Here is an 87,574-nt window from a genome sequence, read left to right on the forward strand (position 1 = left end):
AGGGACACGCCGCGCGCCTGCATCCGCTCGAAATAGCCGTAGTTCTCACGCACCAGGTAGTTGCTGAGGAACGCGCTGTAGGGAATGCCCAGCTCAGTCATCATCCGCAGCAGCTTCGGATCCTTCTCCGCGCCGTCGTCCATCGTCAGGAAGACGACCCTCTCCTCGACCGGGACGGTGGTGAAGACGGGCGGCAGCCCGCGCCCCGCCCCGAAGCCCTTGCGCGTGGTGATCTTCGGCTTCACGGCGGGCGGTGGGGGTGCGGCCAGCGGCGGCTGCGCGAGTCCCCACTTCTTGGCGGCGGCGACGCGCACGGTCTGGGCGCGCCGCAGCCGTTCGGCGTACCCGGCCAGATCCCGGGCGGGCCCCTGCCGGTACGCCTGCTCCTGGCCGGCGGCGGGTGCGGCAGCCCGCGGCGTACCCGGCTCCGGCATGTCGGCGGGCTCGGTGGGGCACGCGGAGCCGATGGCGGCGACAAGGAGGGCCGCCAGGACCATACGGGCCCGCCTGCCCCCTTTCCAGATCATTTCTTCCTTTTGTCGTACTAGTTGCATGGCGATGGATCCTGTCAGCGCACGACACCGTCGTCGGGGCGACACCGCGACCGGGCGCGCACCGTCCCCCGGCTGGCCCACAATTGACCCCGTGAACGACACCCCTGACGCCGTGGAATCCTTCGCCGCCCTGCGCACCGAAGAGGGCCGCGCCCTCCTCGCCGCGCTCCGCGACCACAACCCCGCGGACGAGCTGGCGACCGCGACGCGGCTGCGCCGTGATCACCCCGCCGCGCTGGTCTCGGCGGCGCTCGGGCAGGCGCGGCTGCGGCAGCGGGCGGTGGCGAAGTTCGGCGCCGAGGACGCGTACCGGATGTTCTTCACCCCGAACGGTGTCGAGCAGGCCACCCGCACGGCCGTGGCGACGTACCGCGCCGGGCGCTTCGCCGCGCTCGGCGTACGGAGCGTGGCGGACCTGTGCTGCGGCATCGGCGGCGACGCGATCGCGCTGGCCCGCGCGGGGATCTCGGTCCTGGCGGTCGACCGCGACCAGCTGACGGTGGAGGTGGCGCGCGCGAACGCGGAGGAGCTGGGCCTGGCCTCCCTCATCGAGGTCCGCTGCGCCGACGTCACGACCATCGACACGTCTCCGTACGACGCGGTCTTCGTCGACCCGGCGCGACGGGGCGGCCGCGGCCGGATCTTCGACCCGGAGGCGTACTCCCCACCGCTCTCCTGGGCGATCGAGGCGGCCCGTACGTCCGCACACGCGGCACTCAAGATCGCACCCGGCGTTCCGCACGAGGCGGTCCCGGACGACGCCGAAGCGGAGTGGATCTCGGACGGCGGCGACGTGAAGGAGGCGGTGTTCTGGTTCGGCACGGCCCCGAAGGCGATCCGGGCCACCCTGCTCCCCGGCCCGCACAGCCTCCTCGGCACCGGCCTGCCGGACCCGGAGCCCGGCAAGGTCGGCCGTTACCTGTACGAGCCGGACGGCGCGGTGATCCGCTCGCATCTGGTGGCGGAGGTGGCGCGGGAGGTGGGCGGCCGCCTGATCGACGAGACGATCGCGTACGTGACGGCGGACGAACTCCACCCCACCCGGTACGCCACCGCCTACGAGATCACCGATCAGCTCCCGTTCAGCCTGAAGAAGCTGAAGGCGCTGCTGCGGGAGCGGGGGGTGGGCGTACTGACGGTGAAGAAGCGCGGCTCGGCGATCGAGCCGGAGGAGCTCCGCCGCAAGATGAAGCTGTCCGGCCCGCGTTCGGCGACGGTCTTCCTCACCCGAGTCGCGGGCGCCCCAACGGTCCTGATCGGCCACCCGGCCCCGTAACGAAATCCTGGCCACGCCCTGCGGGCAGCTTTCCCCGACCCGCCCCTTCCCGCAGTGACACTTTACGGCTCCGCCGCGTGAGGGGCTCCGCCCCAGACCCCGCTCCTCAAACGCCGGAGGGGCTGAATCTGCCGGGCGGGGGCGAGTTTTGCGGCCAGGGCCGCAAAACTCAGCCCGCCTCGCGGCAGCTCTCCAGCCCGTCCGGCGTTTGAGGACACGCCCGAAGGGCTTCCGGGGTCTGGGGCCTGCCCCAGTTCTGGAAGGGGCGGGGAGGGGAAAGCCCGCCGCAGGCGCCCCACCGCGCCGCAGCGCACCAGCCCCACCTCAGCCCCGCACCGCACCCCCCGCACGCACCTCCACCGCGACCGCCCCCCGCAGGGCCCGCACCGCCCACCGGTAGTGCCTCACCGCCTTCACCGCCCCGAACAGCCCGGCCACCCACAAAATGACCCCGAGCCCGATGAAGAACACCGCGTCCACGTAAGTCTCAGAACCCGGCCGCGCCCGCACCGCGAACCCCAGCGACGACCACAGCCCGAGCCCGCACACCACCACCGACGACAGCAGCCACGCCAGGCTGAGCCCGGGAACGCGCCATCGCGCGGCGGGAAAACCGTGGCCGCGCCCCACCTCCGCCCACGCCACCACCAGCTGACGGACCGTACGGTCGCGCCACACGCCCATCCCGATGAAAATCCAGCACACCACTGCGCCCGCCAGACCAACCGCCCCAAACCCCGCGCCCAAGATCGCGGTGAGCGGATCGCCCGGCCCCTCGAACGCCTGAAGCGCCGCCCCGACGATGCCCCACCCGAGCGCCGCACCCCCCACCAGCAGCCAGAACCGCACCAGCCGCCCCGGCCCGAGGTCGCGCGCGATCAGCTCGTCCATGGCCCGGGCCCGGTCGGCGAGCATCGCCTCCGGTCCGGGCCAGGCCCGTATGTGCTCGGGCGGCGGAGGCGGAGGCAGCGGCGTACGGCGAGACATGCGCACGACACTACCCAGGGCCTGATCGCCCCCGTCAGCCCCCGTCAGCCGCCGTCGACCGACTCGAAACGCCAGCGATGAACCGCCCGCGTAATCAACCCCGCCTCGGGCTCCGGTAGTTCCGGCAGGCCGGCGTCGTCGTACTCCGCGTCCCACCACGTCATCACGAGCACCCGGTCCTGCGGCGCCCGCAAGATCTCCCTGCGCACCGGCTCGACCGCCAGGACAGCCGCCTGCGCCCGCGCCCACTCCAGCAGCTCCGCGCCCCGCCCCTCGACGGCGCGGGCCTCCCACATCAGCACGACGCTCATGAGTAGAGGTTGTCCTTGCTGACCTCATGCACATGGTCATGCGCATGAGCCGAGGCACCCGGAACATGCGGCTCAGTAACCGGCAGCGAAGAATCCGCCGACAAATCCCAGTCCGAAGCCGCCCGCCCCCGCGCCACCATCTCCGCGCCGAGAGCCGCCACCATCGCCCCGTTGTCCGTACACAGCCCCGGCCGCGGCACCCGCAGCCGGATGCCGGCCCGCTCGCACCGCTCCGCCGCCAGCGCCCGCAGCCGCGAGTTGGCCGCCACGCCGCCGCCGATCATCAGGTGGTCGACGCCCTCGTCCTTGCAGGCCCGCACCGCCTTCCGCGTCAGTACGTCGACGACCGCCTCCTGGAAGGACGCCGCCACATCCCGCACCGGCACCTCCTCCCCCGCACTGCGCTTGGCCTCGATCCACCGCGCCACCGACGTCTTCAGCCCGGAGAAGGAGAAGTCGTACGCCGCGTCGCGCGGCCCGGTCAGACCGCGCGGGAACGCGATCGCCTTCGGATCGCCCTCCCTCGCCAAGCGGTCGATGACAGGACCGCCCGGGAAGCCCAGGTCCAGCACCCGCGCGATCTTGTCGAACGCCTCGCCCGCCGCGTCGTCGATGGTCGCGCCCATCGGCCGTACGTCGCTCGTGATGTCAGGGGCTAGCAGCAGCGACGAGTGCCCGCCGCTCACCAGCAGGGCCATCGTCGGCTCGGGCAGCGGACCGTGCTCAAGCTGGTCGACGCAGATGTGCGAGGCCAGGTGGTTCACGCCGTACAGCGGCTTCCCGAGCGCGTACGCGTAGGCCTTCGCCGCGGACACCCCCACCAGCAGCGCGCCCGCCAGTCCCGGACCCGCCGTAACCGCGATGCCGTCCAGGTCCGAAGCGGCGACCCCCGCCTCCTTCAGCGCGCGCTCGATCGTCGGAACCATCGCCTCCAAGTGCGCGCGAGAGGCGACCTCCGGCACCACGCCGCCGAAGCGGGCGTGTTCGTCGACGCTCGACGCGATCGCGTCGGCGAGGAGGGTCGTACCGCGGACGATGCCGACGCCGGTCTCGTCGCAGGAGGTTTCGATGCCGAGGACGAGCGGTTCGTCAGCCATGGTGAATCTCGGTTTCTTGTTCTTGTTCCGGTACGGATGTCGCGGGATCTGCCGGGTCGGTCGTCGTCGTCAGCCGCATCACGAGCGCGTCGATGTTGCCGGGCTGGTAGTAGCCGCGCCGGAAGCCGATCGGCTCGAAGCCGAACCTCTCGTACAGCTTCTGCGCCCGCGTGTTGTCGACACGCACTTCGAGGAGCACTTCGGAGCATTCGAAAGCGCTGGCGTGCCCCAGCAGATCGGTGAGCAGCCGGGACCCGAGCCCGGTCCCCCACTGATCACGGGCGGCAGCGATGGTCTGTACGTCGCCGAGACCCCCGGCGGCGGCAAGCCCGGCGTACCCGACGAGTCGGCCGTCCTCCTCGGCCACCACATACCGGCGGGTGGCCTGCGGCCCGCGCGCGTGGGCGAGTTCGGACCAGAACATCCCGGGCGACCAGGCGTCCTCGGGGAACAGCTCCCGCTCCAGTTCAAGCACCGGGGCGATGTCCCACCAGCGCATTTCTCTCAAGCTCGCGGTCACTTCGGGGTGACCACCTTGTAGTTCTTCGGAACCTGCGCGTCGGGCCGGCGCAGATACAGCGGCAGCGGCGGCAGAAACGCCCCGGCCTCCCCCGCCGCGAGCTTCTCCGCGGCCAGCGACGCCAGCGCGCCCGCTGACTGGTGCTCGGGTCCGCGCGCGTCGGGGAACTCCCCGGGGTAAAGGAGGGCCCCGGAGCCGACGACCGGCAGGTCCGCGAGCTGCTTGGCGATGTCGGCGGGGCGGTCGACGGCGGGCTCGGAGACCCGCGTACGGGCATCGGCGTACCGCGCCCAGTAGACCTCCTTGCGCCGCGCGTCGGTGGCCACGGCGAACGGCCCGGTGAGCCCGGCCAGCCCGGCGGCGTACGCCAGCCCGTCCAGGGTGCACAGCCCGTGGACCGGCACGCCGAGCACGAGGCCGAAGGTCTCGGCCGTCGCCAGCCCGACGCGCAGTCCGGTGTACGGACCGGGGCCGACGCCCACGACGACCCCCGTCACGGCGTCGAGTTTCAGACCGGCTTCGGCGAGGACCCGGTCGACGGTGGGCAGCAGCAGCTCCCCGTGGCGGCGTGCGTCGACCTGGCCGGCCTCGGCGACGACGGAATCACCGTCGTGGAGGGCGACGGTGACGGCTGGAGTGGCGGTATCAACAGCGAGCAGGAGCACACAAACAGCCTACGGCCCGCGCACGGGGCGCACGGCGTCCCCCGTCCCTCCCGGCCCCGGCTGCTACCGTCACCACAAATACGCGCGCAGCAGGAACATGAGGTGGAGCAAGGTGGCAAGGAGCAGCTCGGGAATCGTGGCCGGGCTCACCGCGGCAGCCGTGGCGGCGGTCGCTTTCCTCGCCTACCAGGCGTCGGCGAGCGCCCCCTCCCCCGCGCAGCTCGCCGAACCCGCCGTCGGCAAGACCCCCGCGGCGCACGCCTCGCAGCCGCCCAAGGGACCGGCCAAGGTGAAGGACGTACTCGCGGTGCCGGCCCAGTCGGGCACGGGCACGCGCGTCGTCTACTCGCTGGCCGAGCGGCGGGTGTGGCTGGTGAACGGCCAGGGCAAGGCCACCAGGACCTTCAAGGTGGCGCCGAGCACGGTCAGCCCGCCGCCCGGCACGTACGCGGTGGGCTCCCGCTCGGGACTCATCACCGGCTCCGACGGAGTGCAGGTCGAACACGTCGTACGGTTCGTGACCTTCGAAGGCGTCCCGATCGGTTTCAGCGCCGCGGTCGACGGCTCGATGCCGAGCCCGGACCCGAAGAGCAGGACGGGCGGCGTGCGCATGCTGCGCGCCGACGGCGACGCGATGTGGAGCTTCGCGACGGTCGGCGTGAAGGTCGTCGTCGTCCCGTAAATACGCTCGTAAGGACTACAGGCCTACGCGGCGTCGCGCTGTTCCCCGACAGGCTCAGCCACCTCATGCTCATGCTCCTGCGGCTGCTCCCGCGGCGGTGTGGAGACCGCCGTGGCCGCCGCGCACGAGGCCAGTAGGTCGCGCATGGAGACAGGCTCGGGCGCGTCGCGTTCTGAAGCCGGCATGGATGCCTCCTGGGCTCCGGTTGAGCAGGCGTGGTTAGGTAGACCTAACCAGGTCTCGGTATCCATGTGACCACGCCCGGCCGCACCGGCGCAACATCTTGCCGACGTCTTGTCGGAACGTACGGACGCCAGAGCCCGTCAGGCGCCCAGCGCGGCCAGGCCCTCGCCGGCCCAGCGCGCACCGATACCGCGCACCGTCACCTCACGCACGTCGTCGTCGGAGTCCCCCACAGCCCGGTGGATGACCACGTGCAGCCGGTCGTCGGACAGCTCCTCGACCTTCCCCTCGCCCCACTCCACCACCACGACAGACTCGGGCAGCGAGACGTCAAGATCGAGATCTTCCATCTCGTCGAGCCCGCCGCCCAGCCGGTACGCGTCGACATGCACCAGCGGCGGACCGCCGGTCAGCGAGGGGTGGACGCGCGCGATGACGAATGTCGGCGACGTCACGGCGCCACGCACCCCGAGCCCTTCGCCGAGCCCGCGCGTCAGGGTCGTCTTGCCCGCGCCGAGCTCGCCGGTGAGCATCACGAGATCGCCGGGCCGCAGTACTTTCGCGAGCCGGCGCCCGAACTCCTGCATCGATTCGGGCGAGTGAACGGTAAGAACGGCGGTGACATCAGCCGCCGGGCTGTGCGGTGCTTCCATACGTCCCAACGTTAGCGGCTGCCGGTACGGCGCCCACCCGCGCCAGCAGGTCCGCGAGCCGGTCGGTGACCACCTCTGGGTGCTCCAGCATGACCAGGTGCCCGGCGTCGGGGACTATCACCAGCTCGGCGTCCGGCAGCAGATCCGCGATGCCCTCGCTGTGCTCGCTGGGCGTCACCAGGTCCTTGTCGCCCGCGAGAACCAGCACCGGCACCTCGGCGAAGATCTCCAGCGCCTCGGCCTTGTCATGATTGGTGAACGCCGGATAGAACTCGGCAACGACATCGATCGGCGTCCCCTCGATCAGCCGCTCCGCGAACCGCGCCACGGCCGGATCGACCTCCTTCGAGCCGAACGAATAGCGCTTGATGAGCCCGGCGAACAGATCCGCCGTCGCCCGCCGCCCACGCTCGACGATCTCCGCCTGCGTGCCCAGCGCGCGCAGCACACGCGGCAGCACACGCCGCACAGCGTTCACACCGGCCACCGGCAGCCCGAAGTTGACCTCGCCGAGATTCCCCGACGACGTACCGACGAACACAGCGCCGACCACCCGCTCGCGGACGATCTCAGGAAACTGATCCGCCAGCGCCATCATCGTCATGCCGCCCATCGAGTGCCCCACCAGCACCAGCGGCCCCTCGGGCGCGGCAGCGTCGATGACGGCCTTCAGATCGCGCCCCAGCTGCTCGATATCAACCGCGACACCACGCCCCTGTGCCGCACCGCGCGCCGAACGCCCGTGACTGCGCTGGTCCCAGTGGACGGTCCGCACCACACCCCGCAGCGCGGCTCGCTGAAAATGCCAGGAGTCCTGACTCAGGCAGAAGCCATGACTGAACACAACCGTCACAGGAGCGGGAGTCTTACGCCCGAAGAGCCGGCGCCGTCGCGGTCCCGACGAGGCGCCGTCCGCCTCCACCTCGTCCACTTCGTAGTAGATCTCGGTCCCGTCGTCCGCCGGGGCCTGCCCCGGCATGCCGCGCAGCGCGCCGTACGGACCCGAGGCATCCAGCGCGAGCCGTGCCTTCTTCCGCATGCCGCGGCCGACCGTCAGCCGCTCGAGGGCAACACCGGCGGCGGCGCCCGCCGCGACCACACCTATCGCGGCGCCGGCCACACCCGCCCGCCGCCAGTTGCCGTTGGCGGCGGCGGTCGCGGCCTCCGCCGCCACCTCCACCACGCCGGGCGCGCTGCTCTCGCTCACGGTGCCGCTCTCCTAGCTTTCGGGGTCCTCATTCACATAGACGCGCGGTACCCGCGATCCGATGCGGGTGACAATTTCGTACGCGATGGTGCCGGCGGCCTGCGCCCAGTCCTCGGCGGTCGGTTCCCCCCGGTCGCCGGGCCCGAACAGCACAGCCTCGTCCCCGGGCTCCACCACATCAGCCCCCAGGTCGACCACGAACTGATCCATGGCGACCCGCCCGGCGACCCGGCGCCACTTGCCGCCCACCAGCACGGGCCCGCTGCCGGACGCGTGGCGCGGAATGCCGTCGGCGTACCCGACGGGAATCAGCGCAAGCCTGGTCTCCTCACCCGTCACATAGTGATGCCCGTAACTGACGCCGTGCCCCTGCGGAACCTGCTTGACCAGCGCGACCGAGGCGGCGAGCGTCATCACGGGCCGCAGCCCGAAGTCGGCGGGCGTACCGAGCTCAGGGCTCGGGGAGATGCCGTACATGGCGATGCCCGTCCGTACGAGATCGAAATGCGTCCCGGGCAGGGTCAGCGTGGCAGGCGAATTGGCGATGTGCCGCACCTCAGGCTCGACACCGGCCTTCTCCGCATACGCAACCAGGTCCCGGAAGACAGCCAGCTGAACATCGATCGACGGATGCCCCGGCTCGTCCGCACAAGCGAAATGCGACCAGAGCCCGGTCACCCTGACCGCGTCCCGGACCTCCAGGGCACGCCGCACCAACTCGGGCCAGTCGGCCGGCTGGCACCCATTACGCCCGAGCCCGGTGTCGGCCTTGAGCTGTACGCGCGCCACCTGCCCCGCCGCACGCGCCGCCGCAACCACTTCCTCCAGCGCCCACATCCCGCTCACGGAGACGTCGATGCCCGCCTCGATCGCCTCGCGCCAGGGTCCGCCGGGGGTCCACAGCCAGCACAGCAGCGGCCCGTCGAACCCGGCGGCGCGCAGCGCCAGCGCCTCTTCGGGGGTGGCGGTCCCCAGCCAGGTCGCCCCCGCGTCGAGGGCCGCGCGGGCACAGCGCACGGCGCCGTGGCCGTACGCGTCCGACTTCACCACGGCCATCAACTCGGCACCCGCCGCGCGAGCACGCAAAGCCCGCACGTTGGCCCGCAGGGCCGCCAGGTCGATCTCGGCGCGGGCTCGCATGGGGGTATGAGTCATCGCGGTCATCGCGCCAAGTGTCTCAGAGCCCTACGACACCCCCGGCCCAACCACACCTTCCCGACCGGCCGCCGGGGGGAGACGACACCAGCCCACCGGCCGACCACCAGCCACCCAGGAGGAGACGAGACCGGCCCGCCACGGGAGCCACGACGCGAGGGGGCGGGACGCGCAGGGGGTGTCGTTCGGAACGTGCCGCGCCCACCCGGGGGACAACCCGCCGACCCGCACCGCGCCACTCTGCCCTCCCACCCACCCGCCGCCCACCAGCCAGCGGCCACGGGAGCCACGACGCGAGGGGGCGGGACGCGCAGGGGGTGTCGTTCGGGACGTAGAGCGTGATTTGTGGGCAGGGCGCGGGCTTCGCGGAAGGCACCGCTTCGCGCCTAAATCATGCAGTCCCGAACGGCGCCCCCGGAGCGGCCCGCCCCCGCCCCACAACCCCCCGCCAAGCCCCCGGCACCGCATCCGCCACGTCCAGCGCCCCCACCGGCGCACCACCCGCCGCCAGCCGCCCCGCCAGCCCATGCACGTACGCCGCAACAGACCCCGCGTCCACCGCCCCCAGCCCCGCCGCCAGCAACGCCCCCGCAAGCCCCGACAGCACGTCGCCACTCCCCGCCGTGGCCAGCCAGGGCGTCCCCGTCGGATTCACCCGCACGGGCCGCGGCCCCACAAACCCCACACCCGAACCCGCACCCACACCCACACCCGCACCCGCACCCGCACCCGGAGCCGACGCCACCAGCGTCGTAGACCCCTTCAGCAGCACAGTCGCCCCGTACAGCGCGGCCAGCTCCCGCACCGCGACCAGCCGCCCCGCCTCCACTTCCTCCCGCGAAACCCCGAGCAGCGCCGCCGCCTCCCCCGCATGCGGCGTAAGCAGCGTCGGCGCGTCGCGCCCCCGCACCATCGCCGGCTCCAGCGGCCGCAACCCATCCGCATCGACCAGCACCGGCACATCGGACGCCAGCACATCCCCCAGCGCCCCGCCCGCGTCCTCCCCCAGCCCCGGCCCGACGACCCAGGCCTGAACCCGCCCCGCCCTCGACGGCGGCCCCGCGTGCACCAGCGCCTCCGGGAAGCGCGCGATGACCGCGTCCGCCCCGTGCCCCACGTACCGCACCGCCCCGGCCCCACCCCGCAGCGCCCCCGCCACCGCGAGCACCGCCGCCCCCGGATACCGCTCCGACCCGGCCACGACGCCCACCACCCCGCGCCGGTACTTGTCGCTCTCCGCCCCCGGAACCGGCAGCAGCGCGGCCACATCCGCGTGCTGCAGCGCCTCGACGTCCGCTTCCGCCGCTTCGAGATCGAGCCCCAGCTCAACGAGCCGCACGGCTCCGACGTACTCCCGCGCGGGGTCGATCAGCAGCCCGGGCTTGTACGTACCGAAGGTGACCGTCACATCGGCGCGCACGCACTCCCCCCGCACCTCCCCACTGTCCGCCTCGACCCCGCTGGGCAGATCCACGGCGACGACAACCGCCCCCGAGTCCCGCGCGGCCCGCACCAACGGCACAGCGGCCTCCCGCAACCCACCCCGCCCGCCGATCCCGGTGATCCCGTCAACAACAAGATCCGCACGCGCAAGAGCCCCAAATACGTCACCGGCCGCCACCCCGGCCACGGTCCCCCCAGCCCGCCGCAACGCCGCCAGCCCACCCCCATGCGCCCGCTCCGCATCGAGCAACACCGCAGTGACCCCCGCACCCCGCCGGGCCAGCCGCGCCCCCGCGTACAGCGCATCGCCCCCGTTGTCCCCACTCCCGACGAGCAGGACGACCCGCGACCCGTAAACCCGCCCCAGCAGCCCCGCGCACACCGCCCCGAGCCCGGCCGCGGCCCGCTGCATGAGCGCGCCCTCGGGGAGCCGGGCCATCAGCTCCCGCTCAGCGGTCCGCACGGTCTCCACGCCATAAGCAGCACGCATCTGCACAACACCTCACCCTTCGGCAATGACAACCGCGGAAGCGATTCCCGCATCGTGACTGAGCGAGACATGCCAGGACCGCACCCCGAGCGCCTCCGCCCGCGCCAGCACCGTCCCGCTCACTCTCAGCCTCGGCTGCCCGCTGTCCTCGACGTACACCTCCGCGTCCGTCCAGTGCAGCCCGGCCGGCGCGCCCAGCGCCTTCGCGAGGGCCTCCTTCGCCGCGAACCGGGCGGCGAGCGAGGCGATGCCGCGCCGTTCACCGCTCGGCAGGTTCAACTCGCTCTCCAGGAACAGCCGGTCGGCCAGATGCGGCGTACGCTCCATCGACACCCGGAAGCGCTCGATCTCGGCGACGTCAATCCCCACCCCAATGATCACGTGCTCACTCCACCGTCACGGACTTGGCCAGGTTCCGAGGCTGATCGACCTCATTACCCCGAGCCGTAGCGAGCTCACACGCGAATACCTGCAACGGCACGGTGGAAACCAACGGCTGCAAAAGGACCGGCGTAGCCGGAATCCAGATCAAATGATCGGCGTACGGAACAACCGCCTCGTCCCCCTCCTCCGCGATCACAATCGTCCGCGCCCCGCGAGCCCTGATCTCCTGGATATTCGACACGATCTTGTCGTGCAGAACAGACCGCCCCCGAGGCGAAGGAACAACAACGACAACCGGCAGATCATCCTCGATAAGAGCAATCGGCCCGTGCTTCAGCTCACCCGCGGCAAACCCCTCGGCATGCATATAGGCAAGCTCCTTCAGTTTGAGCGCCCCCTCCAGGGCCACCGGATACCCCACATGCCGCCCCAGGAACAGCACCGTGTCCTTCCCCGCCAGCGACCGGGCCAGCTCCCGCACCGGCTCCATCGTCTCCAGGACCCGCTCCACCTCCCCCGAGATCGCGGACAGCTCGCGCACCACGCCCCGGACCTCGTCCCCCCACTTCGCCCCGCGTACCTGCGCCAGATAAAGCGCGACCAGATAGCAGGCGACCAACTGCGTCAAGAACGCCTTGGTGGAAGCAACGGCGACCTCAGGCCCGGCATGCGTATAAAGCGCCGCATCCGACTCCCGCGGAATGGTCGACCCGTTCGTATTGCACACGGCCAGCACCTTCGCGCCCTGTTCCCGCGCATGCCGCAGCGCCATCAGCGTGTCCATGGTCTCGCCGGACTGCGAGATCGCGATCACCAGCGTCCTCGAGTCGAGAATGGGATCGCGATACCGGAATTCACTCGCCAGCTCCGTCTCGCAGGGAATCCGCGTCCAGTGCTCAATGGCCAGCTTCGCGATCATCCCCGCATGAAAGGCGGTCCCACAAGCAATCACCACCACCTTGTCGACTTCCCGCAGCACGGCGTCAGGGATCCGCACCTCATCGAGCCGCAGCGAACCGGAACCGTCGATCCGCCCGAGCAACGTGTCGGCGACAGCCTTCGGCTGCTCGGCGATCTCCTTGAGCATGAAGTAGTCGTAGCCGCCCTTCTCGGCGGCGGAGGCGTCCCAGTCGATGTGGTACGACCGCACCTCCGCCGGCGCGCCGTGGAAATCGGTCACCGCGACCGACACCCCGGCAGCGCCGCCCCCGCCCTCGTCCCGCCGCAGCTCGACGACCTGGTCCTGCCCCAGCTCGATCGCCGACCGCGTATGCGCGATGAAAGCGGCGACATCGGAAGCAAGAAAAGCCTCCCCCTCCCCCACACCCACCACCAGCGGCGAGTTCCGCCGCGCCCCCACCACCACATCAGGCTCATCCGCGTGTACGGCGACCAGCGTGAACGCCCCGTCGAGCCGCCGGCACACCAGCCGCATCGACTCCGCCAGGTCCCCGCACGAGGAGAAGGACTCGGCCAGCAGATGCGCCACGACCTCGGTATCGGTCTCCGACACCAGCTCGTGCCCGCGCTCGGCGAGCTCGGCCCGCAGCGACGCGAAATTCTCGATGATCCCGTTGTGTACGACGGCGACGCGCCCCGCGTTGTCCAGATGCGGATGCGCGTTGGCATCCGTCGGCCCGCCGTGCGTGGCCCACCGGGTGTGCCCGATGCCCGTGGCCCCAGCCGGCAACGGCCGCCCCACCAGCTCCTTCTCCAGGTTGACGAGCTTGCCCGCCTTCTTCCCCGCGGCCAGGCCCCCGTCGGCGAGGACGGCCACACCCGCCGAGTCGTAACCCCGGTATTCGAGCCGCTTCAGTCCCGCGACGACAACATCAAGCGCCGACTGCCCGCCGACGTACCCCACGATTCCGCACATGTCCGCACCCTACGGCCGACGGCCCCACGTGACCGAGCACACCACCCACGACAGCCCCGCACACCCGACAATGACCCTGTGATCACTTCGCCGTCACGAAGCACCCAACCAGGCATCCCGCAGGTCACCCCGCGAGGCGCCCAGCGCCGGGCAGACGCCTCGCCGTACCTGGACCTCACCCGGGCGGAGTGGAGCGCGCTGCGCGAGAAGACCCCCCTCCCCCTCACCGCGGAGGAGCTCGAAAAACTCCGCGGCCTGGGCGACGTCATCGACCTCGACGAGGTACGGGACGTCTACCTCCCCCTCTCCCGCCTGCTCAATCTCTACGTACAGGCGACCTCGGGCCTGCGCGGCGCCCTGAACACCTTCCTCGGCGACGCGGCCAACGGCCACGGCTCCCAGCGCGGCACGCCCTTCGTCATAGGTGTGGCGGGCAGCGTAGCCGTGGGCAAATCGACCGTCGCCCGTCTCCTCCAGGCACTGCTGGCCCGCTGGCCCGAGCACCCCCACGTCGAGCTGCTCACCACCGACGGCTTCCTCTACCCCATGGAGGAGCTCAAGAGCCGCGGCCTCCTGTCACGCAAGGGCTTCCCGGAGTCGTACGACCGACGAGCCCTCACCCGCTTCGTCGCCGACATCAAGGCGGGCAAGGACGAGGTCACCGCCCCCGTCTACTCCCACCTCATCTACGACATCGTGCCCGGCGAACGCCTCACGATCCGCCGCCCCGACATCCTCATCGTCGAGGGCCTGAACGTCCTGCAGCCCGCGCTCCCCGGCAAGGACGGCCGCACCCGGGTCGCTCTCGCCGACTACTTCGACTTCAGCGTGTACGTCGACGCGCGCGCCGAGGACATCGAGACCTGGTACCTCAACCGCTTCCGCAAACTGCGCGAGACGGCGTTCCAGGACCCCTCCTCCTACTTCAGGAAGTACACCCAGGTCTCCGAGGAAGAGGCCCTGGACTACGCCCGTACGATGTGGCGGACCATCAACAAGCCCAACCTGCTGGAGAACGTGGCGCCAACACGCGGCCGTGCCACGCTGGTTGTGCGCAAGGGCCCCGACCACAAGGTCAAACGCCTCTCACTCCGCAAACTCTGAGGAACAGACACCGTGCTTCACCTCCGCCTGATCGTCCCTGCCGACCGCACCGACGAGGTCGTGAGCACGGTGGAGAAGACGGTAGGCACCACACACATCGCAGTCATCCCCGGGGCGGCCCGCGACCCTGCAGGCGACCTGATCATGTGCGATGTGGCGCGCGAGGCGGGCGACGACCTCATCAACACGCTCCGCGCGATAGGCATCGACGAATGCGGCTCGATCGCCGTGGAGAACATCGACCTCTCCCTCTCCACCCGCGCCGCGAAGGCGGAGAAGGACGCACCCGGCGAAGGCGCGGACGCGGTGCTGTGGGAGCAGCTGTCGGAGGCGACCCACGAGGAGTCGACGCTCTCCGTCACCTACATCGCGTTCCTGTCGCTGGCGACGATGATCGCGGCCTGCGGTGTGGTGCTCGACAACGCGATCCTGATCGTGGGCGCGATGGCGGTGGGCCCGGAGTTCGGCCCGCTGGCCGGCTTCTGCACGGCGCTGGTGCAGCGCGCCCCGAAGCTGGCCTGGCGCTCGTTCGCCGCGCTGATCGTGGGCTTCGCGGCGGCGATGGCGGTGACGGTCCTGTTCAGCCTCTTCATGGACGCGACGAACCTGTTCACCGAGGAAAAACTGAACGCCGACCGACCCAACACGGGCTTCATCTACGCCCCGGACTGGTTCTCGTTCGTAGTGGCGGTACTGGCGGGCTCGGCAGGCATGCTGTCCCTCACCTCGGCCAAGTCCGGCGCCATGGTCGGCGTAGCCATCTCGGTGACGACAGTCCCGGCGGCGGCCAACGCGGCCGTGGCTCTCGCTTACGGCGACGTGGGCCAGACCAAAGGCTCATCCGAGCAGCTTCTGCTGAACCTGCTCGGCATCGTCGTCGCCGGTACGCTCACGCTGCTGGCCCAGAAGTACTTCTGGGCGAAGCAGCGCGAGCGTACAGCCGGCAAGACCGCCTAACCGAGCGCGGACTTCACCACATCGGCGAGCCGCCCCGCGACCGCCTTCGCCTGCTCGATGTCGGCCGCCTCGACCATGACCCGCACGAGCGGCTCGGTGCCCGAGGACCGCAGCAGTACCCGTCCGGTGGCGCCCAGCTCACGCTCGGCGTCGGCGACGGCGGCCGCCAGCTCGGCGGACGTGGTGACGCGCGACTTGTCGACGTCGGGCACGTTGATGAGGATCTGCGGCAGCCGGCTCATGACCCCGGCGAGGTCCGCGAGCGTACGCCCGGTCGCGGCCACCCGCGCGGCCAGCATCAGGCCGGTGAGGGTGCCGTCGCCCGTGGTCGCGTGGTCGAGCACGATCACATGCCCGGACTGCTCGCCACCCAGGGCGTACCCCTCGGCCTTCATCGACTCCAGCACATACCGGTCGCCGACGCCGGTCTGTACGAGCTGGATGCCCTCGCGCTCCATGGCCAGCTTGAAGCCGAGGTTCGACATGACGGTGCCGACCACGGTGTTCTTACGGAGCTGACCGGCTTCCCGCATGGCAAGGGCCAGCACAGCGAGAATCTGATCCCCATCAACTTCACGCCCTCCGGCGTCCACGGCCAGACACCGGTCGGCATCCCCGTCGTGAGCGATCCCAAGATCGGCACCATGCTCAACCACAGCGGCCTGGAGCATCTCCAGGTGCGTGGACCCGCACCCATCGTTGATGTTCAGCCCATCAGGGTCGGCACCAATGGTGATGATCTCGGCGCCGGCCCGGGCGAAGGCCTCGGGCGAAACGCGCGAGGCGGCCCCGTGAGCCTCGTCCAGTACGACCTTCACGCCGTCGAGCCGATTGGGCAGCACACCGATGAGATGGGCGATGTACTGATCCGCGCCCTCGTCGTAGTCGGAAACGCGGCCGACGCCCGCCCCGGTCGGCCGGGCCCACGGCTCGCCGGCCTTGTGCTGCTCGTACACGGCCTCGATGCGGTGCTCCAGCTCGTCGGCGAGCTTGTGCCCACCGCGCGCGAAGAACTTGACACCGTTGTCCGGCATCGCGTTGTGGCTCGCGGAGAGCATGACGCCGAGATCGGCACCGAGCGCCCCGGTGAGGTACGCCACCGCGGGGGTCGGCAGCACCCCGACCCGCAGCACGTCCACGCCCGCGCTCGCGAGACCCGCCACGACGGCGGCCTCCAGAAACTCCCCAGACGCACGCGGATCACGTCCGACCACGGCGGTCGGCCGATGCCCCTCAAAGGTGCCCGCCTCGGCGAGCACATGCGCCGCCGCGACCGACAGACCGAGCGCGAGCTCAGCCGTCAGGTCCGCGTTGGCGACACCGCGCACACCGTCAGTGCCGAAGAGTCGTCCCACTGGTGTCCTCCGAAATGCTGAAAGCGATAAACGAACGCCCCGGCAGCACACGAGGTGCCGCCGGGGCGAACGTCTGATACAGGCGAGCAGGCGGATTAGCGCTTGCTGTACTGCGGCGCCTTACGGGCCTTCTTGAGACCGGCCTTCTTGCGCTCGACCGCACGGTCGTCGCGGGAGAGGAAGCCGGCCTTCTTCAGCGTGGCGCGGTTGTTGTCCACGTCCGCCTCGTTCAGCGCACGGGCGACACCGAGACGGAGCGCACCGGCCTGACCGGAGACGCCGCCACCCGCGATGCGGGCGATGACGTCGTAGCGGCCGTCGAGCTCGAGCACCTTGAAGGGCTCGTTGACTTCCTGCTGGTGAACCTTGTTCGGGAAGTAGTCCTCGAGCGTACGCCCGTTGATCTTCCACTTGCCGGTGCCCGGAACGATCCGGACGCGGGCGATGGCGTTCTTGCGACGGCCCAGGCCGGCCGCCGGCTGCGGGTCACCAAAACGGCCAGCCATCGACTCGGAGGTGTACTCGCCCTCGACGGGCACCTCGGACTCGAAGGTGGTCACCGCGTCGAAGGTCTCTTCAACCTCGGTGTCCTCGACGGGGGTCTCTGCAGTGGTCTCGGCCACGATTCTCCTCAGATTTCTTTCGTTCTTAGGGGTGGTGTGGCCGGAACTACTGCGCGACCTGGGTGATCTCGAACGGCACCGGCTGCTGGGCAGCGTGCGGGTGCTCGGGACCTGCGTAGATCTTCAGCTTCGAGAGCATCTGACGACCCAGGGTGTTCTTGGGGATCATGCCCTTGATGGCCTTCTCTACGGCCTTCTCGGGGCTCTTCGCCAGCAGCTCGTCGTAGCGCACCGAACGGAGACCGCCCGGGAAACCGGAGTGGCGGTACGCCATCTTCTGGGTCTTCTTGTTGCCGGAGAGGTGAACCTTCTCGGCGTTGACAATGATGACGAAGTCGCCCATGTCCATGTGCGGGGCGTAAATCGCCTTGTGCTTGCCCCGCAGGAGGTTGGCGGCAGTCGTCGCCAGACGGCCCAGGACGATGTCCTGCGCGTCGATGATGTGCCACTGGCGCGTGACATCGCCGGGCTTGGGGCTGTACGTACGCACGGTCGTAGCCTTCGCTTCTTCAGTGAGTGGGTCCTGACAAGGCCACCCGGACGATCACGACAGCCATGGCCGCATTCGGGGACGCAACCCGTCTGCCTGCCGCTGGTCATCGGCCCGGTGGACCGGCGTAAGGGCCCCTCGCGTGAGAACGACCAAGCCAATACGCATAACGAACTGGAAGCTTACCCGTCTGGCCCGTACGGGTCAAAACGACCCCGCCCGCGCCACATGGCACGGTGCCAGGAGGGGACGTGTCGGGGCGCTCCCCGCAGGGCGTCGAACGCAACACGCCCGAACAAACCCAGTGCCCGAACGTTCGGCGCCCGAGGAGACGCCCCGACGCGGCACCGACCCCAGAGCCTCCGGCAAGTACCCCCGCCGCAGGCCACGCCAGCCCCCACCGCCCCGCACCCGCACCCGCAGCACCAGCCCCCACCGACCCGCACCCGCACCCGCCCCCGCACGCACCGAACCCCGCGGCGCAAGCCCCTACCGCGCCCGTTCCACCCGCCGCTCGTCCCAGACCGGCTCCGCCGTCTCCCGCACCACACCGTCCGACCCGAACACGAGATACCGGTCGAAGGACTTCGCGAACCACCGGTCGTGCGTAACGGCCAGCACCGTCCCGTCGTACACCTCCAGCCCCTCCTGCAGCGCCTCCGCCGACTCCAGGTCAAGGTTGTCGGTCGGCTCGTCGAGCAGCAGCGCGGTCGTTCCCTCCAGCTCCATCAGCAGGATCTGGAACCGCGCCTGCTGCCCACCCGACAGCCGGTCGAACGCCTGATCCCCCTGCCGCTCGAGCTCGTACCGCCGCAGCGCGCCCATCGCCCCGCCCCGGTCCTTGGAGTGCTCGGACCACAAAATATCGACGAGCGTCCGCCCGACCAGTTCCGGATGCGCGTGCGTCTGCGCGAAGTGCCCGGCCACCACCCGCGCCCCCAGCTTCCACTCCCCCGTGTGCTTGACGTCCTCCCCGGCGAGCAGCCGCAGGAAGTGCGACTTGCCGGACCCGTTCGACCCGAGCACGGCGACCCGCTCCCCGTAATAGACCTCCAGGTCGAACGGCTTCATCAACCCAACAAGCTCCAGCCCCTCACACACGACCGCCCGCACCCCCGTCCGCCCGCCCCTCAGCCGCATCCGGATGTCCTGCTTCCGCGGCGGCTCCGGCGGCGGGCCCGCCTCCTCGAACTTCTCGAACCGCGTCCGCATGGCCCGGTACCGCGAGGCCATGTCGGGGCTGCTCGCCGCCTGCCCCCGCAGCCTCAGCACCAGCGCCTTGAGCCGCGCACGCTCTTCCTCCCACCGCCGCAGGAGCTCCTCGAACCGCGCGAACCGCTCGGCCCGCGCCTCGTGGAAGGTGTCGAACCCGGCACCGTGCACCCACGCGTCGGCCCCCGTCGCGCCCGGCTCCAGGCTCACGATCTTGTCGGCGGCCCGCGAAAGGAGCTCGCGATCATGTGAAACGAAGAAGACCGTCTTGCGGGTCTCCTTCAGCCGCTCCTCCAGCCACCGCTTGCCGGGCACGTCCAGATAGTTGTCCGGCTCGTCCAGCAGCAGCACTTCGTCAGGCCCCCGCAGCAGCGCCTCCAGCACAAGCCGCTTCTGCTCACCCCCACTGAGCGTCCGCACCTCGCGGAACTGCGCCTTGTCGTACTCAATCCCCAGCGCCGCCATGGAGCACATGTCCCAGACGGTCTCGGCGTCGTACCCGCCGACCTCCGCCCAGTCGGACAACGCCTGCGCGTAAGCCATCTGCGCCTTCTCGTCGTCCACGGTCAGGATCTCGTGCTCGGCCCGGTCGACGGCCGCGGCAGCCTCCCGGATGCGCTGCTGAGACACCGAGACCAGCAGGTCCCGCACCGTCCGCTCGTCCTGTACGGACCCCACGAACTGCCCCATCACCCCCAGCCCGCCGCTCACCGTCACCGAGCCGCCATGCGGCTGCAGTTCCCGGGAGATCAGCTTGAGCAGGGTCGTCTTGCCCGCTCCGTTGGGCCCGACCAGGGCCACGACAGCGCCCTCCCCGACCCGGAAGGAAACGTCGCCGAGCAACGGCCGCCCGTCCGGCAGGTAGTACTCGACGTGTGCGGCCTCAAGATGTCCCATGCTCCGCATTGTCGCCGTCGTCCGCCGCATCACCCAACCGGATTAGGATGCGCGGCATGAGCTTTGGGCAAGGGGGGCCCTCCTGGGGTGGCCCCGAGGGACAGCAGAGCCCTCAGGATCCGTACGGAACACAGACCGCACCCGACACGCCGGACTGGGCGGCACTCGCCGACGCCTCCGCCGCACGCGCCCGCAAAAAACGGTGGACGTACATCGGCGGCGGCGTCCTGGCGACCGCGATAGTCGGCGCGATCGTAGCCACAGCGGTAGTCACGACAAACAACAACACAGACCCGAACAACACCACGGCGACCGAGCTGCCGACCCCCGAAACGCTCCCCAACGAGTCCGTCCAGCCGGGCCCCTCCTTCTCCTCCCAGGCGCCGCCGCCCCCGCCGAACCCCCGGGACTTCATCTCCAGCGCGCAGAAGGACAAGCTGCCGCTGAGCGCCGACACCCTCTTCCCCGGCAAGAAGCTGAAGATGGGCGACCGCGCGTACACCAAGGGCGCGACGAACCGCACCACCAGCTGCTCCGCCGCGACCCAGGGAGCGCTGGGCTCCGTACTCGCCGGCAACGGCTGCGACCAGGTCATCCGCGCGACGTACTCGAAGGGCGGCGTGGCCGTGACCGTCGGTGTCGCGGTCTTCGACACCGCCGCCCAGGCCGAGCGGGCCAAAGAGCAGGCGAGCGGCGGCCTGGCCTCCCTCCCCGGCGCCGGCGTCCCCACCTTCTGCCGGGCCGGCGCGATCTGCCGCAAGACGACCAATGCCTACGGCCGCTACGCGTACTTCACCGTCGCCGGCTTCACCACGGGCAAGAACGTCACGGTGTCCGACAAGGACGTCTACACCACCGGCGACGACCTCGCGGAGTTCACCTTCCGCCAGATCCACCAGCGCGGAAAGACCCAGGCGTCAGCAGCAACCACCGCCGGGTGACCCGGGCAGCGTCCGCATGTTGCGGGCCTGCCGGGCACGCGCCGCCAGCAATTCGTCAGCCGGATAGCCCACTTCTTCCAGCGTGAGGCCGTGCGGGCGTACGACATGGACAGCCGAGTCCCGTACGCCCGCCGCCAGCACCTTGCCCGGCCAGTCCGCGTCCCGGTGCCCGTCGCCCACGAACAGCATGGCGCCCACCAGCGACCGCACCATGTTGTGGCAGAAGGCATCGGCGCGCACGGTCGCGGTAATGACCCCGTCCGCCCCGCGCTCCCAGCTGAGCTCCTGCAAGGTGCGAATGGTCGTCGCGCCCTCACGCCTCTTGCAGTACGCCGCGAAATCGTGCTCCCCGACCAGCTTCTCGGCCGCCCGGTTCATGGCGTCGACGTCCAGCGGCCAGTCGTGCCAGAGCACATGTCCGCGCAGCAGCGGGTCGACGCCCCCGGGATTGTCGGTCACGCGGTACGCGTAGCGCCGCCAGACGGCCGCGAACCGGGCGTTGAACCCCGGGGGTGCCTCCGCGACCTTCCAGACCCGTACATCGTGCGGCAGCCGCCCCGCGAGCCGCCGCAGCAGCTTGTCGTGGTGCTCGGCCCACACCTCCTCCGGCAGGTCGACGTGCGCGACCTGGCCGCGCGCGTGCACGCCCGAGTCCGTACGCCCGGCGACCGTCAGCTCGTACGTCACCGAGGACCGCGTCACGGTCCGCAGCGCGTCCTCGATCTCACCGCAGACCGTGCGCCGCTCGGTCTGCTTCGCCCACCCGGAAAAGTCCTTCCCGTCGTACGAAAGATCCAGCCGCACCCGCACGAACCCGGGAGCCGCACCCTCAATGCCCTCGCTCACCCGCAAATCCTCTCCAAGCAACAAAAACCAGAACGGGCCCGCACCGCCCCGAAGGGTGATGCGGGCCCGCCCGGTGGTGTCAGAACGCTCAGGCGTCCTTGGACTCACCCTCGGCAGCCTCGGCGGCCGGAGCGGCGTCCTCGACAGCCTCGTCCTTCTTGAGGGCGTCTTCCTTCACCGCACGCTTCGTCGCGGCCTCGGCCTCACCGGTGGCGGCCTGCGCCACGGTCAGGGCCTCGACGAGCTCGATGACCGCCATCGGGGCGTTGTCGCCACGACGGTTGCCGATCTTCGTGATGCGGGTGTAACCACCGGGGCGGTTCTCGTACCGCGGAGCGATCTCGGTGAACAGCGTGTGCACGATGCTCTTGTCCGTGATCGTCTGCAGCACCAGGCGACGGTTGTGGATGTCGCCCTTCTTCGCCTTGGTGACCAGACGCTCGGCGACGGGGCGCAGGCGGCGGGCCTTGGCCTCGGTCGTCGTGATGCGGCCGTGCTCGAACAGCGACTTCGCCAGGTTGGCGAGAAGCAGACGCTCGTGCGCGGCGCTGCCGCCCAGACGGGCACCCTTTGCGGGACGCGGCATGGTGATTCTCCTAGTGTCTGCACCGGCCGTATCAGGTACCGGTGTCAGTTCCCGCGAGGCGGCCGCCGCGCGGAAGTCTTCAAATCAAGCCCGTCCGGCGATTGAGGACAAAGCCTCAGTCGCCGGCGCGGGGCACGATCAGTACTGCTCGGTCTCGACGAAACCCGCGTCCGCGTCGTCGTCGGCGCCAAAGGCGTCGGCGGCAGCAGTCGGGTCGAAGCCGGGAGGCGAGTCCTTCAGCGCGAGGCCCATACCGGCCAGCTTCGCCTTGACCTCGTCGATCGACTTCGCACCGAAGTTGCGGATGTCGAGCAGGTCGGCCTCGGAGCGCGCCACGAGCTCACCCACGGAGTGGATGCCCTCACGCTTGAGGCAGTTGTACGAACGAACGGTGAGCTCGAGCTCCTCGATCGGCAGCGCGAGATCAGCAGCGAGCGCGGCGTCCGTCGGCGACGGGCCCATGTCGATGCCCTCGGCGTCGATGTTGAGCTCGCGCGCCAGACCGAACAGCTCGACCAGGGTCTTACCGGCGGACGCCATGGCGTCACGCGGGCGCATGGCCTGCTTGGTCTCGACGTCGACGATCAGCTTGTCGAAGTCGGTGCGCTGCTCGACACGGGTCGCCTCGACCTTGTACGTGACCTTGAGCACCGGCGAGTAGATGGAGTCGACCGGAATACGGCCGATCTCCTGGCCCACCTGCTTGTTCTGGACGGCGGAGACGTAGCCGCGACCGCGCTCGACGGTCAGCTCCATCTCCAGCTTGCCCTTGCCGTTCAGCGTCGCGAGAACGAGGTCCGGGTTGTGGACCTCGACACCGGCCGGCGGGGCGATGTCAGCAGCGGTGACCAGACCGGGACCCTGCTTGCGCAGGTACATAACAACCGGCTCGTCGTGCTCGCTGGAAACCACCAGCTGCTTGATGTTGAGGATGAGGTCGGTCACGTCCTCCTTGACACCCGGCACGGTGGTGAACTCGTGCAGGACGCCGTCGATCCGGATGCTGGTGACAGCGGCACCGGGGATCGAGGAGAGGAGCGTACGACGCAGGGAGTTGCCGAGGGTGTAACCGAAGCCCGGCTCGAGGGGCTCGATCACGAACCGCGAGCGGTACTCGTCGACGACCTCTTCGGTCAGCGACGGACGCTGAGCGATAAGCATGAGAAATGCCTCCAGTCTTGGCACCCACTATTTGATGCCAACTGTTACAAGGGTACGGGCGGCACGGCCCGAAGGACCGTACCGCCCGAGTACAACGCGTTCGAAGGTGAAGGTCGGTCTTCACCCCTCACGCACTGCAACAACCAGAGTCGGACGCGAAAGCGTCAGACGCGGCGGCGCTTGGGAGGGCGGCAGCCGTACTGCGACATGTGGGGAGTAACCCCCACACCCCCAGCCGGACACCCGCGCCCCCAGCCAACCGGCGTCAGACGCCGACCCGCGTCAGACGCGGCGGCGCTTGGGAGGGCGGCAGCCGTTGTGCGGGGTGGGGGTGACGTCCTGGATCGAGCCGACCTCGAGGCCAGTGGCCTGGAGGGAGCGGATCGCGGTCTCACGGCCGGAGCCGGGACCCTTGACGAAGACGTCAACCTTGCGCATGCCGTGCTCCTGCGCGCGACGGGCAGCCGACTCGGCGGCCATCTGCGCGGCGAACGGAGTGGACTTGCGCGAGCCCTTGAAGCCGACGTGGCCGGCGGAGGCCCAGGAGATCACGTTGCCCGAGGGGTCGGTGATCGAAACGATCGTGTTGTTGAACGTGCTCTTGATGTGGGCGTGCCCATGAGCGACGTTCTTCTTTTCCTTGCGGCGCACCTTCTTGGCGGCGCCCTGACGACCCTTGGGGGGCATCTATATCTCCTACGGGAGGTGGTCGGTCCTACAGCGAAGACCGCTGATGAGCGTCCGGCTGAGGACTACTTCTTGCCCGGCTTCTTCTTACCGGCGATCGCGCGACGCGGGCCCTTGCGGGTACGAGCGTTCGTGCTGGTGCGCTGGCCGTGAACCGGCAGGCCGCGGCGGTGACGCAGACCCTGGTAGCAGCCGATCTCGACCTTGCGGCGGATGTCGGCCTGCACCTCGCGACGGAGGTCACCCTCGGTCTTGAAGTTGACGTCGACGTACTCGCGGATCTTGACCAGGTCCTCTTCGGCCAGGTCACGAACGCGCGTGTCCGGGTTCACGCCGGTAGCGGCGAGAGTCTCCTGGGCACGGGTACGACCGATGCCGAAGACGTAGGTAAGGGCGACCTCGATACGCTTTTCGCGCGGGAGGTCAACGCCTTCAAGGCGTGCCATTCATGGCTCCTGTTTGCTCGGAGGTCTTCCGCAGAACCGCTCCGTGGCCACCGACCACTCCCCTCAGGGAGCGTTACGGACCAGGTCCCCGGCCTCCGCCGGAGGTGTCAGCACCCGTGGGCACTGGGTTCTGCGTAATTACGTTTTTGCTTGCGTCGCGCGAAGTTCTGCGAGATGCAGGGGGTCGTACGTCAGCCCTGGCGCTGCTTGTGGCGCAGGTTTTCGCAGATGACCATGACCCGGCCGTGACGGCGGATCACCTTGCACTTGTCGCAGATCTTCTTGACGCTCGGCTTGACCTTCATGGGATGTGAGGTTCTCCGGGTCAGTGCCATCGCTCCGCGTAACCACGGAGCGCGGGCAAGATCTACTTGTACCGGTAGACGATCCGGCCACGCGTCAGGTCGTACGGAGACAGCTCCACAACGACCCGGTCATCCGGGAGGATGCGGATGTAGTGCATACGCATCTTGCCGCTGATGTGCGCTAGGACTTTGTGACCGTTCTGAAGTTCCACCTTGAACATTGCGTTCGGGAGGGACTCGATCACGGTGCCCTCGATTTCGATGGCACCTTGCTTCTTGGCCACGCTTCGCCCTTCGAATCGGCTACCTTGATCGACTCACGCATCCGTATGCAGGCATACGGGTACACGCGAGCCGACGAGTCAGTCTACGTCAGGCACCCGGAAAAGACGAATCCGGCAAGTGTGCCCAACAGTCAAGATCGTTACTCCGTACGGCCGAGCCGAGCTGGCCCAGCCGAGCCGCTTCCCAACGCCGCCCTCGCGGGCTCGGCGCCCGGGGGCGCCTCACAAGCTTCGAGCGACTGCGCCGGACTCCGTCCGCCGGGACCGGCGCTCAGCCCAGCGGATCCGGCGCGGCCGTAACCCCATACTCAGCCAGCTTCGCCTTGCCACCGACCTATCCCCGACGTCCCCCTCGCGGGCTCGGCGCCGGGGCGCCTCACAAGCTTCGAGCGACTGCGCCGGACTCCGTCCGCCGGGACCGGGGCTCAGCCCAGCGGATCCGGCGCGGCCGTAACCCCATACTCAGCCAGCTTGGCCTTTCCGCCGTCCACCGCGGTCAGGACCAACGGTCCCTCCTCGGTCAGCGCTACCGAGTGCTCCCAGTGCGAGGACCAGGTCCCGTCGGTCGTCACGACGGTCCAGTTGTCCTCCAGGACATCCGTCTGCGCCGTACCGAGGCTCACCATCGGCTCGATCGCCAGGCAGAAGCCGGGGACCAGCTTCGGGCCCTTGCCGCGCTTGCGCGTGACGTAGTTCAGCAGGTGCGGGTCCATGTGCATCTCGGAGCCGATGCCGTGCCCGCCGTAGTCCTCGATGATCCCGTACTTACCGGTCGCCGGACGCGGCTGGCGGCGGATGTACGACTCGATCGCCTTGGAGATGTCGACCAGCCGGTTGCCCAGCTTCATCGCGGCGAGACCCGCCCACATCGACTCCTCGGTCACCCGCGACAGCTCGATCAGCTCGGGCGCGTGCCCCGTACCCACGAAGGCGGTGTACGCCGCGTCGCCGTGCCAGCCGTCGACGATCGCGCCGGCGTCGATCGAGATGATGTCGCCGTCCTTCAGGACCGTCTTCTCGTCGGGGATGCCGTGGACGACGACCTCGTTGACCGACGTGCAGATGGTGGCGGGGAAACCGCCGTACCCGAGGAAGTTCGACTTCGCACCGTGCTCGGCGAGCACCTTGCGGGACACCTCGTCCAGGTCCCGCGTGGTGGCGCCCGGCACGGCCGCCTCACGCGTGGCCGCGTGGACGGCGGCGACGACCAGCCCCGCCTCGCGCATCTTCGCGATCTGCTCTGGGGTCTTGATCTCCACCATGATGGGTTGCGCCTCCTGGCACTGGTATTGCGGCGCTCCAGGATACGCGTACAGACAGATGTGCTCTGAAGCGGGCGGAGGCGTCACGTCCAACGCAGCAAAGCTCCGGTCGATGCAGGCATATCGGTTGATCGCCTGCACTGACCGGAGCTTGGATGCTTCGAGCGGCTTACTCGTTACTCGTCGAACACCGCAGACACGACGCAGCCACCGCCGCCGTTCCAGCACAGCAGCATGTCGTAGGGCTGGTTGAACATGATGTCGTAGCCCTTCGAGTCGCAACCAGCGTCACCGCCATCGTCGACGGTGAGGACAGTCCTTATCTCATTCGATGTGTTGATGGTCCTCAGATATCCGGTAACGCCGTGGCCGTCAGCGTTGGTGTCGCAGACCCGGAAGACGTCCCCGTCGTCGATGTGCGTCATCTGGCCACGGCCACTCAGGGTGAGGTACTGGTTTGCGGCAAAAGCCGGCGCCGCCGTGAAACCGATCGACATGGCAGCGGCCGCAACGACCACGGCTCCACGCTTGAACATAGTTTTAGCCATTTGATAGCCCCCCTTGCTGTATGGGTCGCGTAACGACCCAAAACGCCTTGCGAGTAACGCTGTTTGGGCGTTACCACAATGATCGATACGACCGTACCAATCAGACTCTTGTATGTCCACGGTCATCCAGTAGCCCGTGAAGAAGCCCCCGTCGTCCCGATCGGACGGCGGGGGCTTCGTTACTGGCTCAGTGAGAGCATGCGACGTGGCCCTGCGATCTAGGCAGGGGGCTCTGCAGGACCCTGCTCAATGCCTCAGCTGGGGCAGAGCCGCCATGGCCCGCCGCGTGACCTCTTCGACCTTACCGAGCGCGGAGATCGTCACCACGAGGCCCTGGGCCTTGTAGTGGTCGATGATCGGCTCGGTCTCGCGGTGGTACACGTCGAGCCGGTTCCGGACCGTCGCCTCGGTGTCGTCCCCGCGCTGGTACAACTCACCACCGCAGACGTCGCACACACCCTCCGTCTTCGGGGACGCGTAGAACACGTGGAAGACGTGCGCGGAGTCGTTCCGGCAGATCCGCCGTCCCGCGATCCGCTTGACGATCTCGTCCTCAGGCACCTCGAGATCGAGCACGGCGTCCAACTTCGTGCCCGTGCCGTCGAGGAACGCGTCGAGCGCGACCGCCTGGGAGACGTTCCGCGGGAACCCATCGAGCAGGAACCCGTTCTCCGCGTCAGACTGCCGCATACGGTCCTCGGCCATCCCGATGGTGACCTCGTCCGGCACCAGGTTTCCCGCGTTCATGTAGGACTTGGCCTGACGACCCAGCTCAGTCTCCTGGCTGATGTTGGCGCGGAAGAGATCACCCGTGGAGATGTGCGGGATACCCAGGTTCTTGGCAAGGAACGCGGCCTGCGTTCCCTTGCCCGCACCGGGCGGCCCGACGAGGACGATTCGCATCAGCGGAGGAACCCTTCGTAATTGCGCTGCTGGAGCTGACTCTCGATCTGCTTCACGGTCTCGAGACCCACACCCACGATGATGAGGATGCTTGTTCCACCAAAGGGGAAGTCCGCGTTCGCGTCGAAGCCGGCCAACGCCGTCGTCGGCACAAGAGCAATCAGGCCCAGGTACAGCGAGCCCGGCCACGTGATCCGGTTGAGCACGTAGCTCAGGTACTCGGCGGTAGGCCGACCTGCCCGGATACCCGGGATGAAGCCACCATACTTCTTCATGTTGTCGGCGACTTCCTCGGGGTTGAACGAAATCGCCACATAGAAGAAGGCGAAGAACACGATCAACAGGAAGTAGGTGGCGATGTAGATGGGCTTGCCATCGATGAAGTTGAGCTGAATCCACCTACCCCAGCCGGAGTTTGCCCCCCCACCGCTGAACTGAACGATGAGCATCGGGATGTAGAGCAGCGACGAAGCGAAGATGACCGGGATCACACCGGCCTGGTTGACCTTCAGCGGGATGTAAGTGGACGTACCGCCGTAGGACTTCCGCCCGATCATGCGCTTCGCATATTGCACGGGGATCCTGCGCTGCGCCTGTTCAACGAAGACCACGAGGCCAACCATGGCGAAGCCGACGAGCATCACGATGCCGAACTCGATCCAGCCGTTCGCGAGTTCGCCCTTCTCCTTGATAGCCCACAGCGCGCCCGGGAAGCCAGCGGCGATCGAGATGAACATCAGGATCGACATGCCGTTGCCGATGCCGCGGTCGGTCACGAGCTCACCGAGCCACATGACGGCCGCAGTGCCCGCGGTCATCGTGACGACCATCACGATGGTGATGAAGATGGACTTGTCCGGGACGATCTGCCCAGCGACCGGGCAGCCCTGGAAGATCGCACCGTTGCGGGCGGTGGCCACCAGACCGGTGCCCTGCAGCACGGCCAGGGCGACCGTCAGATAACGCGTGTACTGCGTGATCTTGGCCGTACCGGACTGTCCCTCCTTCTTGAGGGCCTCCAGCCGCGGGATCACCACGGTCAGCAGCTGCAGGATGATGCTCGCCGTGATGTACGGCATGATGCCGAGCGCGAAGATCGTGATCTGCAGCAGGGCTCCACCGCTGAACAGGTTGACGAGCCCGAAGAGCCCGCCGGTCTGCGCCTGGTCGACACAGATCTGCACGTTCTTGTAGTTGACGCCGGGAACCGGAACGTGGGCCCCGAGCCGGTACAGCACGATGATGCCCAGTGTGAAGAGCAGCTTCTTGCGCAGGTCGGGCGTCTTGAACGCCCGGGCGAACGCGGTGAGCACGGTGCCTCCTGCGACCCCCGCGCTACTGCGTCAGAGGTGACGGTATTGAGGATCGACGAATCCGACGGAACAACGAATGCAACTAGTACACGAATACAAAGCAGTCAAAAGCCGTGCGGACACACCGCACGGAAGTTAACGGTGCACGCCACCATACCGGCGACGATGCCCCCCTTGGAACGACCAACCGGGGATGCCCCATATGTGAGGCATCCCCGGTCGATGTTCAAGCCATCGGGCTCGTCTCTCAGACGAGCTCGGTGACGGTGCCGCCAGCGGCAGCGATCTTCTCCTTGGCGGAGGCGGAAACGGCGTCAACCGTCACCGTCAGCGCCACGGAGATCTCGCCGGCGCCGAGCACCTTGACGAGTTCGTTCTTACGAACCGCACCCTTGGCGACCAGGTCGGCCACCGTGACCTCTCCACCCTGCGGGTAGAGGTCGGCGAGCTTGTCCAGGTTCACGACCTGGTACTCGGTGCGGAACGGGTTCCGGAAGCCCTTGAGCTTCGGCAGACGCATGTGGAGGGGCATCTGCCCGCCCTCGAAGCGCTGCGGAACCTGGTAACGGGCCTTGGTGCCCTTGGTACCACGACCTGCGGTCTTACCCTTGGACGCCTCGCCACGACCCACACGGGTCTTGGCGGTCTTGGCGCCCGGGGCGGGCCGGAGGTTGTGGACCTTCAGCGGGTTATTCGCCGAGGACTCAGCCATGTCAGTCGACCTCCTCAACCGTCACGAGGTGGCGGACGGTGTGAACCATTCCGCGGAACTCGGGGCGGTCCTCCTTGACAACCACGTCGTTCAGGCGCTTGAGCCCGAGCGAACGCAGGGTGTCGCGGTGGTTCTGCTTGCTGCCGATGTACGACTTCGTCTGCGTGATCTGGAGACGGGCCATTACGCACCCGCTCCCGCACGCGCACGGAGCAGGGCCGCGGGGGCCACGTCCTCGAGGGGCAGACCACGGCGAGCCGCGATCTCCTCGGGACGCTGCAGACCCTTGAGGGCCGTCACAGTCGCGTGGACGATGTTGATCGGGTTCGACGAGCCGAGCGACTTCGACAGGATGTCGTGAACGCCGGCGCACTCGAGCACGGCTCGCACCGGGCCACCGGCGATAACGCCGGTACCGGGGGAAGCCGGCTTGAGCAGGACGACGCCCGCAGCCTTCTCGCCCTGAATCGGGTGAGGGATGGTGCCCTGGATGCGCGGAACCTTGAAGAAGGACTTCTTGGCCTCTTCAACGCCCTTGGCAATGGCCGCGGGAACTTCCTTGGCCTTGCCGTATCCGACGCCTACAGTGCCGTCACCGTCGCCCACCACGACCAGCGCGGTGAAGCTGAAGCGGCGACCACCCTTGACAACCTTGGCAACGCGGTTGATCGCGACAACGCGCTCAACGTAAGCGGTCTTCTCGGCGGCAGGGCCACCGTCGCGACCCTTCCGGTCCCGCCGCTCGCCGCCACCGGCACCGCTTCCGCGGCGCTGGGGTCCAGCCATTGGATTTACCTCTCTCTGTTACGTCCGTTAGTCCCGGAACCGGGGCTTAGAACTTCAGCCCGGCTTCGCGGGCGGCGTCAGCCAGAGCGGCAATGCGCCCGGCGTACCTGTTGCCACCACGGTCGAACACGACGGCCTCGACGCCGGCAGCCTTGGCACGCTCGGCGACAAGTGCGCCGACCTGCTGGGCCTGGGCGCTCTTGTCGGCCTCGCCACCGCGGATCGAAGCGTCCAGGGTCGACGCCGACGCGAGCGTGTGGCCCGCGATGTCGTCGATGACCTGAGCAACGATGTTGCGGTTGGAGCGCGTCACGACCAGGCGAGGACGCTCCGGCGTACCGGAGACGTGCTTGCGGACGCGGATGTGGCGGCGCTTGATGGCAGCGCGCTTGTACGCGTCACCCTTGGCGATCTTTACACCGTATGCCATGGCTTACTTACCCGCCTTTCCAACCTTGCGGCGGATAACCTCGCCGGCGTACTTGACGCCCTTGGCCTTGTACGGGTCGGGCTTCCGCAGCTTGCGGATGTTAGCGGCGACCTCGCCGACCTTCTGCTTGTCGATGCCCTCGACGCTGAGCTTCGTGGGCGACTCGACCTTGAAGGTGATGCCCTCGGGGGCCTCAACGACGATCGGGTGGCTGTAGCCCAGGGCGAACTCCAGGTTGGAGCCCTTCGCCTGGACGCGGTAACCGACACCGCTGATCTCGAGCGCCTTCGTGTAACCCGCGGTCACGCCGGTGATCATGTTCGCCACCAGCGTGCGGGACAGGCCGTGGAGGGCCTTGTTCTGACGCTCGTCGTTGGGGCGCAGCACCGAGAGGGTGCCGTCCTCGCCCTTGGTGACCTCGATGGGCGCTGCGACGGTGTGCGAGAGGGAACCCTTGGGGCCCTTCACCGCGACCGTGCGGCCATCGATGGTGACGTCCACACCGGCGGGAACCTGGATGGGGAGCTTGCCGATTCGCGACATTAGCTTTCCTTCCTTTCCCGACTACCAGACGTAGGCGAGGACTTCCCCACCTACGCCCTTCTTGCCTGCCTGCTGGCCGGTCAGGAGACCGTGGGACGTGGAGATGATCGCCACGCCCAGGCCGCCGAGGACCTTCGGCAGGTTGGTGGACTTCGCGTAAACGCGCAGACCCGGCTTCGAGATCCGCTTGATGCCCGCAATGGAGCGCTCACGGTTCGGGCCGAACTTCAGCTCGAGGACGAGGGACTTGCCAACTTCGGCGTCCTCGACCTTCCAGCCAGTGATGAAGCCCTCCTGCTGGAGGATCTCCGCGATGTGCGACTTGATCTTGCTGTGCGGCATAGCCACGGTGTCGTGGTACGCCGAGTTCGCGTTACGCAGACGAGTCAGCATGTCCGCGATCGGATCAGTCATGGTCATGAATTGGCCTTCGGCCTCTCTCGCCGGGGTTTCCTGTATGCGCCATCCCTCTCCCCACTCAGTGGCGGGACGGGTGCGGTGCGGGGACCTACGGCGTAGTAAGTCGGTCAGGGCGGCAGGCGCCCAACCCCGCAAGCCTACGGCATGCGGTGTCGGGCTCCTGCCGACCAGATACTTACCGAGAGCATCCGGAGTACGGGAAGTCCCGTACTACCAGGAGCTCTTGGTTACGCCCGGCAGCTCGCCACGGTGAGCCATCTCACGAAGGCACACGCGGCACAGGCCGAACTTGCGGTAGACGGAGTGCGGCCGGCCGCAGCGCTGGCAACGCGTGTACGCGCGCACAGCGAACTTCGGCTTGCGGGCCGCCTTAGCGATCAGGGCCTTCTTCGCCACGGTCAGTTCTCCTTGAACGGGAAGCCGAGGTGACGAAGGAGGGCACGACCCTCGTCGTCGTTGGTCGCCGTGGTGACCACGGTGATGTCCATGCCCCGGACCCGGTCGATCTTGTCCTGGTCGATCTCGTGGAACATGACCTGCTCCGTGAGACCGAAGGTGTAGTTGCCACGGCCGTCGAACTGCTTCGGCGACAGACCACGGAAGTCACGGATACGCGGCAGCGCGAGCGACAGCGTACGGTCCAGGAACTCCCACATGCGGTCACCGCGGAGGGTGACGTGGCAGCCGATCGGCTGACCCTCGCGCAGCTTGAACTGCGCGATGGACTTCCGGGCCTTGGTGACGGCCGGCTTCTGGCCCGTGATCGTGGTGAGGTCGCGAATGGCGCCATCGATCAGCTTGGAGTCGCGGGCGGCGTCGCCCACACCCATGTTGACCACGATCTTGACGAGACCGGGGATCTGCATGACGTTCTCGTACGAGAACTCTTCACGCAGCTTGCCCGCGATCTCCTCGCGGTAGCGCAGCTTGAGGCGCGGTGCGGTGGTGGTAGTCATCAGATGTCCTCACCGGTCCGCTTGGCAACGCGGATCTTGTTGCCCTCGTCGTCAAAGCGGTAGCCGACGCGGGTAACGACCTTCTTGCCGTCCTTCTCCACAACCAGCTGAACGTTGCTGACGTGGATCAGGGCCTCGGTCGTCACAATGCCACCGGTCTGCGAACCGCGAGCGGTCTGGCCGGCCTTGGTGTGCTTCTTGACCCGGTTGACACCCTCGACCAGGACACGGTTCTCGCGGGGCACGGCCAGAATGACCTTGCCCTGCTTGCCCTTGTCCTTACCGGTGATGACCTGAACCAGGTCGCCCTTCTTGATCTTCATGCTTACAGCACCTCCGGCGCGAGCGAGATGATCTTCATGAACTTCTTCTCGCGCAGCTCACGGCCCACCGGGCCGAAGATACGGGTGCCACGAGGGTCGCCGTCGTTCTTGAGAATGACAGCGGCGTTCTCGTCGAAGCGGATGTACGAGCCGTCCGGACGGCGGCGCTCCTTGACGGTGCGAACGATGACAGCCTTGACGACGTCACCCTTCTTCACGTTGCCGCCGGGGATCGCGTCCTTGACGGTGGCGACGATGACGTCGCCGATGCCCGCGTAGCGGCGACCCGAGCCACCGAGAACACGGATGGTGAGAATTTCCTTCGCACCCGTGTTGTCGGCGACACGCAGTCGCGACTCCTGCTGGATCACGTCTATCTCCTGATCGTCTGCCGGTTCCCGGCGAGGGGCTCGCTGCTTCTGGATGTCACAGCGGAGACCCCTCACCGAGCCTGGCGGAACTGCCCTGAGGGATACCCCTCAGGGGTTATTACTTGGCCTTCTCGAGGATCTCGACGATGCGCCAGCGCTTGCTCGCCGACAGCGGACGCGTCTCCATGATGAGGACGCGGTCGCCGACGCCTGCGGCGTTGGACTCGTCGTGAGCCTTGAGCTTGTTCGTACGGCGGATGACCTTGCCGTACAGGGCGTGCTTGACGCGATCCTCGACAGCGACGACGACGGTCTTGTCCATCTTGTCGCTGACGACGAGACCCTCACGGGTCTTGCGGAATCCGCGCTGCTCAGTCGTCTCAGTCACATTCTTCTCGCTCATCAGGCGCTCTCCACCGTCTCGATGCCCAGCTCGCGCTCGCGCATCAGGGTGTAGATCCGGGCGATGTCCTTACGGACGGACTTGAGCCGGCCGTGATTCTCGAGCTGCCCGGTCGCCGCCTGGAAGCGGAGGTTGAACAGTTCTTCCTTGGCCTCACGCAGCTTCGCGACGAGGTCCTCGTCGTTCAGCTCGCGCAGCTCAGTCGCCTTCGTACCGGCCACCATTACGACTCACCTGCCTCGCGCCGAACAATCCGGCACTTCATCGGAAGCTTGTGAGCAGCGCGGGTGAGCGCCTCACGAGCAATCTTCTCGTTCGGGTAGGACAGCTCGAACATGACCCGACCCGGGTGCACGTTCGCGATCCACCACTCCGGAGAACCCTTACCGGAACCCATGCGGGTCTCGGCAGGCTTCTTCGTCAGCGGACGGTCCGGGTAGATGTTGATCCAGACCTTGCCGCCACGCTTGATGTGGCGGGTCATCGCGATACGAGCAGCCTCGATCTGGCGGTTCGTCACGTAGGCCGGGGTCAGCGCCTGGATGCCGTACTCGCCGAATGCGACCTCAGTGCCACCCTTCGCCATACCGCGGCGCTTGGGGTGGTGCTGCTTGCGGTGCTTGACCCTACGAGGGATCAGCATTTCGGTCAGGCCTCCGTTCCGGTGCTCTCAGCCGGAGCAGAGGTGGCGGGAGCGTCGGCCTTGGGGGCCTCTGCTGCCGGTGCACCCTGCTGCGGCTTGCGGCCGCGGCCGCCACGCTCGCCACCACGACCACCACGGCCACCGGCCGGACGGTCGGCCGGGCCGCCACCACGGGCCGGGCGGTTACCCGCACGGGCCGCAGCGTTCTCGGCACGGACCTCGGCGATGTTCTTGACGTCGCCCTTGTAGATCCAGACCTTCACGCCGATACGGCCGAAGGTGGTCTTGGCCTCGAAGAAGCCGTAGTCCACGTTCGCGCGCAGCGTGTGCAGCGGCACACGACCCTCGCGGTAGAACTCGGACCGGGACATCTCGGCGCCGCCGAGACGGCCACCACACTGGATCTTGATGCCCTTGGCGCCGGCCTTCATCGTGCCCTGCATGCTCTTACGCATGGCGCGACGGAAGGAGACGCGGGACGAGAGCTGCTCGGCAACGGCCTGAGCAACCAGCTGAGCGTCCATCTCGGGGTTCTTGACCTCGAGGATGTTCAGCTGGACCTGCTTGCCCGTGAGCTTCTCGAGGTCGCCGCGGATGCGGTCGGCCTCGGCGCCACGGCGGCCGATGACGATGCCCGGACGTGCGGTGTGGATGTCCACACGCACGCGGTCACGGGTGCGCTCGATCTCAACCTTCGAGATGCCGGCGCGCTCCATGCCGGACGTCATCATCCTGCGGATGGCGACGTCTTCCTTGACGTAGTCCTTGTACAGCTTGTCGGCGTACCAACGGGACTTGAAGTCCGTGGTGATGCCGAGCCGGAACCCGTGCGGGTTTACCTTCTGGCCCATTACCGGGAACCTTCCTTGCTGCTGACGACCACGGTGATGTGGCTGGTCCGCTTGCGGATCCGGTAGGCACGGCCCTGAGCACGCGGACGGAACCGCTTCAGGGTCGGGCCCTCGTCGACGTACGCCTCGCTGATGACCAGCGAGGAGGCGTCCGTGTGGTCGTAGTTGTGCGCAGCGTTGGCAATGGCGCTGTCAAGCACCTTGCCTACCGGCACGCTCGCGGCCTGCGCGGCGAAACGCAGGACCGCCTGAGCCTCCGTGGCATCCATGCCACGGATAAGGTCCACCACGCGGCGGGCCTTCATGGGCGTGACGCGGATGTACCGCGCCTGGGCCCTGGCTTCCATGGTTGTCCCTTCGGTGTCGTTCATAGTCATCGCACCCCGCCTTAGCGGCGCTTCGACTTGCGGTCGTCCTTGACGTGGCCGCGGAAGGTGCGGGTCGGCGCAAACTCGCCGAGCTTGTGGCCGACCATCGACTCGGTGACGAACACCGGGACGTGAATCTTGCCGTTGTGCACCGCGATGGTGTGACCCAGCATGCTGGGAATGATCATCGAGCGCCGGGACCAGGTCTTGATGACGTTCTTGGTGCCAGCTTCGTTCTGGACGTCCACCTTCTTTACGAGGTGTCCGTCGACGAAGGGCCCCTTCTTGAGACTACGCGGCATCTAAACCCGCTCCTAGCGCTTCTTGTTCGACTTGCGGCGGCGGACGATGTACTTGCTCGATGCCTTCTTCGGCGAGCGAGTACGACCCTCCTTCTGACCCCACGGGCTGACCGGGTGGCGACCACCGGAGGTCTTGCCCTCACCACCACCGTGCGGGTGGTCAACGGGGTTCATCGCGACACCGCGGACGGTCGGGCGTACGCCCTTCCAGCGCATACGGCCGGCCTTGCCCCAGTTGATGTTCGACTGCTCGGCGTTGCCGACCTCGCCAATCGTGGCGCGGCAGCGGGCGTCGACCAGGCGGATCTCGCCGGAAGGCATACGAAGGTGGGCCATCGTGCCCTCCTTCGCCAGCAGCTGCACGGAGGCACCCGCGGAACGGGCGAACTTCGCGCCGCCGCCGGGCCGAAGCTCGATGGCGTGGATGGTCGTACCGACCGGGATGTTGCGCAGCGCCAGGTTGTTGCCGGGCTTGATGTCGGCCGCGGGGCCGTTCTCAATCCGGTCACCCTGCGTGAGGCCACGCGGTGCGATGATGTAGCGCTTCTCGCCGTCTGCGTAGTGCAGGAGCGCGATGCGCGCGGTGCGGTTCGGGTCGTACTCGATGTGCGCGACCTTCGCCGGCACGCCGTCCTTGTCGTGACGACGGAAGTCGATCACTCGGTAGGCGCGCTTGTGTCCGCCACCCTGGTGGCGAACGGTGATCCGACCGGCGTTGTTACGGCCGCCCTTGCTGTGCAGGGGGCGGACCAGCGACTTCTCCGGCGTGGACCGCGTGATCTCGACAAAGTCGGCTACGGAGGAGCCACGGCGGCCCGGCGTAGTCGGCTTGTACTTGCGGATTCCCATTTCTCAGTCCTCGTCCGATTCCGGACGATCCAGACCGCCGTTAGGCGGTCGGACCGCCGAAGATGTCGATACGGTCGCCCTCGGCGAGGGTCACGATGGCGCGCTTCGTGTCGGAGCGCTTGCCGAAGCCGGTCTTGGTGCGCTTGCGCTTACCCTGCCGGTTGATCGTGTTGACCCCGGTGACCTTGACCCCGAAGACCGCCTGGACGGCCTGCTTGATCTGGGTCTTGTTGGAGCCGGGCGCCACGATGAACGTGTACTTGTTCTCGTCGAGCAGCGCGTAGCTCTTCTCGGATACAACCGGCTTGACGAGTACGTCGCGCGGGTCCGTGAAGGTCTTGCTGGTTACGGTCGCCTCAGCCATCAGACGTCGCTCCCTTCGGTCTCATCGGCCGTGGTGGGGCCAGACACGAAAGACTCGAAAGCGGCCTTGGTGAAGACCACGTCGTCGGAGACGAGCACGTCGTACGTGTTGAGCTGGCCCGGCTCCAGGAGGTGCACCTGGGGCAGGTTGCGGGCGGAGAGCCACGCGGCCTCGTCCGAACGCTCGGCGACCAGGAGCACGTGCTTGCGCTCGCTGACCTTGCCCAGCAGGGACTTCGCGGCCTTCGTGGACACAACCGCACCCTCGACCACGTCGGAGACGACGTGGATGCGAGCGTTGCGGGCCCGGTCGGTGAGGGCGCCACGCAGAGCGGCGGCCTTCATCTTCTTGGGCGTGCGCTGCGAGTAGTCACGCGGCTGCGGGCCGTGTACGACGCCACCGCCTGCGAACTGCGGGGCGCGGGTCGAACCCTGACGGGCGCGGCCGGTGCCCTTCTGGCGGTAGGGCTTCCTGCCGCCACCACGGACTTCGCCGCGACGCTTGGTCTTGTGCGTGCCCTGACGGGCAGCGGCCAGCTGTGCGACAACGACCTGGTGGATCAGCGGAATGCTGACCTTGGCGTCGAAGATCTCCGCGGGGAGTTCGACGGTACCGGCCTTGTCGCCTGCCGGCGTAAGGATGTCAATGGTGCTCATCGGTTCCTCAAACCCCCTTCGCCGCGGTGCGGACCAGGACGAGGCCACCGTTGGGGCCGGGGACGGCGCCCTTGATGAGCAGCAGACCCTTCTCGGCGTCAACGGCGTGGACGGTCAGGTTCTGGGTGGTGACCCGCTCGTTGCCCATACGACCCGCCATGCGCATGCCCTTGAAGACACGGCCGGGGGTGGCACAGCCACCGATGGAACCAGGCTTACGGTGCACGCGGTGGGCACCGTGGGAAGCCTTGCCACCGGCGAAGTTGTGACGCTTCATGACACCGGCGAAGCCCTTGCCCTTGCTCTTGCCCGTGACGTCAACCTTGACGCCGGACTCGAACACCTCGGCAGTGATCTCCTGGCCGAGCGTGTACTCGCTGGCGTCGGAGGTACGGAGCTCCACCAGGTGGCGGCGCGGGGTCACGTCGGCCTTGGCGAAGTGGCCCTTGAGGGGCTTGTTCACCTTGCGAGGGTCGATCTCGCCGAAGGCGATCTGGACCGACTCGTAGCCGTCAGTGTCGTTCGTGCGGACCTGGGTCACGACATTCGGCCCGGCCTTGACGACGGTCACCGGGACAACCCGGTTGTTCTCGTCCCAGACCTGGGTCATGCCGAGCTTCTCGCCCAGGATTCCCTTAATCTGCTTAGCCATCTCCGCGCCCCTCAGAGCTTGATCTCGATGTCAACGCCGGCCGGAAGGTCCAGGCGCATCAGCGAGTCAACGGTCTTGGGGGTGGGGTCGAGGATGTCGATGAGGCGCTTGTGCGTGCGCATCTCGAAGTGCTCGCGAGAATCCTTGTACTTGTGCGGCGACTTGATGACGCAGTACACGTTCTTCTCTGTGGGCAGCGGCACCGGGCCTGCGACCGACGCACCAGTGCGAGTCACCGTCTCGACGATCTTCTTCGCCGAAGAGTCGATGACCTCGTGGTCGTAGGCCTTGAGCCGGATGCGGATCTTCTGTCCCGCCATGGCTACCTAGTAGTCCTGTTCTCTCGTAACGCTCTGGGACCCGTGGATTGTCTGGATAAGCACCGCTCTGCTCCGACCCACGCGGTCGGGCGTGTCGCATCCTCGCCACATAGAAATCCCGAAGGTTTTCCCTGCTAGGGGATGCGGTCCGCGACCGCATATCGGGGGCAGAACACCCACCGGGCGCCTGGTCTCAGCCCCGCTGACGCTTCCCGAAAGATTCCCGTACGTCCGCCCCAGCGCTGCCCTGAGGGGCAGTTAAGGCGACGAGTACTGTGGGACTCGCTTCCGGTCCTCCCGACGGGAGGCGCGCAGCATCGGCACTCAACCGAGCAACCCCGACAGTCTGCCATACGGGGCACAGCCCGCGCCAATCGGGCGCAGAAGATTACCCCGTGCGTGACGCACGTCAAACCCAGGGCTACACCCGGGCGCGCCGGAGCCTTGTCCACCCGTGCGGGTGAAGACCCCCCATACGGCGGCACGAGCGGCAATCGCCTCCCTAGCGTCATATGCCATGGTCACTTCTTCGCATGACGCTATGCACCGCGTCCTCCAGGAGGCACCGGGCGCCTTCACCCGAACCTTCCGGGCACTCGACCTCCCCTTCGACGACCCCGTCGCCGTCACCCTGCTCCCGACCGACCGCGTGGACGCACTGCTGCGCATTGACACCGCCGACCCGGCCGGCAGCTTTCTGCTGGCGGTCCAGGCCCAGGAGAAGGAGGACCCGACAAGGCGTGCGAGCTGGGTCTACTCCCTGACGCGCTTCAATCTCGAGTACGGCGTTCCGTCGGTACTTCTCGTCGTGTGCCAGGACAGGAGCACCGCGGCCTGGGCCGCCGACCCGGTCGACATCGGCCACCCGCAATGGCCGACCCTGACGATGCGCCCCTTGGTCCTGGGCCCGCACAACGTCCCGGCCATCACCGACCCCGCAGCAGCCGCCGACAACATCCTCCTGGCCACGCTCTCCGCAATCACCCACGGCAAGGCCCCGGACGCCAATGCAGTACTGAAAGCGCTGGCCGCCGGGTTGAGAGCCGTGGGCAAGGACACCGCGAGCATCGTCCTCGAACTCGCCGAACTGGGCCTGGGCACCGCCGCGGTAGCTCAGATCTGGAGGCATCTGATGTTCATCGAGGGCCGACTGGAGGCGCGGATGGAGGACATCCTGCTGCTGCTCACGCAGCGCGGTATCGACGTCCCCGACGACACCTGCGAACGCATCACCGCCTGCATCGACCTAGATACCCTCGGCGTCTGGCTCACCCGTGCCATCACCGTCAGCTCCGCCGAGGACCTCTTCGCAGAGTGGTGACAGCCCGCAAAGCGGTCTGAGCCCCTGCCCGGATCGAACGGGCAGGGGCTCAGCTGTGACAGTCAGCTCGTGGAGGCGTACACGACGAAGTCGGCCCAGGCGTCGGACGCGAACCCGAGCTGCGGGCCGCGCACGTTCTTGGAGTCCCGGACGTGGACGGTGCCGCAGCCGGTGGCGATCTCGACGCAGTCGTTACTGTCACTGGCGCTGTAGCTGCTCTTGGTCCACGCAACCTCGACACAGTCGTTGTTGTTGCTACCGCTGTAGCTGCTCTTGAACCACTCCAACTCGGCAGCGTTCATGTCTCCCCCAGCACTTTTTCGATGAAGGCCATCGACTCCCGTGGGCTGAGAGCCTGGGCCCGGATAATTCCATACCGCAGCTCCAAGACCTGCACCTCTTTCGGATTCGAGACGAGGCGACTGGTGAGCTGCGCCTCGGAGTGCCCCACCGCCGAACCGTCCCTAAGCTTCAGGAGCTGGAGCTCGCCACCCATCCCGGCGTGATCCTCTCGGTCCGTCGGCATCACCTGAATCTCGACGTGCCTCAACTGGCCGACTCGCAACAGATTTTCGAGCTGTCGGCGCAGCACCATTCTGCCCCCGATCGGACGTCGCAGTGTGACCTCCTCCTGAACGAAGGTGAGCGTGGTCAGCGGCGTTCGGTCGAAGATCTCCTGACGCGCCATGCGGGCTGACACGTACCGGTCGAGGTTGTCCGAGGAAAGGGCTGGCCGTCGTACGTCGAACAGCCCCCGCGCGTACTCCTCTGTCTGCAACAGGCCGTGCATGTTGTGGTTGCCGTACGCACCCAGCTCGACCGCTTCCGCCTCCAGCTTCGCCAGATCCCGCACCTTCTTGGGATACCTGGCCTCCTCCACGTCCTTCTTCATCGCGGAGATCTTGCCGTCCGCGCCCAGGACCTCGTCCGCACGGTCCAGATACTCCGGCTTCGGGATGCGCCGGCCGCGTTCCACCGCCGAGACCATCTCCTCGCCGTAACCGATCGCCGCGCCGAACTCGACCTGCTTCAGGCACGCCGCCTCGCGCCACAGCTTGAGCTGGCGGCTCACCGCCTTGAGTACCGCGCCCGAGTCGTCCTCCAGGCTGAGGTCCCAGCCGGGGCCGTCCGCCTCGTCCGTCGTGTAGTCCGTGCCACCGCTGCCGCTCATACGACACCCACCTCCGCCGTACCACCCGTACCGGACGCCGTACCGGCCGGACAGTCACTGTCCGTGCAGGCACCATCACTGTTCAGCGTAGTTGGATCCGGCCACGCTGAGTGATGTGAATCCTGAAATCACCCAGCCCCGCACCAGCGCCCGCCAGTTCGCCGTTCAGCTCTCCGCCACCCGCCGTGGCGCCCGGCTGGCCCGCCTGCTCGCGACAGAACAACTGCGGTCCTGGGGACTCCCCTTGGAGGACGCAGCCCACGTCGTCGCCGAACTGGCCTCGAACGCCACGACGCACGGCCGCGTACCGGGTCGGGACTTCCGGCTCACGCTCACCGTCACGGCCACGGACACGCTCCGTATTGAGGTGACCGACGCACGCGGTGACCGGTTGCCGACGGCACAGGCAGCGCCCGGCGACGGAGAGTCGGGACGCGGACTGCTGCTCGTCGACGCGCTCGCGGACCGCTGGGGCGTTACGCCGGGGCCGGTGCCGTGCAAGACGGTGTGGGCCGAGATGGGGCTCTGAACCGGGTCGCGGTGTGCCGCGACCCGGTGGGCCGCGTCGTGGTGTTGCGCGACACCTAGAACTTTCAATTCCTGGGAGAGAAATACCCCTCCCAACCCCTCCAGCCTCCCCGTCACCCACACGGGTGGCATTCGCCAACTGGAGTGGATTCGCGGGCGGTTGCCGGGCATATGCTCGGCCCGACAACCACAGACATGCGACGGCCCCCGGCCGGGACTGGCATCCCGAACGAGGGCCTGACCAACGAGGAAGTTAGGGCTTCCCGATGGATGTTCAGCACCTTAGCGCGCGCTCGCGCGCCTCGTCCGGCGATCGTCGGGCTCCCGCCCGTTCCGGCGTTGTTCACGCCAACTCCCGGCACACCAGCCGCTACACCGTCGTCGGCAACCACCTCAGCCAGCACCGTGAACTGACCCTGGTCGCGATCGGGCTCGCCGTACACATCCAGTCGCTGCCCGCCGGGGCCCGTATCGGCATCAAGTTCCTCGCGGCCCGGTTCCCGGAGAGCGAAGCCCGTATCGCATCCGCCCTGCGGGAGCTGGAGGCCTGCGGCTACCTGAAGCGCTCGCGGGAGCGGTTGGCCAATGGCCGCATCGTCACCCGTACGGTGTCCTGCAACCAGCCGGGGGCGCGGCCTCCCGCCGCTGCTCCGCCCCGGCCTCGGCGCCCGAAGGCGCCCCGGCCCGCCCCCGTCGGCGTACCGGCGGCGCTGGAGGCCACGGCGTACCACTGGCCGGAGCTCGCCGACGTACCACCACCGGAGCAGGAACCGGCTCCGGAACCCGACGCGGCCCCGGCCCCCGCGCCCGCGCCGCAACGCGTACCGCCGCCGCCCCTTCCCCAGCCGCTTGTCCATGACCCCGTACGCGACCAGGCCGCCCGTGACCTCCTCGCCGGGCTGCGCCGGGACGACCCGCGCCTCACGCTCGCCGAGCGGGACGTGCACCGGCTGGCTCCCGGCGTCGCCGCCTGGCTGGAGCGCAACACGGCGCCGGAGGCGGTGCGGCAGGCGCTGAGCGCCAACCTTCCGGAGCAGCCGATCAGCCCGGCCGGCCTGGTCGCGCACCGGCTGGCCGCGCTGATGCCGGGGCCGCTCCCGGCCGAGCCCGTCGTCGTACGACCGGATCCGTTCCAGGACTGCGAGGGCTGCGACCGTCCCTTCCGCTCCCCGGAACCGGGCCGCTGCCGCGACTGCCGGGGTGCGGGCGTGGTTCACGTGGTGGCCACCGCAGGAAGCACTGCATGACCGGACCTTGGTGGCCCTACAGCCCGGTGCAGTTCTCCGTAGGACGCTCCTCTGGAGGAGGGCCATGAAGACGATGTCGTACACCGAGTCCCGCGCGAGGTACGCCGAGACTCTGGACGCGGTCGTCAACGACCGCGAGGAAGTCGTGATCACACGGGCAGGGCATGAGGCGGTCGTGGTGACGGGCATCTGGGACGGCGTCGAGTGGTGGCGGTACCAGGGTCGCGAGGTCCTGAAGTGCGGTGAGCCAGTGAGGGAGCTCCCGGAACCGGGCCGCTGCCGCCTATGCCGTCCAGGCATGACGGGCGCTGCCTAGCATGAAGGTGATGGCTCCGGCCCCAGGCCACAGACGACGAGGAGCGAACGCCATGACCATCGCCCCGGACGACGCGCGGCGGGACGCCTCCCACTACGGGGCGATGCGGGAGTTCCTTCAGTCCATGGACGACACCCTTCCCGGCAAATTCGAGATCACGAAGGAAGGGATCGTCCACGACATGATCGTGCCCGTCGGCCCCCATGAGCTGACGACGCTGCGCGTCCGGAAGCGCCTTGAGAAGGTGATGCCGGAAGTGCTGGTGGCCCACACGGGGACTCCCGACGTGGAGGGCCAGGCTGAAGGCATCATGCGTCACCCCGACGTGATGGTGATCGCCGAAGCGGACATGGAGGTCGACGGGCCCTTCGATCCGCGCACCCTGATCGCCGCTGTAGAGGTCGTGTCCCGGTCCAACCCGGACAACGACTGGGTGGGCAAGATGCGCGACTATCCGCTGCTCGGAATCCCGGCGTACGCGATCTTCGATCCTCGTACGGGTGCCGGAGCTGTGCTGTCCGACATCCACCCGACACCGGACGGTCCCCGGTACGCGACCCGGAAGGACTTCGTCTACGGCGAGGACGTCACGATCGGCGAGTGGACGATCTCGACGGAGCAGCTGCCGCGCTACCCGTAGCCGCACCGCTCACAGCCGCCTGGCGCGGCGACGTCGCTTGGCGATCACGAAGCCAACGGTCAGAGCTGCGGCGCCGGCCGCCAGCCCGAGGCCGTACAAGGTCTCGGCGGTACTGCTGCCGTCTGCGGCCGTACTGCCCGTGCCGCCCCTCACCCCGAGAGTGGGGGACACGGTGGGCTGAACGGGTGCGGGAGTGGGAGTGGGCGTGGCGGTAGCCGTCGCTGTGGCTGTGGCGGTCGCGGTGGTCGGCACGGGGGCCGGGACCGTGGCTGTGACGGTGGCTGTGGCCGGCGCTGAGGTGGTGGCTGTGGCTGTGCCGATGTCGCCCCTGCGGGGCAGCACCTCGCACGCGATGCCGTCGTCCTCCCCCTGGTCCTCGTCCAGCCCGTGCGGGTCACTTGGATCCCGGTTGAACTCCGCCTGCGCCTCCTCCTGGAAGGCGAAGTCGCTGCAGTCGAGGTCGGGCTGAGCGTGCGCGAGACCGGACAACGGGACGGAGGCGGCGGCAGTCAGCACCAGGGCCGCTGCGGCAGTACGAAGGTTCATTTCTCGAACGTAAGCAGGGTGATCTTTGCCTGCCACTCGACCACGGACGCAACCGGGTCGCCCGGCCGAGGCAACCCCGACGCCCGAACATCCGTCTAGTCCAGCGCGGCCGGTCCCCCGGGGGGTGGGATCGGCGCCTTAAGCGATCGACGGATGTACGCGCGGAGCGAGCAACGCCCGCTGCGGGGGAAGCGGACGGAGCGCGGCGCGTGACCAGCACGACCGAACGGGGGCTTGCTGCCGCGTGCCCGCAGGACGCCACCACACCCGGCCCCAGCAGGCGCGCCGTGGTCGCGTCCGCCGCCGCCGCCGCTCTCACCGCCGGCCTGGCCCTCACCTCGTGCTCCGTCCCCGCCCCGCGCCGCGAGGGCCCCGCCGCCGACCCGGTCCCCGGCAAGCCGATATCCAGCCCCCGGCACGCGCTGCTGATGCAGATACTCGCCCACCCGGACGACGACCTGTACTTCATGAACCCGGACACCCAGCAGACGCTGGACTCCGGCGTCCCGCTGGTCTGCGTGTACGTCACCGCCGGTGAGGCCAATGGTGTGAACCGGATACCCGGCGCGGGCCCGCAGCCCGCCGACCGTACGGCGTACTCCTCCGCCCGCCATCAGGGACTGCGTCAGGCGTACGCCGTTCTGCTCGGCCTCCCCCGGTTCACCAAGTGGCAGAGGTCCGTGACCACCCTGCGCGGGGATCACGAAGCCGAGCTGAACATCCTCGTCAACGGCGACCGCCGCGTCGAGCTGGTCTTCCTCAACCTGGCCATGCACACCTCATGGGGCCGGATGGGCCTGCCCAGTCTCTGGGAGGCGCGCCGGCTTTCCCTCCGTACCGTGGTGGCGGACGGCTCACCCCTGGAGAAGGCAGGCTCGTACAACTACGACGGGCTCATCGACGTACTCGCGGGGCTGATGGAGCGGTACCGGCCCACGGTGGTGCACACCCTCGACCCGGACCCCGACATCCAGCACAGCGACGAGGCCACGCGGCGCCGCGACAGTGAGCAGCCCGGGTACTCCGACCACGCCGACCACACCGCCGTCGCCTCCTTCGCGTGGGCCGCGATGATCCGGCGGGTCGCCGAGGCGACGGAGGGCGGGGGTGATGTGCCCGGCTTCGTCGCCACGTCCTTCCGCGGCTACTACAACCGCCACTGGCCGAAGAACCTCCCCGAGCAGGTGGTCGCGGAGAAGGCCTCGCACCTGGTGCCGTACGGCGGCGCTCCCGACTGGGAGTGCGGGAACGCGGCGGGCTGCGGCGACTACAACGTCGGCGGCGACCGCCCGCTCACCAACCGCAAGGGCTGGGTCCGCTCCACCCACTACCGCTACCCCGGCGCCCGCCCGGTCGTCGCGACCGGCCCCGACGGTCGGCTCACGGCGTACAGCGTGCTGGGTCTGCGGGTCGCACGCCGGCGCGAGACAGCGCCCGGCAGCGGAGTGTGGGGCCCCGCGGACGATCTCGGCGGCGGGCCACTGGCGCCGGCGCTCGGCGCGGCGGCACTCAGCGACGGCCGGCAGCTGCTCTTCGGGCTGCGCTTCTCCGCGCTCGCGGGCCACGGCGCGGCCAATACGCGTGAGATCGTACTGCTCGAACAGCGCACGCCCGGCGGCGAGTTCGGCGCCTGGACCGGCCTGGGCAATCCGGAGAAGCGCCACGACCGGGGCCGCCGCATCGGCTCGCCCGTCGCGGTCACGGCGCCCGACGGCCGGGTCCATCTCTTCGTACGGAACGCGGACAAGGGCATCAGTACGCGCGTCCGGAGCGCGGCCGGCCGCTGGGACGCCTGGCGCGACCTCGGCGGGGGCGAGATCCAGGACGGGCTGGCCACGGCGGTGGACGGCGCCGGCCGCGTCCACGTCTTCGCGGCGGGGCACGACACCGTGCACCACTGGACGCAGGACGCACCCGGCAGGCCCGTCGGCCCGCGCCCCGCCACCGGCCTGCCCACGCCGGGCGGCCCGCCCACGGCCCTCGCCGCACCCGACGGCGGCATAGACCTGGTCTACCGCGGCCCCGCCACGTCGCGCCTCACGACGGCCCGAGTCAGCGGCAGCAGGCCGGTACGGCTGCGCTTCAACGGTTACGGCGCGGTGGGCGCGGCGTCCGCCCCCACGGGTCCGGTCCTCCTGGGCCGCGACCGCAGGGGCCAGGTGCAGTTGCTGACGGAGGGCCGCCTGATACGCCGCAAGGGCACCCCGCCCTCCCTGGAGGGCCCCACGCTCCACGTCGGCCCGAAGGGCCCGGTAGTGGTCGGCCTGGGCCCGGACGCGACCCCGTGGCTCTGGCGCCCGTAGACGGGCTGGATTTGCCGCTTGCGGCAATCTCAGCCCCTCCCGCGTTTGAGGAGCGGGGTCTGGGGCGGAGCCCCAGTTCGGGAAGGGGCGGGTAGGGGAAATGCCACCGCACAACAGAAGGGCCCCCACTCCGCCGTGAACGACGGAGCAGGGGCCCTTCTTGGTGCTCATGCAGGAGCAACCAGGTCAAACCAACAAATTACTTGTTGATCTTGGTGACCTGGCCGGCGCCGACGGTCCGGCCACCCTCACGGATGGCGAACTTGAGGCCCTCTTCCATGGCAACCGGCTGAATCAGGTTGACCGTCATGATGGTGTTGTCACCAGGCATGACCATCTCGGTGCCCTCGGGAAGGGTCACGACGCCCGTTACGTCCGTCGTACGGAAGTAGAACTGCGGGCGGTAGTTGTTGAAGAAGGGGGTGTGACGGCCACCCTCGTCCTTCGACAGGATGTAGGCCTGGGCCTCAAACTCGGTGTGCGGCGTAACCGAACCGGGCTTGATGATGACCTGGCCGCGCTCGACGTCCTCGCGCTTGATGCCACGGAGGAGGAGGCCGACGTTCTCGCCCGCCTGACCCTCATCCAGCAGCTTGCGGAACATCTCGATGCCCGTGACCGTGGTGGTGGTCTTCTCTTCCTTGATGCCCACAATGTCAACAGTCTCGTTGACCTTGAGCACGCCGCGCTCGATACGACCGGTGACGACCGTGCCACGACCGGTGATCGTGAAGACGTCCTCGATCGGCATCAGGAACGGCTTGTCGACGTCGCGCTCGGGCTGCGGGATCGACTCGTCGACGGCCTTCATCAGGTCGAGGACAGTCTTGCCCCACTCGGGGTCGCCCTCGAGCGCCTTGAGCGCCGAGACCTTGACGACCGGGAGGTCGTCGCCCGGGAACTCGTACTCGGAGAGGAGCTCACGAACCTCGAGCTCGACGAGCTCCAGGATCTCCTCGTCGTCCACCATGTCGGCCTTGTTCAGGGCGACAACGATGTACGGCACGCCTACCTGGCGGGCCAGGAGCACGTGCTCCTTGGTCTGCGGCATCGGGCCGTCGGTGGCCGCGACCACGAGGATGGCGCCGTCCATCTGCGCCGCACCCGTGATCATGTTCTTGATGTAGTCCGCGTGACCGGGGCAGTCGACGTGCGCGTAGTGACGCGACTCCGTCTGGTACTCGACGTGCGCGATCGAGATCGTGATACCGCGCTGGCGCTCCTCAGGAGCCTTGTCGATCTGGTCGAAGGCCGAGGCCTCGTTCAGGGTCGGGTACGCGTCATGCAGCACCTTGGTAATCGCCGCGGTCAGCGTCGTCTTACCGTGGTCAATGTGACCGATGGTGCCGATGTTGACGTGCGGCTTAGTCCGCTCGAACTTCGCCTTCGCCACTGGGTCCTCCTGGAGTGGTTCTGTACGCCTTGCTTCATCGGCGCCAGGTGATCTTTGCTGGGGTGCCAACCGCCGGGATTCTCACACACGGGTCGCGGGGAGAGCCCCGGCGGTTGGGTCAAGCCTAAAGCGTCAACTCGGGGGAGCTACTCGCCCTTGGCCTTCGCGATGATCTCCTCGGCGACGTTCCGCGGAACCTCGGCGTAGGAGTCGAACTGCATCGAGTAGCTTGCGCGACCCGAGGTCTTGCTGCGGAGGTCTCCGACGTAGCCGAACATCTCCGAGAGGGGCACGAGGCCCTTCACGACGCGAGCGCCGCTGCGCTCCTCCATGGCCTGAATCTGGCCACGGCGGGAGTTGAGGTCGCCGATCACATCGCCCATGTAGTCCTCGGGCGTGGTGACCTCGACGGCCATCATCGGCTCGAGGAGCACGGGAGAGGCCTTGCGGGCACCCTCCTTGAACGCCTGCGAACCGGCGATCTTGAAGGCGAGCTCCGAGGAGTCGACCTCGTGGTAACCACCGTCGAGAAGGGTGACGCGAACGCCGACCATCTCGTAGCCGGCCAGGATGCCGAACTGCATGGCTTCCTGCGCGCCCGCGTCCACCGAGGGGATGTACTCCCTGGGGATGCGGCCACCGGTGACCTTGTTGACGAACTCGTACGAGGCGTCGCCACCCTCGATGGGCTCAAGGGCGATCTGCACCTTCGCGAACTGGCCGGTACCACCAGTCTGCTTCTTGTGCGTGTAGTCGATACGCTCGACGGTCTTGCGAATCGTCTCGCGGTAAGCGACCTGGGGCTTGCCGACATTCGCCTCGACGCGGAACTCGCGCTTCATGCGGTCGACGAGCACCTCGAGGTGAAGCTCGCCCATACCACCGATGATGGTCTGGCCGGTCTCCTCGTCCGAGTGCACCTGGAAGGAGGGGTCCTCCTCCGCGAGCCGTTGGATGGCAACACCCAGCCGCTCCTGGTCACCCTTGGACTTGGGCTCGATCGCGACCTGAATGACCGGCGCCGGGAAGTCCATGGACTCCAGGATCACCGGGTTCTTCTCGTCGCACAGCGTCTCACCGGTGGTGGTCTGCTTCAGACCCATGACGGCGACGATGTCACCGGCACCCACCGAGGGGATCTCCTCACGCTTGTTCGCGTGCATGCGGTAGATCTTGCCGATGCGCTCCTTCTTGCCCTTGACCGAGTTCAGCACCGCGGTGCCGGCCTCGAGGCGACCGGAGTAGATCCGGACGAAGGTGAGCTTGCCCAGGTGCGGGTCGCTCGCGATCTTGAAGGCAAGGCCGGAGAACGGCTCCTCGTCCGACGGCTGACGCTTGACGACCTTCTCCGGGTCCTTGACGTCGTGGCCCTCAATGGCCTCGACGTCCAGGGGAGACGGCAGGTAGCGAACAACGGCGTCGAGCAGGGGCTGGACGCCCTTGTTCTTGAACGCGGTACCGCAGAACACCGGGGAGACGGTGACGGAGTCGGCACTGCCCTTGGAGGCCAGAGTGATACGACGGATGGCGGCGTACAGCTGCTCCTCGGTCGGCTCCTGGCCGTCGAGGTACATCTCCATCATCTCGTCGTCGTGCTCGGACACAGACTCAAGGAGCTTGCCGCGCCACTCGTCTGCAGCCTCGACGTGCGTCGCCGGGATGTCGACGATGTCGTACGCCTCGCCCTTGGCCGCCTCGGCGGACCAGACGAAGGCCTTCATCGTCACGAGGTCGACAACACCCTGGAAGTCGGCCTCGGCGCCGATCGGGAGCTGCATGACCAGCGGAACCGCACCGAGGCGGTCGACGATCATGTCGACGCAACGGTGGAACTCGGCGCCGGTGCGGTCGAGCTTGTTGACGAAGCAGATACGCGGCACGCCGTAGCGGTCCGCCTGACGCCAGACAGTCTCGGACTGCGGCTCGACGCCCGCTACACCGTCGAACACGGTGACGGCGCCGTCGAGGACGCGGAGCGAACGCTCCACCTCGACGGTGAAGTCCACGTGACCGGGGGTGTCAATGATGTTGATCGTGTGATCAACCTCATTGAGCGGCCAGTGGCAGGTCGTCGCGGCAGACGTGATCGTGATGCCGCGCTCCTGCTCCTGCTCCATCCAGTCCATGGTGGCTGCGCCATCGTGGACTTCACCGATCTTGTAAGACACGCCGGTGTAGAAGAGGATCCGCTCGGTGGTGGTCGTCTTGCCCGCGTCGATGTGGGCCATGATCCCAATGTTGCGGACCTTGGCCAGGTCAAGCGAAGTGGTGGCCATAAGGCTCAATCTTCTCTCGGTCTCGATGTGGGTAGCGACTACCAGCGGTAGTGCGCGAAGGCCTTGTTCGACTCGGCCATCTTGTGGGTGTCCTCGCGCTTCTTGACGGCAGCGCCAAGACCGTTGGAGGCGTCGAGCAGCTCGTTCATGAGGCGCTCGGTCATGGTCTTCTCGCGGCGGGCGCGGGAGTAACCCACGACCCAGCGCAGCGCGAGGGTGGCCGCACGACCGGGCTTGACCTCGATCGGCACCTGGTACGTCGCGCCACCGACGCGGCGGGACTTGACCTCGAGCGAGGGCTTGACGTTCTCAAGCGCGCGCTTCAGCGTGATGACCGGGTCGTTGCCGGTCTTCTCGCGGAGGCCTTCCATGGCGCCGTAAACAATGCGCTCGGCGGTGGAACGCTTGCCGTCAAGCAGAATCTTGTTGATCAGCGACGTGACAAGAGGAGAGCTGTAGACCGGGTCAATGATGACCGGGCGCTTCGGGGCGGGGCCCTTACGAGGCATTCTTACTTCTCCTTCTTGGCGCCGTAGCGGCTGCGGGCCTGCTTGCGGTTCTTGACACCCTGGGTGTCGAGCGAACCGCGGATGATCTTGTAGCGAACACCCGGCAGGTCCTTCACACGGCCACCACGCACGAGCACAATGGAGTGCTCCTGCAGGTTGTGTCCCTCACCCGGGATGTAAGCAGTAACTTCGATCCCGCTGGTCAGACGCACACGCGCGACCTTACGCAGGGCCGAGTTCGGCTTCTTCGGGGTGGTCGTGAACACTCGCGTGCAGACGCCGCGACGCTGAGGGGAACCCTCAAGTGCGGGCGTCTTGTTCTTCTCGACCTTGTCCTGTCGGCCCTTGCGGACCAGCTGCTGGATCGTAGGCACTACTTCTCCGGTTTCTGTGTGCCGATCACTGTGAAACTAACCTGGAACACCTCCGACCCACGCGGTCGGGTGTGTCGAACACTGAGGCCTCCACCGAAGTGGAGAATTCACAGGTTGCGGCGTGTTTTTCTCCCCCGGCTCCCTTAGCGGACATAAGCACGCGGTGGAGCCAGGACACACCCCAGGCACAAGGTCTGACTGTACCTACCTCATTGACTCCGGTCAAAACAAATGCCGTCCACCCCAACACACCGGACTTCCCGGAGCCGCCGGCAACGCCGAAGGGCGGTCACCCCTTCCGGGGTGACCGCCCTTCTCAAGCGTCTCGCTTACTGGTTGTACGGACCGTAGTCGTAGTCCTCCAGCGGAACGGCCTGGCCGGAGCCGGTGCCGAACGGCGAGTAATCGATGTCGTCGTAGCCGACGGCCGAGTACATCGCGGCCTTGGCCTCCTCGGTGGGCTCCACCCGGATGTTGCGGTAGCGGGACAGGCCCGTACCGGCCGGGATGAGCTTACCGATGATGACGTTCTCCTTGAGGCCGATCAGGGAGTCGGACTTGGCGTTGATCGCCGCGTCCGTCAGAACCCTGGTCGTCTCCTGGAAGGACGCCGCCGACAGCCACGACTCGGTCGCCAGCGAGGCCTTGGTGATACCCATCAGCTGCGGACGGCCGGAGGCCGGGTGGCCGCCTTCCGTGACCACACGACGGTTCTCGCCCTCGAAGCGGCCGCGCTCGACGAGCTCGCCCGGAAGCAGCTCGGCGTCGCCCGACTCGATGATCGTCACGCGGCGGAGCATCTGCCGGATGATGATCTCGATGTGCTTGTCGTGGATCGACACACCCTGGCTGTTGTAGACCTTCTGGACTTCGCCGACCAGGTGGACCTGGACCGCGCGCTGGCCGAGGATCCGCAGCACGTCGTGCGGGTTGGTGGCACCCACGGTGAGCTTCTGGCCCACCTCGACGTGGTCGCCCTCGCCCACGAGCAGACGGGCACGCTTCGAGATCGGGAACGCCGTCTCGTCGCTGCCGTCGTCCGGGGTGACGACGATCTTCTTGGTCTTCTCGGTCTCCTCGATACGGATGCGGCCGGCCGCCTCCGAGATCGGGGCGACACCCTTGGGCGTACGAGCCTCGAAGAGCTCGACGACACGGGGCAGACCCTGGGTGATGTCGTCACCGGCCACACCACCGGTGTGGAAGGTACGCATCGTCAGCTGGGTACCGGGCTCACCGATGGACTGGGCGGCGATGATGCCGACCGCCTCACCGATGTCGACCAGCTTGCCGGTGGCGAGCGAGCGTCCGTAGCAGAAGGCACAGGTGCCGACCGCGGACTCACAGGTCAGGACCGAGCGGGTCTTGACCTCCTCGACGCCGTGCATGACCAGCTGGTCGATGAGCACGTCACCGAGGTCGACATTGGCAGGCGCGATGACCTTGCCGTCGATGACGACGTCCTCGGCGAGCATGCGTGCGTACACGCTGGTCTCGACATCGTCCGTCTTGCGCAGGATGCCGTCGGCACCCTTCGACGCGATCTTCAGCTTGAGGCCGCGGTCGGTGCCACAGTCCTCCTCGCGGATGATCACGTCCTGCGAGACGTCCACCAGACGACGGGTCAGGTAACCCGAGTCGGCGGTACGCAGGGCGGTGTCGGCCAGACCCTTACGGGCACCGTGGGTGGAGATGAAGTACTCCAGCACGGACAGACCCTCACGGAACGACGCCTTAATGGGGCGAGGAATCGTCTCGTTCTTGGCGTTCGACACCAGACCACGCATACCGGCGATCTGACGCATCTGCATCATGTTTCCTCGGGCACCCGAGTCAACCATCATGAAGATGGGGTTCGTCTTGGGGAAGTTCGCGTTCATCGCCTCGGCAACCTCATTGGTCGCCTTGGTCCAGATCGCGATGAGCTCCTGAGTGCGCTCTTCCTTGGTGATGAGACCGCGCTCGTACTGCTTCTGGACCTTCTCGTCCAGCGCCTCGTAACCCTTGACGATGGCCTTCTTGGCCTCGGGCACGACGACGTCGGAGATGGCCACGGTGACGCCCGAACGGGTCGCCCAGTGGAAGCCGGCCGCCTTCAGGTTGTCGAGCGTCGCCGCCACGATGACCTTGGGGTAGCGCTCCGCCAGGTCGTTGACGATCTCGGAGAGCTGCTTCTTGCCCACCGAGTAGTCGACGAACGGGTAGTCCTCGGGCAGCAGCTCGTTGAAGAGCGCGCGGCCCAGCGTCGTACGAAGCCGGAAGCTGTCGCCCTGCTGGAACTCCTGCTCACCCTCCTCAGCGACCGGCGGCACCCAGCCACGCGGCGGGATGGTGCCCACCGGGAAGCGGATGTCGACCTTCGCCTGGAGCGAGAGCTCGCGGTTGTCGAACGCCATGGTCGCCTCGGCGGTCGAGCCGAAGCTACGGCCCTCACCGATGACCTTGCGCTCTTCCTCATCAGTGGTGAGGAAGAAGAGACCGAGAACCATGTCCTGGGTCGGCATGGTGACGGGACGACCGTCGGCCGGCTTCAGGATGTTGTTCGAGGACAGCATCAGGATGCGGGCCTCGGCCTGCGCCTCTGCCGAAAGCGGCAGGTGCACGGCCATCTGGTCACCGTCGAAGTCCGCGTTGAACGCGGTGCAGACGAGCGGGTGGATCTGGATGGCCTTGCCCTCGACCAGCTGCGGCTCGAAGGCCTGGATGCCGAGGCGGTGCAGCGTCGGCGCACGGTTCAGCAGAACCGGGTGCTCGGCGATGACCTCTTCCAGCACGTCGTACACGACGGTCCGGCCGCGCTCGACCATGCGCTTCGCCGACTTGATGTTCTGCGCGTGGTTGAGGTCAACCAGGCGCTTCATCACGAACGGCTTGAAGAGCTCCAGCGCCATGGCCTTGGGCAGACCACACTGGTGCAGCTTCAGCTGCGGGCCGACGACGATCACGGAACGCGCGGAGTAGTCCACACGCTTACCGAGAAGGTTCTGACGGAATCGACCCTGCTTGCCCTTGAGCATGTCGCTCAGGGACTTCAGCGGGCGGTTACCGGGACCGGTGACCGGACGGCCACGACGACCGTTGTCGAACAGCGCGTCAACGGCCTCCTGAAGCATGCGCTTCTCGTTGTTGACGATGATCTCGGGAGCACCGAGGTCGAGAAGCCGCTTCAGACGGTTGTTGCGGTTGATCACACGGCGGTACAGGTCGTTCAGGTCGGAGGTCGCGAAGCGGCCACCGTCCAGCTGCACCATCGGGCGAAGGTCCGGCGGAATGACCGGGACGCAGTCGAGCACCATGCCCTTGGGGCTGTTGGAGGTCTGCAGGAAGGCAGACACGACCTTCAGCCGCTTCAGCGCACGGGTCTTCTTCTGGCCCTTGCCAGTACGGATGATCTCGCGAAGCCGCTCGGCCTCTTCGTTCAGATCGAAGGACTCCAGGCGCTTCTGCAGAGCAGCGGCACCCATCGAGCCGTCGAAGTACGTACCGAAGCGGTCGCGCAGCTCGCGGTAGAGCAGCTCGTCGCCCTCGAGGTCCTGGACCTTGAGGTTCTTGAAGCGGCTCCACACCTCGTCGAGACGGTCGATCTCGCGCTGCGCACGGTCACGCAGCTGCTTCATCTCACGCTCGGCACCTTCGCGCACCTTGCGGCGTACGTCGGCCTTGGCGCCCTCGGCCTCGAGCTCGGCCAGGTCGGTCTCGAGCTTCTTGGCGCGGGCTTCGAGGTCGGAGTCGCGACGGTTCTCGACCTGCTGACGCTCTACGGAGACGTGCGCCTCCAGCGACGGCAGGTCACGCGTGCGGCGCTCCTCGTCCACGAACGTGATCATGTACGCGGCGAAGTAGATGACCTTTTCGAGGTCCTTCGGCGCGAGGTCGAGCAGGTAGCCGAGGCGCGAAGGCACGCCCTTGAAGTACCAGATGTGCGTGACAGGGGCGGCCAGCTCAATGTGGCCCATCCGCTCACGACGCACCTTGGCGCGAGTGACCTCGACGCCGCAGCGCTCGCAGATGATGCCCTTGAAGCGGACACGCTTGTACTTACCGCAGTAGCACTCCCAGTCCCGGGTCGGGCCGAAGATCTTCTCGCAGAAGAGTCCGTCCTTCTCGGGCTTGAGCGTGCGGTAGTTGATGGTCTCCGGCTTCTTCACTTCGCCGTGCGACCAGGTCCGGATGTCGTCCGCGGTGGCGAGGCCGATCCGCAGCTCGTCGAAGAAGTTGACGTCGAGCACTTGTCGTCAATCCCTCTTTCGGGGTCGAGAGTCAATCATGGTCTGAACGGGTCCGGGGAGAGCCGGCCGCTGCGGTGAAGCAGCGGCCGGACAACCCGTCAGACCTCTTCGACGCTGCTCGGCTCGCGCCGGGACAGGTCGATACCGAGCTCTTCCGCAGCGCGGAAGACGTCCTCGTCGGTGTCGCGCATCTCGATGGACATGCCGTCCGAGGACAGCACCTCCACGTTGAGGCACAGGGACTGCATCTCCTTGATGAGCACCTTGAAGGACTCGGGGATGCCGGGCTCAGGAATGTTCTCGCCCTTGACGATGGCCTCGTAGACCTTCACGCGGCCGGTGACGTCGTCGGACTTGATGGTCAGCAGTTCCTGGAGGGCGTAAGCGGCGCCATAAGCCTCAAGCGCCCACACCTCCATCTCACCGAAGCGCTGGCCACCGAACTGGGCCTTACCACCCAGCGGCTGCTGGGTGATCATCGAGTACGGACCGGTCGAACGAGCGTGCAGCTTGTCGTCGACCAGGTGGTGGAGCTTGAGGATGTACATGTAGCCGACCGAGACCGGCTCCGGGAAAGGCTCACCCGAGCGGCCGTCGAACAGGTTGGCCTTGCCCGAGGGCTGCACCATCCTGTTGCCGTCGCGGTTCGGGATCGTGGACTCGAAGAGACCCGAGATCTCGTCCTCGCGCGCACCGTCGAAGACCGGGGTGGCGACGTTGGTACCGGGAGCGACCTCGTCGGCCCCGATCACCTTCAGACGCTCCATCCAGTCCTCGCCGCCCTCGACCTTCCAGCCCTGACTGGCGAGCCAGCCCAGGTGGATTTCGAGGACCTGTCCCGGGTTCATTCGGGACGGGACACCCAGCGGGTTGAGGATGATGTCGACCGGGGTGCCGTCCTCCATGAACGGCATGTCCTCGATCGGCAGGATCTTCGAGATGACGCCCTTGTTGCCGTGACGGCCGGCGAGCTTGTCACCATCGGTGATCTTGCGCTTCTGCGCGACGTAGACACGAACCAGCTGGTTCACGCCCGGCGGCAGCTCGTCGCCCTCTTCGCGGTCGAAGACACGGACACCGATGATCTTGCCGACCTCGCCGTGCGGCACCTTCAGTGAGGTGTCGCGCACTTCGCGCGCCTTCTCACCGAAGATCGCGCGCAGCAGTCGCTCTTCCGGCGTCAGCTCGGTCTCACCCTTGGGCGTGACCTTGCCGACGAGGATGTCACCGGCGACGACCTCGGCACCGATACGGATGATGCCGCGCTCGTCGAGGTCCGCGAGGACCTCTTCGGAGACGTTCGGGATGTCCCGGGTGATCTCCTCCGGGCCGAGCTTGGTGTCACGGGCGTCGACCTCGTGCTCCTCGATGTGAATCGAGGAGAGGACGTCGTCCTGCACCAGACGCTGGCTGAGGATGATCGCGTCTTCGTAGTTGTGACCCTCCCACGGCATGAACGCCACGAGCAGGTTCTTGCCGAGCGCCATCTCACCCTGCTGGGTGGCGGGCCCGTCGGCGAGGACCTGGCCCTCGACGACCCGGGCGCCCTCGTCCACGACAACCTTCTGGTTGACCGAGGTGCCCTGGTTGGAGCGGGAGAACTTCGCGATCCGGTACGTGGTGTACGTACCGTCGTCGTTGGCGACGGTGACGTAGTCCGCGGAAACCTCCTGGACCACACCGTCCTTCTCCGCCTTGATGACGTCACCGGCGTCGACCGCACAGCGGTATTCCATGCCGGTGCCGACGAGCGGCGCCTCGGACGTGATCAGCGGCACGGCCTGACGCATCATGTTCGCGCCCATGAGCGCGCGGTTCGCGTCGTCGTGCTCGAGGAACGGGATCATCGCGGTGGCGACCGACACCATCTGGCGCGGCGAGACGTCCATGTAGTCGACGTCGTCGCCCGGGATGTAGTCGATCTCGCCGCCACGACGGCGGACGAGCACGCGCGACTCGGTGAAGCGCATGTCCTCACCCAGCGTCGCGTTGGCCTGCGCGATGACGAAACGGTCTTCCTCATCGGCGGTCAGGTAGTCGACGTCGTCGGTGACGACACCCTCGACCACCTTGCGGTACGGCGTCTCGACGAAGCCGAACGCGTTGACGCGGCCGTACGAGGCGAGCGAACCGATCAGACCGATGTTCGGGCCTTCGGGAGTCTCAATCGGGCACATACGGCCGTAGTGAGACGGGTGCACGTCACGGACCTCGAAGCCGGCCCGCTCACGGGAGAGACCACCCGGGCCAAGCGCCGACAGACGGCGCTTGTGGGTGAGACCCGACAGCGGGTTGTTCTGGTCCATGAACTGCGACAGCTGGCTGGTGCCGAAGAACTCCTTGATGGAGGCGACGACCGGCCGGATGTTGATCAGGGTCTGCGGCGTGATCGCCTCGACGTCCTGAGTCGTCATCCGCTCACGTACGACGCGCTCCATACGAGCCAGACCCGTGCGGACCTGGTTCTGGATGAGCTCGCCGACGTTACGCAGACGACGGTTGCCGAAGTGGTCGATGTCGTCGGTCTCGACGACGATGCTCCGGCCCGACTCGCCGACCGTCTCGACCTCGCCGGCGTGCAGCCGGACCAGGTACTTGATGGTGGCGATGATGTCCTTGCTGGTGAGGACACCGGCGTTCAGCGGCTCATCGGCGCCGAGCTTCTTGTTCACCTTGTAGCGGCCGACCTTCGCGAGGTCGTAGCGCTTCGGGTTGAAGTAGAGGTTCTCGAGCAGCGTCTGAGCAGCCTCACGCGTGGGCGGCTCGCCCGGGCGGAGCTTGCGGTAGATGTCGAGCAGCGCGTCGTCCTGGCCCTGGGTGTGGTCCTTCTCCAGGGTGGCGCGCATGGACTCGTACTCGCCGAACTCTTCGAGGATCTGCTCGGTGGTCCAACCGAGAGCCTTGAGGAGGACGGTCACGGACTGCTTGCGCTTGCGGTCGATGCGGACACCGACCATGTCGCGCTTGTCGATCTCCATCTCCAGCCAGGCACCCCGGGAAGGGATGATCTTGGAGGAGAAGATGTCCTTGTCGGACGTCTTGTCGATGGAGGAGTCGAAGTAGACACCCGGCGAGCGGACCAGCTGCGACACCACGACACGCTCGGTGCCGTTGATGACGAAGGTGCCCTTGTTGGTCATGAGCGGGAAATCGCCCATGAAGACCGTCTGGGACTTGATCTCGCCGGTCTCGTTGTTGGTGAACTCTGCGGTGACGAAAAGGGGAGCCGCGAACGTGAAGTCGCGCTCCTTGCACTCGTCGATCGAGTTCTTCGGGGGCTCGAACCGGTGGTCGCGGAACGTCAGCGACATCGACCCGGAGAAGTCCTCGATCGGCGAGATCTCCTCGAAGATCTCTTCCAGACCAGACTTGGTGGGGACGTCCTGTCCGCTCTCGAGAGCGGCCTCGACGCGACCCTTCCAAGCGGCATTACCGAGCAGCCAGTCAAAGCTCTCGGTCTGCAGCGCGAGGAGGTTAGGAACCTCGAGGGGCTCCTTGATCTTTGCAAAGGAGATGCGCAGCGGGGCGGTGCTGGCGCCGTTGTTCGTATTAGAGGTCGAGGCGTTGCGCGAGGCGGCCAAGAGGGGGTCCTTCCGAGGGCTCGGACTCACTACGCGCGTACCGGTCCCAAGCTGGCACAGCGGCAGAAGTCCCTGGTCGGGGATGTCGGCCGTCGATGCTCGAGCGAGGGTATGCCCCTGGTGACGGGCAGGAGGCAGCTAACAGGCAGCGCAAAGGGTCAGTGTAGCCACTTGGCCCACTGATGTCCAGTGCGGGTTGTTTGACACCCTCGCTGTACTCAACTCCTGCGGAAAGCCACGCGCTGTATGCGCATATCAGTACTGCCCTCTACGTCGCCGATCCATGCCTCGGATCCGGATCGGTATGACGACGCGTCCTGAGAATTGCGCGCCTCGTGCGGTTCGTCAAGGGCCCCCCGCTCTCCACAGAGATCGTCACTGGCCAGAGCGCCGTACGGCGCACGGCCACCCGCGGGGCGTACGGCGAAGATCACGATACTCGCCGCAGCGCCAAGAGCAAGGAAGGCGTCCCGGGAACGCCTGAGGGCGACCACCCGAATGGGTGATCGCCCTCAGAACGTGAGCAGCTGAGTCAGAGACTCAACAAGGTCACTTGACCTCGACAGCCGCGCCGGCGGCCTTGAGGGACTCGGCGGCCTTCTCAGCGGCCTCCTTGGCGACCTTCTCGAGGACCGGCTTCGGAGCGCCGTCGACGAGGTCCTTGGCCTCCTTCAGACCCAGCGAGGTCAGCTCACGCACGACCTTGATGACCTGGATCTTCTTGTCGCCGGCACCGGTGAGGATGACGTCGAACTCGTCCTGCTCCTCAGCGGCCTCGGCGGGGGCGCCGGGGGCACCCGGGGCGACGGCGGCAACCGCGGCAGCGGCGGTGACGTCGAACTTCTCCTCGAAGGCCTTCACGAACTCAGAGAGCTCAATGAGGGTCATCTCTTCGAACTGCGCGAGCAGGTCGGCCTGGGCGAGCTTCGCCATGATGGCGTCCTTCCACTAATTCGGCTGGTGCCGATGTACATGTGAGGCGGGCGTACTTCCGGCCCGCTGCGACCTGCGCCTGTCGGCGTCGGTCAAAAAGCGAGCCGAATTACTCGGCACCGCCCTGCTCGGCCTGCTTGGCACGAAGCGCCTCCGCGGTGCGGACGAACTTCGACGGAAGCGCCTTGAACAGCGAAGCGGTCTGCGACTGCTTGCCCTTCATCGCGCCCGCCAGCTTGGCGAGCAGAACCTCGCGGGACTCGAGGTCCGCGAGCTTCTTGATCTCATCGGCGGACAGCGCCTTACCGTCAAGGACACCGCCCTTGATGATCAGGTTCGGGTTCTCCTTGGCGAAGTCACGAAGACCCTTCGCCGACTCCACCGGGTCACCGGTGATGAAGGCAACCGCCGTCGGACCTGCGAACAGGTCGTCCAGCGTGTTGATCCCGGCCTCGTTGGCCGCGATCTTGGTCAGCGTGTTCTTCACCACGGCGTACTGGGCGTTCTCACCGAGCGAACGACGCAGCGTCTTGAGCTGCGCCACAGTGAGACCCCGGTACTCGGTCAGCACGGCGGCGTTCGAGCTACGGAACTGGTCCGCGAGCTCGGCTACCGCGGCAGCCTTGTCGGGCCTTGCCATAGAGCGTCGGCCTCCTTCCGGGTGATGAGGACCGCTCAGAAGGGGCTGGGCAAACAAAACGCCCCGGCGCAGGCGCACGGGGCTTGGCTCGACCGGCTGTGCTCTTTGAAGAGCATGTCCGGGAGCTTTCCACGACACCTACGCGGGTCGTCCGCACCTAGCGGATCCTTCGGCCACCGCACCTTCTTGCGAAGGCGCAGCAACGACCAGCGGTCTTTGGCTTCTGGAGGAGACTACGCGAACAGGTCACCCACAAGCAAATCGGGCCCCGCGCCTCCCCGAGGGGAGGTACGGGGCCCGATCAGAGCCACTCAGTGACCCGAGCCGTCAGGCTCGGCCCGGCTGTCAGACAGCGGCCGGGTCTTCCTCGACGAGGAGGTTACGGGTGCGGTTCTGGTCCAGCGGGATGCTGGGGCCCATCGTCGTGGCCAGGGCGGCCTTCCTGATGTAGCGGCCCTTGGCGGCGGACGGCTTGAGACGGAGGATCTCCTCCAGCGCCGCGGCATAGTTCTCGACCAGCTTCGTCTCGTCGAAGGAGACCTTGCCGATGATGAAGTGCAGGTTCGAGTGCTTGTCGACGCGGAACTCGATCTTGCCGCCCTTGATGTCCGTGACAGCCTTCGCCACGTCCGGGGTGACCGTTCCGGTCTTCGGGTTGGGCATCAGACCACGCGGACCGAGCACGCGGCCGAGGCGGCCGACCTTGCCCATGAGGTCCGGGGTGGCGACGACGGCGTCGAAGTCCAGACGGCCCTTCGCAACCTCGTCGATGAGCTCGTCGGAGCCGACGATGTCGGCGCCGGCGGCCTCCGCGGCCGCAGCACGGTCACCGGTCGCGAAGACCAGGACCCGGGCGGTCTTGCCGGTGCCGTGCGGCAGGTTCACGGTGCCGCGGACCATCTGGTCGGCCTTGCGCGGGTCGACACCCAGACGCATGGCGACCTCGACGGTGCCGTCGAACTTCGTGGTGGAGGTGTCCTTGGCGATACGGACGGCCTCGAGCGGGGCGTACAGACGCTCCCGGTCGATCTTCGCGTCCGCGCTGCGGAAGTTCTTGCTGCGCTTCACTTCTGCTCCTGTTGGCAGTTACACCATGCGGCTTCCGCCGCGTGGGAGATGGAGTCGTGGTGCGGACCAGCGCTTGGCCCTACCACTGAGGTGCTACGGGGACTTTCAGCCCTCGACGGTGATGCCCATGGAACGGGCGGTACCGGCGATGATCTTGTCCGCGGCCTCGAGGTCGTTGGCGTTCAGGTCGGGGAGCTTGACCGTCGAGATCTCACGCACCTGAGCGGCGGTGAGCTTCGCGACCTTGGTCTTGTGGGGCTCGCCCGATCCCTTGTCCACACCTGCGGCCTTGAGGATCAGCTTCGCGGCCGGCGGGGTCTTCGTCACGAAGGTGAAGGAGCGGTCTTCGTAGACCGTGATCTCCACCGGCACGACCATGCCACGCTGCGACTCGGTCGCGGCGTTGTAGGCCTTGCAGAACTCCATGATGTTGACGCCGTGCTGGCCCAGCGCGGGGCCGACCGGCGGAGCCGGGTTGGCCGCGCCGGCGTTGATCTGGAGCTTGATGAGCCCCGTGACCTTCTTCTTCTTGGGAGGCATTGCTCTCTCCGGGTCCTAGTGAGAGTTTCCTGCCATCCGATCACCGGACGGAGGCATACCGCACCACGATAACGGGTATCGTGCTGCGGCTAAAAACCGAGCAGGTCAGACCGGCTGCGAGAGCCGGTCTGACCTGGTCGGAAGCGTGGGTCCAGAGAAGATCAGTTCTTCTGGATCTGGTCGAAGCTGAGCTCGACCGGGGTCTCGCGACCGAAGATCTCGACGAGGCCCTTGACCTTCTTCGAGTCGGCGTTGATCTCGTTGATCGTCGCCTGGAGGGTCGCGAAGGGGCCGTCGGTGACAGTGACCGAGTCGCCCACCTCGAAGTCCAGAACCTGGACCTCCATCTTGCGGCTGGGCGCCGGCTTGCCCTCGGCCTCGGCGGCCTCGCGGGCGGCCTTCTCCTCGGCCTCCGGGGCGAGCATCTTGACGATCTCGTCCAGGGTCAGCGGGTACGGGTCGTAGGCGTTGCCGACGAAGCCGGTGACGCCGGGGGTGTTGCGGACAACGCCCCAGGACTCGTTGGTGAGGTCCATGCGGACCAGGACGTAACCGGGAAGCTTGTTCTGGCGGACGTTCTTGCGCTCGCCGTTCTTGATCTGAACGATCTCTTCTTCGGGGACTTCAGCCTGGTAGATGAATTCCTCGACGTTCAGCGAAACGGCGCGCTGCTCCAGGTTCGCCTTCACACGCTTCTCGTACCCGGCGTACGTGTGGATGACGTACCACTCGCCCGGCAGGGTGCGGAGCTCCTCGCGGAGCGCGGCGACCGGGTCGGCCGGAGCCTCGGCCTCGACGGCCTCTTCCTCGGTGTCCTCGGTGGACTCGACGTCCCCACCGGACTCGACGTCTCCACCGGACTCGGCGTCGGCGTCGGCGTCGACGACATCCTCGTCGGACACGTCGGACTCATCGGACTCGACGTGCACAGCGGACTCTTCCGCCGGCTCGCTCGCAGCGACGTCAGCAGCTTCCGCCTGGTCCGGGTCCTCGGCGTCCGCCGCCTCGACGATGTCGAGCTGGTCCTCGGCGGACTCCTGCGACTCGATGGCGTCGTTCAGGTTCGGGTCAGACACGGTGGCTGCTTCTTCCTGGATACATATGGGTGGAACGGCGAAAGGGGCGCCGGGTGAGGCGCCCTACGCGGGATCAGCCGAAAACGTACTTGACGGCTCGGGCGAAGCCCATGTCGATCACGGTCACAATGCCGATCATGATGACGACGAAGACAATCACCACGGTGGTGTACGTCGTCAGCTGGCTGCGCGTCGGCCAAACGACCTTGCGCAGCTCTGCGACGATCTGGCGGTAGAAGAGCGCGAGACGGCCCAGAGGGCCCTTCTTGCCGCGCTTGCCGCCTTTGCGAGACTTCTTGGTGGAGTCCGGCGTCTCGTCCTGGGCATCAGGCATGTCGATGGAGCCCACGGCGTCCGTCACGCTACTCACCTGATTCCGGGTCGTGGCCGTGCCGCGCCCGGTGGAGCCGCACGGCAGTGCATAGAAGTACGTACATGCGCACACATCCTGGCGAAGATGTGTGTAGCAGGGCCGGAGGGACTTGAACCCCCAACCGCTGGTTTTGGAGACCAGTGCTCTACCAATTGAGCTACGACCCTTTGTGGTTCCCCCAACCTACCGCATCCGACCGGGTGCACGGAGTGCGCACGGAGGAGCTGCCGCTGAGGGGCCAACGACGAGTGAGTGTACGTGCTCACAAGCCCGGCGTCGAACAGATACGGCCTGACCACTTCCGGTCCGCACGGTGTCCGCCCTGCGGGATCCGTGTGCTGAGCGGGTTTGCGGTCTGGGACGATGGCCCGCATGAGCGCTGCAACTCCTCCCACCGAGCGCCGGGTCTCAGCCCGAATCGGCGCGATTTCCGAGTCCGCGACCCTTGCCGTGGACGCCAAGGCCAAGGCCCTGAAGGCGGCCGGTCGTCCGGTCATCGGCTTCGGCGCGGGCGAGCCCGACTTCCCTACGCCCGGCTACATCGTCGAGGCCGCGATCGAGGCCTGCCGCAACCCGAAGTACCACCGCTACACGCCGGCCGGCGGGCTCCCCGAGCTCCGGGCCGCGATCGCCACGAAGACGCTGCGTGACTCCGGTTACGAGGTGGACGCCTCGCAGGTCCTGGTCACCAACGGCGGCAAGCAGGCCATCTACGAGGCGTTCGCCGCGATCCTGGACCCGGGCGACGAGGTCATCGTCCCGGCGCCCTACTGGACGACGTACCCCGAGTCGATCCGTCTCGCCGGCGGTGTCCCGGTCGACGTCGTGGCCGACGAGTCCACCGGCTACCGGGTCTCCGTCGAGCAGCTGGAAGCGGCCCGCACGGAGAAGACCAAGGTCGTCCTCTTCGTCTCCCCGTCCAACCCGACCGGCGCGGTCTACACCGAGGCCGAGACCGAGGCCATCGGCCGCTGGGCCGTCGAGCACGGGCTGTGGGTGCTGACGGACGAGATCTACGAGCACCTGGTCTACGGCGACGCGTCCGCCGTCTCCCTCCCGGCCGTGCTGCCGGAGCTGCGGGACAAGTGCATCGTGGTCAACGGTGTCGCCAAGACGTACGCGATGACCGGCTGGCGGGTCGGGTGGATGATCGGCCCGAAGGACGTCATCAAGGCCGCGGCCAACCTGCAGTCGCACGCCACCTCGAACGTCTCCAACGTGGCGCAGGTCGCGGCGCTGGCCGCCGTCTCCGGGAACCTGGACGCGGTCGCCGAGATGCGTTCCGCGTTCGACCGCCGCCGCAAGACGATCGTGCGGATGCTCAACGAGATCGACGGCGTCGTCTGCCCGGAGCCGGAGGGCGCGTTCTACGCGTACCCCTCGGTCAAGGGGCTGCTGGGCAAGGAGATCCGCGGCAAGCGCCCGCAGACCTCGGTCGAGCTGGCCGCGCTGATCCTGGACGAGGTCGAGGTGGCGGTCGTACCGGGCGAGGCGTTCGGTACGCCGGGCTACCTGCGGCTGTCGTACGCGCTGGGTGACGAGGACCTGGCCGAGGGTGTGTCGCGGATGCAGAAGCTGCTGGCCGAGGCCCGCGACTGAGCACCTGCTACTTGAGTAGGCGGGCTCCCGGCTTCGGCCGGGAGCCCGTTTCTGCGTTCGGGGAAGTACTCGTTCGGGCAAAGACGCTTCCGGGCGGCAGTCGGGTGCGGCAGGATCTTGGGATGTTGAGTGCGCGCGATGTCCGACTGCTGCCGAAGGCCCATCTGCATCTGCATTTCACCGGGTCGATGCGGCCAGGCACGCTTCTCGATCTGGCCGACAAGTACGGCGTACACCTGCCGGAAGCCCTGACGAGCGGGGAGCCGCCGAAGCTGCGGGCGACCGACGAGCGCGGCTGGTTCCGTTTTCAGCGGCTGTACGACGCCGCCCGGGCGTGTCTGCGCGAGCCCGAGGACATCCAGCGGCTGGTGCGCGAGGCGGCCGAGGAGGATGTGCGGGACGGCTCGGGCTGGCTGGAGATCCAGGTCGATCCGACGTCGTACGCGCCGATGCTGGGTGGCCTGATTCCGGCCCTGGAGATCATCCTCGACGCGGTGGACAGCGCCTCGCGGGAGACCGGGCTCGGGATGCGGGTGCTGGTCGCGGCGAACCGGATGAAGCACCCGCTGGACGCGCGGACGCTGGCGCGGCTCGCGGTGCGGTACGCGGACCGCGGGGTCGTCGGCTTCGGGCTGTCCAACGACGAACGCAGGGGCATGGCAAGGGATTTCGACCGTGCCTTCGCGATCGCGCGGGAGGGCGGGCTGCTCGCGGCGCCGCACGGCGGGGAGCTGACCGGGCCCGCGTCCGTACGGGACTGCCTGGACGATCTGCGCGCGACGCGGATCGGGCACGGCGTACGGGCTGCGGAGGACCCGCGGCTGCTCCGGAAGCTGGCCGAAAAGGGCGTGACCTGCGAGGTGTGTCCGGCCTCGAATGTGGCGCTGGGTGTGTACGAGAAGCCCGAGGACGTGCCGCTGCGGACGCTGTACGACGCCGGGGTTCCGATGGCGCTGGGCGCGGACGACCCGCTGCTGTTCGGGTCGCGGCTGGCGGCGCAGTACGAGCTGGTGCGGCGCCACCACGGCTTCACGGATGCCGAGCTGGCGGAGCTGGCCCGGCAGTCGGTGCGCGGGTCGGCCGCGCCCGACGACGTACAGGCGAAGCTGCTCGCCGGGATCGACCATTGGCTGGCCGGCTAGCCGATGCCCTTCAGCAGGGTGCGGGCGAGGGCGGCGGCGAAGTCGTCGACGGACTGCGGGGGCGTCTTGCCGATGGTCGCGTCATAGGCGAAGGCGCGTTGCGCGCAGGCGCCGAGGAGTAGTGAGGCGGCCGCGAAGGTGTCGGCGTCGGGGCTGATGCGGCCGGCTTCGCGTTCGGCGCGCAGGTAGGTGTCGAGGCCCTCGATGGGCGTGTGGGGGCCCGTGCCCATCTCCTGCAATACGTCGTCGTGGCGGCGCTTGAGCTTGGTCTCGGCGTAGAGCGAGGCGGCGATCGGGAAGCTCTCCGCGTAGAAGTGGGTGGCCTGGCGGGCGATCTCGGTGAGGTTCTCCTCGACGGACCGCTCCCCCGGGTCGACGAGGAGGCGGTGGAGGAGCGGGCCGATCTCGGGCAGGCGTTCCTTCAGCACGCCCACAAAGAGTTCCTCCTTGCTGGCGAAGTGCTTGTAGAGCGCGGCCTCCGAGCAGTCGGCGGCCCGGGCGATCTCCTTGGTGGTGGTACGGGCCAGGCCGATGGTGCGCATGAGCTCGTGGGAGGCGTCGAGGATCCGCTCCCGGGCCGGCTTCTGCATGTGCGCTCCAAGAAGGCTTGACGGGTGAGTGAACACTCACCCACTCTGGTGGTGATGTGCAGTGAGTGAATACTTACCCACCCGAGGAGTTGCACGCAATGAAGATCACTGTTTTCGGCGCGACCGGCGGCATCGGACAGGAGATCGTCAAGCAGGCGCTGGCCGCGAGACACGAGGTCACGGCAGTGGTGCGTGATCCGGCGCGGTTCAAGGTGACGGGGCGGGGCCTGGAGGTCTTCACGGCGCAGCTGGGCGACGGGGACGCGGGGGCCTTGCGGCCGGCGGTCGCGGGGCGGGACGCGGTGTTTTCCGGTCTCGGTGCGCGCGCCCGTAAAGACGCGGGCATAGCGGCGACCCTCACGCGCCCGGTGCTACGGGCGATGGAGGCGGAGGGCACGCGACGGCTGCTGGCGGTCAGCGCGGCTCCGCTCGGGCCGGCGCCGGAGGGGCAGCCGGTCGTGGACCGGATCTCGCTGGCCGTGATCAGCGCGGTCCTCAAGGACATCTACGCGGATCTTCGGGTCATGGAGGAGGAGCTGGCGCGGTCGGCGACGGACTGGACGTCGGTGCGGCCGCCGCGGCTGCTCGACCGGCCGTTGACGGGTACGTACCGGATGGTCGTGGGCGGGAGTCCGCGCAGCGGCAGGACCATCGGGCGAGCGGATGTCGCGCACGCGATGCTGGCGATGCTGGACGACCCGGCAACGGTGAAGCGGGGGGTGGGCGTCGCGTACTAGGCGGCGTGGCGCGCATGCCGTGCCCTGCGGGGGCCTTTCCCCTACCCGCCCCTTCCCGCTGTGACACTTCGCGGCTCCGCCGCGTGGGGGCAAGCCCTAGCCCCCAGACCACACAGACGCCCTCCGGGCGTGTCCTCAAACGCCGGACGGGCTGGAATTTGCTGGCGCCAGCCCCCGTCCGGCAACATCCAGCCCCTCCGGCGTTTGAGGAGCGGGTCTGGGGCCAGCGCCCCACGCGGCGGAGCCGCGAAGTGTCACAGCCGGGAAGGGGCGGGTAGGGGACAGCGCCGCAGGCACCCGCACCCGCACCCGCACCCGCGCCCCCGCGGCTACAGGCTGACGCCCACGGTCACCGGCTCGTTCACCAGCGTTACTCCGAACGCCTCGCGGACCCCGGCGACCACCTCGCGCGCGAGCGCCAGCAAGTCCTCCGTGGTCGCTTCGCCGCGATTGGTGAGGGCCAAGGTGTGCTTCGTGGAGATCCGGGCAGGACCCGCCCCGTACCCCTTCGTGAAGCCCGCCTTGTCGATCAGCCACGCCGCGGACGTCTTGGTCCTGCCGTCACCCACCGGGAACGCCGGCGGCGACACATCCGCGCCGAGCCTCTCCCCCACGCGGGCGACAAACGCGGCGTACTCCTCACCGGTCAGGATCGGGTTGGTGAAGAAGGACCCCGCCGACCACGTGTCGTGGTCCTCCGGGTCCAGGACCATGCCCTTGCCCGCGCGCAGCTTCAGCACGGTCTCGCGGGCGACAGCGGCGGGCACCCGGTCGCCGGCCTCGACACCCAGCGTGCGCGCGGTCTCGGGGTACTTGATCGGCGCCGACATACCCCCCGCGTCCTCCAGCGCGAAGCGGACGCGCAGGACCACGAAACGCTCCGGGTCCTGCTTGAAACGGCTGTGGCGGTACGAGAAGTCGCACTCGTCGGCGGGGATGGTGACCGTCTCTCCCGAGCGGCGGTCGTAGGCGACCACCTCGGTGATGACGCCGGCCACCTCCTGGCCGTACGCCCCGACGTTCTGGATCGGGGTCGCGCCGGCCGAGCCGGGGATGCCCGCGAGGCACTCGACGCCCGCGAGGCCCGCTTCGACGGTGCGGGCGACGGCGTCCGTCCAGACCTCGCCGGCAGCCAGTTCCAGCGACGTACCGTCCAGGTGGAAGCCGGTGGTCGCGATGCGCAGGGCGGTGCCGTCGAAGCCCTTGTCGCCGATGACGAGGTTGCTTCCGCCGCCGATGACGAGCAGCGGGGTGCCGGCCGCGTCGGCCTCGCGGACGGTGGCGATCACCTCGTCGTCGGTGGTGGCCGTGACGAGACGGGTCGCTGGGCCGCCGAGCCGGAAGGTGGTCAGGGGGGCGAGGGGGGCGTCGTGGAGTTCCTGCACGGGGACAAGCGTACGGGGCCCCTCTGACAGCCATCTGCCAGCCAGAGGCGCCCCGTATCCCGCCACATCAGTGCACGAGTTCCTTCTCACGCTCCGCCGGCGCGGGAACGGCCGCCTCCCGCCGCGACGGGATCAGCAGCGCCACCGAGTGCGTCAGGCCAGCTGGACCACGGCGCGGGACATGCCCAGCACCTTCTGGCCGGCGCTCATCGCCGTCAGGTCCACCCGGACCCGGTTGTCCTCGAGCAGGGCGGCGACCTTGGCGCTGACCTCGATCAGCGCACCCTTGTCGTCGTTCGGGACTATGACCGGCTTCGTGAAGCGCACGCCGTACTCGACCACGGCGGCCGGGTCGCCCACCCAGTCGGTGACCACGCGGATCGCCTCGGCCATGGTGAACATGCCGTGCGCGATCACGTCCGGCAGCCCGACCTCGGTGGCGAACTTCTCGTTCCAGTGGATCGGGTTGAAGTCGCCGGAGGCGCCCGCGTACCGCACCAGCGAGGCGCGCGTCACGGGGAAGGACTGCGCCGGCAGCTCGGTGCCGACCTCGACGTCCGTGTAAGAGATCTTCGCCGCCATCACGCCTCCTGGACCGCGCGTGCGACGAGCTTCGTCCACGCCGTCACCACATGCTCGCCGGACTCGTCGTGGACGTCCCCGCGGATGTCCAGGATGTCGTTGCCGGCCATCGACTTGACCGCCTCTATGGTCGAGGTGACCGACAGCCGGTCCCCCGCACGCACCGGGCGCTTGTACGCGAACTTCTGGTCGCCGTGCACCACACGGCTGTAGTCCAGGCCGAGCTGCGGGTCCTGGACGACCTGCCCCGCCGCCTTGAACGTGATGGAGAAGACAAAGGTCGGCGGTGCGATCACATCGGAGTGACCGAGTGCCTTGGCGGCTTCCGGATCGGTGTACGCGGGATTGGCGTCGCCCACTGCCTCGGCGAACTCGCGGATCTTCTCCCGGCCGACCTCGTACGGTGCGGTGGGCGGATAGGCCCGCCCCACGAAGGACTGGTCGAGCGCCATGGACTCGTACCTCCTGATGCGTGATGCGTGATGAATTGACTGGATCAAACGACGCGAGGCCGCCCCCGAAATGGGGACGGCCTCGCATACGAGCCTGTGTTTAGCGGGTTTCGCGGTGCGCGGTGTGCGAGTTGCAGCGCGGGCAGTGCTTCTTCATCTCAAGACGGTCCGGGTTGTTACGCCGGTTCTTCTTGGTGATGTAGTTCCGCTCCTTGCACTCCACGCAGGCCAGCGTGATCTTCGGGCGGACGTCGGTGGCAGCCACGTGAGTGCTCCTTGGACGGACGGTTGACGGATGAACGCATAAAAGAGTAGCCGATCGAAGGACCGACCCCACAATCGGCTACCGTGTGTAGCGGTGACCGGACTTGAACCGGTGACACAGCGATTATGAGCCGCTTGCTCTACCGACTGAGCTACACCGCTTTGATGCCGGATCCCCCCGCCCGAAGGCGGGGATCACCGATCACCAGAGCCCCAATACGGAATCGAACCGTAGACCTTCTCCTTACCATGGAGACGCTCTACCGACTGAGCTATTGGGGCGAGCGATGAAGACATTACACGCTCGCCCGCCGATCGCCCAAATCCGTTTCTCCCACTCCTCCGCCTGCCCACCACACCGGTCTCGTACGCCACTCGTGCCCACACCGGTACGACTATTTCGCTCCTCCTCGAAGGCTGGTTTGCGGCCCCCTAGGCTCGACTCACGCTGCGTGATCTTGATCTTGCACGCCCGAGCCCCACCAGGAGCCCGATGTCCGACAGCCAGCCGCAGCCGCCCCGTTCGTCCGGCGGCAACCCTGGGAACAGCGACGGCTTGCCCAGCACCGACAGCAGCACGCTCCTGCTCTGCGCGGCCCGTCTGACCGACGGCCGCACGGTGGACGTACGGCTCAGCGGCGGCCGTATCGAGGCCGTCGGAACCGTCGGCAGCCTGCCCGCGGTGGGCGCGCGCGTGGACCTCGGCGGCCATCTCCTGCTCCCCGCCGCCGCCGAGCCGCACGCCCACAGTGACACTGCTCTCACCGCCGACGCCGGCGGCCCCGTCTCGTACAGCACCGAGGACGTCCAGCGCCGCACCACCGAGGCGGTGCTGCTGCAACTGGGGCACGGTGCGACCGCGGTGCGCTCGCACGTACGGATCGGGGACGTGCAGGGGCTCAGGTCCATGGAGGCGGTGCTGCAGGCGCGGCGCTCGCTGCGCGGGCTGGCCGATCTGACCGCCGTGGCCGTGCCGCGGCTGCTCACCGGGCTGGCGGGCGCCGACGGCCTGTCCATGCTGCGGGACGCCGTGAAGATGGGCGCCGGTGTGGTGGGTGGCTGCCCGGACCTCGATCCCGACCCGGCCGGGTTCACGGAAGCGGTCCTGGAGATCGCCGCCGAGCACGGCTGCCCCGTGGACCTCCATACGGAGGGTGACGATCCGGCCCGGCTGGCGCGGCTCGCGGCGATGGCGGGCGGACTGCGGCCCGGGGTCACCATCGGTCCGTGCGCCGGGCTCTCGCGGCTGCCCCTGGACGCCGCGACGCGCGCCGCCGGGCAGTTGGCAGCCGCCGGCATCACCGTGGTCTGTCTGCCGCAGGGCGACTGCTCGGGGGTGGAGCGGCGGGGCGCCGGGCCGGCTCCCGTACGGCTGCTGCGGGCGGCCGGGGTACGGGTAGCCGCGGGCAGTGGGGCGCTGCGGGACGTGGCCAATCCGGTGGGGCGGGGGGATCCGCTGGAGGCTGCCTATCTGCTGGCCTCGCAGGGCGGGATGCGGGCCGCTGACGCGTACGGCGCTGTGAGTTCGGCGGCGCGGGAGGCGATGGGGCTGCCCGAAGTGCGGGTGGAGGCGGGCTTCCCGGCCGAGCTGGTCGCCGTACGGGGGGACCGGATCGCGGGCGTGCTGTCCCTCGCGTACAGCCGCGTCGTCATCCACCGCGGGCGTGTCGTGGCACGTACCAGCGCGGTCCGCGAGTACTGCGACTCGGCGGCCGCCGTCGCGCTCGACCTGCCGCGGCAGGGGCGGGGTTGAGCTGGTTCGAGCCGTTTTCCGGCGCGATGCGATCCGATGGCGCCCGGCCCTGAGCACGCGCGCGCCGGGGCGCGTACGGTCGGAAACATGCGCATTGTCATCGCAGGTGGACATGGTCAGATCGCGCTGCGGCTGGAGCGGTTGCTCGCCGCGCGCGGGTACGAAGCCGCGGGCATCATCCGTGATGCCCGGCAGAGCGAGGATCTGCGGGCGGTGGGCGCCGAACCGGTCGTACTGGACCTGGAGTCGGCCTCCGTCGAGCAGGTCGCCGAGGTACTGGACGGCGCCGACGCCGCCGTCTTCGCGGCGGGCGCGGGGCCCGGCAGCGGTACGGAGCGCAAGGACACGGTGGACCGGGGCGCGGCCGTGCTGTTCGCGGACGCGGCGGAGCGGGCGGGCGTACGCCGCTATCTCATCGTGTCCTCGATGGGCGCCGACGCGGATCGGGCGGGTGACGAAGTGTTCGACGCGTACCTGCGCGCCAAGGGTGCGGCGGACGCGGACGTACGCTCGCGAACCGGGCTTGACTGGACGATCCTGCGGCCGGGCAGCCTGACGAACGACGCGGGGACCGGGCTTGTGCACCTCGGGGTCTCGACGGGGCGTGGTCCCGTGCCGCGTGACGACGTGGCGGCTGTGCTGGCCGAGCTGCTGGACACGCCGTCGACGGCGGGGCTGACGCTTGAGCTCATCAGCGGGTCGGTGCCGGTCTCGGTCGCGGTGAAGGACGTCGCCGGTAATTGACCGACCGTACGAACGAAAAACCCCCTCCGGTCTGCGTTTCTGCAGTCCGGAGGGGGTTTCCCTACCTGTGGCGGCGCCAGGATTCGAACCTGGGAAGGCTAAGCCGGCGGATTTACAGTCCGCTCCCATTGGCCACTCGGGCACACCGCCATGGGATGTCGCTTTGGTAGACCGCTTGCGCGGTGTTCCGTGGCAACGACGTAAACGATACCTGATACCCAGGGGTGCTTCGCCACTGGATTGATCAGCACCCGGGGCAGGTGCGGGTGGCTAGGCTTTACGGGAGCGGCCCGGGACGCCCGGCCGCGCACCCTGCCCGGTGAGGCACCCGATACCGGTATCCCCGCCCCCGATCAAAGGAGCCACAGGACATGGCCGACTCCAGTTTCGACATCGTCTCGAAGGTCGAGCGGCAGGAGGTCGACAACGCCCTCAACCAGGCCGCGAAGGAGATCTCGCAGCGCTACGACTTCAAGAACGTCGGCGCCTCGATCGATTGGTCGGGCGAGAAGATCCTGATGCAGGCCAACTCCGAGGAGCGGGTCAAGGCGATCCTCGACGTCTTCGAGACCAAGCTGATCAAGCGCGGGATTTCACTCAAGGTGCTGGACGCCGGCGAGCCGCAGCTGTCCGGCAAGGAGTACAAGATCTTCGCGTCCATCGAGGAGGGCATCTCCCAGGACAACGCCAAGAAGGTGGCGAAGATCATCCGCGACGAGGGCCCCAAGGGCGTCAAGGCTCAGGTCCAGGGCGACGAGCTGCGGGTCAGCTCGAAGAGCCGTGACGACCTCCAGGCCGTGCAGGCGCTGCTGAAGGGCAAGGACTTCGACTTCGCGCTGCAGTTCGTGAACTACCGGTGACCGGCTGCTGATCCGGCGGTTCGCATCGGGACGGGGGTGGAGGCGGCGCGGTCGGCTCCCTCCCCGTCGCGATGTCCGAATACCGCCAGCCGCGGCGGGCCCCGCGTCGCAGACTCGTCGTAACGGGCGACGTAATGCGAGGGAAGGGAATCAGCCATGACGCTCTACGCGACCATGGACAGCCCACTGGGCGAACTGCTGCTGGTCGGCGAAGAGTCCGCGACGGCCACCGGCGGCACGGCGCTGGCCTCGCTGTCCGTGCCGGGGCAGAAGGGCGGGGTCGCTGTCGAGGACGTGCCCGACGCGTGGCGGCGTGATCCCGGGGCCTTCGAGGAGATCGCGCGGCAGGTACGGGCGTACTTCGGCGGGGAGTTGACGCGCTTCGACGTGGAGTACGCCGTGGGTGTGGGCACGGGCTTTCAGCTGCGGGTCTGGGAAGCGCTGGAGAGCATTCCGTACGGGACTACGACTTCGTACGGGAAGCTCGCCGAGCGGATCGGGGTCTCGCGGGCCGCTGTGCGGGCGCTGGGGGCGGCGATCGGGCGTAATCCGCTGCTCGTCGTGCGGCCGTGCCACCGGGTGATCGGGGCGGACGGCTCGCTGACCGGATACGCGGGTGGGCTCGAACGCAAGCGGCAGCTGCTGGAGCTGGAGCTTGAGGGAGTCGGGGCGCGGCCGTGACCGGGCTGTTCCCCCGTGAGCGGGCGCAGATCGCGCCGGGGGCCGTGCACGTGCCCGGCTGGCTGTCGGCGGCCGAGCAGCGGGAGCTGGTCGCGGCGTGCCGGGAGTGGGCGCGGGGGCCGGTGCCGATCCGGCATACGCGGCTGCCGAATGGAGGCGTCATGTCGGTGCGGACGGTGTGCGTGGGGTGGCACTGGCAGCCGTACCGGTACACGCGCACGGCTGATGACGTGAATGGCGCGCGGGTCGCGGAGTTTCCTGAGTGGCTGGTCGAGCTGGGGCGGCGGGCTCTGGTCGATGCGTACGGGGACGAGGCGGCGGCGCGGGCGTACGCGCCGGACACCGCGCTCGTCAATTTCTATGACGGTGACGCGAAAATGGGGATGCACCAGGACAAGGACGAACGGTCCGGGGCTCCTGTGGTGTCGCTGAGCATCGGGGATTCGTGCGTCTTCCGGTTCGGCAACACGGAGGGGCGGGGGCGGCCGTACACGGATGTTGAACTGATGTCGGGTGATTTGTTTGTGTTCGGGGGGCCGTCGCGCTTCGCGTACCACGGTGTGCCGAAGGTGCTGGCGGGGACGGGCGATCCGGCGAACGGGATGACGGGCGGGCGGCTCAACCTCACGTTGCGGGAGACGGGGCTGCGCTAGCTGCGTGGGGACGGTGGCCGCAGTGGCTGTCGTGGCTGCCCTATCGCGAGCGCGAGTGGCCGAAAAGGATCCGGTAGACGACCAGGAGAGCCAGCGCGCCGCCGATGGCCGCGGCCCAGGTGGCGCCGTCGTAGAACTCGTTGGCGATCGGGCGGTCCAGGTACCGGGCCGAGGCCCAGCCGCCGATGAACGCGCCCGCGATGCCGATCAGGGTTGTGCCGATCAGGCCGCCCGGGTCGCGCCCGGGGAGCAGGATTTTGGCTGCGGCTCCGGCGAGCAGCCCGAGAACGATCCAGCTGATGATGCTCATGTGCCTTGAAGACGTACCGGGACGTCGAGTGGTTGCGCACGTCAGTAGGGTGCGGCCCATGACACAGGAACTGCGGCGGACGCTCGGGGTCTTCGACGCCGTTGTGATCGGGCTCGGGGCGATGGTCGGCGCGGGGATCTTCGTGGCGCTCGCACCGGCGGCCGGCGCGGCCGGCTCCGGGACGCTGCTGATGGCGGGGCTGGCGCTGGCCGCTGTGGTGGCGTACTGCAACGCGATGGCGTCCGCGCGGCTCGCGGCCCTCTATCCGGCCTCGGGCGGGACGTATGTGTACGGGCGGGAGCGGCTGGGGCCCTTCTGGGGGTATCTGGCCGGCTGGGGTTTCGTGGTGGGGAAGACCGCCTCGTGCGCCGCCATGGCGCTGACCGTCGGGGCGTATGTGTGGCCGGAACAGGCGCACGGGGTGGCGGTCGGGGCGGTGGTCGTGCTGACCGCGGTCAATTACGGGGGCGTACAGAAGTCGGCCTGGCTCACGCGCGCGATCGTGGTGGTGGTGCTGGCGGTCCTGGTGGCGGTCGTGGCTGTTTGTGTGGGGGTGGACGGGCCTTCGCTCGGCTCGGGGCCTGGTGGGTCTGGGGCGGGTGGGTCTGGGGTTGGTGGAGTGCTTCAGGCCGGTGGGCTGTTGTTCTTCGCATTCGCCGGGTATGCGCGGATCGCGACGCTCGGGGAAGAGGTGCGCGATCCGGGCCGTACGATTCCGCGCGCGATTCCCGTGGCGCTGGGGATCGCGCTGGTGGTGTACGCGTGCGTGGCGGTCGCGGTGCTGTCAGTGCTGGGGGCCGGGGAACTGGCCTCTTCCGCTGCGCCGTTGGCGGATGCGGTGCGGGCGGCCGGCGCCCCGGAGCTGGCGCCCGTGGTGCGGGTCGGGGCGGCTGTGGCGGCGCTCGGGGCGCTGCTGGCGCTGATCCTCGGGGTGTCGCGTACGACGCTGGCGATGGCCCGGGACGGGCATCTGCCGGGCGTGCTGGCCGCCGTACACCCACGGTTTCAGGTGCCGCACCGGGCTGAGTTGGCGGTGGGGATGGTTGTTGCGGTGGTTGCCGCTGTGGGGGATCTGCGGGGCGCTATCGGGTTCTCGTCGTTCGGGGTGCTGGCGTACTACGCGATCGCCAACGCTTCGGCGTGGACGCTCGGGCCGGGGCGCGGGCGGGTCCTGGCGGCGGGCGGGCTTGTGGGGTGCGGGGCGCTGGCGTTCGCGCTGCCGGTGTCGTCGGTGGTGGCGGGGGCAGCGGTGCTGGCGGTGGGGGCGGCGGCGTACGGGGTGCGGCGGCGGGCGGGGCGTTGGGGTCGGTGACGCCGGGGCGTTGGGGTCGGCGACGTCGGGGCGTTGGGGTCGGAGACCCCCGGGGCGTTGGGGTCGGCGACGTCAGGGCGTTGGGTCGGAGACCCCCGGGGCGTTGAGGTCGGCGACGTCGGGGCGTTGGGTCGGAGACGCCGGGGCGTTGGGGTCGGTGACGCCCCGGGGCGTCTCCTCGGGTGCCGAACAATTCGGGTACTCGCGGTCGTTCGGGCTGGTTGCGTTCGACACCCTGCGGGGAGCGCCCCGGTGCGTCCCCTCCTGGCAGCGTGGACAGCGACACCCGGGTGGGGGCGTACCTGCGGGGGCTGGTGGTCAGCGGGTTGCGAACAGTTGGTCTGTTGGGACGATTTCTCGGCCCAGGGGGAGCAGCGAGAGCGGGACCATCTTGAAGTTGGCGATGCCGAACGGGATGCCGATGATCGTGATGCACAGCGCGACGCCCGTGACGATGTGGCCCAGCGCCAGCCACCAGCCCGCGAGGATCAGCCACAGGACGTTGCCCACGAGGGAGGGTGCTCCCGCGTCGTGGCGCTCTGTCGTGGTGTAGCCGAAGGGCCAGAGGGCGTACACGCCGATCCGGAAGGCCGCCAGGCCGAAGGGGATGCCGATGATGGTGATGCAGAGGAGTACGCCTGCGAGCAGGTAGCCGAGGAAGAGCCAGAAGCCGCTCAGGACCAGCCATATGACGTTCAGGATTGTCTTCATGGGCGGTGACCTGCCATCTGTTCGAGTCGGGCGATGCGTTCCGCCATGGGTGGGTGGGTCGAGAAGAGCCTCGCGGCTCCCTGTCCCGGGCGGAACGGGTTCGCAATCATCATGTGGCTCGCGGTCTCGATGCGCGGCTCGGCAGGTAGGGGCAGTTGTTTGGTGCCGGCGTCGAGTTTGCGCAGGGCGCTCGCCAGGGCGAGGGGGTCACCGGTGAGCTGGGCGCCGGAGGCGTCCGCCTGGTACTCGCGGGAACGGCTTACCGCCAATTGGATGACGGAGGCGGCGAGGGGGCCGAGGATCATGATCAGCAGCATGCCGAAGAGGCCCGGGCCCTCGTCGTCGTCGGAGCGGCCGATGGGGATCAGCCAGGCGAAGTTGACCAGGAACATGATCACGGAGGCCAGGGCGCCGGCGACCGATGAGATCAGGATGTCGCGGTTGTAGACGTGGCTCAGTTCGTGGCCGATGACGCCGCGGAGTTCCCGCTCGTCGAGGAGGCGGAGGATGCCTTCCGTGCAGCAGACGGCCGCGTTGCGGGGGTTGCGGCCGGTCGCGAAGGCGTTGGGTGCCTGGGTGGGCGAGATGTACAGGCGGGGCATCGGCTGGCGGGCCTGAGTGGAGAGCTCGCGGACCATGCGGTACAGCTGTGGCGCCTGGAACTCGCTGACGGGGCGGGCGCGCATGGCTCGCAGGGCGAGCTTGTCGCTGTTCCAGTACGCGTAGGCGTTGGTGCCGAGTGCGACGAGAACCGCGACAATCAGGCCCGTACGGCCGAAAAAGCTGCCGATGACGATGATGAGGGCTGACAGTCCCCCGAGGAGTACGGCGGTCCTCAGCCCGTTGTGCCGGCGGTGCACGGTGCGCCCTCCAAATGGTGCGGCAGGGGAACCCCTTGCTCGGAAGGGCCTTCCACATCCAGTGGACCCTCCCTCACTGGTCAACGCCAAGCGAGGGGGGCTAGTTCCCTTGTGCACCGGGCCGCCCGTTGGGCCATACGGGCAGCCCTGCTTACTGGAAGAGGTTCCCGGTGGCGAAGCGCAGTACCACCTGCGGTACGCCGGACAGGGCGATGCCGATGACGGCGGTGAGGACGATGGCGACCGTGACGGGCATGGGGACCGCGTGCTGGGACGGCTCGCCCTCGGGGGCGCGGAAGAGGACCGCCGTCCACTGGAGGTAGTAGTAGAGCGCGATCACTACGTTCGCCGCCATGACGACCGCGAGCCAGCCGAGTCCCGCGTCGACCGCTGCGGAGAAGACCGTGACCTTGGCGAAGAGGCCGATGATGCCGGGCGGCAGGCCTGCCAGGCAGAGGAGGAAGAAGCCGAGCGCGAGGGCTGCCAGGGGGCGGGTCGCGTAGAGGCCGCGGTAGTCGGAGATCCGGTTGAGCGGGTGCGTACGGGCTACCAGGGCGGCGACGGCGAAGGCGCCGAGGTTCACCACGGCGTACATCAGCGCGTACGCGACCGTGGAGCCGATCTGGTCGTCGCTGGAGTACGCCGCTGCCGCGATCGGGACCAGGATGTAGCCGGCCTGGCCGACGGAGGACCAGGCGAGCAGGCGGATCGCGCTGTACGCGCGCGTGGTCGACTGGCGCAGGGCGGCCACATTGCCCACGGTCATGGTGAGCGCTGCCAGCACGGCCATGGCGGGGCCCCATACGTCGGCGTACGACGGGAAGGCGACGACGGTGACCAGGATGAGGCCCGTGAAGCCGACCGCCTTTCCGATGACGGAGAGGTACGCGGCGACGGGGAGGGGCGCTCCTACGTACGTGTCGGGGACCCAGAAGTGGAAGGGGACCGCCGCTGTTTTGAAGGCGAAGCCGACGAGGGTCAGGGCGACGCCGGCCTTGGCGAGCGTGTCGAGCTGCGCAGGTACGTCGTCGAGGCGTACGGCGATCTCGGTGAGGTGCAGGGTGCCGGTCGTCGCGTAGATGAAGCTGACGCCCAGCAGCATGACGGCGGTTGCTGTCACGGAGGAGAGGAAGAACTTCAGGGCCGCCTCGGAGGAGAGGCGGTTGCCGCGCTTCATGCCTACCAGGGCGAAGGCGGGCAGTGAGGCGACTTCCAGGGCTACGACGAGGGTGGCGAGGTCCCGGGAGGCGGGCAGCAGGGCTGCTCCGGCCGCGGAGGACATCAGGAGGAACCAGAACTCACCCGCCGGCAGCTTGTTCTTCTCCGTCTCCGTGATCGAGAGCAGCGCGGTGAGCAGCGCGCCGCCGAGCACCAGGAGCTGGATGACCAGGGTGAAGTGGTCGGCCGTGTAGCTGCAGACGTCGGCGTCGGAGGTCAGGCAGAAAGTGGAGCGGTCGCCCTCGCGGAGCGGGAGGAGGGCGAGGAGCGCCGCTGCCAGACCGGCGATCGAGAGCCGGCCGAGGAGCTGCTTCTTGCTCTCGGGTACGAAGAGGTCGGCGACCAGGACGATCAGGCCCATGACCGCGGTGATCGTGGGCGGGGCGATCGCCCACCAGTCGACGGTCTGGACGAGGCTGGCGGTTTCGGCGGCCACGGTCACGACTTGCCTCCTGCGAGGAGCTTCTGCACGGCCGGGTCGGTGAGGCCGAGGAGGACCGCGGGCCAGAGTCCGGCAAGGACGGTGAGGGCGACGAGTGGGGTCCAGGCGGCGAACTCGTAGCCCTGGACGTCGGCGATCGTTGCCGGCTCGGCTGCTTGCCGCTGGGGTACGCCCATGCAGACGCGGCGTACGACGACCAGGAGGTACGCGGCGGTGAGGAGCGTGCCGACGCCGGCGATCGCCATGAAGGTGAGGAAGGCGGGGCGGTTGAGGCCCTCGGCGGGGTCGAAGGCGCCGAACATCGTCAGCATCTCGCCCCAGAATCCGGCGAGGCCGGGGAGGCCGAGGGAGGCGATCGCGGCGAAGGCGAGGAGGCCGCCGAGGCGGGGGGCGCGGCCGTAGAGGGCCGCGCCGGTGGCGCCGGCGAGGGTGTCGAGGTCGGCGGTGCCGTAGCGGTCCTTGAGGGCGCCGACCAGGAAGAAGAGCAGGCCGGTGATCAGGCCGTGGCCGATGTTGGCGAAGAGGGCGCCGTTGACGCCGGTGGGGGTCATCGAGGCGATGCCGAGGAGTACGAAGCCCATGTGGCCGACGGAGGAGTACGCGATCAGGCGCTTGAGGTCGCCCTTGGCGCCCTTGCGGGTGAGGGCGAGGCAGGCCAGGGATCCGTAGATGATGCCGACGACCGCGAAGGCGGCGAGGTAGGGCGCGAAGGTGCGCATGCCGTCGGGGGTGATGGGCAGGGCGATGCGGACGAAACCGTACGTGCCCATCTTGAGCAGGACGCCCGCGAGGAGGACCGAGCCGACGGTGGGGGCGGCGGTGTGGGCGTCGGGGAGCCAGCTGTGCAGGGGCCACATCGGGGTCTTGACGGCGAGGCCGAGGCCGATCGCGAGAACGGCGATGACCTGCACGGATGTGGTCAGTCCACGGCCGTTGTCAGTGGCGAGTGCCACCATGTCGAATGTGCCCGACGTCAGTCCGATGAGGAGGAGACCGAGCAGCATGACGACGGAGCCGAGCAGCGTGTAGAGGATGAACTTCCAGGCGGCGGGCTGCCGTTGGTCGCCGCCCCAGCGGGCGATCAGGAAGTACATCGGGATGAGGACCATCTCGAAGGCGAGGAAGAAGAGGAGGAGGTCGAGGACGGCGAAGGTCGCGAGCATGCCGGACTCGAGGACCAGGAGGAGGGCGACGAATGCCTTCGGGGAGGGGCCCTCAGGCATCTTGAAGTAGCTGTAGAGCGCGCAGAGGAAGGTCAGCAGCGCGGTCATGACGAGGAGGGGGAGCGAGATGCCGTCGATGCCGAGGTGGATCCTGACGTCGAGCGCCGGGATCCAGCTGATGTCGGTCGTGGCCTGCATCTTCGAGGGGTGGCTGTGGTCGAAGCCGAGGGTGAGGGCGATGGCGGCGATCAGGATCGCGCCGGTCACGGTCACGCCGTGGCGGAGTACGGCCTGCCCCGGGCTCTTGCCCTTCAGGCCGGGCGGGGCCGGGAGAAGGGCCGCGGCGGCGCCGAGGAGCGGGCCGACGACGATGAACGCCAGGAGGAACTGCATCACGGACGGGCTGATATCGATCACGGCTCACGCTCCGACGGCGGCGACGATGACGGCGGCGATCGCCAGGACGACGGAACCGGCGAGCAGTGCGCTGAGGTAGGTCTGCACGTTGCCGGTCTGGGCTCGGCGTACGCCTGCGCCGAGCAGGCGCGGGACGGCCCCCGCACCTCGTACGTACGTGTCGACCACTTCGCGGTCCAGGAAGCGGACCAGCTCGGCGGCTGCCACGACGGGGCGTACGAAAAGGGTGTGGTAGACGGCGTCCAGGTGGAAGCCGGCGGCCGCGGGGCGGTGCAGCGGGCCCAGCAGGAGCCGTCCGGGGTCGGCGGGGTCCGGGGCTGACGCGATGTCGCCGTAGGCGGGGGTGTGGGTGGCGATGGCTTCCGCCTCGGAGAGGGCCGGGCCGTCGCCGGGGTGGGCGGCTACGGCGCCGATCGGGGGGCGGGCCGCCATGGCGGTGGTGTGCCGCCAGGCTCCGTAGGTGACCAGGCCGCCGACGAGGGCGACGCCGGTGCCCAGGACGGCGGTGGTGACGGTCGGGGTGAGGGCGTGGCCGTCGAACCAGTCGGCCAGGTAGCCGACGGTGAGGCCGAAGGCGAGCGAGGGGACGGCGAGGACCCACAGGACGCCGTTCATGGCGATGGGCTGTTTGCCGTGATCCGGGGCGGCGGGGCCGCGGCCGCGGAAGGCGAGCAGCCACAGGCGGGTGGCGTACGCCGCGGTGAGGAGGGCGGTGAGCAGGCCCGCGACGAGCACGGTCCAGCCGGCACCGGAGGGGACGCCCGTGGTGTCGCCGAGCGATGCGTGTTCGGCGGCGACGAGGACGGCTTCCTTGGAGAAGAAGCCGGCGAACGGCGGAATCGCGGCGAGGGCGAAGAGCGCGATCGTCATCGTCCAGTAGGCGTCCGGGATGCGCTTGGCCAGACCGCCCATGCGGGACATGGCGGCCAGCGAGTTGGTGCCGGCGGCGTGGATGATCACGCCGGCGCCGAGGAACAGCAGCGCCTTGAAGGCGCCGTGGGAGAGGAGGTGGAAGACGGCGGCGCCGCGGTCGCCGACGGCCAGGGCGCCGGTCATGTAGCCGAGCTGGCCGATCGTCGAGTAGGCGAGGACGCGCTTGATGTCGTCCTGGGCCAGCGCGGCGAGCGCCGAGCCGACCATCGTGACCGCGGCCATGACGGCCAGGACGGTCAGGGCGGCGGCGGAGGCGGCGAAGACGGGGAGGAGGCGGGCCACGAAGTACACACCGGCGGCGACCATCGTCGCGGCGTGGATCAGCGCGGAGACGGGCGTGGGGCCCGCCATCGCGTCGGGCAGCCAGGTGTGCAGCGGGAACTGCGCCGACTTGCCGGCCACACCGGCGAGGAGCAGCAGGGCGATGAGGGTGGGGTGGTCCAGCCCGTCGCCGGCGACGGCGCCGAGGATGCCGGTGATCCGGAACGTACCGGCGTCGGCGGCGAGCGCGAACAGGCCGAACAGGAAGGGGACGTCGCCGAGCTTGGTGACCAGGAAGGCCTTCAGGGAGGCGGCGCGGGCTTCGGGCGTCTCCCAGTAGTGGCCGACGAGGAAGTACGAGCAGATGCCCATGATTTCCCAGCCGACCAGCAGCACCATCAGGTCGCCGGAGTAGACGACGAGCAGCATCGCGGAGGTGAAGAGGGAGATGAGGGCGGCGTAGGACGGGTAGCGCGGGTCGTCGCGCAGGTAGCCCGTCGAGTAGAGCTGCACGCAGGTCGCGACGACCCCGACCAGGACGGCGACGAGGACCGCGAAGCCGTCGAGGTGCAGGGCGAGGTCGATGGGGACCGACCCCGTGGGGGTGAGCTGCGTCGAAGCGTCGATCGGCCCGCCACCACCCTGGCGTACGGCGACGATCGCGGCCAGCACGGCGGCGGCCAAGGTCGGCAGTACGGCCAGGGGCCGGACGAATCCCGGGGCGGTTCGGCCGAACAGCAGGCCGGCCGCGGCGCCGAGGAAGGGAAGGAGGGGGACGAGGACGGCGAGGGTCGTGGTCGTCACGCGGCGGCCTCAGCCTTCTGTGCGGCCTCTTGTGCGGCCTTGTGTGCCATGGCGGAAGCTTCGTCGTCGGCGGCCTGGCCTTCGACGGTGTCGCGCAGCTTGTCGATGTCCGAGGTCCCGCGGTTGCGGTAGACCATCAGGACGATCGACAGGCCGATGCCGATCTCCGCCGCGGCGATGGCGATGGTGAAGAGGGTGAGTGCCTGGCCGGCGTGCAGGGCGTCGCGGAGCCAGACGTCGAAGGCGACCAGGTTGAGGTTGACGGCGTTGAGCATCAGCTCGACGGACATCAGGACCAGGATCGCGTTGCGGCGCGCGAGCACTCCGTACAGACCGGTGCAGAAGAGGAGGGCGGCGAGCACGGCGGGATAGGCGAGGTGCATCAGCGCTGCTCCTTGTCGCTGTCGCTCTTGCGGGAGAGGACGATCGCGCCGACGAGTGCGGCGAGCAGGAGAACCGAGAGCGCCTCGAAAGGCAGCACCCAGTGCTGGAAGAGGATCTGGCCACTGACTTTGGTGGAGCCCTGGGACGGTCCGTCCAGGTCGATCCACTGGGTGCGGAACGCGTCCACGACCACCCAGACGAGTGCGGCGGCCGCGGCGAGGGCCACCACGAGGGCGGCCCAGCGGTTACCGGAGTCGGCGTCCGGGGAACGCCCGATGGGCGCCTTGGTGAGCATCAGCCCGAAGAGGAGGAGGACGACCACGGAACCGACGTAGATCAGGACCTGCACCCAGGCGATGAACTCGGCCGTCAGCAGGAGGTACTCGACGGCGAGGCCGCCGAGGGCCACGACCAGCCAGAGTGCGGCGTGCACGAGCTGCTTGGTGGTGACGGTGATGACGGCCGCGCCGAGGGTGGCGATGCCGACGAGGAGGAAGGCGATCTCGACGCCGGTCGGGGAGAGGAATCCCTGCTCGGCGGCTGCGGCGAGGTGGCTCATTCGGCGGGCCCCTGCCCCTCTTCCTGCTGCGCTGACTGTTCCTGGGCTGCCTGTTCCTGGGCTGCGGCGAGCTTTTCGGCGGCCTTGCGGGCTGCCGCGATCTCCTTGGGCTCCTCGGCGCCCGGGTCGAGCGCGGGTGGCTCAGGGACCGTCCACATCCACTCGCGGAGCTTGTCCCGCTCGTGGGTGAGTTCGTGGATCTCGGTCTCGGCGTACTCGAATTCCGGGGACCAGAAGAGCGCGTCGAAAGGACAGACCTCGATGCAGATTCCGCAGTACATGCAGAGCGAGAAGTCGATCGCGAAGCGGTCGAGGACGTTGCGGCTGCGCTCACGGCCACCGGGGGCGGCGGCCGGGACCGTCTCCTTGTGCGAGTCGATGTAGATGCACCAGTCGGGGCACTCACGGGCGCAGAGCATGCAGACCGTGCAGTTCTCCTCGAACAGGCCGATGACGCCGCGCGAGCGGGGCGGGAGTTCGGGCTGGACGTCCGGGTACTGCGCGGTGACGTTCTTCTTCGTCATCGTGCGGAGCGTGACGGCCAAGCCCTTGGCGAGGCCTGAGCCGGGGAATGAGCGGGGCCGCCCGGAGGGCGTCGTTGAGGGGTGGTGGTCGGGCGACGGGCGGGACATTACTGGATCGCCACCTTCACGATGCCGGTGAGCGCGATCTGCGCGAGAGCGAGCGGGATGAGTACGGTCCAGGCGAGCTTCTGGAGCTGGTCCTCGCGCAGCCGCGGGTAGGTGACCCGCAGCCAGATGACGCCGAACGCGAGGATCGCGGTCTTGAGCAGCGTCCAGACCCAGCCGAGGCCGTCCGCGCCCCACGGTCCGTGCCAGCCACCGAGGAACAGGACGGTGGTCAGACCGCAGAGGACGACGATTCCGGCGTACTCGGCGAGCAGGAAGAGCGCGAAGCGCAGGCCCGTGTACTCGGTGTACGCGCCGAAGATGATCTCCGAGTCGGCGACCGGCATGTCGAAGGGCGGCCGCTGGAGTTCGGCGAGGCCGGCGACGAAGAAGACGATCGCGCCGACGATCTGCCACGGCAGCCACCACCACTCGAAGGCGTTCAGGATGCCGGGCAGCGAGACGGTGCCGGCTGCCATCGCCACGGAGGCGGCGGCGAGCAGCATCGGCAGTTCGTACGCGAGGAGCTGGGCGGCGGTACGCAGGCCGCCGAGGAGGGAGAACTTGTTGGCCGAGGCCCAGCCCGCCATGAGAGAGCCGAGCACGCCGACGCCCATGACGGCGAGCACGAAGAAGATGCCCGCGTCGATGACCTGGCCGACCGCGCCCTCGCTCGGGCCGATCGGGATCGCGACGAGAACCAGGAGGTACGGGAGGAGGGCGACGGCGGGTGCGAGCTGGAAGATACGGCGGTCGGCGTTGGCCGGGACGATGTCTTCCTTCTGCGCGAACTTCACGCCGTCGGCGACGAGCTGGGCCCAGCCGTGGAAACCACCCGCGTACATGGGGCCGAGGCGGCCCTGCATGTGCGCCATCACCTTGTGCTCGGTCTGCCCCACGACGAGCGGCAGGACCATGAACACGGCGAAGACGATGACCAGCCGGAAGGCGACATCGAGTACGTCGTTCACGCGTCGTCGCTCCCTTGGTCCGGAGTGGGGCCGGTTGTGCCCTTGTCGGCGGAGCCGGCGGCCGGACGGCCGGGCTCCTTGGCGGCGGCCGCGTCGCCGCGCAGGGCTTCGTCGGCCGCTGCGTCGGCGGCTTGCGCCGCGTCGGCGTCTGTATCTGCGGACGCGCCAGTTCTGGTCGCCGCCGGGTCCGACTCCGCGCGCTCCTCAGCGTCCTGGAACGCGGGGCGCGCGTGGTGCCAGGGCGCGTCGGCGCTGCGCGGGGCTGCGGGTGCGGCCTTGCCTTCGGCGGGCGCGGCACCCTCGGCCGGCGGCGTCGCGCCCTCCGGCGTCGCGCCAGTCGTCGACGCCTCCGCCGCCTGGCTCACCGAGCCCTCGGACACGCCGCGCGGCGCGGCCGGAGCACCGGCCCCGCCATCGGCGGGCGTGGTCTGCGCGGCGGCGCCCTCGGGCTCCGGAGACGGCTGTGTCGCCGGCGCGGCGCCAGCCGCTTCCGCCGCCTGGCTCGCCGAGCCCTCGGACACGCTGCGAGCGCGGCGCGGTGACGCCGGGGCACCGGCGTCGCCCTCGGCCGGCGGCGTCGCGGCTTCCGCTGCCTGGCTTGCCGAGCCCTCGGCAACGCTGCGCGTACGGCGCGGCGCGGCCGGAGCCGTCGCCTCCGGCGCGGGCGTCGCGCGGCGCGGGGGCCTCGGGGGCGTGCCTTCCGGGGTGGGGGGCGCTGCCTCCGGCGCTTGGGGCGCCGAGC

Annotated in this window: 99 protein-coding genes, 4 tRNA genes and 1 pseudogene (1 of these 104 only partly in view); 20 read left to right on the top strand and 84 right to left on the bottom strand. The window is 68.4% G+C overall.

All coding sequences use genetic code 11. The features are described 5' to 3' along the window. Positions 1-527, bottom strand: partial view of a polysaccharide deacetylase family protein gene (locus tag ABZX79_RS13270; protein WP_355255472.1) — the 5' portion only. 391 nt of this gene lie to the left of the window's left edge; the window shows 527 of its 918 coding nt (coding positions 1-527); the start codon lies at positions 525-527; the stop codon falls past the left edge of the window. 109 nt (positions 528-636) lie between these two features. Here ABZX79_RS13270 and ABZX79_RS13275 point away from each other — a divergent pair, with 109 nt between their 5' ends. Beyond that, entirely contained in the window at positions 637-1,830 is a 1,194-nt protein-coding gene (locus ABZX79_RS13275; RefSeq protein WP_355255706.1) for a methyltransferase domain-containing protein, read from the top strand. Between the two features lie 324 nt (positions 1,831-2,154). On the opposite strand, the gene ABZX79_RS13280 is transcribed toward ABZX79_RS13275, so the two are convergent. The 5 genes from ABZX79_RS13280 to tsaB are packed head-to-tail and all read right to left on the bottom strand — an operon-like array spanning position 2,155 to position 5,410. After that, entirely contained in the window at positions 2,155-2,817 is a 663-nt protein-coding gene (locus ABZX79_RS13280) for a hypothetical protein (protein WP_355255475.1), read from the bottom strand. Positions 2,818-2,861: 44 nt separating this feature from the next. Then, a complete protein-coding gene (locus tag ABZX79_RS13285) occupies positions 2,862-3,128 on the bottom strand; it encodes a hypothetical protein (RefSeq protein ID WP_355255478.1) in 267 nt (88 codons plus the stop codon). Next, positions 3,125-4,225 (bottom strand): tRNA (adenosine(37)-N6)-threonylcarbamoyltransferase complex transferase subunit TsaD, encoded by a 1,101-nt coding sequence (gene tsaD, locus ABZX79_RS13290; protein ID WP_355255480.1) that lies wholly within the window; start codon positions 4,223-4,225, stop codon positions 3,125-3,127. Before tsaD ends, ABZX79_RS13285 begins: the two co-directional genes overlap by 4 nt. After that, positions 4,218-4,724 (bottom strand): ribosomal protein S18-alanine N-acetyltransferase, encoded by a 507-nt coding sequence (rimI, locus tag ABZX79_RS13295; protein ID WP_355255709.1) that lies wholly within the window; start codon positions 4,722-4,724, stop codon positions 4,218-4,220. Before rimI ends, tsaD begins: the two co-directional genes overlap by 8 nt. Positions 4,725-4,741: 17 nt before the next feature. Beyond that, positions 4,742-5,410, bottom strand: a complete 669-nt coding sequence (gene tsaB / locus ABZX79_RS13300; protein WP_355255483.1) for a tRNA (adenosine(37)-N6)-threonylcarbamoyltransferase complex dimerization subunit type 1 TsaB — start codon at positions 5,408-5,410, stop codon at positions 4,742-4,744. Between the two features lie 112 nt (positions 5,411-5,522). Between tsaB and ABZX79_RS13305 the strand changes: the two genes are divergently transcribed. Then, entirely contained in the window at positions 5,523-6,092 is a 570-nt protein-coding gene (locus ABZX79_RS13305; RefSeq protein ID WP_355255486.1) for a hypothetical protein, read from the top strand. Between the two features lie 23 nt (positions 6,093-6,115). Here the strand turns inward: ABZX79_RS13305 and ABZX79_RS13310 are convergent, their stop codons facing one another. The 7 genes from ABZX79_RS13310 to glmS form a co-directional block, all read right to left on the bottom strand. Next, complete coding sequence (locus tag ABZX79_RS13310; protein WP_355255489.1) at positions 6,116-6,277, bottom strand: hypothetical protein; 162 nt, start codon at positions 6,275-6,277, stop codon at positions 6,116-6,118. Between the two features lie 138 nt (positions 6,278-6,415). Continuing rightward, entirely contained in the window at positions 6,416-6,928 is a 513-nt protein-coding gene (gene tsaE, locus ABZX79_RS13315; protein WP_355255492.1) for a tRNA (adenosine(37)-N6)-threonylcarbamoyltransferase complex ATPase subunit type 1 TsaE, read from the bottom strand. Then, positions 6,900-8,135 (bottom strand): alpha/beta hydrolase, encoded by a 1,236-nt coding sequence (locus ABZX79_RS13320; RefSeq protein WP_355255495.1) that lies wholly within the window; start codon positions 8,133-8,135, stop codon positions 6,900-6,902. The genes tsaE and ABZX79_RS13320 overlap by 29 nt, the downstream gene beginning before the upstream one ends. A 12-nt stretch (positions 8,136-8,147) precedes the next feature. Continuing rightward, complete coding sequence (gene alr, locus ABZX79_RS13325; protein WP_355255712.1) at positions 8,148-9,290, bottom strand: alanine racemase; 1,143 nt, start codon at positions 9,288-9,290, stop codon at positions 8,148-8,150. A 391-nt stretch (positions 9,291-9,681) separates the two neighbouring features. Next, a complete protein-coding gene (locus ABZX79_RS13330; RefSeq protein ID WP_355255498.1) occupies positions 9,682-11,223 on the bottom strand; it encodes an NAD(P)H-hydrate epimerase in 1,542 nt (513 codons plus the stop codon). A gap of 12 nt (positions 11,224-11,235) precedes the next feature. After that, positions 11,236-11,604, bottom strand: a complete 369-nt coding sequence (locus ABZX79_RS13335) for a holo-ACP synthase (protein ID WP_355255501.1) — start codon at positions 11,602-11,604, stop codon at positions 11,236-11,238. Positions 11,605-11,608: 4 nt separating this feature from the next. Next, on the bottom strand, positions 11,609-13,483 hold the full coding sequence (glmS, locus tag ABZX79_RS13340; RefSeq protein WP_355255503.1) for a glutamine--fructose-6-phosphate transaminase (isomerizing): 1,875 nt from the start codon (positions 13,481-13,483) through the stop codon (positions 11,609-11,611). Between the two features lie 114 nt (positions 13,484-13,597). On the opposite strand from glmS, the gene coaA reads away from it, so the two are divergent. Both coaA and ABZX79_RS13350 read left to right on the top strand, forming a co-directional pair. Next, the gene (gene coaA / locus ABZX79_RS13345; RefSeq protein ID WP_355255715.1) at positions 13,598-14,587 is read left to right on the top strand and encodes a type I pantothenate kinase; all 990 of its coding nucleotides are present in this window, start codon (positions 13,598-13,600) and stop codon (positions 14,585-14,587) included. Between the two features lie 12 nt (positions 14,588-14,599). Then, positions 14,600-15,544 carry a DUF389 domain-containing protein gene (locus ABZX79_RS13350; RefSeq protein ID WP_355255506.1) on the top strand — a complete coding sequence of 315 codons (945 nt, stop codon included), beginning with the start codon at positions 14,600-14,602 and terminating at the stop codon, positions 15,542-15,544. Here the strand turns inward: ABZX79_RS13350 and glmM are convergent. The 4 genes from glmM to ABZX79_RS13370 form a co-directional block, all read right to left on the bottom strand. Then, complete coding sequence (gene glmM / locus ABZX79_RS13355) at positions 15,541-16,899, bottom strand: phosphoglucosamine mutase (RefSeq protein WP_355255509.1); 1,359 nt, start codon at positions 16,897-16,899, stop codon at positions 15,541-15,543. The genes ABZX79_RS13350 and glmM overlap by 4 nt on opposite strands. Positions 16,900-16,994: 95 nt before the next feature. Beyond that, on the bottom strand, positions 16,995-17,522 hold the full coding sequence (gene rpsI, locus ABZX79_RS13360) for a 30S ribosomal protein S9 (protein WP_355255512.1): 528 nt from the start codon (positions 17,520-17,522) through the stop codon (positions 16,995-16,997). Positions 17,523-17,568: 46 nt separating this feature from the next. After that, the gene (rplM, locus tag ABZX79_RS13365) at positions 17,569-18,012 is read right to left on the bottom strand and encodes a 50S ribosomal protein L13 (RefSeq protein ID WP_214974320.1); all 444 of its coding nucleotides are present in this window, start codon (positions 18,010-18,012) and stop codon (positions 17,569-17,571) included. 489 nt (positions 18,013-18,501) lie between these two features. Further along, the gene (locus ABZX79_RS13370; protein WP_355255515.1) at positions 18,502-20,130 is read right to left on the bottom strand and encodes an ATP-binding cassette domain-containing protein; all 1,629 of its coding nucleotides are present in this window, start codon (positions 20,128-20,130) and stop codon (positions 18,502-18,504) included. A gap of 47 nt (positions 20,131-20,177) precedes the next feature. Here ABZX79_RS13370 and ABZX79_RS13375 point away from each other — a divergent pair, with 47 nt between their 5' ends. Then, positions 20,178-21,062, top strand: a complete 885-nt coding sequence (locus ABZX79_RS13375; protein WP_355255518.1) for a hypothetical protein — start codon at positions 20,178-20,180, stop codon at positions 21,060-21,062. On the opposite strand, the gene truA is transcribed toward ABZX79_RS13375, so the two are convergent. The 32 genes from truA to rpsJ form a co-directional block, all read right to left on the bottom strand. Continuing rightward, a complete protein-coding gene (gene truA, locus ABZX79_RS13380; RefSeq protein WP_355255521.1) occupies positions 21,039-21,908 on the bottom strand; it encodes a tRNA pseudouridine(38-40) synthase TruA in 870 nt (289 codons plus the stop codon). The genes ABZX79_RS13375 and truA overlap by 24 nt on opposite strands. Before the next feature lie 88 nt (positions 21,909-21,996). After that, complete coding sequence (rplQ, locus tag ABZX79_RS13385) at positions 21,997-22,494, bottom strand: 50S ribosomal protein L17 (RefSeq protein WP_355255524.1); 498 nt, start codon at positions 22,492-22,494, stop codon at positions 21,997-21,999. Between the two features lie 138 nt (positions 22,495-22,632). Next, entirely contained in the window at positions 22,633-23,655 is a 1,023-nt protein-coding gene (locus ABZX79_RS13390; RefSeq protein ID WP_003956430.1) for a DNA-directed RNA polymerase subunit alpha, read from the bottom strand. Between the two features lie 282 nt (positions 23,656-23,937). Next, positions 23,938-24,342 carry a 30S ribosomal protein S11 gene (rpsK, locus tag ABZX79_RS13395; protein WP_003956432.1) on the bottom strand — a complete coding sequence of 135 codons (405 nt, stop codon included), beginning with the start codon at positions 24,340-24,342 and terminating at the stop codon, positions 23,938-23,940. A gap of 65 nt (positions 24,343-24,407) precedes the next feature. Beyond that, the gene (gene rpsM, locus ABZX79_RS13400; protein ID WP_028812356.1) at positions 24,408-24,788 is read right to left on the bottom strand and encodes a 30S ribosomal protein S13; all 381 of its coding nucleotides are present in this window, start codon (positions 24,786-24,788) and stop codon (positions 24,408-24,410) included. 191 nt (positions 24,789-24,979) lie between these two features. Then, positions 24,980-25,093 carry a 50S ribosomal protein L36 gene (rpmJ, locus tag ABZX79_RS13405; protein WP_009740505.1) on the bottom strand — a complete coding sequence of 38 codons (114 nt, stop codon included), beginning with the start codon at positions 25,091-25,093 and terminating at the stop codon, positions 24,980-24,982. Positions 25,094-25,155: 62 nt separating this feature from the next. Beyond that, positions 25,156-25,377 (bottom strand): translation initiation factor IF-1, encoded by a 222-nt coding sequence (gene infA / locus ABZX79_RS13410; protein WP_003956442.1) that lies wholly within the window; start codon positions 25,375-25,377, stop codon positions 25,156-25,158. 425 nt (positions 25,378-25,802) lie between these two features. After that, the gene (gene map, locus ABZX79_RS13415; protein ID WP_355255529.1) at positions 25,803-26,639 is read right to left on the bottom strand and encodes a type I methionyl aminopeptidase; all 837 of its coding nucleotides are present in this window, start codon (positions 26,637-26,639) and stop codon (positions 25,803-25,805) included. A gap of 176 nt (positions 26,640-26,815) precedes the next feature. Then, positions 26,816-27,187, bottom strand: a complete 372-nt coding sequence (locus ABZX79_RS13420) for a hypothetical protein (RefSeq protein ID WP_355255532.1) — start codon at positions 27,185-27,187, stop codon at positions 26,816-26,818. A 246-nt stretch (positions 27,188-27,433) separates the two neighbouring features. Beyond that, positions 27,434-28,090 carry an adenylate kinase gene (locus ABZX79_RS13425; protein WP_355255535.1) on the bottom strand — a complete coding sequence of 219 codons (657 nt, stop codon included), beginning with the start codon at positions 28,088-28,090 and terminating at the stop codon, positions 27,434-27,436. After that, positions 28,090-29,403 (bottom strand): preprotein translocase subunit SecY, encoded by a 1,314-nt coding sequence (gene secY, locus ABZX79_RS13430; protein ID WP_355255538.1) that lies wholly within the window; start codon positions 29,401-29,403, stop codon positions 28,090-28,092. The genes ABZX79_RS13425 and secY overlap by 1 nt, the downstream gene beginning before the upstream one ends. Positions 29,404-29,650: 247 nt before the next feature. Next, positions 29,651-30,115, bottom strand: coding sequence for a 50S ribosomal protein L15 (rplO, locus tag ABZX79_RS13435; protein ID WP_355255541.1), 465 nt, complete (start codon positions 30,113-30,115; stop codon positions 29,651-29,653). Between the two features lies 1 nt (position 30,116). Continuing rightward, positions 30,117-30,299, bottom strand: coding sequence for a 50S ribosomal protein L30 (gene rpmD / locus ABZX79_RS13440; RefSeq protein ID WP_028812361.1), 183 nt, complete (start codon positions 30,297-30,299; stop codon positions 30,117-30,119). After that, a complete protein-coding gene (gene rpsE, locus ABZX79_RS13445; RefSeq protein ID WP_355255544.1) occupies positions 30,299-30,901 on the bottom strand; it encodes a 30S ribosomal protein S5 in 603 nt (200 codons plus the stop codon). The genes rpmD and rpsE overlap by 1 nt, the downstream gene beginning before the upstream one ends. 46 nt (positions 30,902-30,947) lie before the next feature. Continuing rightward, positions 30,948-31,331 (bottom strand): 50S ribosomal protein L18, encoded by a 384-nt coding sequence (gene rplR, locus ABZX79_RS13450; protein ID WP_028812363.1) that lies wholly within the window; start codon positions 31,329-31,331, stop codon positions 30,948-30,950. A 3-nt stretch (positions 31,332-31,334) separates the two neighbouring features. After that, entirely contained in the window at positions 31,335-31,874 is a 540-nt protein-coding gene (gene rplF / locus ABZX79_RS13455) for a 50S ribosomal protein L6 (protein WP_355255548.1), read from the bottom strand. 21 nt (positions 31,875-31,895) lie between these two features. Further along, positions 31,896-32,294 (bottom strand): 30S ribosomal protein S8, encoded by a 399-nt coding sequence (rpsH, locus tag ABZX79_RS13460; protein ID WP_028812365.1) that lies wholly within the window; start codon positions 32,292-32,294, stop codon positions 31,896-31,898. A gap of 210 nt (positions 32,295-32,504) precedes the next feature. Continuing rightward, complete coding sequence (locus ABZX79_RS13465) at positions 32,505-32,690, bottom strand: type Z 30S ribosomal protein S14 (protein WP_004571834.1); 186 nt, start codon at positions 32,688-32,690, stop codon at positions 32,505-32,507. Positions 32,691-32,692: 2 nt separating this feature from the next. Next, the gene (gene rplE / locus ABZX79_RS13470) at positions 32,693-33,250 is read right to left on the bottom strand and encodes a 50S ribosomal protein L5 (protein WP_028812366.1); all 558 of its coding nucleotides are present in this window, start codon (positions 33,248-33,250) and stop codon (positions 32,693-32,695) included. Continuing rightward, a complete protein-coding gene (gene rplX, locus ABZX79_RS13475) occupies positions 33,250-33,573 on the bottom strand; it encodes a 50S ribosomal protein L24 (protein ID WP_069927444.1) in 324 nt (107 codons plus the stop codon). Before rplX ends, rplE begins: the two co-directional genes overlap by 1 nt. Positions 33,574-33,575: 2 nt before the next feature. Next, complete coding sequence (rplN, locus tag ABZX79_RS13480) at positions 33,576-33,944, bottom strand: 50S ribosomal protein L14 (RefSeq protein ID WP_003974257.1); 369 nt, start codon at positions 33,942-33,944, stop codon at positions 33,576-33,578. A 118-nt stretch (positions 33,945-34,062) separates the two neighbouring features. Next, positions 34,063-34,347 carry a 30S ribosomal protein S17 gene (gene rpsQ / locus ABZX79_RS13485; protein ID WP_028812368.1) on the bottom strand — a complete coding sequence of 95 codons (285 nt, stop codon included), beginning with the start codon at positions 34,345-34,347 and terminating at the stop codon, positions 34,063-34,065. Beyond that, positions 34,347-34,571, bottom strand: a complete 225-nt coding sequence (gene rpmC, locus ABZX79_RS13490; protein WP_138894199.1) for a 50S ribosomal protein L29 — start codon at positions 34,569-34,571, stop codon at positions 34,347-34,349. Before rpmC ends, rpsQ begins: the two co-directional genes overlap by 1 nt. After that, the gene (gene rplP, locus ABZX79_RS13495; RefSeq protein ID WP_028812370.1) at positions 34,571-34,990 is read right to left on the bottom strand and encodes a 50S ribosomal protein L16; all 420 of its coding nucleotides are present in this window, start codon (positions 34,988-34,990) and stop codon (positions 34,571-34,573) included. Before rplP ends, rpmC begins: the two co-directional genes overlap by 1 nt. Positions 34,991-34,995: 5 nt before the next feature. After that, the gene (rpsC, locus tag ABZX79_RS13500) at positions 34,996-35,841 is read right to left on the bottom strand and encodes a 30S ribosomal protein S3 (protein WP_214974338.1); all 846 of its coding nucleotides are present in this window, start codon (positions 35,839-35,841) and stop codon (positions 34,996-34,998) included. After that, a complete protein-coding gene (gene rplV / locus ABZX79_RS13505; RefSeq protein WP_069927445.1) occupies positions 35,841-36,188 on the bottom strand; it encodes a 50S ribosomal protein L22 in 348 nt (115 codons plus the stop codon). Before rplV ends, rpsC begins: the two co-directional genes overlap by 1 nt. 41 nt (positions 36,189-36,229) lie before the next feature. Next, positions 36,230-36,511 (bottom strand): 30S ribosomal protein S19, encoded by a 282-nt coding sequence (rpsS, locus tag ABZX79_RS13510; RefSeq protein WP_138894198.1) that lies wholly within the window; start codon positions 36,509-36,511, stop codon positions 36,230-36,232. A 12-nt stretch (positions 36,512-36,523) separates the two neighbouring features. Further along, a complete protein-coding gene (gene rplB, locus ABZX79_RS13515; protein WP_214920411.1) occupies positions 36,524-37,360 on the bottom strand; it encodes a 50S ribosomal protein L2 in 837 nt (278 codons plus the stop codon). 40 nt (positions 37,361-37,400) lie between these two features. Next, positions 37,401-37,724, bottom strand: a complete 324-nt coding sequence (gene rplW / locus ABZX79_RS13520; protein WP_215135509.1) for a 50S ribosomal protein L23 — start codon at positions 37,722-37,724, stop codon at positions 37,401-37,403. Next, positions 37,724-38,380 carry a 50S ribosomal protein L4 gene (gene rplD / locus ABZX79_RS13525; protein ID WP_215135507.1) on the bottom strand — a complete coding sequence of 219 codons (657 nt, stop codon included), beginning with the start codon at positions 38,378-38,380 and terminating at the stop codon, positions 37,724-37,726. Before rplD ends, rplW begins: the two co-directional genes overlap by 1 nt. Before the next feature lie 7 nt (positions 38,381-38,387). Further along, entirely contained in the window at positions 38,388-39,032 is a 645-nt protein-coding gene (gene rplC / locus ABZX79_RS13530) for a 50S ribosomal protein L3 (protein WP_069927448.1), read from the bottom strand. Positions 39,033-39,043: 11 nt separating this feature from the next. Further along, positions 39,044-39,352: a 30S ribosomal protein S10 gene (gene rpsJ / locus ABZX79_RS13535; RefSeq protein WP_003948644.1), complete on the bottom strand. Its 309-nt coding sequence runs from the start codon at positions 39,350-39,352 to the stop codon at positions 39,044-39,046. 517 nt (positions 39,353-39,869) lie between these two features. Here rpsJ and ABZX79_RS13540 point away from each other — a divergent pair. Then, positions 39,870-40,673 (top strand): hypothetical protein, encoded by an 804-nt coding sequence (locus tag ABZX79_RS13540; protein WP_355255561.1) that lies wholly within the window; start codon positions 39,870-39,872, stop codon positions 40,671-40,673. Between the two features lie 62 nt (positions 40,674-40,735). On the opposite strand, the gene ABZX79_RS13545 is transcribed toward ABZX79_RS13540, so the two are convergent. Together ABZX79_RS13545 and ABZX79_RS13550 are read right to left on the bottom strand one after the other, a co-directional pair. Next, entirely contained in the window at positions 40,736-40,975 is a 240-nt protein-coding gene (locus ABZX79_RS13545; protein ID WP_355255564.1) for a DUF397 domain-containing protein, read from the bottom strand. Continuing rightward, positions 40,972-41,844, bottom strand: a complete 873-nt coding sequence (locus ABZX79_RS13550; protein ID WP_355255566.1) for a helix-turn-helix transcriptional regulator — start codon at positions 41,842-41,844, stop codon at positions 40,972-40,974. The genes ABZX79_RS13545 and ABZX79_RS13550 overlap by 4 nt, the downstream gene beginning before the upstream one ends. Before the next feature lie 115 nt (positions 41,845-41,959). Here ABZX79_RS13550 and ABZX79_RS13555 point away from each other — a divergent pair, with 115 nt between their 5' ends. From ABZX79_RS13555 to ABZX79_RS13570, 4 genes are all read left to right on the top strand, one after another. Then, complete coding sequence (locus tag ABZX79_RS13555; protein WP_355255569.1) at positions 41,960-42,373, top strand: ATP-binding protein; 414 nt, start codon at positions 41,960-41,962, stop codon at positions 42,371-42,373. Positions 42,374-42,638: 265 nt separating this feature from the next. After that, positions 42,639-43,619, top strand: a complete 981-nt coding sequence (locus tag ABZX79_RS13560) for a helix-turn-helix domain-containing protein (protein WP_355255572.1) — start codon at positions 42,639-42,641, stop codon at positions 43,617-43,619. 64 nt (positions 43,620-43,683) lie between these two features. After that, complete coding sequence (locus ABZX79_RS13565; RefSeq protein WP_355255575.1) at positions 43,684-43,935, top strand: type II toxin-antitoxin system Phd/YefM family antitoxin; 252 nt, start codon at positions 43,684-43,686, stop codon at positions 43,933-43,935. Between the two features lie 52 nt (positions 43,936-43,987). Beyond that, complete coding sequence (locus ABZX79_RS13570) at positions 43,988-44,575, top strand: Uma2 family endonuclease (RefSeq protein WP_355255578.1); 588 nt, start codon at positions 43,988-43,990, stop codon at positions 44,573-44,575. Positions 44,576-44,584: 9 nt separating this feature from the next. Here ABZX79_RS13570 and ABZX79_RS13575 read toward each other — a convergent pair whose 3' ends face one another. After that, entirely contained in the window at positions 44,585-45,121 is a 537-nt protein-coding gene (locus ABZX79_RS13575) for an excalibur calcium-binding protein (RefSeq protein ID WP_355255581.1), read from the bottom strand. A gap of 287 nt (positions 45,122-45,408) precedes the next feature. Here ABZX79_RS13575 and ABZX79_RS13580 point away from each other — a divergent pair, with 287 nt between their 5' ends. Then, positions 45,409-47,424, top strand: coding sequence for a PIG-L family deacetylase (locus ABZX79_RS13580; protein WP_355255718.1), 2,016 nt, complete (start codon positions 45,409-45,411; stop codon positions 47,422-47,424). A gap of 199 nt (positions 47,425-47,623) precedes the next feature. Here the strand turns inward: ABZX79_RS13580 and tuf are convergent, their stop codons facing one another. From tuf to ABZX79_RS13645, 13 genes are all read right to left on the bottom strand, one after another. Then, positions 47,624-48,817, bottom strand: a complete 1,194-nt coding sequence (gene tuf / locus ABZX79_RS13585; RefSeq protein ID WP_355255584.1) for an elongation factor Tu — start codon at positions 48,815-48,817, stop codon at positions 47,624-47,626. A 146-nt stretch (positions 48,818-48,963) separates the two neighbouring features. Then, positions 48,964-51,093 carry an elongation factor G gene (gene fusA, locus ABZX79_RS13590; protein ID WP_355255587.1) on the bottom strand — a complete coding sequence of 710 codons (2,130 nt, stop codon included), beginning with the start codon at positions 51,091-51,093 and terminating at the stop codon, positions 48,964-48,966. A gap of 38 nt (positions 51,094-51,131) precedes the next feature. Next, positions 51,132-51,602 carry a 30S ribosomal protein S7 gene (gene rpsG, locus ABZX79_RS13595; RefSeq protein WP_028812383.1) on the bottom strand — a complete coding sequence of 157 codons (471 nt, stop codon included), beginning with the start codon at positions 51,600-51,602 and terminating at the stop codon, positions 51,132-51,134. A gap of 2 nt (positions 51,603-51,604) precedes the next feature. Continuing rightward, positions 51,605-51,976 (bottom strand): 30S ribosomal protein S12, encoded by a 372-nt coding sequence (gene rpsL, locus ABZX79_RS13600; protein WP_003948652.1) that lies wholly within the window; start codon positions 51,974-51,976, stop codon positions 51,605-51,607. Between the two features lie 329 nt (positions 51,977-52,305). Continuing rightward, positions 52,306-56,205, bottom strand: coding sequence for a DNA-directed RNA polymerase subunit beta' (locus ABZX79_RS13605; RefSeq protein ID WP_355255591.1), 3,900 nt, complete (start codon positions 56,203-56,205; stop codon positions 52,306-52,308). Positions 56,206-56,303: 98 nt separating this feature from the next. Next, a complete protein-coding gene (gene rpoB / locus ABZX79_RS13610) occupies positions 56,304-59,786 on the bottom strand; it encodes a DNA-directed RNA polymerase subunit beta (protein ID WP_355255594.1) in 3,483 nt (1,160 codons plus the stop codon). A 549-nt stretch (positions 59,787-60,335) separates the two neighbouring features. Then, entirely contained in the window at positions 60,336-60,719 is a 384-nt protein-coding gene (gene rplL, locus ABZX79_RS13615; RefSeq protein ID WP_355255597.1) for a 50S ribosomal protein L7/L12, read from the bottom strand. A gap of 109 nt (positions 60,720-60,828) precedes the next feature. Then, positions 60,829-61,359 (bottom strand): 50S ribosomal protein L10, encoded by a 531-nt coding sequence (rplJ, locus tag ABZX79_RS13620; RefSeq protein WP_214974375.1) that lies wholly within the window; start codon positions 61,357-61,359, stop codon positions 60,829-60,831. Between the two features lie 345 nt (positions 61,360-61,704). Then, positions 61,705-62,427, bottom strand: a complete 723-nt coding sequence (rplA, locus tag ABZX79_RS13625; RefSeq protein WP_215135474.1) for a 50S ribosomal protein L1 — start codon at positions 62,425-62,427, stop codon at positions 61,705-61,707. 105 nt (positions 62,428-62,532) lie between these two features. After that, a complete protein-coding gene (gene rplK, locus ABZX79_RS13630; RefSeq protein WP_028812391.1) occupies positions 62,533-62,967 on the bottom strand; it encodes a 50S ribosomal protein L11 in 435 nt (144 codons plus the stop codon). A 161-nt stretch (positions 62,968-63,128) separates the two neighbouring features. After that, on the bottom strand, positions 63,129-64,043 hold the full coding sequence (nusG, locus tag ABZX79_RS13635) for a transcription termination/antitermination protein NusG (RefSeq protein ID WP_355255602.1): 915 nt from the start codon (positions 64,041-64,043) through the stop codon (positions 63,129-63,131). Between the two features lie 73 nt (positions 64,044-64,116). Further along, positions 64,117-64,404: a preprotein translocase subunit SecE gene (gene secE, locus ABZX79_RS13640; protein WP_355255605.1), complete on the bottom strand. Its 288-nt coding sequence runs from the start codon at positions 64,402-64,404 to the stop codon at positions 64,117-64,119. A 106-nt stretch (positions 64,405-64,510) separates the two neighbouring features. Further along, a tRNA-Trp gene (locus tag ABZX79_RS13645) sits at positions 64,511-64,583 on the bottom strand. A 205-nt stretch (positions 64,584-64,788) separates the two neighbouring features. Here ABZX79_RS13645 and ABZX79_RS13650 point away from each other — a divergent pair. Next, on the top strand, positions 64,789-66,015 hold the full coding sequence (locus tag ABZX79_RS13650; protein ID WP_355255608.1) for a pyridoxal phosphate-dependent aminotransferase: 1,227 nt from the start codon (positions 64,789-64,791) through the stop codon (positions 66,013-66,015). 122 nt (positions 66,016-66,137) lie between these two features. Continuing rightward, on the top strand, positions 66,138-67,157 hold the full coding sequence (locus tag ABZX79_RS13655) for an adenosine deaminase (protein ID WP_355255611.1): 1,020 nt from the start codon (positions 66,138-66,140) through the stop codon (positions 67,155-67,157). Here the strand turns inward: ABZX79_RS13655 and ABZX79_RS13660 are convergent. Next, positions 67,154-67,747, bottom strand: coding sequence for a TetR/AcrR family transcriptional regulator (locus ABZX79_RS13660; RefSeq protein ID WP_355255614.1), 594 nt, complete (start codon positions 67,745-67,747; stop codon positions 67,154-67,156). The genes ABZX79_RS13655 and ABZX79_RS13660 overlap by 4 nt on opposite strands. 98 nt (positions 67,748-67,845) lie before the next feature. On the opposite strand from ABZX79_RS13660, the gene ABZX79_RS13665 reads away from it, so the two are divergent. Next, positions 67,846-68,484, top strand: a complete 639-nt coding sequence (locus ABZX79_RS13665) for an NAD(P)H-binding protein (RefSeq protein ID WP_355255617.1) — start codon at positions 67,846-67,848, stop codon at positions 68,482-68,484. 329 nt (positions 68,485-68,813) lie between these two features. On the opposite strand, the gene ABZX79_RS13670 is transcribed toward ABZX79_RS13665, so the two are convergent. From ABZX79_RS13670 to ABZX79_RS13695, 6 genes are all read right to left on the bottom strand, one after another. Then, on the bottom strand, positions 68,814-69,869 hold the full coding sequence (locus tag ABZX79_RS13670) for a UDP-N-acetylmuramate dehydrogenase (protein ID WP_355255620.1): 1,056 nt from the start codon (positions 69,867-69,869) through the stop codon (positions 68,814-68,816). A 153-nt stretch (positions 69,870-70,022) separates the two neighbouring features. After that, a complete protein-coding gene (locus ABZX79_RS13675; protein ID WP_355255623.1) occupies positions 70,023-70,451 on the bottom strand; it encodes a MaoC family dehydratase in 429 nt (142 codons plus the stop codon). After that, complete coding sequence (locus ABZX79_RS13680; protein WP_355255626.1) at positions 70,451-70,903, bottom strand: MaoC family dehydratase N-terminal domain-containing protein; 453 nt, start codon at positions 70,901-70,903, stop codon at positions 70,451-70,453. The genes ABZX79_RS13675 and ABZX79_RS13680 overlap by 1 nt, the downstream gene beginning before the upstream one ends. Positions 70,904-71,003: 100 nt before the next feature. Further along, positions 71,004-71,168 carry a 50S ribosomal protein L33 gene (gene rpmG, locus ABZX79_RS13685; RefSeq protein WP_003956487.1) on the bottom strand — a complete coding sequence of 55 codons (165 nt, stop codon included), beginning with the start codon at positions 71,166-71,168 and terminating at the stop codon, positions 71,004-71,006. Between the two features lie 88 nt (positions 71,169-71,256). Continuing rightward, positions 71,257-71,329: transfer RNA gene (locus ABZX79_RS13690), tRNA-Met, on the bottom strand. Between the two features lie 47 nt (positions 71,330-71,376). Further along, positions 71,377-71,449: transfer RNA gene (locus ABZX79_RS13695), tRNA-Thr, on the bottom strand. A 211-nt stretch (positions 71,450-71,660) separates the two neighbouring features. Between ABZX79_RS13695 and ABZX79_RS13700 the strand changes: the two genes are divergently transcribed. Together ABZX79_RS13700 and ABZX79_RS13705 are read left to right on the top strand one after the other, a co-directional pair. Then, positions 71,661-72,920 carry an amidohydrolase family protein gene (locus ABZX79_RS13700; protein ID WP_355255628.1) on the top strand — a complete coding sequence of 420 codons (1,260 nt, stop codon included), beginning with the start codon at positions 71,661-71,663 and terminating at the stop codon, positions 72,918-72,920. Between the two features lie 87 nt (positions 72,921-73,007). After that, positions 73,008-73,664: an SDR family oxidoreductase gene (locus ABZX79_RS13705; RefSeq protein ID WP_355255631.1), complete on the top strand. Its 657-nt coding sequence runs from the start codon at positions 73,008-73,010 to the stop codon at positions 73,662-73,664. 68 nt (positions 73,665-73,732) lie between these two features. On the opposite strand, the gene ABZX79_RS13710 is transcribed toward ABZX79_RS13705, so the two are convergent. Continuing rightward, positions 73,733-73,814: transfer RNA gene (locus tag ABZX79_RS13710), tRNA-Tyr, on the bottom strand. Between the two features lie 221 nt (positions 73,815-74,035). Between ABZX79_RS13710 and ABZX79_RS13715 the strand changes: the two genes are divergently transcribed. The 3 genes from ABZX79_RS13715 (at position 74,036) to ABZX79_RS13725 (ending at position 75,858) form a co-directional block, all read left to right on the top strand. Beyond that, the gene (locus tag ABZX79_RS13715) at positions 74,036-74,524 is read left to right on the top strand and encodes a YajQ family cyclic di-GMP-binding protein (protein WP_214974403.1); all 489 of its coding nucleotides are present in this window, start codon (positions 74,036-74,038) and stop codon (positions 74,522-74,524) included. 156 nt (positions 74,525-74,680) lie between these two features. Beyond that, on the top strand, positions 74,681-75,205 hold the full coding sequence (locus ABZX79_RS13720; RefSeq protein WP_355255634.1) for a methylated-DNA--[protein]-cysteine S-methyltransferase: 525 nt from the start codon (positions 74,681-74,683) through the stop codon (positions 75,203-75,205). After that, on the top strand, positions 75,202-75,858 hold the full coding sequence (locus tag ABZX79_RS13725) for an alpha-ketoglutarate-dependent dioxygenase AlkB (protein WP_355255637.1): 657 nt from the start codon (positions 75,202-75,204) through the stop codon (positions 75,856-75,858). Before ABZX79_RS13720 ends, ABZX79_RS13725 begins: the two co-directional genes overlap by 4 nt. Positions 75,859-75,898: 40 nt before the next feature. On the opposite strand, the gene ABZX79_RS13730 is transcribed toward ABZX79_RS13725, so the two are convergent. Beyond that, complete coding sequence (locus ABZX79_RS13730; protein ID WP_355255640.1) at positions 75,899-76,168, bottom strand: GlsB/YeaQ/YmgE family stress response membrane protein; 270 nt, start codon at positions 76,166-76,168, stop codon at positions 75,899-75,901. A 58-nt stretch (positions 76,169-76,226) separates the two neighbouring features. Here ABZX79_RS13730 and ABZX79_RS13735 point away from each other — a divergent pair, with 58 nt between their 5' ends. Continuing rightward, positions 76,227-77,480: an APC family permease gene (locus ABZX79_RS13735; protein ID WP_355255643.1), complete on the top strand. Its 1,254-nt coding sequence runs from the start codon at positions 76,227-76,229 to the stop codon at positions 77,478-77,480. 318 nt (positions 77,481-77,798) lie between these two features. Here the strand turns inward: ABZX79_RS13735 and ABZX79_RS13740 are convergent, their stop codons facing one another. The 10 genes and pseudogenes from ABZX79_RS13740 to ABZX79_RS13785 form a co-directional block, all read right to left on the bottom strand. Then, positions 77,799-78,191: a YccF domain-containing protein gene (locus ABZX79_RS13740; RefSeq protein WP_355255646.1), complete on the bottom strand. Its 393-nt coding sequence runs from the start codon at positions 78,189-78,191 to the stop codon at positions 77,799-77,801. Next, entirely contained in the window at positions 78,188-79,051 is an 864-nt protein-coding gene (htpX, locus tag ABZX79_RS13745; protein ID WP_355255649.1) for a zinc metalloprotease HtpX, read from the bottom strand. The genes ABZX79_RS13740 and htpX overlap by 4 nt, the downstream gene beginning before the upstream one ends. A 151-nt stretch (positions 79,052-79,202) precedes the next feature. Further along, a complete protein-coding gene (locus tag ABZX79_RS13750; RefSeq protein ID WP_355255652.1) occupies positions 79,203-80,711 on the bottom strand; it encodes an NADH-quinone oxidoreductase subunit N in 1,509 nt (502 codons plus the stop codon). After that, positions 80,708-82,267, bottom strand: a complete 1,560-nt coding sequence (locus tag ABZX79_RS13755) for an NADH-quinone oxidoreductase subunit M (RefSeq protein WP_355255721.1) — start codon at positions 82,265-82,267, stop codon at positions 80,708-80,710. Before ABZX79_RS13755 ends, ABZX79_RS13750 begins: the two co-directional genes overlap by 4 nt. A 27-nt stretch (positions 82,268-82,294) precedes the next feature. Further along, entirely contained in the window at positions 82,295-84,289 is a 1,995-nt protein-coding gene (locus tag ABZX79_RS13760) for an NADH-quinone oxidoreductase subunit L (RefSeq protein ID WP_355255655.1), read from the bottom strand. After that, complete coding sequence (nuoK, locus tag ABZX79_RS13765) at positions 84,286-84,672, bottom strand: NADH-quinone oxidoreductase subunit NuoK (protein ID WP_355255658.1); 387 nt, start codon at positions 84,670-84,672, stop codon at positions 84,286-84,288. The genes ABZX79_RS13760 and nuoK overlap by 4 nt, the downstream gene beginning before the upstream one ends. After that, positions 84,672-85,232, bottom strand: coding sequence for an NADH-quinone oxidoreductase subunit J (locus ABZX79_RS13770; protein ID WP_355255661.1), 561 nt, complete (start codon positions 85,230-85,232; stop codon positions 84,672-84,674). The genes nuoK and ABZX79_RS13770 overlap by 1 nt, the downstream gene beginning before the upstream one ends. Then, on the bottom strand, positions 85,229-85,756 hold the full coding sequence (locus ABZX79_RS13775) for a 4Fe-4S binding protein (protein WP_355255664.1): 528 nt from the start codon (positions 85,754-85,756) through the stop codon (positions 85,229-85,231). Before ABZX79_RS13775 ends, ABZX79_RS13770 begins: the two co-directional genes overlap by 4 nt. Before the next feature lie 107 nt (positions 85,757-85,863). Further along, positions 85,864-86,832 (bottom strand): complex I subunit 1 family protein, encoded by a 969-nt coding sequence (locus ABZX79_RS13780; RefSeq protein WP_355255667.1) that lies wholly within the window; start codon positions 86,830-86,832, stop codon positions 85,864-85,866. Beyond that, positions 86,829-87,574 (bottom strand): annotated as a pseudogene (locus ABZX79_RS13785) (hypothetical protein); the annotation flags it as partial. The gene ABZX79_RS13780 and the pseudogene ABZX79_RS13785, both read right to left, overlap by 4 nt.

Origin of the sequence: Streptomyces sp. NPDC002994, assembly GCF_040611155.1 — a bacterium.
Lineage (GTDB): Bacteria > Actinomycetota > Actinomycetes > Streptomycetales > Streptomycetaceae > Streptomyces.

Coding starts and splice junctions, on each gene's coding strand:
- ABZX79_RS13280 (WP_355255475.1), bottom strand. CDS start 2,817: ATGTCTCGCCGTACGCCGCTGCCTCCGCCTCCGCCGCCCGAGCACATA.
- ABZX79_RS13285 (WP_355255478.1), bottom strand. CDS start 3,128: ATGAGCGTCGTGCTGATGTGGGAGGCCCGCGCCGTCGAGGGGCGGGGC.
- tsaD (WP_355255480.1), bottom strand. CDS start 4,225: ATGGCTGACGAACCGCTCGTCCTCGGCATCGAAACCTCCTGCGACGAG.
- rimI (WP_355255709.1), bottom strand. CDS start 4,724: ATGCGCTGGTGGGACATCGCCCCGGTGCTTGAACTGGAGCGGGAGCTG.
- ABZX79_RS13310 (WP_355255489.1), bottom strand. CDS start 6,277: ATGCCGGCTTCAGAACGCGACGCGCCCGAGCCTGTCTCCATGCGCGAC.
- tsaE (WP_355255492.1), bottom strand. CDS start 6,928: ATGGAAGCACCGCACAGCCCGGCGGCTGATGTCACCGCCGTTCTTACC.
- alr (WP_355255712.1), bottom strand. CDS start 9,290: ATGACTCATACCCCCATGCGAGCCCGCGCCGAGATCGACCTGGCGGCC.
- ABZX79_RS13330 (WP_355255498.1), bottom strand. CDS start 11,223: ATGCGTGCTGCTTATGGCGTGGAGACCGTGCGGACCGCTGAGCGGGAG.
- glmS (WP_355255503.1), bottom strand. CDS start 13,483: ATGTGCGGAATCGTGGGGTACGTCGGCGGGCAGTCGGCGCTTGATGTT.
- ABZX79_RS13370 (WP_355255515.1), bottom strand. CDS start 20,130: ATGCGGAGCATGGGACATCTTGAGGCCGCACACGTCGAGTACTACCTG.
- ABZX79_RS13375 (WP_355255518.1), top strand. CDS start 20,178: ATGAGCTTTGGGCAAGGGGGGCCCTCCTGGGGTGGCCCCGAGGGACAG.
- rplQ (WP_355255524.1), bottom strand. CDS start 22,494: ATGCCGCGTCCCGCAAAGGGTGCCCGTCTGGGCGGCAGCGCCGCGCAC.
- ABZX79_RS13390 (WP_003956430.1), bottom strand. CDS start 23,655: ATGCTTATCGCTCAGCGTCCGTCGCTGACCGAAGAGGTCGTCGACGAG.
- rpsK (WP_003956432.1), bottom strand. CDS start 24,342: ATGCCCCCCAAGGGTCGTCAGGGCGCCGCCAAGAAGGTGCGCCGCAAG.
- rpsM (WP_028812356.1), bottom strand. CDS start 24,788: ATGGCACGCCTTGAAGGCGTTGACCTCCCGCGCGAAAAGCGTATCGAG.
- rpmJ (WP_009740505.1), bottom strand. CDS start 25,093: ATGAAGGTCAAGCCGAGCGTCAAGAAGATCTGCGACAAGTGCAAGGTG.
- map (WP_355255529.1), bottom strand. CDS start 26,639: ATGGTGGAGATCAAGACCCCAGAGCAGATCGCGAAGATGCGCGAGGCG.
- ABZX79_RS13420 (WP_355255532.1), bottom strand. CDS start 27,187: ATGGCTAAAACTATGTTCAAGCGTGGAGCCGTGGTCGTTGCGGCCGCT.
- ABZX79_RS13425 (WP_355255535.1), bottom strand. CDS start 28,090: ATGCGAATCGTCCTCGTCGGGCCGCCCGGTGCGGGCAAGGGAACGCAG.
- rplO (WP_355255541.1), bottom strand. CDS start 30,115: ATGGCTGAGTCCTCGGCGAATAACCCGCTGAAGGTCCACAACCTCCGG.
- rpmD (WP_028812361.1), bottom strand. CDS start 30,299: ATGGCCCGTCTCCAGATCACGCAGACGAAGTCGTACATCGGCAGCAAG.
- rpsE (WP_355255544.1), bottom strand. CDS start 30,901: ATGGCTGGACCCCAGCGCCGCGGAAGCGGTGCCGGTGGCGGCGAGCGG.
- rplR (WP_028812363.1), bottom strand. CDS start 31,331: ATGGCATACGGTGTAAAGATCGCCAAGGGTGACGCGTACAAGCGCGCT.
- rplF (WP_355255548.1), bottom strand. CDS start 31,874: ATGTCGCGAATCGGCAAGCTCCCCATCCAGGTTCCCGCCGGTGTGGAC.
- rpsH (WP_028812365.1), bottom strand. CDS start 32,294: ATGACCATGACTGATCCGATCGCGGACATGCTGACTCGTCTGCGTAAC.
- rplE (WP_028812366.1), bottom strand. CDS start 33,250: ATGACTACCACCACCGCACCGCGCCTCAAGCTGCGCTACCGCGAGGAG.
- rplX (WP_069927444.1), bottom strand. CDS start 33,573: ATGAAGATCAAGAAGGGCGACCTGGTTCAGGTCATCACCGGTAAGGAC.
- rpsQ (WP_028812368.1), bottom strand. CDS start 34,347: ATGAGCGAGAAGAATGTGACTGAGACGACTGAGCAGCGCGGATTCCGC.
- rpmC (WP_138894199.1), bottom strand. CDS start 34,571: ATGGTGGCCGGTACGAAGGCGACTGAGCTGCGCGAGCTGAACGACGAG.
- rplP (WP_028812370.1), bottom strand. CDS start 34,990: ATGCTGATCCCTCGTAGGGTCAAGCACCGCAAGCAGCACCACCCCAAG.
- rpsC (WP_214974338.1), bottom strand. CDS start 35,841: ATGGGCCAGAAGGTAAACCCGCACGGGTTCCGGCTCGGCATCACCACG.
- rplV (WP_069927445.1), bottom strand. CDS start 36,188: ATGGAAGCCAGGGCCCAGGCGCGGTACATCCGCGTCACGCCCATGAAG.
- rpsS (WP_138894198.1), bottom strand. CDS start 36,511: ATGCCGCGTAGTCTCAAGAAGGGGCCCTTCGTCGACGGACACCTCGTA.
- rplB (WP_214920411.1), bottom strand. CDS start 37,360: ATGGGAATCCGCAAGTACAAGCCGACTACGCCGGGCCGCCGTGGCTCC.
- rplW (WP_215135509.1), bottom strand. CDS start 37,724: ATGGCTGAGGCGACCGTAACCAGCAAGACCTTCACGGACCCGCGCGAC.
- rplD (WP_215135507.1), bottom strand. CDS start 38,380: ATGAGCACCATTGACATCCTTACGCCGGCAGGCGACAAGGCCGGTACC.
- rplC (WP_069927448.1), bottom strand. CDS start 39,032: ATGGCTAAGCAGATTAAGGGAATCCTGGGCGAGAAGCTCGGCATGACC.
- rpsJ (WP_003948644.1), bottom strand. CDS start 39,352: ATGGCGGGACAGAAGATCCGCATCCGGCTCAAGGCCTACGACCACGAG.
- ABZX79_RS13540 (WP_355255561.1), top strand. CDS start 39,870: ATGGTCACTTCTTCGCATGACGCTATGCACCGCGTCCTCCAGGAGGCA.
- ABZX79_RS13545 (WP_355255564.1), bottom strand. CDS start 40,975: ATGAACGCTGCCGAGTTGGAGTGGTTCAAGAGCAGCTACAGCGGTAGC.
- ABZX79_RS13550 (WP_355255566.1), bottom strand. CDS start 41,844: ATGAGCGGCAGCGGTGGCACGGACTACACGACGGACGAGGCGGACGGC.
- ABZX79_RS13560 (WP_355255572.1), top strand. CDS start 42,639: ATGGATGTTCAGCACCTTAGCGCGCGCTCGCGCGCCTCGTCCGGCGAT.
- ABZX79_RS13565 (WP_355255575.1), top strand. CDS start 43,684: ATGAAGACGATGTCGTACACCGAGTCCCGCGCGAGGTACGCCGAGACT.
- ABZX79_RS13570 (WP_355255578.1), top strand. CDS start 43,988: ATGACCATCGCCCCGGACGACGCGCGGCGGGACGCCTCCCACTACGGG.
- ABZX79_RS13575 (WP_355255581.1), bottom strand. CDS start 45,121: ATGAACCTTCGTACTGCCGCAGCGGCCCTGGTGCTGACTGCCGCCGCC.
- fusA (WP_355255587.1), bottom strand. CDS start 51,093: ATGGCCACCACTTCGCTTGACCTGGCCAAGGTCCGCAACATTGGGATC.
- rpsG (WP_028812383.1), bottom strand. CDS start 51,602: ATGCCTCGTAAGGGCCCCGCCCCGAAGCGCCCGGTCATCATTGACCCG.
- rplL (WP_355255597.1), bottom strand. CDS start 60,719: ATGGCGAAGCTCGCCCAGGCCGACCTGCTCGCGCAGTTCGAAGAGATG.
- rplJ (WP_214974375.1), bottom strand. CDS start 61,359: ATGGCAAGGCCCGACAAGGCTGCCGCGGTAGCCGAGCTCGCGGACCAG.
- rplK (WP_028812391.1), bottom strand. CDS start 62,967: ATGCCTCCCAAGAAGAAGAAGGTCACGGGGCTCATCAAGCTCCAGATC.
- ABZX79_RS13650 (WP_355255608.1), top strand. CDS start 64,789: ATGAGCGCTGCAACTCCTCCCACCGAGCGCCGGGTCTCAGCCCGAATC.
- ABZX79_RS13655 (WP_355255611.1), top strand. CDS start 66,138: ATGTTGAGTGCGCGCGATGTCCGACTGCTGCCGAAGGCCCATCTGCAT.
- ABZX79_RS13660 (WP_355255614.1), bottom strand. CDS start 67,747: ATGCAGAAGCCGGCCCGGGAGCGGATCCTCGACGCCTCCCACGAGCTC.
- ABZX79_RS13665 (WP_355255617.1), top strand. CDS start 67,846: ATGAAGATCACTGTTTTCGGCGCGACCGGCGGCATCGGACAGGAGATC.
- ABZX79_RS13675 (WP_355255623.1), bottom strand. CDS start 70,451: ATGGCGGCGAAGATCTCTTACACGGACGTCGAGGTCGGCACCGAGCTG.
- ABZX79_RS13680 (WP_355255626.1), bottom strand. CDS start 70,903: ATGGCGCTCGACCAGTCCTTCGTGGGGCGGGCCTATCCGCCCACCGCA.
- ABZX79_RS13700 (WP_355255628.1), top strand. CDS start 71,661: ATGTCCGACAGCCAGCCGCAGCCGCCCCGTTCGTCCGGCGGCAACCCT.
- ABZX79_RS13705 (WP_355255631.1), top strand. CDS start 73,008: ATGCGCATTGTCATCGCAGGTGGACATGGTCAGATCGCGCTGCGGCTG.
- ABZX79_RS13715 (WP_214974403.1), top strand. CDS start 74,036: ATGGCCGACTCCAGTTTCGACATCGTCTCGAAGGTCGAGCGGCAGGAG.
- ABZX79_RS13720 (WP_355255634.1), top strand. CDS start 74,681: ATGACGCTCTACGCGACCATGGACAGCCCACTGGGCGAACTGCTGCTG.
- ABZX79_RS13730 (WP_355255640.1), bottom strand. CDS start 76,168: ATGAGCATCATCAGCTGGATCGTTCTCGGGCTGCTCGCCGGAGCCGCA.
- ABZX79_RS13735 (WP_355255643.1), top strand. CDS start 76,227: ATGACACAGGAACTGCGGCGGACGCTCGGGGTCTTCGACGCCGTTGTG.
- ABZX79_RS13740 (WP_355255646.1), bottom strand. CDS start 78,191: ATGAAGACAATCCTGAACGTCATATGGCTGGTCCTGAGCGGCTTCTGG.
- ABZX79_RS13755 (WP_355255721.1), bottom strand. CDS start 82,267: ATGCAGTTCCTCCTGGCGTTCATCGTCGTCGGCCCGCTCCTCGGCGCC.
- nuoK (WP_355255658.1), bottom strand. CDS start 84,672: ATGCACCTCGCCTATCCCGCCGTGCTCGCCGCCCTCCTCTTCTGCACC.
- ABZX79_RS13770 (WP_355255661.1), bottom strand. CDS start 85,232: ATGAGCCACCTCGCCGCAGCCGCCGAGCAGGGATTCCTCTCCCCGACC.
- ABZX79_RS13775 (WP_355255664.1), bottom strand. CDS start 85,756: ATGACGAAGAAGAACGTCACCGCGCAGTACCCGGACGTCCAGCCCGAA.